Annotated in this window: 91 protein-coding genes and 14 pseudogenes (2 of these 105 cut by a window edge); 46 read left to right on the forward strand and 59 right to left on the reverse strand. The window is 70.0% G+C overall.

Translation table 11 applies throughout. From position 1 onward, the window contains the following. The 4 genes from ACK8N7_RS03000 to ACK8N7_RS03015 form a co-directional block, all read left to right on the forward strand. Window positions 1–477: the end of an ABC transporter permease gene (locus ACK8N7_RS03000; protein WP_403218444.1), read on the forward strand. Its footprint begins 564 nt before the window's first position; 477 of the gene's 1,041 nt are visible here — the last part of the coding sequence; its start codon lies off the left edge, out of view; it ends in the stop codon at window positions 475–477. After that, complete coding sequence (locus ACK8N7_RS03005; RefSeq protein ID WP_403218445.1) at window positions 470–1,462, forward strand: ABC transporter permease; 993 nt, start codon at window positions 470–472, stop codon at window positions 1,460–1,462. Before ACK8N7_RS03000 ends, ACK8N7_RS03005 begins: the two co-directional genes overlap by 8 nt. Before the next feature lie 37 nt (window positions 1,463–1,499). Further along, entirely contained in the window at window positions 1,500–2,585 is a 1,086-nt protein-coding gene (gene rhaS / locus ACK8N7_RS03010; RefSeq protein ID WP_403218446.1) for a rhamnose ABC transporter substrate-binding protein, read from the forward strand. Window positions 2,586–2,649: 64 nt separating this feature from the next. After that, window positions 2,650–3,675, forward strand: a complete 1,026-nt coding sequence (locus ACK8N7_RS03015; RefSeq protein WP_500440758.1) for a LacI family DNA-binding transcriptional regulator — start codon at window positions 2,650–2,652, stop codon at window positions 3,673–3,675. Window positions 3,676–3,706: 31 nt separating this feature from the next. On the opposite strand, the gene ACK8N7_RS03020 is transcribed toward ACK8N7_RS03015, so the two are convergent. The 4 genes and pseudogenes from ACK8N7_RS03020 to ACK8N7_RS03035 all read right to left on the reverse strand — a co-directional run bounded on the left by ACK8N7_RS03020 (window position 3,707) and on the right by ACK8N7_RS03035 (window position 6,308). Then, window positions 3,707–4,900 carry an MFS transporter gene (locus tag ACK8N7_RS03020; RefSeq protein WP_500440760.1) on the reverse strand — a complete coding sequence of 398 codons (1,194 nt, stop codon included), beginning with the start codon at window positions 4,898–4,900 and terminating at the stop codon, window positions 3,707–3,709. Next, a complete protein-coding gene (locus ACK8N7_RS03025; RefSeq protein WP_500440762.1) occupies window positions 4,897–5,331 on the reverse strand; it encodes a nuclear transport factor 2 family protein in 435 nt (144 codons plus the stop codon). The genes ACK8N7_RS03020 and ACK8N7_RS03025 overlap by 4 nt, the downstream gene beginning before the upstream one ends. Before the next feature lie 82 nt (window positions 5,332–5,413). Continuing rightward, window positions 5,414–5,971, reverse strand: a pseudogene (locus ACK8N7_RS03030) (adenosine deaminase); the annotation flags it as partial. 40 nt (window positions 5,972–6,011) lie between these two features. Further along, entirely contained in the window at window positions 6,012–6,308 is a 297-nt protein-coding gene (locus ACK8N7_RS03035; protein ID WP_500440400.1) for a transposase, read from the reverse strand. Window positions 6,309–6,333: 25 nt separating this feature from the next. Between ACK8N7_RS03035 and ACK8N7_RS03040 the strand changes: the two are divergent. Then, window positions 6,334–7,736: pseudogene (locus ACK8N7_RS03040) on the forward strand (IS30 family transposase). Here the strand turns inward: ACK8N7_RS03040 and ACK8N7_RS03045 are convergent. From ACK8N7_RS03045 to ACK8N7_RS03055, 3 genes and pseudogenes are all read right to left on the reverse strand, one after another. Beyond that, on the reverse strand, window positions 7,684–8,346 hold the full coding sequence (locus ACK8N7_RS03045) for an IS3 family transposase (RefSeq protein ID WP_500440399.1): 663 nt from the start codon (window positions 8,344–8,346) through the stop codon (window positions 7,684–7,686). The pseudogene ACK8N7_RS03040 and the gene ACK8N7_RS03045 overlap by 53 nt on opposite strands. Further along, window positions 8,343–8,654 (reverse strand): IS3 family transposase, encoded by a 312-nt coding sequence (locus ACK8N7_RS03050; RefSeq protein ID WP_032774357.1) that lies wholly within the window; start codon window positions 8,652–8,654, stop codon window positions 8,343–8,345. The genes ACK8N7_RS03045 and ACK8N7_RS03050 overlap by 4 nt, the downstream gene beginning before the upstream one ends. Window positions 8,655–8,717: 63 nt before the next feature. Further along, window positions 8,718–9,637, reverse strand: a pseudogene (locus tag ACK8N7_RS03055) (adenosine deaminase); the annotation flags it as partial. 172 nt (window positions 9,638–9,809) lie between these two features. On the opposite strand from ACK8N7_RS03055, the gene ACK8N7_RS03060 reads away from it, so the two are divergent. Beyond that, on the forward strand, window positions 9,810–10,241 hold the full coding sequence (locus ACK8N7_RS03060) for a rho GDP-dissociation inhibitor (RefSeq protein ID WP_500440764.1): 432 nt from the start codon (window positions 9,810–9,812) through the stop codon (window positions 10,239–10,241). A gap of 48 nt (window positions 10,242–10,289) precedes the next feature. Here ACK8N7_RS03060 and ACK8N7_RS03065 read toward each other — a convergent pair. Then, a protein-coding gene (locus tag ACK8N7_RS03065) for an IS5 family transposase (RefSeq protein WP_500445665.1) occupies window positions 10,290–11,119 on the reverse strand; the annotation gives its coding sequence in 2 pieces (ribosomal slippage) (window positions 10,290–10,813 and window positions 10,813–11,119; 831 coding nt in all). Window positions 11,120–11,271: 152 nt separating this feature from the next. Between ACK8N7_RS03065 and ACK8N7_RS03070 the strand changes: the two genes are divergently transcribed. Further along, window positions 11,272–12,183 carry a MerR family transcriptional regulator gene (locus ACK8N7_RS03070; RefSeq protein ID WP_500440766.1) on the forward strand — a complete coding sequence of 304 codons (912 nt, stop codon included), beginning with the start codon at window positions 11,272–11,274 and terminating at the stop codon, window positions 12,181–12,183. A gap of 263 nt (window positions 12,184–12,446) precedes the next feature. Further along, window positions 12,447–12,812, forward strand: coding sequence for a hypothetical protein (locus tag ACK8N7_RS03075; RefSeq protein ID WP_500440768.1), 366 nt, complete (start codon window positions 12,447–12,449; stop codon window positions 12,810–12,812). Between the two features lie 62 nt (window positions 12,813–12,874). Here the strand turns inward: ACK8N7_RS03075 and ACK8N7_RS03080 are convergent, their stop codons facing one another. The 4 genes from ACK8N7_RS03080 to ACK8N7_RS03095 form a co-directional block, all read right to left on the reverse strand. Then, window positions 12,875–13,297, reverse strand: coding sequence for a hypothetical protein (locus ACK8N7_RS03080; protein WP_500440300.1), 423 nt, complete (start codon window positions 13,295–13,297; stop codon window positions 12,875–12,877). Then, window positions 13,294–14,124: an IS5 family transposase gene (locus ACK8N7_RS03085; protein WP_500440301.1), complete on the reverse strand. Its 831-nt coding sequence runs from the start codon at window positions 14,122–14,124 to the stop codon at window positions 13,294–13,296. Before ACK8N7_RS03085 ends, ACK8N7_RS03080 begins: the two co-directional genes overlap by 4 nt. 224 nt (window positions 14,125–14,348) lie before the next feature. Beyond that, window positions 14,349–15,178 (reverse strand): IS5 family transposase gene (locus tag ACK8N7_RS03090; protein ID WP_500445667.1). Its coding sequence is split into 2 segments (ribosomal slippage): window positions 14,349–14,857 and window positions 14,857–15,178, totalling 831 coding nucleotides; the frame shifts between segments, so codons are not numbered across the junction. 67 nt (window positions 15,179–15,245) lie between these two features. Next, window positions 15,246–16,421: an MFS transporter gene (locus tag ACK8N7_RS03095; protein ID WP_500440770.1), complete on the reverse strand. Its 1,176-nt coding sequence runs from the start codon at window positions 16,419–16,421 to the stop codon at window positions 15,246–15,248. 53 nt (window positions 16,422–16,474) lie between these two features. Between ACK8N7_RS03095 and ACK8N7_RS03100 the strand changes: the two genes are divergently transcribed. After that, complete coding sequence (locus ACK8N7_RS03100; protein ID WP_500440772.1) at window positions 16,475–17,251, forward strand: AraC family transcriptional regulator; 777 nt, start codon at window positions 16,475–16,477, stop codon at window positions 17,249–17,251. A gap of 35 nt (window positions 17,252–17,286) precedes the next feature. After that, window positions 17,287–18,015 (forward strand): hypothetical protein, encoded by a 729-nt coding sequence (locus ACK8N7_RS03105; RefSeq protein WP_500440774.1) that lies wholly within the window; start codon window positions 17,287–17,289, stop codon window positions 18,013–18,015. A gap of 153 nt (window positions 18,016–18,168) precedes the next feature. Here ACK8N7_RS03105 and ACK8N7_RS03110 read toward each other — a convergent pair whose 3' ends face one another. Continuing rightward, a complete protein-coding gene (locus ACK8N7_RS03110; protein WP_500440776.1) occupies window positions 18,169–19,812 on the reverse strand; it encodes an alpha/beta hydrolase in 1,644 nt (547 codons plus the stop codon). 359 nt (window positions 19,813–20,171) lie between these two features. Between ACK8N7_RS03110 and ACK8N7_RS03115 the strand changes: the two genes are divergently transcribed. Next, window positions 20,172–24,428, forward strand: coding sequence for a bifunctional nitrate reductase/sulfite reductase flavoprotein subunit alpha (locus ACK8N7_RS03115; RefSeq protein ID WP_500440778.1), 4,257 nt, complete (start codon window positions 20,172–20,174; stop codon window positions 24,426–24,428). A gap of 18 nt (window positions 24,429–24,446) precedes the next feature. Here ACK8N7_RS03115 and ACK8N7_RS03120 read toward each other — a convergent pair. After that, a pseudogene (locus ACK8N7_RS03120) lies at window positions 24,447–24,611 on the reverse strand (pirin family protein); the annotation flags it as partial. Window positions 24,612–24,712: 101 nt separating this feature from the next. On the opposite strand from ACK8N7_RS03120, the pseudogene ACK8N7_RS03125 reads away from it, so the two are divergent. The 5 genes and pseudogenes from ACK8N7_RS03125 to ACK8N7_RS03145 all read left to right on the forward strand — a co-directional run. Next, window positions 24,713–25,057 (forward strand): annotated as a pseudogene (locus ACK8N7_RS03125) (2OG-Fe dioxygenase family protein); the annotation flags it as partial. A gap of 129 nt (window positions 25,058–25,186) precedes the next feature. Next, on the forward strand, window positions 25,187–25,660 hold the full coding sequence (locus ACK8N7_RS03130) for a hypothetical protein (protein WP_403218575.1): 474 nt from the start codon (window positions 25,187–25,189) through the stop codon (window positions 25,658–25,660). 138 nt (window positions 25,661–25,798) lie between these two features. Further along, window positions 25,799–26,113 carry a hypothetical protein gene (locus tag ACK8N7_RS03135; RefSeq protein WP_500440780.1) on the forward strand — a complete coding sequence of 105 codons (315 nt, stop codon included), beginning with the start codon at window positions 25,799–25,801 and terminating at the stop codon, window positions 26,111–26,113. After that, on the forward strand, window positions 26,110–26,274 hold the full coding sequence (locus ACK8N7_RS03140) for a hypothetical protein (RefSeq protein ID WP_403218573.1): 165 nt from the start codon (window positions 26,110–26,112) through the stop codon (window positions 26,272–26,274). The genes ACK8N7_RS03135 and ACK8N7_RS03140 overlap by 4 nt, the downstream gene beginning before the upstream one ends. A 21-nt stretch (window positions 26,275–26,295) precedes the next feature. Continuing rightward, a pseudogene (locus ACK8N7_RS03145) lies at window positions 26,296–27,228 on the forward strand (pyridoxal phosphate-dependent aminotransferase); the annotation flags it as partial. Between the two features lie 17 nt (window positions 27,229–27,245). Here ACK8N7_RS03145 and ACK8N7_RS03150 read toward each other — a convergent pair. Then, on the reverse strand, window positions 27,246–28,334 hold the full coding sequence (locus ACK8N7_RS03150; RefSeq protein ID WP_500440782.1) for a DMT family transporter: 1,089 nt from the start codon (window positions 28,332–28,334) through the stop codon (window positions 27,246–27,248). Between the two features lie 46 nt (window positions 28,335–28,380). Continuing rightward, entirely contained in the window at window positions 28,381–29,136 is a 756-nt protein-coding gene (locus ACK8N7_RS03155) for a CTP synthase C-terminal region-related (seleno)protein (protein ID WP_403218571.1), read from the reverse strand. Between the two features lie 74 nt (window positions 29,137–29,210). Between ACK8N7_RS03155 and ACK8N7_RS03160 the strand changes: the two genes are divergently transcribed. Then, a complete protein-coding gene (locus ACK8N7_RS03160) occupies window positions 29,211–30,137 on the forward strand; it encodes a LysR family transcriptional regulator (RefSeq protein WP_500440783.1) in 927 nt (308 codons plus the stop codon). Between the two features lie 118 nt (window positions 30,138–30,255). Here the strand turns inward: ACK8N7_RS03160 and ACK8N7_RS03165 are convergent. Further along, window positions 30,256–30,363: pseudogene (locus ACK8N7_RS03165) on the reverse strand (DUF6578 domain-containing protein); the annotation flags it as partial. Window positions 30,364–31,206: 843 nt separating this feature from the next. Here ACK8N7_RS03165 and ACK8N7_RS03170 point away from each other — a divergent pair. The 3 pseudogenes from ACK8N7_RS03170 to ACK8N7_RS03180 all read left to right on the forward strand — a co-directional run. Continuing rightward, window positions 31,207–31,742, forward strand: a pseudogene (locus ACK8N7_RS03170) (transposase); the annotation flags it as partial. 72 nt (window positions 31,743–31,814) lie between these two features. After that, window positions 31,815–32,794 (forward strand): annotated as a pseudogene (locus tag ACK8N7_RS03175) (IS5 family transposase). 18 nt (window positions 32,795–32,812) lie between these two features. After that, a pseudogene (locus ACK8N7_RS03180) lies at window positions 32,813–33,535 on the forward strand (IS3 family transposase); the annotation flags it as partial. Window positions 33,536–33,562: 27 nt separating this feature from the next. On the opposite strand, the pseudogene ACK8N7_RS03185 reads toward ACK8N7_RS03180, so the two are convergent. Together ACK8N7_RS03185 and ACK8N7_RS03190 are read right to left on the reverse strand one after the other, a co-directional pair. Then, window positions 33,563–34,425 (reverse strand): annotated as a pseudogene (locus tag ACK8N7_RS03185) (transposase); the annotation flags it as partial. A 51-nt stretch (window positions 34,426–34,476) separates the two neighbouring features. Then, window positions 34,477–35,769: an IS256 family transposase gene (locus tag ACK8N7_RS03190; protein ID WP_500440785.1), complete on the reverse strand. Its 1,293-nt coding sequence runs from the start codon at window positions 35,767–35,769 to the stop codon at window positions 34,477–34,479. Window positions 35,770–36,274: 505 nt separating this feature from the next. On the opposite strand from ACK8N7_RS03190, the gene ACK8N7_RS03195 reads away from it, so the two are divergent. Next, window positions 36,275–36,658, forward strand: coding sequence for a cupin domain-containing protein (locus ACK8N7_RS03195; protein WP_500440786.1), 384 nt, complete (start codon window positions 36,275–36,277; stop codon window positions 36,656–36,658). A 293-nt stretch (window positions 36,659–36,951) separates the two neighbouring features. On the opposite strand, the gene ACK8N7_RS03200 is transcribed toward ACK8N7_RS03195, so the two are convergent. Then, on the reverse strand, window positions 36,952–39,441 hold the full coding sequence (locus ACK8N7_RS03200; protein WP_500440788.1) for an alpha-L-arabinofuranosidase family protein: 2,490 nt from the start codon (window positions 39,439–39,441) through the stop codon (window positions 36,952–36,954). Between the two features lie 984 nt (window positions 39,442–40,425). Here ACK8N7_RS03200 and ACK8N7_RS03205 point away from each other — a divergent pair. After that, window positions 40,426–41,508 (forward strand): aldose epimerase family protein, encoded by a 1,083-nt coding sequence (locus tag ACK8N7_RS03205; protein ID WP_500440790.1) that lies wholly within the window; start codon window positions 40,426–40,428, stop codon window positions 41,506–41,508. Window positions 41,509–41,582: 74 nt separating this feature from the next. Here ACK8N7_RS03205 and mmsB read toward each other — a convergent pair whose 3' ends face one another. Genes mmsB through chvE form a run of 3 tightly spaced genes read right to left on the reverse strand, consistent with a single transcriptional unit; the run spans window position 41,583 to window position 45,567 of the window. Next, on the reverse strand, window positions 41,583–42,830 hold the full coding sequence (gene mmsB, locus ACK8N7_RS03210) for a multiple monosaccharide ABC transporter permease (protein WP_500440792.1): 1,248 nt from the start codon (window positions 42,828–42,830) through the stop codon (window positions 41,583–41,585). Continuing rightward, window positions 42,827–44,401: a multiple monosaccharide ABC transporter ATP-binding protein gene (mmsA, locus tag ACK8N7_RS03215; protein ID WP_500445669.1), complete on the reverse strand. Its 1,575-nt coding sequence runs from the start codon at window positions 44,399–44,401 to the stop codon at window positions 42,827–42,829. Before mmsA ends, mmsB begins: the two co-directional genes overlap by 4 nt. Before the next feature lie 56 nt (window positions 44,402–44,457). After that, a complete protein-coding gene (gene chvE / locus ACK8N7_RS03220; protein ID WP_500440794.1) occupies window positions 44,458–45,567 on the reverse strand; it encodes a multiple monosaccharide ABC transporter substrate-binding protein in 1,110 nt (369 codons plus the stop codon). 1,299 nt (window positions 45,568–46,866) lie between these two features. Here chvE and tkt point away from each other — a divergent pair. Both tkt and tal read left to right on the forward strand, forming a co-directional pair. Next, complete coding sequence (tkt, locus tag ACK8N7_RS03225) at window positions 46,867–48,969, forward strand: transketolase (RefSeq protein ID WP_500440796.1); 2,103 nt, start codon at window positions 46,867–46,869, stop codon at window positions 48,967–48,969. Window positions 48,970–49,003: 34 nt separating this feature from the next. Continuing rightward, window positions 49,004–50,137, forward strand: coding sequence for a transaldolase (gene tal, locus ACK8N7_RS03230; RefSeq protein ID WP_500440798.1), 1,134 nt, complete (start codon window positions 49,004–49,006; stop codon window positions 50,135–50,137). Between the two features lie 165 nt (window positions 50,138–50,302). Here the strand turns inward: tal and ACK8N7_RS03235 are convergent, their stop codons facing one another. The 3 genes from ACK8N7_RS03235 to ACK8N7_RS03245 all read right to left on the reverse strand — a co-directional run bounded on the left by ACK8N7_RS03235 (window position 50,303) and on the right by ACK8N7_RS03245 (window position 53,357). Beyond that, a complete protein-coding gene (locus ACK8N7_RS03235) occupies window positions 50,303–51,256 on the reverse strand; it encodes an RICIN domain-containing protein (RefSeq protein ID WP_500440800.1) in 954 nt (317 codons plus the stop codon). Beyond that, window positions 51,253–51,699, reverse strand: coding sequence for a family 43 glycosylhydrolase (locus tag ACK8N7_RS03240; protein WP_500440802.1), 447 nt, complete (start codon window positions 51,697–51,699; stop codon window positions 51,253–51,255). The genes ACK8N7_RS03235 and ACK8N7_RS03240 overlap by 4 nt, the downstream gene beginning before the upstream one ends. Before the next feature lie 212 nt (window positions 51,700–51,911). Beyond that, the gene (locus tag ACK8N7_RS03245) at window positions 51,912–53,357 is read right to left on the reverse strand and encodes an AbfB domain-containing protein (RefSeq protein WP_500440804.1); all 1,446 of its coding nucleotides are present in this window, start codon (window positions 53,355–53,357) and stop codon (window positions 51,912–51,914) included. A 1,010-nt stretch (window positions 53,358–54,367) separates the two neighbouring features. On the opposite strand from ACK8N7_RS03245, the gene ACK8N7_RS03250 reads away from it, so the two are divergent. Beyond that, window positions 54,368–55,762 (forward strand): family 43 glycosylhydrolase, encoded by a 1,395-nt coding sequence (locus ACK8N7_RS03250; protein WP_500445670.1) that lies wholly within the window; start codon window positions 54,368–54,370, stop codon window positions 55,760–55,762. A 140-nt stretch (window positions 55,763–55,902) separates the two neighbouring features. After that, window positions 55,903–56,283, forward strand: a pseudogene (locus ACK8N7_RS03255) (transposase); the annotation flags it as partial. Here the strand turns inward: ACK8N7_RS03255 and ACK8N7_RS03260 are convergent. From ACK8N7_RS03260 to ACK8N7_RS03280, 5 genes are all read right to left on the reverse strand, one after another. Next, window positions 56,278–56,808 carry an alpha/beta fold hydrolase gene (locus ACK8N7_RS03260; protein ID WP_500440806.1) on the reverse strand — a complete coding sequence of 177 codons (531 nt, stop codon included), beginning with the start codon at window positions 56,806–56,808 and terminating at the stop codon, window positions 56,278–56,280. The pseudogene ACK8N7_RS03255 and the gene ACK8N7_RS03260 sit on opposite strands and share 6 nt — an antisense overlap. Window positions 56,809–58,169: 1,361 nt before the next feature. Further along, window positions 58,170–59,660: an L-arabinose isomerase gene (araA, locus tag ACK8N7_RS03265; protein ID WP_500440808.1), complete on the reverse strand. Its 1,491-nt coding sequence runs from the start codon at window positions 59,658–59,660 to the stop codon at window positions 58,170–58,172. Between the two features lie 19 nt (window positions 59,661–59,679). Continuing rightward, window positions 59,680–60,342 carry an L-ribulose-5-phosphate 4-epimerase gene (locus tag ACK8N7_RS03270; RefSeq protein WP_500440810.1) on the reverse strand — a complete coding sequence of 221 codons (663 nt, stop codon included), beginning with the start codon at window positions 60,340–60,342 and terminating at the stop codon, window positions 59,680–59,682. After that, window positions 60,342–62,018, reverse strand: a complete 1,677-nt coding sequence (araB, locus tag ACK8N7_RS03275) for a ribulokinase (RefSeq protein WP_500440812.1) — start codon at window positions 62,016–62,018, stop codon at window positions 60,342–60,344. Before araB ends, ACK8N7_RS03270 begins: the two co-directional genes overlap by 1 nt. Window positions 62,019–62,159: 141 nt before the next feature. Then, complete coding sequence (locus ACK8N7_RS03280) at window positions 62,160–63,191, reverse strand: LacI family DNA-binding transcriptional regulator (protein WP_352242310.1); 1,032 nt, start codon at window positions 63,189–63,191, stop codon at window positions 62,160–62,162. Window positions 63,192–63,527: 336 nt separating this feature from the next. Between ACK8N7_RS03280 and ACK8N7_RS03285 the strand changes: the two genes are divergently transcribed. The 4 genes from ACK8N7_RS03285 (at window position 63,528) to yjfF (ending at window position 68,098) form a co-directional block, all read left to right on the forward strand. Beyond that, window positions 63,528–64,493, forward strand: coding sequence for an ABC transporter substrate-binding protein (locus ACK8N7_RS03285; protein WP_500440814.1), 966 nt, complete (start codon window positions 63,528–63,530; stop codon window positions 64,491–64,493). A gap of 76 nt (window positions 64,494–64,569) precedes the next feature. Then, complete coding sequence (locus tag ACK8N7_RS03290; protein ID WP_500440816.1) at window positions 64,570–66,120, forward strand: sugar ABC transporter ATP-binding protein; 1,551 nt, start codon at window positions 64,570–64,572, stop codon at window positions 66,118–66,120. Next, the gene (locus ACK8N7_RS03295; protein ID WP_500440818.1) at window positions 66,117–67,124 is read left to right on the forward strand and encodes an ABC transporter permease; all 1,008 of its coding nucleotides are present in this window, start codon (window positions 66,117–66,119) and stop codon (window positions 67,122–67,124) included. The genes ACK8N7_RS03290 and ACK8N7_RS03295 overlap by 4 nt, the downstream gene beginning before the upstream one ends. After that, on the forward strand, window positions 67,121–68,098 hold the full coding sequence (gene yjfF, locus ACK8N7_RS03300) for a galactofuranose ABC transporter, permease protein YjfF (protein WP_500440820.1): 978 nt from the start codon (window positions 67,121–67,123) through the stop codon (window positions 68,096–68,098). The genes ACK8N7_RS03295 and yjfF overlap by 4 nt, the downstream gene beginning before the upstream one ends. A gap of 202 nt (window positions 68,099–68,300) precedes the next feature. Here yjfF and ACK8N7_RS03305 read toward each other — a convergent pair whose 3' ends face one another. Genes ACK8N7_RS03305 through ACK8N7_RS03325 form a run of 5 tightly spaced genes read right to left on the reverse strand, consistent with a single transcriptional unit; the run spans window position 68,301 to window position 74,728 of the window. After that, window positions 68,301–69,542 (reverse strand): amidohydrolase, encoded by a 1,242-nt coding sequence (locus ACK8N7_RS03305; protein WP_500440822.1) that lies wholly within the window; start codon window positions 69,540–69,542, stop codon window positions 68,301–68,303. Then, on the reverse strand, window positions 69,539–70,330 hold the full coding sequence (locus ACK8N7_RS03310; RefSeq protein WP_500440824.1) for an ABC transporter ATP-binding protein: 792 nt from the start codon (window positions 70,328–70,330) through the stop codon (window positions 69,539–69,541). Before ACK8N7_RS03310 ends, ACK8N7_RS03305 begins: the two co-directional genes overlap by 4 nt. After that, window positions 70,327–72,165 carry a dipeptide/oligopeptide/nickel ABC transporter permease/ATP-binding protein gene (locus ACK8N7_RS03315; protein ID WP_500440826.1) on the reverse strand — a complete coding sequence of 613 codons (1,839 nt, stop codon included), beginning with the start codon at window positions 72,163–72,165 and terminating at the stop codon, window positions 70,327–70,329. Before ACK8N7_RS03315 ends, ACK8N7_RS03310 begins: the two co-directional genes overlap by 4 nt. Then, on the reverse strand, window positions 72,165–73,160 hold the full coding sequence (locus ACK8N7_RS03320; RefSeq protein ID WP_500440828.1) for an ABC transporter permease: 996 nt from the start codon (window positions 73,158–73,160) through the stop codon (window positions 72,165–72,167). The genes ACK8N7_RS03315 and ACK8N7_RS03320 overlap by 1 nt, the downstream gene beginning before the upstream one ends. Next, window positions 73,160–74,728, reverse strand: coding sequence for an ABC transporter substrate-binding protein (locus ACK8N7_RS03325; RefSeq protein ID WP_500440829.1), 1,569 nt, complete (start codon window positions 74,726–74,728; stop codon window positions 73,160–73,162). Before ACK8N7_RS03325 ends, ACK8N7_RS03320 begins: the two co-directional genes overlap by 1 nt. Before the next feature lie 123 nt (window positions 74,729–74,851). On the opposite strand from ACK8N7_RS03325, the gene ACK8N7_RS03330 reads away from it, so the two are divergent. The 3 genes from ACK8N7_RS03330 (at window position 74,852) to ACK8N7_RS03340 (ending at window position 79,178) form a co-directional block, all read left to right on the forward strand. Further along, window positions 74,852–75,916 carry an Lrp/AsnC family transcriptional regulator gene (locus ACK8N7_RS03330; RefSeq protein WP_500440831.1) on the forward strand — a complete coding sequence of 355 codons (1,065 nt, stop codon included), beginning with the start codon at window positions 74,852–74,854 and terminating at the stop codon, window positions 75,914–75,916. 95 nt (window positions 75,917–76,011) lie between these two features. Continuing rightward, the gene (locus ACK8N7_RS03335; RefSeq protein WP_403210936.1) at window positions 76,012–76,983 is read left to right on the forward strand and encodes an amidase family protein; all 972 of its coding nucleotides are present in this window, start codon (window positions 76,012–76,014) and stop codon (window positions 76,981–76,983) included. 266 nt (window positions 76,984–77,249) lie between these two features. Next, complete coding sequence (locus ACK8N7_RS03340) at window positions 77,250–79,178, forward strand: acyl-CoA synthetase (RefSeq protein WP_500440833.1); 1,929 nt, start codon at window positions 77,250–77,252, stop codon at window positions 79,176–79,178. 323 nt (window positions 79,179–79,501) lie between these two features. Here ACK8N7_RS03340 and ACK8N7_RS03345 read toward each other — a convergent pair whose 3' ends face one another. Next, window positions 79,502–79,876, reverse strand: coding sequence for a hypothetical protein (locus ACK8N7_RS03345; protein ID WP_403210932.1), 375 nt, complete (start codon window positions 79,874–79,876; stop codon window positions 79,502–79,504). Between the two features lie 75 nt (window positions 79,877–79,951). On the opposite strand from ACK8N7_RS03345, the gene ACK8N7_RS03350 reads away from it, so the two are divergent. Further along, window positions 79,952–80,746: an IS5 family transposase gene (locus ACK8N7_RS03350; RefSeq protein ID WP_500440836.1), complete on the forward strand. Its 795-nt coding sequence runs from the start codon at window positions 79,952–79,954 to the stop codon at window positions 80,744–80,746. Window positions 80,747–80,787: 41 nt separating this feature from the next. Here ACK8N7_RS03350 and ACK8N7_RS03355 read toward each other — a convergent pair whose 3' ends face one another. The 3 genes from ACK8N7_RS03355 to ACK8N7_RS03365 form a co-directional block, all read right to left on the reverse strand. Next, entirely contained in the window at window positions 80,788–81,300 is a 513-nt protein-coding gene (locus ACK8N7_RS03355; protein ID WP_500440838.1) for a protein-tyrosine phosphatase family protein, read from the reverse strand. After that, window positions 81,297–82,742 (reverse strand): NF041680 family putative transposase, encoded by a 1,446-nt coding sequence (locus ACK8N7_RS03360; protein WP_500440840.1) that lies wholly within the window; start codon window positions 82,740–82,742, stop codon window positions 81,297–81,299. Before ACK8N7_RS03360 ends, ACK8N7_RS03355 begins: the two co-directional genes overlap by 4 nt. 208 nt (window positions 82,743–82,950) lie before the next feature. Continuing rightward, window positions 82,951–83,220, reverse strand: a complete 270-nt coding sequence (locus ACK8N7_RS03365) for a YrhB domain-containing protein (RefSeq protein ID WP_500440842.1) — start codon at window positions 83,218–83,220, stop codon at window positions 82,951–82,953. A gap of 61 nt (window positions 83,221–83,281) precedes the next feature. Between ACK8N7_RS03365 and ACK8N7_RS03370 the strand changes: the two are divergent. Further along, window positions 83,282–84,050 (forward strand): annotated as a pseudogene (locus tag ACK8N7_RS03370) (transposase). Between the two features lie 954 nt (window positions 84,051–85,004). On the opposite strand, the gene ACK8N7_RS03375 reads toward ACK8N7_RS03370, so the two are convergent. Beyond that, window positions 85,005–85,970, reverse strand: a complete 966-nt coding sequence (locus tag ACK8N7_RS03375) for a pirin family protein (RefSeq protein WP_500440844.1) — start codon at window positions 85,968–85,970, stop codon at window positions 85,005–85,007. Between the two features lie 163 nt (window positions 85,971–86,133). Between ACK8N7_RS03375 and ACK8N7_RS03380 the strand changes: the two genes are divergently transcribed. Further along, the gene (locus ACK8N7_RS03380; RefSeq protein ID WP_500440846.1) at window positions 86,134–86,493 is read left to right on the forward strand and encodes a tetratricopeptide repeat protein; all 360 of its coding nucleotides are present in this window, start codon (window positions 86,134–86,136) and stop codon (window positions 86,491–86,493) included. 101 nt (window positions 86,494–86,594) lie between these two features. Next, entirely contained in the window at window positions 86,595–87,284 is a 690-nt protein-coding gene (locus tag ACK8N7_RS03385) for a hypothetical protein (RefSeq protein ID WP_500440848.1), read from the forward strand. Between the two features lie 88 nt (window positions 87,285–87,372). Here the strand turns inward: ACK8N7_RS03385 and ACK8N7_RS03390 are convergent, their stop codons facing one another. The 4 genes from ACK8N7_RS03390 to ACK8N7_RS03405 form a co-directional block, all read right to left on the reverse strand. Then, on the reverse strand, window positions 87,373–88,083 hold the full coding sequence (locus ACK8N7_RS03390) for a TetR/AcrR family transcriptional regulator (protein ID WP_500440850.1): 711 nt from the start codon (window positions 88,081–88,083) through the stop codon (window positions 87,373–87,375). 32 nt (window positions 88,084–88,115) lie between these two features. Then, entirely contained in the window at window positions 88,116–88,886 is a 771-nt protein-coding gene (locus ACK8N7_RS03395) for an SDR family oxidoreductase (protein WP_403210913.1), read from the reverse strand. Between the two features lie 209 nt (window positions 88,887–89,095). Further along, window positions 89,096–89,857 (reverse strand): CbtA family protein, encoded by a 762-nt coding sequence (locus tag ACK8N7_RS03400; RefSeq protein WP_500440852.1) that lies wholly within the window; start codon window positions 89,855–89,857, stop codon window positions 89,096–89,098. Window positions 89,858–89,916: 59 nt separating this feature from the next. Further along, complete coding sequence (locus ACK8N7_RS03405; protein WP_015612945.1) at window positions 89,917–90,132, reverse strand: CbtB domain-containing protein; 216 nt, start codon at window positions 90,130–90,132, stop codon at window positions 89,917–89,919. Between the two features lie 265 nt (window positions 90,133–90,397). Here ACK8N7_RS03405 and ACK8N7_RS03410 point away from each other — a divergent pair, with 265 nt between their 5' ends. Beyond that, window positions 90,398–90,979, forward strand: coding sequence for a histidine phosphatase family protein (locus tag ACK8N7_RS03410; RefSeq protein WP_500440855.1), 582 nt, complete (start codon window positions 90,398–90,400; stop codon window positions 90,977–90,979). Here ACK8N7_RS03410 and ACK8N7_RS03415 read toward each other — a convergent pair. From ACK8N7_RS03415 to ACK8N7_RS03425, 3 genes are all read right to left on the reverse strand, one after another. Further along, window positions 90,967–91,698 carry a 4'-phosphopantetheinyl transferase family protein gene (locus ACK8N7_RS03415; protein WP_403210907.1) on the reverse strand — a complete coding sequence of 244 codons (732 nt, stop codon included), beginning with the start codon at window positions 91,696–91,698 and terminating at the stop codon, window positions 90,967–90,969. The genes ACK8N7_RS03410 and ACK8N7_RS03415 overlap by 13 nt on opposite strands. Then, window positions 91,695–92,657 carry a metallophosphoesterase family protein gene (locus ACK8N7_RS03420; protein ID WP_403210905.1) on the reverse strand — a complete coding sequence of 321 codons (963 nt, stop codon included), beginning with the start codon at window positions 92,655–92,657 and terminating at the stop codon, window positions 91,695–91,697. Before ACK8N7_RS03420 ends, ACK8N7_RS03415 begins: the two co-directional genes overlap by 4 nt. A 141-nt stretch (window positions 92,658–92,798) precedes the next feature. Continuing rightward, window positions 92,799–95,015, reverse strand: coding sequence for a PI-PLC domain-containing protein (locus ACK8N7_RS03425; protein WP_500440858.1), 2,217 nt, complete (start codon window positions 95,013–95,015; stop codon window positions 92,799–92,801). Between the two features lie 70 nt (window positions 95,016–95,085). Here ACK8N7_RS03425 and ACK8N7_RS03430 point away from each other — a divergent pair, with 70 nt between their 5' ends. Next, the gene (locus tag ACK8N7_RS03430) at window positions 95,086–95,973 is read left to right on the forward strand and encodes a glycosyltransferase family 2 protein (protein WP_500440860.1); all 888 of its coding nucleotides are present in this window, start codon (window positions 95,086–95,088) and stop codon (window positions 95,971–95,973) included. 30 nt (window positions 95,974–96,003) lie between these two features. On the opposite strand, the gene ACK8N7_RS03435 is transcribed toward ACK8N7_RS03430, so the two are convergent. Both ACK8N7_RS03435 and ACK8N7_RS03440 read right to left on the reverse strand, forming a co-directional pair. After that, entirely contained in the window at window positions 96,004–97,161 is a 1,158-nt protein-coding gene (locus ACK8N7_RS03435; protein WP_500440862.1) for an MraY family glycosyltransferase, read from the reverse strand. A gap of 238 nt (window positions 97,162–97,399) precedes the next feature. Next, window positions 97,400–98,980, reverse strand: a complete 1,581-nt coding sequence (locus ACK8N7_RS03440; RefSeq protein ID WP_403210897.1) for an amidohydrolase — start codon at window positions 98,978–98,980, stop codon at window positions 97,400–97,402. A 214-nt stretch (window positions 98,981–99,194) separates the two neighbouring features. On the opposite strand from ACK8N7_RS03440, the gene ACK8N7_RS03445 reads away from it, so the two are divergent. The 4 genes from ACK8N7_RS03445 (at window position 99,195) to ACK8N7_RS03460 (ending at window position 103,251) form a co-directional block, all read left to right on the forward strand. After that, window positions 99,195–100,139: a methionyl-tRNA formyltransferase gene (locus ACK8N7_RS03445; RefSeq protein WP_500440864.1), complete on the forward strand. Its 945-nt coding sequence runs from the start codon at window positions 99,195–99,197 to the stop codon at window positions 100,137–100,139. A gap of 18 nt (window positions 100,140–100,157) precedes the next feature. Beyond that, window positions 100,158–100,970, forward strand: a complete 813-nt coding sequence (gene ddaH / locus ACK8N7_RS03450; protein ID WP_500440866.1) for a dimethylargininase — start codon at window positions 100,158–100,160, stop codon at window positions 100,968–100,970. A gap of 170 nt (window positions 100,971–101,140) precedes the next feature. Beyond that, window positions 101,141–102,847: a right-handed parallel beta-helix repeat-containing protein gene (locus tag ACK8N7_RS03455; protein ID WP_500440868.1), complete on the forward strand. Its 1,707-nt coding sequence runs from the start codon at window positions 101,141–101,143 to the stop codon at window positions 102,845–102,847. Continuing rightward, entirely contained in the window at window positions 102,844–103,251 is a 408-nt protein-coding gene (locus tag ACK8N7_RS03460; protein ID WP_500440870.1) for a hypothetical protein, read from the forward strand. The genes ACK8N7_RS03455 and ACK8N7_RS03460 overlap by 4 nt, the downstream gene beginning before the upstream one ends. A gap of 20 nt (window positions 103,252–103,271) precedes the next feature. On the opposite strand, the gene ACK8N7_RS03465 is transcribed toward ACK8N7_RS03460, so the two are convergent. The 3 genes and pseudogenes from ACK8N7_RS03465 to ACK8N7_RS03475 all read right to left on the reverse strand — a co-directional run. After that, complete coding sequence (locus ACK8N7_RS03465; RefSeq protein ID WP_500440872.1) at window positions 103,272–104,171, reverse strand: SDR family NAD(P)-dependent oxidoreductase; 900 nt, start codon at window positions 104,169–104,171, stop codon at window positions 103,272–103,274. A 166-nt stretch (window positions 104,172–104,337) separates the two neighbouring features. Then, window positions 104,338–104,910 carry a TetR/AcrR family transcriptional regulator gene (locus tag ACK8N7_RS03470; protein WP_500440874.1) on the reverse strand — a complete coding sequence of 191 codons (573 nt, stop codon included), beginning with the start codon at window positions 104,908–104,910 and terminating at the stop codon, window positions 104,338–104,340. Between the two features lie 47 nt (window positions 104,911–104,957). Next, window positions 104,958–105,550: pseudogene (locus tag ACK8N7_RS03475) on the reverse strand (alpha/beta hydrolase fold domain-containing protein); the annotation flags it as partial. Window positions 105,551–105,660: 110 nt separating this feature from the next. On the opposite strand from ACK8N7_RS03475, the gene ACK8N7_RS03480 reads away from it, so the two are divergent. Both ACK8N7_RS03480 and ACK8N7_RS03485 read left to right on the forward strand, forming a co-directional pair. After that, window positions 105,661–106,410 (forward strand): SDR family oxidoreductase, encoded by a 750-nt coding sequence (locus ACK8N7_RS03480; protein ID WP_500440876.1) that lies wholly within the window; start codon window positions 105,661–105,663, stop codon window positions 106,408–106,410. A gap of 124 nt (window positions 106,411–106,534) precedes the next feature. Then, window positions 106,535–107,329 (forward strand): hypothetical protein, encoded by a 795-nt coding sequence (locus ACK8N7_RS03485; protein ID WP_403210881.1) that lies wholly within the window; start codon window positions 106,535–106,537, stop codon window positions 107,327–107,329. Between the two features lie 30 nt (window positions 107,330–107,359). Here the strand turns inward: ACK8N7_RS03485 and ACK8N7_RS03490 are convergent, their stop codons facing one another. Beyond that, a complete protein-coding gene (locus ACK8N7_RS03490; RefSeq protein WP_500440878.1) occupies window positions 107,360–108,763 on the reverse strand; it encodes a PP2C family protein-serine/threonine phosphatase in 1,404 nt (467 codons plus the stop codon). Window positions 108,764–108,938: 175 nt separating this feature from the next. Beyond that, on the reverse strand, window positions 108,939–110,084 hold the full coding sequence (locus ACK8N7_RS03495) for an FUSC family protein (protein WP_500440880.1): 1,146 nt from the start codon (window positions 110,082–110,084) through the stop codon (window positions 108,939–108,941). A gap of 115 nt (window positions 110,085–110,199) precedes the next feature. Here ACK8N7_RS03495 and ACK8N7_RS03500 point away from each other — a divergent pair, with 115 nt between their 5' ends. Continuing rightward, window positions 110,200–111,561 carry an APC family permease gene (locus ACK8N7_RS03500; protein WP_500440882.1) on the forward strand — a complete coding sequence of 454 codons (1,362 nt, stop codon included), beginning with the start codon at window positions 110,200–110,202 and terminating at the stop codon, window positions 111,559–111,561. Here the strand turns inward: ACK8N7_RS03500 and ACK8N7_RS03505 are convergent. From ACK8N7_RS03505 to ACK8N7_RS03520, 4 genes are all read right to left on the reverse strand, one after another. Continuing rightward, window positions 111,558–112,295, reverse strand: a complete 738-nt coding sequence (locus ACK8N7_RS03505) for an ANTAR domain-containing protein (protein ID WP_500440884.1) — start codon at window positions 112,293–112,295, stop codon at window positions 111,558–111,560. The genes ACK8N7_RS03500 and ACK8N7_RS03505 overlap by 4 nt on opposite strands. After that, on the reverse strand, window positions 112,292–113,020 hold the full coding sequence (locus tag ACK8N7_RS03510; protein WP_403210872.1) for an ANTAR domain-containing protein: 729 nt from the start codon (window positions 113,018–113,020) through the stop codon (window positions 112,292–112,294). Before ACK8N7_RS03510 ends, ACK8N7_RS03505 begins: the two co-directional genes overlap by 4 nt. A gap of 25 nt (window positions 113,021–113,045) precedes the next feature. After that, complete coding sequence (locus ACK8N7_RS03515; RefSeq protein ID WP_403210870.1) at window positions 113,046–113,438, reverse strand: STAS domain-containing protein; 393 nt, start codon at window positions 113,436–113,438, stop codon at window positions 113,046–113,048. A gap of 613 nt (window positions 113,439–114,051) precedes the next feature. Further along, window positions 114,052–114,404, reverse strand: partial view of a fatty acid desaturase family protein gene (locus ACK8N7_RS03520; protein WP_500440887.1) — the 3' portion only. The gene runs 691 nt beyond the window's last position; 353 of the gene's 1,044 nt are visible here — the last part of the coding sequence; its start codon lies beyond the right edge, outside the window; it ends in the stop codon at window positions 114,052–114,054.

Raw genomic sequence — 114,404 nt, forward strand, 5'->3', positions numbered from 1 at the left:
GCCCTGGCGGTCCTGATGGCGACGGCGTACTACCTCAAACACTTCGGCAGCGGGCGCGAGCTGTACGCGCTGGGCTCCAACCCGGAGGCGGCCCGGCTGGCCGGCATCCCCGTCCGGCGACGGATCCTCCTCGCGTACACGTTCTGCGGGGCCCTGGCCGGTCTCGCGGGCGCGCTCTATCTGGCGCGCTTCGGCAATGTCGACTCCGGCACGGGGACCGGCTACGAACTCACCGTGGTCAGCGCCGTCGTGGTCGGCGGTGTGGTCTTCACCGGGGGCTCCGGCAGCGTCTACGGCGCCGCGCTCGGCGCGCTGCTGCTGACCTCGGTCAACAGCGTGCTGCCCGCCCTCGGCGTCAGTTCCGTATGGGTCCTCGCGATCAACGGCTTCCTGCTCATCCTCGCCATCGCGGTCGACCGGATCGTCGCCCTGCGCGTGGCGACCGCCCTGAAGAAGAGGAACGCCCGCCATGGCTGACTCCGCACTCGCGCGCGCCGTCCGCTGGGACACCGTCGTCGGCGCCCTCCTCCTCGTCGTGCTGTTGCTCTCCTTCGGCTTCGTCGACGGCTTCGGCAACGCGCTCAACCTGTCGTTCCTGATCGGCAACACGCTGCCGATCGCGCTGATCGCCCTGCCGATGACCCTGCTCGTGGTCTGCGGGGAGATCGACCTGTCGGTGGCGTCCACCGCGGGCCTCTCGGGTGCGGTGATGGGGGCACTGTGGAACCAGGGCCTGCCGATCGAGGCGATCATCCCGTTCTGCCTGCTGCTCGGTGTGGTCTGCGGTCTGGTCAACGGGCTGCTGGTCACCCGGCTCGGGCTGCCGTCGCTCGCCGTGACCATCGGCACGCTGGCCGCCTACCGGGGCATCGCGCAGATCGTCCTGGGCTCGGACGCCGTCACCGACTTCCCCACCCCCTACCTGGACCTCGCCGCCGGCCGGATCGGGGACACCTTCGTCCCCTACGCCTTCCTGCCCTTCCTGGTGCTGCTCGCCGTCGCCGTACTCGCCCTGCACGCAACGCCGTTCGGACGGTCCCTGTTCGCGACGGGGGCCAACGAGGAGGCGGCCAGGTTCGCGGGGGTCCGAGTCAAGCGGCAGAAGCTGATCCTGTTCACGGTGACCGGGCTGATGGCCTCTCTCACCGGCGTCTTCTGGGCGCTGCACTACGCCAGCGCCCGCTTCGACAACGCCACCGGACTCGAACTCTCCGTCGTGGCCGCCGTGTTGCTCGGCGGCATCGACTTCGACGGCGGCAAGGGCACGCTCGGCGGTGCGATCGCGGGTGTGTTCCTGCTCGGCGCCGCGCAGAACGTGATGAGCCTGCTGAACGTCTCCGCCCAGTCGCAGATCGTCGTCACCGGCGTCCTGCTCGTCGTCTCCGTGCTCGGCCCCCGCGTCGCACGGCAGCTCTCCGTCGCCAGGGCCGGGCGGCGAGCCGCTTGCGCGCCGGCCCCGTAACCCTTCCCCGCCCCTCCGCCGTAAAGGACCCCTTGCCATGCGTAGGTCAACGATCCGCCGTACCGGTGCGGCCGTCGCCGCCGTCACCTCCCTCGCCCTCGCCCTCACGGCCTGCGGCGGCACCACCAAGAGCGATGTGAAGAAGGAGAGCGGCGGCGCCCCCGCCCCGGCCGGTCAGGCCGACCCCGACGCACCCACCAAGAAGGGGCTGACCGTGGGCTTCCTGCCCAAGCAGGTCAACAACCCCTACTTCACCACCGCCGACAAGGGCGGACAGAAGGCCGTCGAGTCGCTGGGCTCCACGTTCAAGGAGGTCGGCCCGACCAGCGCCACCGACACCTCGGGCCAGGTCTCCTACGTCAACACCCTCACCCAGCAGCAGGTCGACGCCATCGCCGTCTCCGCGCAGGACCCGGGCGCCCTGTGCACCGCGCTCAAGCAGGCCATGAAGAACGGCATCAAGGTCGTCACCTACGACTCCGACACCACGCCCGGCTGCCGCAACGTGTTCATCTCGCAGGCGGGGGCGGAGGATCTCGGCCGCACCCAGATCCAGCTGCTGGCGGAACAGATCGGTTTCAAGGGCGAGATCGCGATCCTGTCCGCCGCACAGACCGCGACGAACCAGAACCTCTGGATCGACTACATGAAGGACGAGCTGAAGGACCCGAAGTACAAGGACGTCAGGCTCGTGAAGGTCGCGTACGGCAACGACGACGCCCAGCAGTCCTTCCAGCAGACGCAGGGCCTGCTCCAGGAGTACCCCAAGCTCGCCGGGATCGTCTCGCCGACCACCGTGGGGATCAAGGCGGCGGCGCAGTACCTCTCCGGCTCGAAGTACAAGGGCAAGGTGAAGCTTTCGGGCCTCGGCACCCCCAACGACCTGCGCACGTACGTCAAGAACGGCACGGTCGAGGCGTTCGAGCTGTGGGACCCGGCGAAGCTCGGCGAGCTGGCCGGCCACACCGCGATCGCCCTCGCCTCGGGGCAGATCAGCGGCGAGGAGGGGCAGACCTTCGGGGCGGGTGACCTGGGCGGCTTCACCATCGGGAAGGACGGCGTGATCAGTCTCGGCAAGCCGACGGTGTTCGACAAGGACAACATCGACGACTTCGACTTCTGATGCGCGCGGGTAGTCTGAGGACTCGTTCGGCGTCCCCGCCGGAGCTTCTGGAGGTCTCCGTCTGATGGCCCGGTCGGTGGGTATCAAGGACGTGGCCCGGGTCGCCGGAGTATCGGTGGGCACGGTCTCCAACGTCATCAACCGCCCGGACTCGGTGGGTCCCGACACGCGGGCCCGCGTCCTGTCGGCGATCGACCGGCTCGGCTATGTCCGCAGCGAGTCGGCGCGGCAGCTGCGGGCGGGGCGCAGCCGGATCATGGGGCTGCTCGTCCTCGACATGGGCAACCCGTTCTTCGTGGACGTGGCGCGCGGCGCCGAGCGGGCCGCGCGGGAGGCGGGGCTCGGCGTCATGGTCTGCAACAGCGCGCAGAGCCCCGGCGAGGAGGCCGAGTATCTGTCGCTCTTCGCCGAGCAGCGGGTGCGCGGGGTGCTGCTCACCCCCGCCGACGCGACCGGGCGCAACATCGGGGCCTTCCGGCGCCACGGCATCCCGTTCGTCCTCGTCGACCGGGTCGCCGAGGGCACGACGGAGTGCTCGGTGTCGGTGGACGACGTGGCAGGCGGCGCGCTCGCCGTACGGCACCTGATCGACGCCGGGCACCGCTCGATCGCGTACGTGAGCGGGCCGCCCGGTTTCAACCAGGTCCGGGACCGCCGTACGGGGGCGCTCACCGCGCTCGCCGAGGCCGGTCTCGGCCCGGACGCCCTGCGGGAGCTGCCCACCGAGCGGCTCGACGTGGCGGCGGGCCGGGACGCGGGGGCCCGTCTGCTGGGCCTCTCCCGCCGCCCCACCGCCGTGTTCTGCGCCAACGACCTGCTCGCGCTGGGGGTGCTCCAGTCGCTGTTCGCCGCCGGGGTCGCCGTCCCCGACGATCTGGCGCTGGTGGGGTACGACGACATCGAGTTCGCGGCGGCCGCCGCCGTACCACTCACGTCCGTACGGCAGCCCGCGGCGACGATGGGGGCTCTGGCGGCCGGTCTGCTCCTGGAGGAGACCGGCGCCGGAGGGGATCCGGCGGCGCACGAGCACCGGCGGGTGGTGCTCCAGCCGGAGCTGGTGGTGCGCCGCTCCAGCCTCTCCGCACGGTAGGAGGGGCGGTACGGTGCGGCCTCCGCGTGCGTCAGCCGCGGGCGGGAGGCCTGCGGGCCAGGTGCAGGCCGACGCCCAGGGCCAGCACCAGCACACAGCCGGCGAAGGTCAGCCCGGCGTTCCTGAGCCCGATCCACAGGGTCAGGGCGCCCACGCCGACGACCGGCAGCGAGATGCCCAGGTAGGCGACGACGAAGAACGCGGACACCGTCGCGGCCCGGTGCTCGGGCGGTGCCGCCGCACTGATCGCCGTCACCGCGCCGCGGAACGCGAGCCCCTGGCCCAGGCCGCCGCAGAGCGCCCCGGTGACGAGCAGGGGCAGCGAGGCCAGCAGCAACGAGGCCGCCACCAGCACGAGGCCGGCGACCAGGACGAAGCACCCGCCCGGCAGGGCCCGCCGCTCCCCCACGCGCCCCATGAGCGCCTGCCCGGCCGTCGAGGCGAGGAAGACGGAGAAGACGACGAGTCCGGCCAGGGCCAGGTTGTGCACGTCGAGCGTCTCGGCCACGAACGCCGGGGCGACCGCGGTGAAGAGGCCCAGCAGGGAGAACCCGGCGAAGGCGGCCAGCGCCGAGGGGGCGAACACCCCGCGCACCTGGGGCGGGACCGCGAGCCCTTGCGGGCGCAGCCGCAGGCGCCGTCCGGAGGAGGTGACCGTCTCGGGCAGGAACCAGGTCAGCACGGCGGCCGCGGCGATCAGGGCCAGGTGCACCACGAAGGGGAGCCGCAGGGGCCAGGGGGCGTACTCGGCGAGCAGCCCCGCCAGCAGGGGGCCGCACCCCAGGCCGCCCATGTTCGCGGCGGTCGCGGCGAGACCGGCCCTCGCGGTGTGCCCCGGTGGGGCGAGTTCCATCACCGTGACGGTCGCGGCGCCGCTCAGCAGCCCGGCGGCGAACCCCGACAGCAGGCGGCCCGCGAAGAGGGCGGGGAGCCCGCCCTCGAAGAGGAAGCAGAGCGCGCTGGCCGCCGAGAAGCCCAGGGCGGCCAGCAGGACGGGCCGCCGCCCCGTCTCGTCGGAGACGTTCCCGGCGAGGAGCAGGGTGGCGACGACGCCCAGCGCGTAGACGGCGAAGACGACCGTCACCATCAGCTCGGAGAACCCGAGCTCCTCACGGTAGAGCCCGTACAGCGGGGTGGGCAGCGTGGTCCCCGCCATGCCGATGGCGAAGACGGCGGCGGCCGCCGGATAGCCCAGGCGCTTCCTGTGGCGTGGCGTGGGGCTCATGAATCTGCGGGAGGGGAGGCGGCGGGGGTGATGTGGCTCAGCACGCACCGCCAGTCGCCGTCCCGCCGTACGAAGACGTCCGTGGTCCATTCGTCGGCGTCGAAGCGGCGGCCGCCGTAGTGGGCGGTGTTCGTGATCCGTGCGGTGACCACGGCGGTGTCCCCGTGGACGCGGATCCTCGGCGGGGTGACGGCCTGCATCGCCGAGTGGGTCAGGTCGCCGGATGCGACGAAGGCCAGAAAGGTGTCACGGTCCGTGATGCCGGACTCGGAGATGATGACCCACTCGTCCGCCATGAACGCGGCGATCCGCGTGACGTCGTTCGCGACGATCGCTGCGGCCCATTCGTCCACGGCGGAGGCGAGCAGCGCGTGCGTCGCGTCTTCGGGGGTGCCGGGGGGCGGCTCGGGCCGGTCTCCGCTGTCTGCCATTTTTCGAGCGTAGCCATGGGGGGCGGGGGCCGCAGTTCATGGCCTGCGGCCCCCGCCCCCGTGCCTCAGCGGCGGCGCCGCATCAGCGCGATCCGCCGTACCGCTGTTCGAAACCGGCGAACGCCGCTTCCTGGCGCCACTCGGCCGCCGCCTTCGGGTTGTCCGCGAGGTGGCGGGCGCAGGCCGGGGCGGGCGGGGCGATGCCCGGCCGGGCTCCGGCACAGGCCCGCACCGGGCGGTAGCCGGCGCGGGTGGATCCGGTGGCCCACAGGCCGTCGCCGTCGAGGAACGCGTACTCCAGCGAGGCGCGGGCCAGGTCCTTCAGTTCGGTGTAGCTCAGGCCGTGGGTCTCACGGGCGTACTGGTACTCGTGGCTGATGCCGATGCGTGAGACACCGGGGTCGTCGGTGGCCAGGACGGCGGGGACGCCGTAGCGGCGGTAGGCGTTGAACGGGTGGTCGTCGCCCGCCACGCCCAGGATCTGCTTGTTGCTGCTGAAGGGCACCTCCACGGCGACGTCGCGGCGGGCCCTCGTGCGGGCGAGCTGCCGCCAGTCGTCCTCGTGGACCAGGTCGACGCCGTGTCCGATGCGTTCGGCTCCGGCGACGAGCACGGCCTCGCGGATGTGGAAGGTGAGGTCTGAGCTTGTTCCGCTTTGACGGACACCATTGGTGTGGTGGTCAGGCTGTGAGTGCGGTCTCGTACTCGGCGGGGCTGAGGTAGCCGAGGCTGCTGTGCAGTCGGTGCAAGTTGTACCAGCCCTCGATGAAATCGAAGATCGCGGTTCGGGCGGCGGCCCGGCTGGGCCAGGCGGAGGTGCCGAGCAGTTCGCGTTTGATGGTCGAGAAGAACGACTCGGCGAGCGCGTTGTCCCAGCACTGGCCGGTGCGGCCGACCGAGAGTCTGACCCCGAACTGGGTTGCCAGGGAAGCGAATTGCTGGCTGGTGTATTGGGCGGATTCAATCGGTCGTCGCAACACCTTCGTGAACTGGGGGTTTGTGATGGGTGTGGGGAATCGGCAGCGGGCGGTGCGGGAGTATCGCGGCCAGATGGCCTCGCCAGGGCGGCCGGGCGTTGCCTGGCGTGAGGACCGGGCCAGGTTCTGGAAGGCGATCGCGCGGGGACTGAGTTCGGTGGACGCCGCAGCCGTCATCGAGGTCTCGCCTGCGGTGGGGTCGCGGTGGTTTCGTCATGCTGGCGGGGTGAATCCGTGCCTCGCCCCGACTGTCTCCGGCCGTTACCTCTCGTTCGCCGAGCGGGAGGAAATCGCTCTGCTGCGTGCGCGAGACTTCGGGGTCCGTGCGATCGCGCGGTGTCTGGGGCGTTCGCCGTCCACGATCTCGCGGGAGCTGCGGCGCAACGCCTCCACGCGGAGTTACCACTTGGAGTACCGGGCCTCGCTGGCGCAATGGCATGCCGAGCGGCGGGCTCAGCGGCCGAAGCCGGCGAAGCTGGTGGCCGACGAGCGACTGCGCGAGTACGTGCAGGACCGGCTGGCCGGGAACGTCGTCCACGCCCTGGACGGCCGGGTCGTCGAGGGTCCCCAGGTGCCGCCCTGGCAGGGAAGGAACAAACCCCGCCGTCAGGACCGCCGCTGGGCGACCTCCTGGAGTCCGGAACAGATATCACAGCGGCTCACGGTGGACTTCCCGGAAGATGAGTCCATGCGCATCTCCCCGGAAGCGATCTACCAGGCCCTTTACGTCCAGGGACGCGGAGCCCTCAAGCGTGAGCTGGTCGCCTGCCTGCGCACCGGACGGTCACTGCGTGTCCCGCGGGAGCGCACCAGGCAGAGCGTCCGCGGCCACGTGACCGCTGACGTGCTGATCAGCGAGCGGCTGGCCGAGGCCGAGGACCGTGCCGTTCCAGGCCACTGGGAAGGTGACCTCATCATCGGCACCGGCCGGTCCGCGATCGGCACGCTGGTCGAGCGCAGTACGCGGTCACCATGCTGCTGCACCTGCCCCGGATGGGGGGCTTCGGCACCGAGCCACGTACCACGAACGGGCCCGCGCTGGCCGGCCGCGGCGCCGAGGCCGTGAAAGACGCGATCACCGCCACCATCACGACCTTGCCCGAGCAACTGCGCAGGTCACTGACGTGGGACCGGGGCACGGAACTGGCCCAGCACGCCCAGTTCCGCGTCGATGCCGGACTCCAGGTCTACTTCGCCGACCCTCACAGTCCCTGGCAGCGCGGCACCAACGAGAACACGAACGGTCTGCTGCGGCAGTATTTTCCGAAGGGCACGGACCTGTCGCGCTGGGGCATCGACGAGCTGCAGGCCGTCGCCTTCACCCTCAACAACCGCCCCCGAAAGACCCTCGCCTGGAAGACCCCCGCCGAAGCCCTCAACGAGCACCTACTATCCCTCCAGGAAGCTGGTGTTGCGACGACCGGTTGAGTGCAAGTTGGCAGCCTCTGTCCGAATGGAAGATCACGGGGTGGGTGGGGCGACGCTGCCGGCAGGCGGCTGTCAGCGACTCGGCCACCGGTTCGGTACGCAGGTGATCTGCGGTTGCCCAGCCGACTACGCGCCGGGAGGCGATGTCGATGACCGTGGCCAGATAGAGCCAGCCCTCCTCCGTCGGGACGTACGTGATGTCGCCGCACCAGCGGGCATCGAGCCCGGCGCGGTCGGGCTGGAAGTCCCGGACGATGAGGTCGGGACGGAAGGCAGCCCTGGGATCGGGGATCGTGGTCACGTGCCGTCGTCTGCAGTGCCGGCCCTGCAGCCCGGCGGCCCGCATCAGTCGTGCGACACGACGACGGCCACACCCGGCACCCTCGCGCTTGAGCACGGCATGCACGCGCGGGGACCCGTAGGTTCCGCGGGACTTCGCATGGGCCTCGAGAATCTGCTCGGTCAGCTCGGCATCCCGCAACGCGCGGGGTCCGGGCAGGCCGGAGCGACGGGCATAGAAGGCGGTCCGGGAGACCTTCATCAGCTCACACGCCCGTTTGACGCTGTGACCTGCGCGCTTCTCCGCCTCGATGAACGGGTGCACCGTCACCGGGTCTCCTTCGCGAAGAAAGCTGTGGCCCGCTTGAGGACGTCGACATCCTCACGCAGCCGGCGGTTCTCCCGCCTCAACGCGGCCAGTTCCTCGCGCTCGCTGCTGGTCAGCCCGTTGCGCTCGCCCGCGTCGACCTCGGCCTGCTTCACCCAGTCCCGCACCGCCGTCTCGGTCAGTTCGAAGTCTCTGGCGACCTGCCCGACCGAGCGGTCACCTCGTCGGCACAGACCGACGATCTCGGCCTTGAACTCCGGCGTGAACGAACGACGAGGGCGGCGAGGCTTCTTCTTCCCCATGCTCTCCATGATGGACATCCTCCCGGGGCAGAACCCCAGATCTCGAATGTCCGTCAAAGCGGATCAAGCCCAGTCCTCGGGCTTGACCAGGCCGGGGGCCAGCTCACCGGCGTGCAGCGTGAGGCGGGCGTCCGTTGACAGCGACGAACCGCGGGTCGCGCTCGGCGAGCCGCATGCCGACGGCCATCTGTGTGAACACGCGCTCGTTCGAACTGCCCCGGGAGACCTGGGAGATCCACCGTACGGGGAGCCGGCAGCCCGTGTCGGGGCGGCGGGTGTCGCAGTGTGCCGCCTCGCGGAACTGGGCGTCGGCGGCGTCGGCCTCCTGGACGGCCTCGGTGACGACCTTGTCGAGCTTTCCGTCGGCGACCAGCTTGCGGTGGAACGCGGCGAGGTCGGCGTCGTAGCCCACGGACTCGGCGAGCTTGCGCGCGCTGTCGGAGGCGGGGGTGAACAGGGTCTCCAGATAGAACTGGTTCTGCTCCACGACGTTGGCGACGTTGCGAGCGGCTTTCCGCGATCGCGTGTCGCCTCCCCGAACTTGCCGAACGTGTCGAAGAAGTGGTCGTGGCCCGACTGGCCGGCGGGGAAGTCCTGCATCGACCAGGCGCGGACGGTGCGCTGCCGGAACTCGGCATCCGTCCGGGCGTCGGCGGCCGGACGGGTGCCCGGTCCGCAGGGCGGGCGCACGGCCGTCGTCGTCGCGTCGATGCACAGCCCGTTCTCGCCCGCGAGCTGGATGAGGTACTCGGTGGTGACCGCACCCGACAGTGGTTGTGGAGGTCGCCTCCCTTGGGCAGTGCGGCGAAGAAGGCCTTCAGCCGTTCCTGATCATCCCGCGGGGCGTCGAGCCGGGCGTCGGTCCGGCGCTCGGCCGGGGTGGTGGCGCGGTGCGGCACCTGCGCGGAGGTCCGGGCGGACGGGTCCTGCGCGGGTGCGGCGGCGGCCGGGACCAGGGACTTGGGACGGTGTGCCGTCCGAATCGATGAGATCGCCGCCGAATGATCGCGTCGGCGGACACGCTCCCCGCCCGAACCGGACGGATCCGGAGCAAGACCCACCCGATCGAGTGGGCGGGGCCGTGTCCTCGCCTGCGGTACGGCTAGGGAGTGTCTCTCTGACGGGCATGAGTGAGTGTCACTATCTGTGATGCATGGCGACCTGATGGCGACTGAGACCTCTGGCGGGGGCAGGCTGACGTTGCTGTTCCTGAGCGTGGTCTCCGACTCGCTTCCAGAGGGTAAGACGATCACTCTTGACCCCGCCAAGGCCGACAAGAGTCAGCCGGTCACCATCAAGCAAGGCGTGGAGTACCACCTTGAAGTCGCCTTCCGCGTGGACCAGGACATCGTGTCGGGCGTGCGGTACGTGCACGTGGTGAAACAGGCTGGGCTCGACGTGGACAAGCTGCAAAGGTCTTTCGGTTCCTATGGCCCGTCGGCCGACCCGTACACGGAGCAGCTCGAATCCGAAGAGGCGCCGACGGGAATCATGGCGCGTGGGGCGAGCTACTTGGTCCGTTCGCGACTCAGGGATGACGACGGCACGGTTCACGCCGACTTCGAGTGGTCGTACGAGTTGGCAACGGAGTGGTGAGCCTGACCCGCAGCACCCCGGGAACCACCTGAGATCCAGTCGGTGGGGTCAGGCCCGGACCCAGATGAGGGTGGCCGCGAGGTGGAGTGCGCCCTGGTGCGTGATGGCGAGCTTGTCGGTGCGCCTGGCCGGCCCGCGCCACTGTTTGAAGCGGGCGATGCACCGCTCGACGGTGTTGCGCTGCTTGTATGCCTCGCGGTCGAAGCCGGGCGGGCGGCCGCCTTGGCGGCCCCGTCGTAGGCGGTTGCCGATCTGGTCGGAAGGCTGAGGGATGACCGCGCGGATTCCCCTGCGCCGAAGATGCGCCCGGATGACACGGGAGGAGTAGGCGCGGTCAGCCAGAACGGCGTCGGGTCTGGTGCGGGGCCTGCCTGGGCCGGTCCGGGGTACGCGGATGCGGGCCATCACCGTCTCGAAAGCCTGTGCGTCACCGGCCTGGCCCGCGGTGACGGTGAAGGCCAGCGGCCGTGCCCGGCCGTCGGCGGCCAGGTGGACCTTGGTACTCAGGCCGCCGCGGGAGCGTCCAAGTGCGTGATCGGCGGGCTCGCGGCGACCCACAGCCCCTTTTTGAACGCTCCGGCAGCGTGCTGGTGCGCCCGCACGACGGTGGAGTCGACCGACACGGTCCAATCGATGTCGTCGTCTGCTTCCGCCGCTGCCAGGACTGCGGCGAGGATCCTCTCCCAGGTGCCGTCGACAGCCCATCCGATGAGCCGTTCGTGAGCGGTCTGGAACGAGCCGAGCTCATCGGGCAGGTCTCGCCAGGGCGAGCTGGTGCGGTACTTCCACGCGATCGCTTCAAGGGTGCGGCGATGATCGGCCCATCGCCGTCCACGGACCGGATCGGCCGGCATCAGCGGCTCGATCCGGCTCCACATCGCATCTGTGATCACCAACCGAACAGACACACCCGATCAACTGACCTACCCATCAAAGAGACACGGCCTAGGCCAGGTTCCGGGTTGCACCTTCCGTAGCGGCATGTGGTCCGGTGGACTTGCGTCCCGCCCCCTTGAGGAAGGTCCCGGCCATGCATCCGTCTCTCATGCCACCCCGCCAGGTCAAGATCGGTGATGCGGCGGCCTTCGTCGGCAGCACGCCACGGGCGATTCGCCACTACCACGAGATCGGCCTGCTCCCCGAGCCCGAGCGGGGCGGTGATGACCGCCGCCGCTACGCGTACGAGGACATGATCCGCCTGCTGTGGATTCGCAGGATGGCCGACGCCGGGATCGCCCTGGACGACATCCGGGACGCCTTCACCACCGGCACGGCTTCCGCCGGCGCGGACAGCGAGGACGGTTTCGCGGGCATCCTGGAGCGGCTGGACGAAACCCTCGCCGAGCAGGAGGCGACATTGCGGCGGCAACGGACCGCCGTGCAGAGGATGCGCACCGAAGGCAGCCGGATGGGCCTGCTCTCCGATTTCGTCACCGGACGCCTCAGGAGCCTGCCCGAGGGTTCCCTGCGCCAGGCGGACCTGGACAGTCTGCTGGTCACCGAGCGGATCCTCGGCCCGCTCGGCGCGGCCCTCCAGGCCACCCGTTTCGTCGCCCTGGCCACACATCCCGCCCTGCGGGAGAATTCCGACCGCATCGATGACGCCGAGGAGGCACTCGATGACAGCGTCGCCGCCGATGATCCGCAGGTGGCTCGAGTGGCCGCCGAGCGGCACGCCTTCGAATGCGCTCTGCAGGCCGTCATCGAGGAGTCCGGCCTGGATGAGGACGACGATGCCCTCTTCGACGCCTGGGACACCTTGCACCCTGCTGCCGCCGATGGCGGCGAGGACGAGGCCGGCCTCAGCTCCGGCAGCCGGGAGGCCGGCTCCATGAGCGCACTTGAAGCCATCGGCAAGATGCCCTACGACTTCTCCCCGGCCCGCCTGCGCTGTATGGAACTGGCCGAAGAACTGTCCGCCCAGGAATCACCCGCCACCTGAAACACGGCCTGGTCGCGGACGGACGATCCGCAGCCGCGGCCGAGGGTCTCTGCCAGGCGAGCCGGCGGGAGCCGTCGCCCTCGGCCTGGTCGTGATCGGTGGAGACGCTGACGTACCGCCACTTCTCGTCCCGCCGACGGCCAACATCGCCCTCGGCTTCGAACCCCGCCTGAACCGGCGGCTCCGGGCCACGGCCACCGGGCTCGCCGCCGGCGGCTAGAGCATGTCTCCTTGGTGTTGTTCGCCGTGCGAAGCTGTTCGCCATGGCGCCTTCGATAGTCCGTGGACTTGCTCTGCCCGCCCCGCTGACGTCCCTCATCGACCGCGACCTCTGGCGTCACCCGGGCGATGCGGTACTGGCGAAGGTCATCCCATGGTTCAAGGACCCACTTGCCTTCGTATGGAACCCCGAGCAGATGGCGTACGCGTCCCAATCAATGGACATGTTCGCCGACGATCCGCACTCCGCCTTCTTTCGCCAGGCACGAGGAAGCAGCAGCACCGCCCCGCTCGAACTGCCTTGGCTCGACGTTGAACAGGCCGTGCTCATCGCCACCACTCGCAACCCCGGTGATGACGGCGCCTTGGCGCTCGACTACCGGACTGACCCCTCAGAGGGCGGTACGTGACGTGATGCCCGTTTCGGGCTTTCGGGTGGGGCTGTCGGGCTGGTCGTGGCCTGACCAGGCGGCTACGACTGCGGCTTGGTGAACAAGCCCTGTTCGGGCTCGATCAGGATTCCGCGTTCGGCCAGCCGTTTGAGCTTGAGCCGGACGTTGTTGACGTTGTTGGGTGCGATCTCCAGGTCCAACGCCTCGCAGACCGCCCGTGCCCGCAGCGGGGCGTCGGCTGCGGCGAACACCGCCATGATCTGCTGGTAGGCCGGATGGTCCGGCAGCTTCGCGGGCGGCGGTGTCGGCGAGGCCGGCTCGGGCAGTGCCAGCAGTGTCTTGCGGGTGATGCGCACCTCTTCGGCGACTCGGCCGAACTCCTCCAGTTGCGCGGTGAGTTCCGTGATGCGCGCTCGCGTCGCTTCGGCCTGCGTGGCGATCTCGCGCTCTTGCTCCTCCAGGCGGGCGAGGACCGCCCCCAGGGTGAGCCCGTCGTTGTTCATGCGCCGCGCCAGGTGGGGGTGGAGGTCGCAGTGACCATCCTGGACATCCGGTCGCTTATGGCCCAGTACACCCTCGACTCGGCCGAGGCGGGCCGGTGTTCGTAGTCGCGGACCAGTCTGCGGTGCAGCATCATGATCCCGTTTACCTGCTCCACCCGCCACCGGATCGGTTGCGGCACGAACCCGCTGGTCGTTGGGTTGCGCTCGACGACTTCGACGTCGATGCCGACCTTCCGCCCGTGGTCGATGACAGCGTTCTTGAACCCCTGGTCCACCAGGGCCTTCTGTACCGTGTCGGTGTCGGCGGCGACCTTGTCCAGCAAGGCGATGCCAGCGGCGTTGTCGTGCGCGGACGCGGCCAGCACCACCACCGCGATCACCAGACCGAGAACATCAACTGCCAGGCCGCGCTTGCGGCCCGGGACTTTTTTTGCCGCGTCCCTTCCGGTGGTGCCGGCGGGCACCCCGACGGCCGCGTGCAGGCTCTGGGTGTCGAGCACCACCAAGCTCGGGTCGGCCTTGCGCCCCCGGCTCTCGCGGACCTGCCAGCGCAGCAGGTCGTGGATGGTCTGGTCGGTGCCGTCGTCGCGCCACTTGTAGAAGTAGTACTTCACCGCGCCGACCGGGGGCAGGTCGTGGGGGAGGTAGTCCCACTGGCAGCCGGTACGGGACTGGTAGAGCAGGGCGTTGACGATCTCCCGCATCTCGTAGGCGCCCTGGTGGCCGCTGACGGAGGGATGCTGAGCCTTCCAGGAGGCGATGACGGGCTCGATCAGGGCCCACCGCTCGTCGGACAGGTCGCTCTTGTAGGGCTGGCGGTCGCTCACGAAGAACACTCCAGCACGACAAGACCCCCTGATCAGCCCCGATACGCCTGTGCCACACGTTCCAGCGACAACAAACGCGGCACTACGTCACATACCGCCCTCTCAGATCCCCGCATCGTCGGCAGTGACTTCTGGACGGATCCCCTTCTGTGCCAGTGGCGGGTCGCAGCACCTACTTTCTCGGGCTTCGTCTCGAGCCTGAGCCTCTAGCTTCCGCAGTCATGTCACTGGCGCGCCCAGATAAGGATGGCGGCCAGGTGGAGTGCGGCGTCGTAGGCGATGGCGAGCTTGTCCGTCCGCATGGCCAGACCGCGCCACTGCTTGAACCTGCTGATGCACCGTTCGACCGCGTTGCGCTGCTTGTATGCCTCTGCATCGAAAGCGGGTGGCCGGCCGCCAGCACGACCTCGGCGCAGCCGGTGACCGACTTGGTCGGACGGCTGGGGAATGACCGCGCGGATCCCACGTCGGCTCAGATGCCTCCGGATCACACGGGACGAATACGCACGATCGGCAAGGACGGCATCCGGTCGGGTCCTCGGTCTTCCCAGGCCGTTGCGAGGAACACGAATGCTTGCCATCACAGCCTCAAACGCCGGTGCATCGCCCGCCTGGCCGGCAGTGACATGGAGGGCCAAGGGGCGGGCACGGCTGTCGCTGGCGAGATGCACTTTCGTGCTCAGACCGCCGCGAGAACGCCCGAGCGCGTGATCGTCAGGTTCGGACCGGCCCGGCGCCCCCTTTTCCTGGCTCCGGCGGCGTGCTGGTGAGCGCGACAGACAGTTGAGTCCACCGACACAGTCAAGCCGATGTCGTCACCGGCATCGGCAGCTGCTAGAACAGCGCGGAAAATCCGTTCCCAAGTGCCTTCCACAGCCCACCTGATCAGCCGTTTGTGAGCGGTCTGAAACGGCCCAAGTTCGCTCGGCAGATCCCGCCACGGCGAGCATGTGCGGTATTTCCACGCGATGGCCTCCAGAGTGCGGCGGTGGTCGGCCCACCGCCGTCCTCGGACCGGATCAGCCGGCATCAGCGGCTCGATCCGGTCCCACATTGCATCAGAGATCACTAACCGGACAGACACATCCGATCAACCGACCAGCCGATCAAAGAGACACGGCCTAGCGCACGCCTCCGGGCACCGGAAGTGACGCGTTCGGCGGGGCGGGTTCCGCGAGGGTGCGGAACAGCAGCCAGCTCAGCGCGGGCATGGCGATCAGCGGCACCAGGGCGGTCTGCAGGGAGGTGGCGTCGGCCAGCCGGCCGATCAGCGGGCTGAACAGGCCGCCGATGCTGATCGTCAGCCCCAGGGTGATGCCACTGGCCGTGCCGACCCGGCCGGGCAGGTAGTCCTGAGCCAGGGTCACCTGGAGCGAGAACGGGACGTAGAGGCCCGCCGAGGTCAGGGCGACGCACACATAGAGGGCCGGACCGGGCACGAAGACCAGCCCCGCCACCGCGGCCACGGTCAGGAGGTAGGACCGGCGCACCACCGTGACACGGTCCCGGCGCTCGGCGAGGGCGCCGCCCACGACGGTGCCGACCGCGCCGCCGAGGTAGAGCACGACCAGGGCCGCGGTCCCTGCCGCCGCTCCCCCGCCGGTGCGCTCGCGCACGTAGAACGCGATGAACGTACTCAGGCCGACGAAGACGATCGACCGGCAGACCACGGCCAGGGCGAGCTTCACGAAGGAGGCCACGTCGTCCGGAGCCGCGGCCGCCGTGGCCGTACGCGGGGCGGCGGACGCCATGCGCTCCAGGCCGCGCAGGACCGGTAGCGTCAGCAGGCTCCCGACGAGGGCGGGGAGCACCAGCAGCGGGGTGAGCCTCAGCCCGCCGATGCCGACGACCGCGGCCACGAGGACGGGCGCGAGGGCGAAGCCGAGGTTGCCGCCCAGGGAGAACCAGCCCATCGCCGTGTGGCTGCCTCCGCCGGCGGCGCGCGCCACACGGGCGGACTCCGGGTGGTACGCGGCTACGCCGATCCCGCCGATGCCCACGAACAGCAGGGTCAGCGCGTAGGAGCCGCCCAGCCCGCTCAGGGCGATCCCCGAGCCGGCGACGAGGGTGCTCACGGGCAGTAGCCAGGGCATCGCCCGGCGGTCGGTCGCCATGCCGAACAGGGGCTGTGCCACGGAGGAGAGCAGGGACGCGGCGAGCACGATGCCGGAGACCGCGGCGTAGGTGTAGGCGCGTTCGGCCACGAAGTACGGGACGAGGGCGGCCACGGCCCCCTGGTAGACGTCGACGCAGGCATGACCGATGGACAGCAGGGTGATCGCTTTGCTTTTCGCCACCCGTCCATCGTCGCCACGCGGCGGCTGTCGGACTTCCGATATAACGACAACCCATGACGGAGATCCGCCACGAGCCGGTCGCCCCCACCCGCACCCGGTGGCTGGCGCCGGGTTCGGACATCGACGCCCACCGCCACGACGACCACCAGATCGTCTACGCGGCGCGCGGCGTGCTGGCCGTCACCACCGACGCCGGTACGTGGATCGCGCCCGCGAACCGGGCCATCTGGGTACCGGCCGGAACCGTGCACGCCCACCGCGCCCATGGGGCACTGGAGTTGCGGCTGCTCGGCCTGCCCGCCACGGAGAACCCGCTCGGGCTGGACGCCCCGTCGGTGCTGACCGTCGGGCCGCTGCTGCGGGAGCTGATCATCGCCCACACCGCCACCCCCACGGACGACAGCCCGGAGCGCTGCCGCCTGCGGGCCGTACTGCTGGACCAGTTGGCTGCCTCGCCGCAGCAGCCGGTCCAGCTGCCGGCCCCCTCCGACCCGCGCCTCCGGCGGATCTGCGACATCCTGCGTGCCGACCCCGCGGACCGGCGCACCCTGGACGCCCTGGGCCGGGAGGCCGGTGCGAGTGCGCGCACGCTGTCGCGGCTCTGCACCGCCGAGCTGGGCATGACGTTCCCCCAGTGGCGCACCCAACTACGCCTCTACCAGGCCCTGGTGCTGCTGGCCGAGGACACCCCGGTGACCACCGTGGCGCACCGGTGCGGGTGGTCGTCCGCCAGCGCCTTCATCGATGTCTTCCGCCGGGCCTACGGCCACACCCCTGGCCGGCACCGGCCTGGCTACGATACTGACCGGCACCAGGGCCGCCGGAGCTGACCGAGCGGCCCGACCGGACGGGCGGGACCTGAGCCATGGACAACTCCTTCCGGGTGGACCGCGACGCGGCCCCCGACCACTACGGCCGCCTGCGCGTGCGCGCCGACGGGCTCGGTCCGGCCGCCTGGCTGACCGGACGCACCGAGGCCGAGGGCGGTTTCGGCAGGGTGGCGGGGGTCGCCGCCCCCGGCTTCGCCGCCTACGCCCGCGTCCTGCACCCAGCGGCGCTGGACGGGCGGCCGGTGAGCTGGGCCGACGTGGGCGCCGCGTACGGGCGAACGCCGGGCCCGCACACCCGCTGGCACGAGCTGATCGGCGTGGACGTCGACGACCTGAACGGTACGGAGCCCGGTCTGCCCGGTGTCTGGGACGAGCACGCGGCCGAGGGCCCGACCCCGCCGGACGTCGCCCGCGCGATGATCCCCGTACTGACCCGCCGCACGGCCACCGCCGGGAGCTGCTGGTTCGGCCTGTGGCACGGCTACGGGCGGTGGGACTTCGACCGCTTCCCCGTCTTCCTCACGCCCGGCCGCGAAGAGGTGCTGCTCTCGGGGGCGTTGGCGGACGTCGTATCGCCGGTGGCCCTGGACGAGTTCGCCGAACTGCCCGATCTGTGGTGGCCCGAGGACCGCGCGTGGTGTGTCGGCGGGGACGTGGACCTGACGAGCACCTATGTCGGCGGGTCGCCGGAGCTGATCGCCGAGTTGCTGGCGGCGCCCGGTCTTGAGGCGTACCCGGTGGGTCAGCACGACCTGGTGGGGTGAGGCGGTGAAGGGGCGGGGCCCCCGCCAGGAGGTCCCGCCCCCACCGTCATGCGGTCGTGAACCGTACGGCCATGAACCCGTATGGGACTTGAACCGTACGGCCGTGAAGCGTACGGGCCGTGAACCGTACGGCCACGGCCCGCACGACCGGACTCAGAAGCGGTCCGGGGCGCGCTCCGGAAGCGGCGACCCCGGGATCTCGTCCCGCTGCTGGTTCTTCCGTGCGTCCGCGTTCGACTCGGCGGTCGCCCGGCAGGTCATGTCCTTCGCCGGAAGCTTCCCGGTGAGGAGGTAGCCGGTGACCGTGCCGTCCGTGCACACGTTGCCGCTCGGGTAGACGCCGTGGCCCTCGCCGCCGAGGACGGTGACCATCCTGGAGCGCTTCAGGTCCTTGTGCAGAGCCTGGGCGCTGGGCAGCGGGGTCTGCGAGTCCCACTCGTTCTGGACGATCAGGGAGCCGGCCTTGTTGTCGACCTCGGTCGCCGGTTCGACGGATCTGTTCCAGAACGCGCAGGGCTTGACGCTGGACGCGAAGTCGCCGAAGAGCGGGTAGCGGCCCTTGTCCGCGATGGCGTCCAGCCGGTAGCGCTCAGGGTTTCGTGGCCACGCGGCCGAGTTGTCACCGCACACCACGGCCCAGAAGCTCGCCGTCATGTTGTCCTGCGGCACCTCGGCGGCTTTGCGCGCCGTCGCGGCCCCTGCGGACCCGGTGAACGCCGCGAGCTTCTTCGCGGAGGCGGTCTCGCCGTCCGCGGCCTTCTTCAGCTCCACGAACGCCTCGGTGGCGGACTGCGGGCTGAAGACCGCCCCCCGCATACCGCCGCGGATGTCGTCACCGCTGATCAGCTGCCCGTCCAGCTCGATCGGCTTCTCGTCGGCCCGCGCGACCAGCTCCCAGAAGGTCCGGTCGACCTTCTTCGGTGTGTCACCGAGGCCGTACGTCTCCGAACGCGCGGCGGCCCACCCGGTCCACCGGTCGAACGCGGGCTCGGCGCCCTCCGCCCACCACTGGACCATGCCGCGCCAGGCGCGCGCCGGATCGACCGCGCTGTCGAGGACGAACCGGTCGGCCCGGCCGGGGAACAGCTGGGTGTAGACGGCGCCCAGGTAGGTGCCGTACGAGTAGCCCAGGTACGAGATCTTCTTCTCGCCGAGGACCGCGCGGAGCAGGTCGACGTCACGGGCGGTGTTGCGGGTGGTGATGTGCGGGAGTACGGCGCCCGACTTCTCCCGGCACTTGTCCGCGACCTTGCGCGCCCAGGCGACGTCCTTGGCGAACGTCTCCTTCTTGTAGGGCCGCAGCCAGTTCTCCTCCTCCGGCGTCAGATCGCAGGTGACCGGAGTGCTCCGGCCCACACCGCGCGGGTCGAAGCCGATGAGGTCGTACTTCTGCAGCGCGGCCTCGGGAAGCTCCTCCCGCAATGCCAGGGGCATGTAGATCCCCTGGCCGCCGGGACCACCGGGGTTGGAGAGCAGGACGCCGTGGCGTTCGCCGGGCCCGGTGCTCCTGATCCGGGATATGGCCAGGTCGATCCGCTTGCCCCCGGGTGCCCGGTAGTCCAGCGGGACCTTGATCGTGGCGCACTGGAACTCCGCCGGAGCGGCGGCCTCGCACCGCTTCCACTTGGGCTTCTGCTTCGTGTACCGGTCCAGCGCACCGCCCCTGGCGGCGGAGGGGGAGGAGGCGGCCGAGGGGGCGGCGGCCGGGGCTGCGCCGGCCGTCGAGGTGGCGAGCACGGGAGCCAGCGTCGCCGTAAGACTCACGGCCAACAGGGGCGCGAGACGTCGTCTGCGCACGATATCGATCCTTCCGGTCGCGTGTTCGGACACGGAAGATCATTCAGGACCGGACCGCGCCTGCGGATCCCTCACCGGGGCGCACTTCTCTCCACCCTGGGAAGGATGCAACAGCCTTGCGTGCTCACCGAGTTGTAGGGGACGGGGAAACCGCCCAGGTGACGCTCGCGGGGGCGGCGGCGGACGGCGCTCACAACGGGGGCAGGCGCGACGTGCGGCCGGGTTTACACGCGATGCCCGCAGGGCGTGACGGGCCGGTAATGCGTTCTTCCTACGATCTTGGCCGTGGGAGCGTCCCACCCCTGCCGCAGCCCACCGGCGCGCGGGGCGAGGAGGGTGCGGACGGGAAGGGGGCCTCGTTGACGACGCCGGAGACAGAGGCGAAGGCAAAGGCGGAGGCGGAGAGGGTGCGGACGGTCTGCTCGTACTGCGGCGTCGGCTGCGGGATCCTGCTGGACATCGGCCGTGACGCCTCCACCGGCAGGCGCATCGCCAGGAAGGTCTCCGGTGACAGGACCCATCCGGCGAACTTCGGACGGCTCTGCACGAAGGGGGCGACCAGCGCCGACATGATGGCCGCCCCGGGGCGGGCGGCGAAGGCCCTCATCCGTGCGGAGCGGGGTGCCGATCCCGTGGAGGCGGACGTGGACGCGGCGATCACGGCCGTGGCCGGGCGGCTGCGCGCGATCGTGGACGAGCACGGCCCCGACGCGCTCGCTCTCTACGTCTCCGGGCAGATGTCCCTGGAGGCGCAGTACCTGGCGAACAAGCTCGCCAAGGGCTTCGTACGGACGAACCGGATCGAGTCCAACTCCCGGCTGTGCATGGCGAGCGCGGGCTCCGGATACAAGCTTTCCCTGGGCGCGGACGGGCCCCCCGGCTCCTACCAGGACTTCGACCGGGCCGACGTCTTCTTCGTCATAGGCGCGAACATGGCCGACTGCCACCCGATCCTCTTCCTCCGGATGATGGATCGGATCAAGTCGGCCGGGGCCAGGCTCATCGTCGTCGACCCGCGGCGCAACGCCACCGCCGACAAGGCCGACCTCTTCCTCCAGATCGAGCCGGGCACCGACCTCGCGCTCCTCAACGGCATCCTCCACCTCCTCGTGGAGAACGGGCACACCGACGAGGCGTTCATCGCCGAGTTCACCGACGGCTGGGAGGAGATGCCCTCCTTCCTCTCGGACCATCACCCGGCACGGGTCGCCGGGATCACCGGCATTCCCGAGGCGGACATCCGGCAGGCCGCCCGGTGGATCGGTGAGGCGGGTGAGTGGATGAGCTGCTGGACCATGGGGCTCAACCAGTCCACCCACGGCACCTGGAACACCAACGCCCTGGTCAACCTGCACCTCGCCACGGGGGCGATCTGCCGCCCGGGCTCCGGACCGTTCTCGCTGACCGGCCAGCCGAACGCGATGGGCGGACGCGAGATGGGCTACATGGGCCCGGGGCTGCCCGGTCAGCGATCGGTCCTCGTGGACGAGGAGCGGGCCTTCATCGAGGATCTGTGGGGTGTGGAGGCGGGCACGCTCCGCACCGAGGCGGGGCGCGGCACCGTCGAGATGTTCGAGCAGATGGCGGCCGGGGACATCAAGGCGTGCTGGATCATCTGCACCAACCCGGTGGCCTCGGTCGCCAACCGCAGGACCGTCATCGCCGGCCTGGAGGCGGCCGAGCTGGTCGTCACCCAGGACGTGTTCGCCGACACGGAGACGAACGCCTACGCCGATGTCGTCCTGCCCGCCACGCTGTGGGCGGAGTCCGACGGCGTCATGATCAACTCGGAGCGGAACCTGACCCTCGTCCAGGGTGTCGTCGACCCGCCCGGCCAGGCGCTGCCGGACTGGCAGCTCATCGCCCGTGTCGCCTGCGCGATGGGGTTCGCCGACGCCTTCACCTATGCGGGCGCCGAGGACGTCTTCGAGGAACTGAAGCGCGCCTGGAACCCGAAGACCGGCTGGGACCTGCGCGGTGTCACCTACCAGCGGCTGCGCGAGGCCCCCGTGCAGTGGCCCGCCGCATCCCCGGCGGGCGACGACCGCAACCCGATCCGCTACCTCAACGACGGCCGGAGCCAGAACCTGCTGGAGCGCGCGGACGGTACCCGCCCCCGGCTGGTGTTCCCCACCCCCTCCGGCCGGGCCCGGTTCTTCGCCCGCCCGCACCTGCCCGCCGCGGAACTCCCCGATGACGACTACCCCTTCGTTCTGAACACCGGCCGGCTGCAGCACCAGTGGCACACCCTGACCAGGACCGGCAAGGTCGCCCGACTCAACAGACTCGACCCGGGCCCGTTCGTCGAACTCCATCCGGACGACGCCGCCGCCATGGGAGCCGGCGAAGGGGACCACATCGAGGTCGCCTCCCGGCGCGGCCGGGCCGTGCTGCCCGCCGTCGTCACCGACCGCGTGCGCCCCGGGAACTGCTTCGCACCGTTCCACTGGAACGACCTGTTCGGGGAGTACCTCAGCATCAACGCGGTCACCAGCGACGCCGTCGATCCGATCTCGTTCCAGCCCGAGTTCAAGGCCTGCGCCGTGGCGCTGCGCGTGGTCGCCGCCGCCCGGCCCGAGGAGACCGTGCCGACGCCGGAGACCGCGGCCCCGCCCGTCCCGGCCCAGCGGCCGCAAGACCTCGCCACGCTCGCGCAGGCCGACCCGGCGGCCGGGGCACAGGTCGGTGGAGCGGCTGCGGCCGTACCCGCTCTCGCCGCCCTTCTCGGTCTGCCCGACCTGACAGGACCGGCGTTGGCGGAGCCGGAGCGGCGGTACCTGTCCGGATACCTCGCCGGTCTCGCCCAGGCGCCGCCCGGCGGTGTTCCCGTACTGCCCACGAGCGCGCCCTTCGCTCCCGCGACGGCTCTGTGGGTGAACGGCGTGCTGGCGGGCATGTTCTCCCGTACCGCCGCCGCCCCCCTTCCGGGCGCCGCTGCACCCGTCCCTGACTCTCCGGGCCAGGCGTCGGCCGGCCCCGAGGCAGCCCCGTCGCGGCAGCTGATCGTGCTGTGGGCCTCACAGACCGGCAACGCAGAGGAGTTCGCCGCCGACGCGGCCGCCGGCCTCACCCGGGCCGGCCGTGCCCCCGCCCTGCTCGCCATGGCCGACACCGCACCCGGGCAGTTCACCGCCGAAACGGACCTGCTCGTCGTCACCAGCACCTTCGGCGACGGCGACAGCCCCGACAACGGGGCCGGCTTCTGGCACGCCCTCAGCGCCCCCCACGCCGCCCGGCTGGACGGCGTGCGCTACTCCGTCCTGGCCTTCGGCGACTCCAGTTACGAGGACTTCTGCGGCCACGGCCGCCGCCTGGACGAACGCCTGACGGAACTCGGCGCGACCCGCCTCCACCCGCGTACGGACTGCGAGCCCGGCGACGACGAAGCGGCCGGGCAGTGGCTCGAACGGGTCACCACCGCCCTCGCCGCGTCGGCCGACCGGCAGCCCACGACCGCGCAGACGGCTCCAACAGCGAAGCCCACCCCGCCCGTCGGCCATTCCAAGGCGTCCCCGTTCGCCACGCTGCTGGTGGGGAACCGGCTGCTCAGCCTGCCCGGATCACAGAAGGAGGTCAGGCGCTTCGCCTTCGACACCCGTGGCGGAGAGCTTGCCTACGAGGCCGGGGACGCCCTCGGGGTGTGGCCGGCCAACGGCTCCGGGCTCGTAGCCGAATGGCTCGCCCTCACCGGCCTGGACCCCGAGGAGATCATCGACCTCCCCGACGGCACCGGCATTCCGCTCGCCGAGGCCCTGCGCACCCGTTTCGACATAGCCCGCATCACCCCGGACCTCCTCAAGTTCGTCGTCGCCCGCACCGGGGACCGCGACCTCCGACAGCTCCTGCGCCCGGACAACAAGGGTGAGCTGGCCAAGTGGAGCTGGGGCAGGCAGGCCGCCGATGTCATCGGCGCCCTTCCCGTCCGGGCCTCCGCGGCCGAGTGGGCGGGAGTCCTCAAGCGGCTCCAGCCCCGCCTGTACTCCATCTCCTCCAGCCCCCTCACCCACCCCGCCGAGGTCCGCGTTACGGTCTCGGTCGTCCGCTACACCAACGACCTGGGGCGGGACCGCGAGGGCGTGTGCTCCACCTACCTGACGGACTGCGCCGACGACGGTCCGGTGCAGGTGTACGTCCAGCGCTCGCCGCACTTCCGTCCGCCCGCCGGATCCACCACACCGATGATCATGATCGGTCCGGGCACCGGTGTCGCACCGTTCATCGGCTTCCTGGAGGACCGCCTGGCCAGAGGGCACACCGGCCCCAACTGGCTGTTCTTCGGCGAGCAGCACGAGGCCACCGACTTCTACTACCGCCAGGACCTGGAGGACTTCGTCGCCTCCGGCCACCTGGACCGCCTCGACGTCGCCTTCTCGCGCGACCAGCGCAACAAGGTCTACGTGCAGGACCGGATGCGCGAGCACGGCCCGCGCCTGTGGCGGTGGCTTCAGGAAGGCGCCCATCTGTACGTCTGCGGCGACGCGGGCCGTATGGCGAAGGACGTCGACCGGGCCCTGCACGAGATCGTCGCCGCACACGGCGGCATGGACCCGGACGCGGCGGCCGCCTGCGTCGACCGGTTGGCCACCGACAAGCGGTACGTACGTGACGTCTACTGAACTACGCAAACGCCCGGTTCAGCGCACCCGCCCCCGCGGCTTCAGTGCCACCGGCGGGAGTTCCGGGGCGGAGAGCCTGCCGCCGTCGTAACCCTTGACGTCGCCGAACCTCGAACCGGTCATCCAGTCCTCACGGGCCTGGGCGATCTCCTCGTGGGAGCAGCCGATGAAGTTCCAGAACATTTTGCGGCAGAGGAACATCTCCGCAGGTCAGGAGCCCTACGGATCGCTGACGGTCAGCAAACTGTCAGCATCGGCATCCGAGGAGTCCCACCCGGGCCACCGGGGAGAAGCCCGGTCCGCTGACGCCGGAGGGCGTGCACCACGACGGGCACGAGTTCGTCATGATCGCCGTCCTGCGGCGCAACAACGTCGCGGGCGGTCTGACCCGGCTGTGCAAGCCCGGCGCGGAGGAGCCGTTCTGGGACGGCACCTTCGATGCCGGTCAGGCTGTGCTGCTGGACGACCGGGCGCTCGCACACGACGTCACCGACGTGCTCTCCGCCGACGGCGGTCCCGGGCACCGCGACATCCTCATCGTCGCCTTCTCCCGCTGGAGCGAGAAGTGGTACGGCGACCAGCACGACGAAGCGGCCCTGAACGACGCGCCGGAGCCGTCGGCGATGTAGGGACGCGGTCTGGGTCCGGACCGCTGGGGGGCCGCACACCGTACGAGCATCTCTCGTCGGTTTACGGCCCCCCAGCGGTCGGGCGACAGCCGGTCGGGCACCGTCACGACTCCCGGAAGCAGGTGGCACATGTACGACCTCGTGAAGTACCAAGCACTGGGCAACGACTGCTTGGTCATCGATCCGCAGCGGATCGACCTGCCAACGCTGCCGTCCACCTCGCAGGCCGCCCGCCTGCTGTGCGACCGGCATTTCGGCATCGGTGCGGACGGGGTCCTGCTGGGACCGGTCGGCACGGTGAGAGACGGCGAGCCGGTCGTCCTGCGCGCCTTCAACTCCGACGGCAGCGTCTGTGGCAGGAGTGCCAACGGACTGCGCATATTCGCCCTCTACCTGTCCCAGTACCACCAGGGCGCGCGGGACGTCCTCATCCGTACGCTCGCGGGCGACTCCGCGGTGCGGATCGAGGACCTCGAAGAGGGCATCGCACGGGTGGAGATGGGCCGCCCCACCTTCGAGGCGGCGGACATTCCGGCGCAGGGCCTGCCCGGCCCCGTCGTGGCCCGGCAGCTGGACGTGGCAAAAGGCGACAGCTCCAGGTGACCTGTCTGAACAACGGCAACCCGCACACCGTCGTCCCGCTCCCCGAGGTGTCCGCCGCGCTGGCACATGAGGTGGGGCCGCTGATCTCGGGCCATCCGGCCTTCCCCGAGCGGACCAACGTGCAGTTCCCACGAGACGGTGGAGATCGAGATCTGGGAGCACGGCGCGGGATACACCCTGGCCTCCGGCAGCAGTGCCTGCGCCGCTCATGCCCTGGGCCTGGTGGACCACGCGTTACGGGTGCGGATGCCCGGCGGTGCCTTCGAGACGGCCATCGACGCGCAGGGCGCGATCACCCTGTCCGGCGCCTCGGAACAGGTCGCGGCCGGATTCCTGGCACCGCGACTCCGCGCCCGTCTCGGACTGCCCGCCGCACCGGCCACGCCCGCACCGGCCACGGAGACCAGCAGGCCGACCACCGGTGCCTCGGCCGCGCAGGGGGCGGCCGCATGACGCCCCTCGACGCCGGCATCGCCGCGAAGTCGGTCTACTCCATTGCCCGTTGGACGTTCGTCGACTCCGCCGGGCGCTACGACGTCGACCTCGGCAACAGCTACGTACCGAGCCGCAGACTGTCCGACCTGACAGTCCCCTCGGACCTGAGGCTCGACTAAGGCACCGACCGGGGCGCCACGGAACTGCGCGACCGGATCGCCGGACTGTACGGCGGTCGGCCGGAGTCGGTCACCGTCACGCACGGCGCGCAGGAGGCGTTGTTCCTGCTGTTCGACGCGCTGCTGCGGCCCGGCGACCAGGTGATCGCGTTCAACCCCGGATGGCAGCCGCTGCTGGACCTTCCGCCCCGGCTCGGCGCGAGCGTGACGGTCCTGCCGTACGGACCGGATATGTCCGTGGACGCCGCCGCCGTGACTGCGGCGGCCGGTGAGAACCTGCGGCTGATCGCGCTGAACTCGCCCTGTAACCCCACCGGCCTCCGGGCCGAGGAGGAGGAACTGCGGGCGCTGGTGGCGCTGGTGGCGGAGCGGGACGCCTATCTGCTCGTCGACGAGGAGTACGCGATCGATCTGTCGCGCTCCCCGGCCGTGGGCCAGGACCGGGTGATCTCGGCCTCCGGTCTGTCCAAGACCTACGGCCTGCCGGGTCTGCATACCGGCTGGGTGTACGGCGCGCCGCAGGTGGCGGAAGCCTGCGCGGAGCGCAAGTTCCTCACCTCGATCGCCAACTCCGTACTGTGCGAGGCCCTGGCCTGCTCGGCGCTGGACCGGCACGAGGACTACGCGCGGGAGTACCACCGGTTGTGCGCCCCGGGCTTGGGGCTCGTCGAGAGGTGGGCGGCCCGCCACCCGGATGCCGTCCGGCTGGTGCCGCCGCAGGGCACGCCCTTCGCCTGGATACAACTGCGAACCGGTGAGTCCTCCTTGGCGCTGTGCCACCGGGCGCTGGAGGCCGGTCTGTTGCTGACCCCCGGGGAGACCATGGGTTCGGACGAAGGCTTCCGGCTCGGCTTCGCCCGCGACGTCGACACGGTGACCGAGGGCCTGCGGCGGCTGGACACCGTACTGCTGCCGGACGGGCCGCCCGGCGGGGACGGGCCGTCCGGCGATTGAGGGCTTGCCGGCCTTGCTCAGGGTCGCGCCGGTTGCACGGCCCCCTCTTCCTTCTCCTCCTCGGCCGGCCGGGGTACGGCTTCGGCTTCGGCTCCGGTCCCAGCCTCGGTTCCGGCCCCGGCGCCGGGCTTGTTCCCAGCCACCGGACGTGACGGCGCGGTGCGGGTCAGCAGTACGCCACTGACGATCAGTAGCGCGCCCACCACGGTGTTCCAACCCAGCGACTCGTTCAGGAAGAACACTCCGACGATCGCCGCCCACAACGGGGTCAGATACGCAACCGTGGAGGCGACCGTCGAGCCGACGGCGCGGATCACCGACAGGTTCCACATGTACGCGAGCCCGGTGCCCACGGCGCCGAGCACCACCATGGCGACCATCGGCCCCTTCCCGCCCCAATGTGGTGCGCCACTCAACAGTGGTGCGAACAGCGCGAGTTCGAGGGCCGCCCAGCTGACCTGAATGGCGGTCAGGGTGATCGCGGGGATGTCTCCGCCGGACAGGTATCGGCGGGTGTAGGTGTAGCCCAGCCCGTACGAGGCGGTGGCGACCAGGCAGATCACACTCCCTTTCATCAGCGAGGACTGCCCGCCCGACCACACGCCGAGCACCACCAGGGCGCCGCACAGGCCGGTGGCGATGCCGAGCAGCCGTCGCAGGTTCGGCTTCTCGTCCGGCAGCATGACCAATACCCAGACCAGGGTGAACAGGGGAATGGTGGAGTTCCACACCCCGGCCGTGACGGAGTCGATGTACTGCTCGCCCCAGGCGAACAGGGTGAAGGGGAAGGCATTGAGCACCGTCCCCACCACCAGGGCGTGCCCCCACACCCGCAGGTCACGCGGCATTCCCAGCCGCCGCACCAGTACCAGGCCCCACAGCACCAGTGCTCCGAAGAAGCATCGCCAGAAGGCGACCCAACCCGGTTCGATACCGGCTTCGACACCGATCTTGATGAGCGCGAACCCGGACCCCCAGATCATCGAGCAGATGACGAACTGAGGTACCCACGACTTGGCCGGTACAGCGGATAAGGCGTTTACGGAGCTTGCCACTTCGAGTCCTTTCGATTTGCCGTGCGTTTCTTGTCGTGCGCTCTTCGTCATGGGTTTCTTGTCGTGCCTTTCACGGGGGCGGAGCTGTGCCGCTCGATCACGTCTCCGTGCTGCGCCCGACCGCCGCCGAGGCGAAAGCGCGCACCAGGGGATGGGGCCGGGAGGTGTCGTCGGCCAGTTCGGGCTGGAACAAGGTGGACAGGAAGAACCGGTGCCCCGGCAGTTCGGCGATGCGGGGGTGGCCGTCGTCGTGGCCGGTGAAGCGCAACCCGTGGTCGCGCAGGGTGCCGGCGTACCGGGGGTCCAGAGCGTGCGTGCACTGGTAGCGCTCCACGGTCGTACGCGCGCCGAGCGCTTCCTCGGCCAGTGAGCCGGGCTCGATGTGGACAGTCCCCTCATGGCCCGCGAGGTCGCGTGACAGCGGAACGATCAGTGGAAGCGGGCTGCCGGGGGAGTTCTCGGCGTGGGCGGCGCCGTCCAGCGCGCAGACGTGGCGAGCGAATTCCAGGAGGACGTGCTGGAAGCCGCCACAGGTCGCCAGCAGGGGGATGTCCCGCTCGCGCGCCGTGCGCACAGCGCTCACCGCTCCGGCCTCGCTCCGGTACGGGCTGCCCGGCACCAGCCAGACGCCGTCGAAGCCGGCCAGGTCCCGAGGGCCGTCGAGCTGCGCGGTCGACACCCAGTAGGCGTCCACCAGCAGCCGTTCGCGGCGCCACAGCGCCTCCAGCATCGGCGCGTAGCGGGTGTGCGCGGGCACGCCCGCCGACCGCTCGCCGACGAGCGCGATCCGGGCGGGCCGGGTGCGCGAGAGGTCCGGGTCGGCCTGGGGGCGTGGTGCGACGGTGGTGGGCACGCCGGAATCATCCAGCGGCCCTGACAAAAGGACAAACGATAGCTTCTGATTCCTCGATAAGTGATGCTGATCCGGTGGACCCGCGCCTGCTCAAGACCTTCTCGGCCGTCATCACGCACGGCTCCTTCTCCGACGCGGCCAGGGAGTTGGGCTATACGCAGTCCGCCGTGTCCCAGCAGATAGCTTCGCTGGAAGGGGAGTTGGGCGTCGAGTTGGTCTGTCGGCGGCCGGTCGGTCCGACGGAGGCCGGTGCCCGGCTGATGGACCACGTGGCCTCGATCCTCCTGCGGATCAACGCCGCACGCGCGGAGGTCCAGAGAGTGAAGGGCGGGAGCACCGGGCGGCTGACCGTCGGCATCTGTCCACTGGCGGCCACCGCACACGCACTGCGGATCATCGGTGAGGTGTCCCGGCGGGCCGGTGCGCACGAGCTGACGGTACGTACGCTGCCTCGCCAGGCGGTCGCCGAAGGCGTCGCCACCGGCGAACTGGACCTCGGCCTGGTCGACGGCTTCGTCCTGCCCGAGGACCCCCTGCGCCCGCCCCGGGTGGCCGGGCTGTGCGGCGTACCGGTCTGCCGGGAGCCGGTGGTGGTGGCTCTGCCGCCCCACCACCCCCTGGCACACCGCACGGATCTGCGGCTGGCGGATCTGATAGACGCCCGGTGGATCGACGCACCGGGCGTGAGCGCCCCCCTGGCGGACCTGTCCGCCGTGGTCAGAGGAGGCAGCCCCCATCTGCGGGTGGCCCTGCGGTACGACGGCCACGACGTGCGTACGTACACCGAGCTGCTTGCCGGAGGACAGGGCCTGGGCCTCCTCCCACGCTTCGCGCTCGCCGGGCGGCAGGACCTGGTCGGCATCCCACTGACACAGCCGGAGCTGTCCCACCGCGTCGAGGCCCTGTGCGTCACGGGCGGCCCACTGGTGGTGGACGCCCTGGTCGCATCGCTCACCGAACCCGTCGAACCCGCCGACACCGAGATCCAGCCGCGAAGCTGAAGGAGGACGGCAAAAGACGAAGGCCCGAACCGTTGGCACGGTCCGGGCCTTCTGCCAGCGGAGGACAGGGGATTCGAGCCCCTGAGGAGCTGCCCCCAACACGCCCGTTCTCGTCGGTTCAGGTCAGGTCTGTGACCCGCCGGGCGGTCACCAGATAGCCCGCGAAGCGGACGTCCGGCCTGGCCTTCGCCCACCCGTCGGCCTCCTCGACCGGAACCAGCACGGTCGTGCCCGGAACGGTTCACCCGCTGCGATGCCGGCAGGCTGGCCACCATCCAGGCACACCGGCACCTGGCCTCAGCTGACAGGCCATCAGAACGAGCGTCAGTTGAGCGTCATTTCAGCGTCAAGATATGGCCCGTAACGCCCACACCGCACATCATGCACATGAACAAAGTCGCAGTTCAGAAGCCCTTTGTGACCGGCTCCAGGATCGCGACGCACTCCACGTGGTGCGTCATCGGAAAGACGTCGGCTTCCGACGGCCGGTTAGAACTTGAGCCTGCTCAGGCAGAGTCAGACTCACGCCCTACACTCATCCCCTCGGCGCCACGCTTCTACCCTGCCCTGGCAGGCAGTCACTCAACGTGTCCTTGGCAGCACCTCCGGTGGCATGACGTCCCGTGCCGTCAGGCCCGCCACAACGTCACTTCCTGAGGAGCATCTGGGGAGTATCACCGGTTCTGGGGAGCGCGTGGGGAGAATCGACCGCGTAACGCAGCACGATCCCGAAAGACGCTGAAAGACTTATCCGCGCAGGTCAGCAGTGGCCACGGCCGCATCGATGCAGGTCAGCGCCGCCAGGTAGACAACTTCATGACGAAGTTCTCTTGTTGTCTCCGCGCCGACGAATCACCCCGCCGCCAACGATGCGAGTACGCCATAGCTGCGCCGCATCGCGTTCCGTGCAGACGGTGGAGGCAGCTGGCACAGCAGCAATCCGTCCCACCGACGCAGCTCTGCGGCGGCCCGGGATCGGCCGCACAGGCTGGTGACACTTCGAGGCCACCGATGCAGCTTGAACCGCCCCGTGTTCGATAGAGACTTGATTCCGTGAAAGGATTGAGTCATGGCGCGCCCTTCCTCCTATCCCCCTGAGCTGCGCAAACGAGCGGTCCGTATGGTCGCCGAGGCCCGTGGTGACTATCCGAACGAGTCGGCCGCATTGAGAGCGGTCGCCCAGAAGCTCGGGATCGGTTCGGCCGAGACCCTGCGGAACTGGGTGAAGCGGGACGAGGTCGACTCCGGGAAGCGTCCGGGGACGACCACGGAGGAGTCCGCGCAGATCAAGGCGATGAAGAAGGAGATCGCCGAGCTGAAGCGGGCGAACGACATCTTGAAGGCTGCGGCAAGTTTCTTCGCGGCCGAGCTCGACCGGCCACACACACGCTCGTAGCCTTCATCGACGAGCACCGGGCCCGCTTCGGCGGTGTCGAGCCGATCTGCCGCGTGCTCACCGAGCACGACTGCAAGATCGCCCCCTCCACCTACTACGCGGCGAAGAAGCGCGCCGCCGAACCCTCGGCCAGGCGGGTGCGCGATGCTGCCCTCAAGGAGTTGATCACCGAGGTCCACGAGGCCAACTTCCGCGTCTACGGCCCTAGGGCCTGTGTGATGTCGTGATCAATTGCCGGGTTCTGTGCTCTTCGTGGGGTGGAATCCGGTAGGACTGTGGTCGTGACGCGTAGGCAACTCACCCATGCCCAGTGGAAGTTCATCGAGCCGTTCCTGCCGATCGGTAGGTACGGCCCGTATCCGGAGCGTTTGCGGGAACAGTTCGAGGGGGTGGTCTGGCGGTTCCGCTCCAGCGGTCAGTGACGGGAGATGCCTGCCGAGTTCGGCCCGTGGGCCACCGTCTACGGACGTTTCCGCGTCTGGCGGGACGCTGGTGTGTTCACCGCTCTGCTGGAAGGTCTGATTGCTCAGGCAGCCCGCGCGGAGCAAACAGACTTGTCGCTGGTCAGCGTGGACTCCACTACGGTCCGCGCCCACCACGACGCCGCCGGGCTCCGCGTCAGCAAGCACCTCATGTCGGCCCTGGAGGAAGCCGCGCTGGAGCAGGAGACAGCCCGGCAAAAAGGGGTGGCACGGAGGAACAGAACGGACAGGACGAGCGCCGGCGTATCCGGCGCCGACGCAAGCTCCGCCTGAAGCAGGCCCAGCTCGGCCGGTCCCGGGGCGGCCTCACCAGCAAGATTCATCTCGCGGCGGACCGCAGATGCCGTCCGCTCGCGTTCGTCCTGACCGTCGGGCAGGCCGCGGACAGTCCGCAGTTCATCCCCGTGCTCGAGAAGGTGCGAGTCCGTCTGCCGGTGGGCCGTCCCCGCACCAGGCCCGGCGCAGTCGCCGGCGATAAGGCCTACTCATCGCGCGGAAATCGCCGCTACCTGCGAAAACGCAACATCAAGGCAGTCATCCCGGAGAAGAAGGACCAGGCCGCAAACCGCAAGAAGAAGGGCTCACAAGGCGGCCGGTCCATCAGCCACGACGCCGACCTCTATAAGGAACGGAACACCGTCGAACGCCTGATCAACAAGCTGAAAGCCTGGCGAGGCATCGCCACCCGCTACGACAAGTCGCCCGAAAGCTACCTCGCCGGCCTCCACCTCCGAGCCTCCATGATCTGGATCGACGACCTGCTCAAGACCACCGCGTGATCACGACATCACACAGGCCCTAGGAAGGTATGGCGCGAGCTGCACCGCCAGGGCCACCCCGTGGCCCGGTGCACCGTCGAACGCCTGAGGCGGGAACTCGGCATCACCGGCGCCGTCCGCGGGAAAAAGATCATCACCACGATCCCGGACAGCGCCGTCGAGCGGGCACCGGACCTACTGGACCGCAACTTCGTCGCGGCCGCCCCCAACCGCTGCTGGGTCGCCGACTTCACCCACGTCAAGACCTGGTCGGCAGTCGTCTACGTCGCCTTCGTCGTCGACACGTTCTCCCGCCGGATCGTCGGCTGGTCCGCCGCCACGTCGAAGGAGACCAGACTCGTCCTGGACGCCCTGGACATGGCCCTGTGGCAGCGCGACCGCGACGAACAGCCCCATCAGCGGGGCGAGTTGATACATCATTCCGATGCCGGGTCGCAATATACGAGTTTCCGGCTCGCCGAGCACCTGGACGCCGCCGGCATCGCGGCCTCGATCGGCTCCGTCGGTGACGCCTACGACAATGCCCTCATGGAGTCTGCGATCGGCCTGTTCAAGACTGAGCTCATCAAACCGGGGCGGCCCTGGAGGACGCTCTCCCAGGTCGAGCTGGCCACCGCGGAATGGGTCGACTGGTACTGCCACCGCCGCCTCCACGGTGAAATAGGGCACATCCCACCCGTCGAATACGAGACCAACTACTACCTCACGACCACGAAAACCCAGGTCACAACCACAATCTGAAGTCTCTACCGAACCCGGGGCGGTTCACTCGATGGTGTTGCGCTCTTTGTAGAGCTCGGCGTCGTGGGTGACGGGCCGGCCGCCCCGGCGGCCCTTCTTCTTCCGGTTGGCGGCCTGGTCCCTCTTCTCCGGGATCACAGCCTTGATGCGGCGTTTGCGCAGGTAGGCGCGGTTACCGCGGGACGAGTAAGCCTTGTCTCCGGCGACCGCGTCGGGCCGGGTGCGGGGACGGCCGACCGGCCCACGGGCCCGCACCTGCTCGAGCACGGGGATGAACTGAGGGCTGTCGGCGGCCTGCCCGGCGGTCAGCGTGAGCACGAGCGGGCGACACCTGCGATCACCCGCAACGTGGATCTTGCTGGTCTGGCCGCCCCGCGAACGTCCGAGCCGGGCGGCCTTCAACCGGAGCTTGCCGCGTCGCCGGATGCGTCGCTGTTCGGCCTGCCGGGCGACGTCTTCAACGTCCTGTCCGGCTTGTTCCTCTTCGATGCCCCCTTTGAGCGGGCCTCCTCCTCGGCGGCTTCCTCCAGCGCGGCGAGGACCTCCGGATCGAGGTGCATCCCGGCCGCGTCGTGGTGGGCGCGGGCCGTGGTGGAGTCCACACTGACCAGCGACAAGTCCACCCTGCCACGCTTTGCCGCCTCGGCGATCAGGCCCTCCAGCAGGGCCTCGAAGACCCCGGCGTCCCGCCACTGCCGAAACCGGTTGTGCACGGTGGACCAGGCGCCGAACTCGGCCGGCATCTCCCGCCATTGCGCTCCTGCGCGAAACCGCCAGATCACGCCCTCGAACTGCTGCCGCAGCCGGGTGGGATACGGACCGTACTCGCCGATTGGCAGGTACGGCGCGATGAACTCCCACTCCTCATCCGTCAGTTGCACGCGCGTCATGCACTCAGGACGGGACTGTCAAACGAGCGGTGTAACTCGGGTTGTTGAGGGTTACTGGCGTGCTGCGGAGAGTCGGCCGTTGAAGGTGATATCGAAGGCGTTCAGAGCGGTTTTCCAGCGCATGGTCCAGCGGGCCTGGCCCTTGCCGGTCGGGTCGAGCGGCATGATCGCCATGTAGACGCACTTCAGGGCGGCCTGTTCGTTCGGGAAGTGCCCCCGGGCTTTCACCGCCCGGCGGATCCTGGCGTTGACGGACTCGATCGCGTTGGTGGTGCAGACGATGCGGCGGATCTCGGTGTCGAAGCGCAGGAACGGGGTGAACTCCTCCCACGCGTTCTCCCAGAGCCTGACGATCGCCGGATACTTCTTGCCCCATGCGTCGGCGAACTCCGCGAACCGATCGAGGGCCGCGTCCTCGGTCGCCGCGGTGTAGACGGGCTTGAGGACCTTGGCGATCTTGTCCCAGTCCTGGCGGGCGGCATAGCGGAAGGAGTTCCGCAGCAGATGGACCACGCAGGTCTGCACGACGGTGCGGGGCCAGACGGTCTCGACCGCGTCAGGAAGCCCCTTCAGCCCGTCGCAGACGAGCATGAGGACGTCGCTCACGCCGCGGTTCTTGATCTCGGTGAGGATGTGCATCCAGTGCTTGGCGCCCTCGCCGCCGTCGCCGGCCCACAGCCCGAGAATGTCCTGCCGGCCCTCGACGGTGACCGCCAGGGCGACGTAGATGGGCCGGTTGGCGACCGCGCCGTCGCGGATCTTTACGTGGATGGCATCGATGAACACCACCGGATAGACGGCGTCCAGGGGCCGGTTCTGCCATTCGGCCATGCCTTCGAGGACCTTGTCGGTGATCGTGGAGATCGTCTGGCGCGACACGTCGGCGCCATAGACCTCGGCCAGGTGGGCCTGGACCTCGCCGGTGGTCAGGCCCTTCGCCGCGAGTGAGATGACCATCTCGTCGACGCCGGACAAACGCTTCTGGCGCTTCTTGACGATCTTCGGTTCGAAGGAGCCCTCGCGGTCGCGGGGCACGGTTATCTCCACCGGGCCCACGTCGGTCAGTACGGTCTTGGCGCGGGTGCCGTTGCGGGAGTTGCCGCCGTTCTTCCCCGCCGGATCGTGCTTGTCATAGCCGAGGTGGTCGGTGATCTCGCCCTCGAGGGCCGACTCCAGGAGCCGTTTGGTCAGCTGCTGGAGCAGCCCGCCCTCGCCGGTCAGCTGCAGGCCCTCCGCCTGAGCCCGGCCCACCAACTCGTCGATCAGCCGGTCGTCCACAGACTTCGACGGCACCGTCTCAGACGGCTCGACGGGCTCGGCCTTGGTCACGTTGTTGCTGGTCATCGATGCATCTTCCATGATCGGGAGTTACACCGAACGTTTTACAGTCCCGCTTCTGGATCTGCGGGCGTGAGCGAGGGGCAGGCCGACTGCCCGTCCTTACGCGCGCACAACCTGACCGCACGCGCGAGCAGGCCGTCGCCGACGAAGTGCAGCCCGGCGATGACTGCGGTCGACAGCTCGTCATAGGCGACGCCCACCTGGGATCGCGGCGCGCCCCGATCCGCGCGGAGGGCTGCGGGTGAAGCACCGTCGTACGGGCTCGCTGTGGCGTGCAGGGGAGCATGTGGTCGGCGAGGGGCCGCCCCGGCGCATACGCCGCCCGGGGTAGCGGTGAAGAGCAGGGTCGGGTCGGCACGGACCCCAAGGCGCACCCCGGGCCTCGTACGCGGCACCGGAAGGCCGGAGCGCGACGTCGACGGGTTTCCGTGACGCGTGGAGAGGTCGGACATGGGCGGATGCCGGTCCGCTCCAACGAGCGAGCGAGCCACTGCTAGCGTGGCGAAGCGTGGACGACAGCGTGTACGTGGGCAACGCGGGCAAGGACGCGGCTCTGGACCGGGGGTGGCTTCTCGGGCACTTCAAGGACGTGGACGATCCGCGTCATAGCCAAGCTGTGGAGATCAAGTGGGGTGTCCACCCTCGCGGCGACGAGCGAGCACAGTGGGTCGAGGACGAGAGACGGACAGCCCTCCTGGTCCTCATCAGCGGGCGCTTCCGGGTCGACTTCCCCGGCCGCAGCGTTCTTCTGCAAGAGCAAGGTGACTACGTCGTGTGGGGGCGGGATATCGGTCACTCGTGGTTCGCCGAGGAGGAGTCGGTTCTGCTGACCGTTCGCTGGCCTTCAGTGCCCGGATACGCGGTGCCGGCAGGGAAGCGGGACAGCCCTTAGGCGTATCGACCCGCGCCGTGCGGGTCGAACCCGCCTGCCGCCGCCCGGTGCGACCACCGCCGGAAAGCGAGCGGTCGTCCTGCGCCTGCGGACCGGACACCACCGTGCACGACATCAAGCCGGTCGACGCCCCGGTGCACCGTGAGACGTCCACCGGTGACCATCACCGGCAGCCACCCCGGCTCCGCCCGCCCCGATACCGCGACCGGGCGGAGCCGGGGCGTTCCTCCCCGGGCAGCCCCTTGGGGCGACGCACGCCCCAAACACTGCCCGCGAGCACCCGGCGACGGCCGCTACTGCTCGCCGATCCTCAGGAACGTGATCGAGTTGGCGGGGAACGTGTAGGTGAAGTTGTCCGAGATCCCGGTCAGGGTCGACTTCACGGGGGCAACGGGAGTGGCTGTCTCGCTGTTCTCGGCGGACGGGTCGGCCGCCAGGGTCGTCACCCGGGCCCGGGAGTCCACCCGCGCTCCGCCGAGGTCGACGCTGGTGCGTGCCTCGGTCGCCTGTGCGTTCACGACCTTGACGATCAGGTCACCGGTTGCCCGGTCCCGGGTGACGACCTGACGGAACGGTTCGGCCACCTGGTCGTCGGTGAAGGCCCCCCACTCCTTGCCGTCCAGGTAGAGGGTCACCTGGCGTCCGCGGACCTTGACGTCGATGTCGTAGGCGCGTCCGGGCTCGATGGTGCCGGGCTTGCTGATCAGTGTCGTCTTCGCGCCGTTGTCGGAGCGCTCGACGCCGTGCGCGGTGTTGCCCCACCCTCCGAGGTTCCACCAGTAGTAGTTGCCGGTGTCCTTGACGCCGAAGGCGACCAGGAATCCTTCAGCGCCCGCCTGCTTGGTGGCCTTCACGTGCAGGTCGTAGTCGTGCCAGGCGCGGTCGCCTGCGGTGACCGTGGTGTTCTCGGCTGCGACGTCCGTCTGGGCGTACTGACCGTCCTGGACGGCCCAGCTGCCGCCACCGGTGTGGGTCCAGGCCGAGGCCGGGCCTGAGAAGTCGTCGGTCAGGAGGGTCCTGCCGTCCGCGGCGGTCACAGTTACGTCGTCGTACGAGGCGGCCGTCGCCCACGTCGACAAGCCGACGGCCCCGGAGATGGGTCCGCTGACGGAGGGGGTGGAGGTGGCCTCGGAGGGCACGACCCGGTCACCCGCGTTGTTCATGAACAGCTTCTGGACCTCGTAGTTGGCCGATCCCCAGGACGCACGGTTGTTGAACCAGATCAGGTTGGGGCGCCACTGCACGTAGTCCTCGTTGGCGAGGACGGGCGCGTAGGAGGCGAGCTTGACGATGTCCGCGTTGCGCTCCAGACCGGTCATGAACGCGGCCTCGGCGAGACCGTTGCCGAAGGTGTTGCCCCGGGAGGCGTACTCACCGAGAAAGACCTTGGGGCCGGAGCGGTCGTAGGAGTCGTAGCGCTGGTTGTTCTCCATGAACCACTGCGGGCTGTTGTAGTAGTGCTCGTCGACCATGGCGACGCCGGCGTCCCGGTTGAGTTGCCAGAGGGTGTCGAAGGTCGCACCGGATGCGGCCGGTCCTGAGTTGGAGACCACCGTGATCCCCGGGTACTTCGCCTCGATGGCCGTACGGAACTTCGTGAAGCGGTCGAAGAACTCCCGGGGCAGGTTCTCCTCGTTGCCGACCTGGACGTGCGTGAGGCCGAACGGCCCGGGATGTCCCATTTCGGCGCGCTTACGCCCCCAGGTGGACGTCACCGGCCCGTTGGCGAACTCAATGAGGTCCAGGGTGTCCTGGATGTGCCGCTTCAGCAGGGCGTCATCGACGACGGCTTGGTTCTGACCGCAGCCGGTGACCAGGGCGGGCACGACCGGCAGCGGCATCGCTCCCACGTCCTCGGCGAAGCGGAAGTACTCGTAGTAGCCGAGGCCATAGCTCTGGTTGTAGCCCCAGAAGTTGGCGTTGGTGGAACGCTGTTCGACCTGGCCTATGGTGTCCTTCCACTGGTAGGAGCGGGCCCGCTGCCAGCCGGACGCCTCGCTGTAGTCCTCCATGGAACCGGTGTTGACCAGGCAGCCGCCGGGGAAGCGGAGGAAGCCGGGCTTCAGCGCGGCGAGCTTTTCGGCGAGGTCCTTGCGCAGGCCCCCCGGCTGCTTCTTGTACGTGTCGCGGGGGAAGAGGGACACCTCGTCCAGGGCTGCCGCGGCGGAGGAGGCGACGGCGAGCCGGCCGGCGGTGGTGGTGCGTGTCGCGGTGAACGTGGCGCGGTACTGCGTCCAGCCGCCCTTCACGGCCTTCTGCCGGACCGTGGCCAGTGCGCCGCCCGCGTCCTTGAGCGTGAACGTGAGGGTGGTTCCGGCCTCGGCGCGGGCCCATACCGAGAAGTCGTACTTCGCCCCGCTCTTCAGCGAGAGTCCGCTGTTGTAACTGGAGTTGGTCAGGGTCGTGCCCGCCGCCACGCGGGCGTAGTTGCGGTTGTTCGCGTGGAGACGGCCGTCGTCGTTCACGACCGTGGCGGAGCCGTCGACGTCCCAGGAGGTCAACGAGGTGTAGGCCCGGTTGTCGACGGTGGAGTATTCGAAGGACCTGTTCTGTACGAGTTCGGCGTACAGGCCTCCGTCGGCGGCCCGGTTGATGTCCTCCAGGAACAGCCCGTACATGGTGTCGTCGATAGCGGCGCCCTGCTTGCTCGGGTCCACGGTGATGGCGTAGTCGGTGACGGGCGCCTCGCCGTGCGCGGGGGCCGGCACGACGGCTGTCGTGACCAGGACCGCGGCGGCCGTCAGGCCCAGCCTGAGACGTGGTCGGGTACTTCTGCGGGACATGGATCCTCCGAGTCGTGGCGCCGGAAGGCGCTGGTCTGGGCGGACAAAGGTGTCGTCGTACGCCCGCGCCGCTGGGCCGACCTGCCACGGCGGCCTCATCCACTTCCGACCGGGAGCAGTTCCGCACCGCCGGAAGCGGATGACCGGACGGACTCGCGGCACGGCCTCGGGGCTGCGTGCTTCGGCCGCCGTTCGAGGCGCGTATCACGCACTGGGCCATCACCACTTCCAGAGGGAGGCGCCCTTCGCGGAGAAGGTCGAGGCAACCGGCCGACTCATACATTGCCGGGCAAAGGCGTCACACGACTACCCGCCCAGAATTGTGAACGCTAACTAGCTGTGAGCTCAAGACCCTTGCACGATCCACAAGGACCGACCGCGGAACTGCGCGGCGCCCTGTTAACGCAAATGCCCCCACTTGACCCCAAACCCCTTCCACCCCACCAGGAATTTCCGAGCCCTCGCGGGACGTCCGCTCGCCGCCCCCACGACCCACCGCCGAGGAGCCGCCGTCCCTTACGACTCCTTCCGTGACGCCGGCCTCCAGGTGCGCAACGGCGAATCAGGGCGGCGCACGAGGAGACGATCCCCGACCTCGCGCGCTTGGCGCCGCAAGGGCACTGGCGAGTCGACACCCCATCTTGTTATCGTTAACACATATGTAGCAGGTACTCGGGGTCGGCATGGTCCGTCGTCGCCTCTTCGCGCCCACACGGAGGCTCTCCTGTCCCTGTCCGCGAGCGGCAGCTGCGCCGATCACCCGACCGCCGGCCCGCCGCCGAAGGCGTCGTCGTTCAACCGAAGCCGGGGTGAGACGGACCGGTTGTTTCTCAGGCACATTCCGCTCGGCCGAGCGGAACCGTCACGTCGGCCCCAGCACGCCGAGGCTCTCGACAGACCTCTGATCCCCTACCGCCGTCGGAGCGGGCACGCCGACACCTCCCGCCCCATTCCGGCTGCGTCCCGCTGTGGCTAAGGAGCCCCATGAACCCGTCTTCGTCCCCTTTCACCGGAGGCCCTCCGGTCTGTCACCCCGACCCGGCGGCCGGGCAACGCTGGACCTTCGGCTTCGCCGAGGGGCTCTCGGCGGAAGTGCACACCCATGGCGCCCGCATCCACGGTCTGTGGGTGCCGGACCGGCACGGCCGTACGGCCGATGTCGTTCTCGCTCCCCGCGAACCGGGCGAGTCGACCGGCGCCGCCCGGTACTTCGGCGCCACGGTGGGGCGCTACGCCAACCGCATCGCCCACGGCCGGTTCACCCTGGACGGCACGCCGTACCAGCTGACCACGCAGGAGAACGGCCATTCCCTGCACGGCGGAACCGACGGATTCGACACCCGGATCTGGGAAGCCGAAAGCGTGCACACTCCGGAGCGGACCGGTGTGCTCCTGCACCTCCGCAGCCCTGACGGCGATCAGGGCTTTCCGGGGAACCTGGACGTCACCGTCAGCTGCCTCATAGGCCGGAACGACGAACTCACCCTCACCTACGCAGCTGTCACCGACGCCGCCACGCCGGTCAACCTCACCAACCACACCTACTTCAACCTCGAAGGCGAGGGTGCCGGTGCCATTTTCGATCACGAGCTGACCGTCGACGCCTCCCACTACACACCGGTCGACGGAGACCTCCTTCCGTACGGGGAGCATCTCCCCGTCTCCGGCTCCGCGTTCGACCTCCGACGGCCACTCAGGCTCTCCGAGGCACTGGCCCGCGCCGAACGTCGGCCCATGGCAGCGGGCGGGGGGTACGACCACAACTTCGTACTGGCCCCGGACGGCGACGGCACGCTGCGCCGGGCAGCCGTCCTCCGTGCACCGGCCACCGGCCGGTGCATGGAGGTGTTCACCACCGAGCCCGGCCTGCAGGTCTACACGGCCGGACAGTTCGACGGAACCGTGGTCGGCAAGAGCGGTGCGCCCTACCGGGCGGGTGCCGGAATCGTTTTGGAGACCCAGCACTTCCCCGACTCCCCGAACCGCCCCGGCGACCCGTCCACGGTGCTCCGGCCCGGCGATGAGTACCGGTCGACGACGGTCCTGCGTTTCGGTGTCCGCGGCTGACCGCGCGGGGACATGCCGAGATGGCTGTGCCCGCCGGTGACAGTCCGGCGGGCACAGCCACCTCGGGGGTGGTTTCAGACGCCCGCTCTGCGCCTGTTCCACACGTCGAATCCGACCGCCGCGAGCAGCACGAGGCCCTTGATGACCTGTTGCCAGTCGGTGCCCACCCCGACCAGGTTCATGCCGTTGTTGAGCACGCCGAGGACCAGGCCGCCGATGATGGCGCCGGCCACGGTTCCCACGCCGCCGCTCATCGACGCCCCGCCGATGAACGCGGCGGCGATGGCCTCCAGTTCGAAGTTCACGCCCGCCTTGGGCGAGGCCGCGTTGAAGCGGGCCGCGAACACGAGCCCGGCGAGCGCCGCGAGCATTCCCATGTTGAGGAACACCGCGAAGGTCACCTTCTTGTCCTTGACCCCGGACAGCTTCGCGGCGGGCAGGTTTCCGCCCACCGCGTACACGTGGCGGCCGATCACCGCGTTGCGCATCACGTAGCCGAAGCCGACCAGCAGCACGGCCAGGATCAGGAGTACGACAGGCGCGCCCTTGTAGCTGGCGAGCAACAGGGTCGTGACCAGTACGGCGGCGGCCAATGCCGTCACCTTCAGCGCGAAGAGGCTGGTGGGGAGCGACTCCAGTGCGAACTCCCGCTGGCGTCGGCGGTCCCGCACCTCCTGGAACACGACGAAGGCGATCAGTCCCAGGCCGAGGAGGAGGGTCAGGTTGTGGTAGTTGGTCTGCGGCCCTGCTTCCGGCAGGAAACCGTTGGCGATCTTCTGCAGTCCCTCCGGGAACGGGCCGAGTGTCTGGCCCTGGAGGAAAATCTCCGTGAGCCCCCGGAACAGAAGCATGCCGGCGAGCGTCACGATGAACGACGGTATGCCCACGTACGCGATGAAGAACCCTTGGAGCGCGCCCGCGACGGCCCCCAGCAGGAGGGCGAGGATCACCGCGACGGGCCAGGAGAGGTGGTGCTCGACCATGAGCACGGCTCCCACGCCACCCACCAGGGCCATCAGCGAGCCTACTGACAGGTCGATGTGCCCGGAGATGATGACCATCATCATGCCGATGGCCAGGATGAGGATGTAGCTGTTCTGGAGCACCAGGTTGGAGACGTTGCGGGGCAGCAGGAGGTCTCCTCCCGTCCAGACCTGGAACAGAAGCACGATCAGGCCGAGCGCGAGGAGCATTCCGTACTGGCGCATGTTCCGCCGGACGCCGTCCAGAAGCGCACGAGCCACATGCGCCCCGCCGGGCCGGGCAGCGCCGTCCCCCGGGGGCGCCGGAGCAGTCGTTTTCGTGGTGGCGGGCGTGCTCATTCCTGATGTCCTTCGTTGGGGGTGGCGGTGCCTGCGCCGACTGCCGACGGTGCGGGAACGTCCTGCGTCATGTGCCGCATCAGCACTTCCTGGGTGGCGTCCTCGCGGGTGACTTCGCCGGTCAGCCGGCCGGCGGCCATGGTGTAGACCCGGTCGCACATGCCGAGCAGTTCGGGCAGCTCGGAGGAGATGAGGAGGATGGCCTTGCCCTCGGCGGCGAGCCGGTCGATCACGGTGTAGATCTCGAACTTGGCCCCCACGTCGACGCCGCGGGTGGGCTCGTCGAGGACGAGTACGTCGGGTCCGGCAAGGATCCACTTGCTGAGAACGACCTTCTGCTGGTTGCCGCCGGAAAGCCGGCCGACCGGTTCGAGGACGTTCGGAGCCTTGATGCCCATGGTCCGCCGGTACCGTTCGGCGACTCTGCGTTCCTCGTGGGCGTCGACGATGCCCCGCCGGGCGAGCGTTCGGAGAGACGCGAGCGAGATGTTCCGGCTCACGGAGTCCTCCAGGTTGAGGCCGTAGTGCTTGCGGTCCTCGGTGACGTACGCGATGCCGTTGGCAACCGCTTCGGGAACCGTGCGGGTACGCACCACTCGACCGTCCTTGAGGACGGTCCCCTGCTCGTAGCGGCCGTAGGAGCGGCCGAAGACGCTCATCGCGAGTTCCGTCCGGCCGGCGCCCATGAGTCCTGCGACGCCGACGATCTCGCCGCGGCGGACCTGGAGCGAGACCCTGTCGACGACCTTGCGGCTGTGGTCCAGGGGGTGGCGTACGGTCCAGTCCCGGATCTCCAGGACCGGGTCGACGTCGGCCGGGCCCTGGTACGGGGTGCGGTCGGGGAAACGACTGTCCAGGTTCCGCCCCACCATGCCGCGGATGATGCGGTCCTCGGTGGTGGCCGGGTCCCTGACGTCCAAGGTCTCGATGGAACGTCCGTCACGCAGGATGGTGACGGAGTCGGCGATCTGCGCGATCTCATTGAGCTTGTGCGAAATGATGATGGAGGTGATGCCCTGGTCTTTCAGTTCCCGCATCAGCCGCAGCAGTTTCGCGCTGTCCTCGTCGTTGAGGGCGGCGGTGGGTTCGTCGAGGATCAGCAGCCGGACGTTCTTCGCCAGCGCCTTCGCGATCTCCACAAGCTGCTGCTTGCCGACGCCGATGTCGGCCACCCGGGTCTCGGGGTGTTCGTCGAGACCGACGCGCCGCAGCAGCTCGGCGGCGCGCCTCAGTGCTTCGTGCCAGTCGATGATTCCTCGTCGCGACGGCTCGTTACCGAGGAAGATGTTCTCCGCGATGGACAGGTAGGGGACGAGTGCGAGTTCCTGATGGATGATGACGATGCCGTGCCGCTCACTGGCCCTGATGTCCTTGAAGCGGCACGGTTCACCGTCGAAGAGGACCTCGCCCTCGTAGGTCCCGTGCGGATGCACACCGGACAGGACCTTCATCAGCGTCGACTTTCCGGCGCCGTTCTCTCCGCACAGAGCGTGAACCTCGCCGCGCCTCACGGACAGGGTCACTTCCGACAGAGCCCTGACACCGGGGAAGGTCTTGACGATGGCCCGCATCTCCAGCACGGGGCCGGCCGGAGGCGTGTGCGAGGCGGAGGCGGAGGCAGAGGAGCTCAACGGAGCTCCTCGGCCTTGATGTAGCCGGAGTCGACCAGCGCCTTCCGGTAGTTCGCCTTGTCGACGCTGATCGGGTCGAGCAGGTAGGCCGGAACCACCTTCTTGCCGTTGTCGTAGGTGCTGTCGTCATTGATCTCGGGCTTCTTGCCGTCGAGGACGGCGGTCACCATGTTCGCGGCGACCTGCGCCAGTGCGCGGGTGTCCTTGTAGACGGTCTGGGTCTGCTGATTCGCGATGATCGACTTCACGGAGGCGACCTCGGCGTCCTGGCCGGTGACGATCGGCAACGGCTTGGCCGAACTTCCGTAGTCGTCGGATTTCAGGGCGGACAGGATGCCGATCGAGATGCCGTCGTAAGGGGACAGCACCGCGTCGACCCGGGCCGTGGAATAGGCAGAGGTCAACAGGTCGTCCATGCGCTTCTGTGCCGTGCCTCCGTCCCAGCGCAACGTGGTGACCTGGGCGAGCCGGGTCTGCTGGGAGCGTACGACAAGCTGCTTCTTGTCGAGATAGGGCTTCAGCACCTCCATGGCGCCGTTGAAGAAGTACTTGGTGTTGTTGTCGTCGTTCGAGCCGGCGAACAGCTCGATGTTGAAGGGGCCCTTCTTCGTGCCGTCCTTCAGGCCCAGCTTCTCGACGATGTAGTCGGCTTGGAGCTTGCCGACCTTCTTGTTGTCGAACGAGGCGTAGTAGGCGACGTGCGGGGATCCCAGGATGAGCCGGTCGTAGGAGATCACCGGGATATCGGCGTCCGCCGCCTGTTGCAGGACGTTGGACAGCGCCTCACCGTTGATGGCCGCCACGACCAGGGCGTCGACACCTTGAGTGATCATGTTCTCGATCTGGGCCACCTGCTGGTCGGGGTCGTCCTCCCCGTACTGCAGGCTGGTGTGGAAGCCGCTCTTCTTCAGGCTCGCGGTCATGTTGCCACCGTCGGCGATCCACCGTTCGGAGGACTTGGTGGGCATGGAGATCCCGATGGTGAGGTCCTTCTTGTTCTTCGACTCCTGACTTCCTCCCTCGCTGTTCTGTCCGCAGGCCGTGAGGAGCAGGGCGCAACTGGTGGTCGCGGCGATGAGGATGGATGCGGCTCGGAAGTTCGTCATGGGCATTACCTGGCAATCTCGTCGTTGAGGGTGCTTCTGTCCCGAAGGGCTTCGGCGGCAGCATGTGTCCTCGCACCACCCGGGCGTCGTCCGGGAGGCGGTCGAGGTTCGACAGCCTCGGTCGAGCTTGATTGTTAGCGCTCGCATCACCGCAGGACAAGAGGGGCCAGGCTTTTTCTCGCAACGATGCACGGCCGTGGGCACGAAGAACGGGGCAAAAGTGGGGCATCCGGCAGAGTCCGCCCACGCCACGGCGGCCCGCCACCGGACCGCGCCCCCGGAACAGCACCAACCGACGCGCCTGTACCGTACGCGCGCCGGTGACGCGCCCCGCGAGGACACCGGGCGGCACCGACCCCATCACCGGGCCGCTCCGGCCGGCAGCAGCATGACGACCGGTCGACCCATGGGCGCCCCCGAGCGGACCACGATGTCGGGCGTCAACCCGCGCCGGAGGCGCGAACCCGCGGACCTCCGAACGGGTTACGTTCACAGCACCGGGACACACAGGCGCTCGGCGGTTGCGCGGCAGCCCTCGCCGCAGCCGTCGCGGAGGCCGTCGTAGCCGATCCCGCCGGGAGTCTTCTTCTACGAGTGACCCCTCCGGCAACGAGTGACTTCCGCCGGTGCAGACGCGGAAAATGCTTCCAGCCACCTGCGGGCACTCCTCGGAAACCGGACGCCCCTCCCCCGCCCTGGCGTTCTAGCGACCCGGGGGCGACTACCGGCCTCCGGACTCGTCATCCCCTCGCTCTCGTCCGCGAGCCGGAAGGCATCTGATTCTCCAGCCCCGGAAGCGCCGGCCGGCCGCCGCTTCGGCGCGTGGACACCTGCCTGTCCGCCGACCGGAAGACTCGCTTCCCCTACGGCGAGAACGAACGCCACACGACTGCTGTCGCGGCGTCGCGGCGTCGCGCGAGGAGGGCAGGCTTCGGCACACGCCGCCCCGGGCGGGTCGGGGGCCGAGTCCCCGCAGAGCCGTTCACCGCGAAGCCGTTGACAAGCACACAATGCGCACGGAACGTCCGTCGACCGGCCGACCCCGAGCAACGTACGGTGTCACATCGCGTGAGGACCGGCAGGACCCAAAGACCGACCAAAGTGCGGGGTGCTCTTGCCCAAACAGTTGTGAGCGTTAACAATCAGTGCCGCGACGGTGGTCTACGACGTCGCCACCGACCACACACCGAACGACCCATCGAGCTCTCGAGCTCTCGGGCTCCGAGAAGGCCTCACACGCCGACAGCACCGCACCTGGCACCCCGTCACCTGACCTGTTGAAAGGAGCCCTGACTCAGGGTGAGCATCAAGCCGACCACCACAGACCTCCAGTGGACCGATTTGGACCAGCGGGCCGTGGACACCGCCCGCGTCCTCGCCGCGGACGCCGTACAGAAAGTCGGAAACGGCCACCCGGGCACGGCGATGAGCCTGGCTCCCGCCGCGTACACCCTGTTCCAGAAAGTCATGCGGCACGACCCGGCGGACGCGGAGTGGACCGGCCGCGACCGCTTCGTCCTCTCGGCGGGCCACTCCAGCCTGACCCTGTACATCCAGCTCTACCTCGCCGGTTACGGCCTGGAGCTGGACGACCTGAAGGCGTTCCGGACCTGGGGCTCGAAGACGCCGGGCCACCCGGAGTACGGCCACACCACCGGTGTCGAGACGACGACCGGCCCGCTGGGCCAGGGTGTCGCCAACGCGGTGGGCATGGCGATGGCCGCCCGCTACGAGCGCGGCCTCTTCGACCCCGAGGCGGCCCCCGGCACCTCCCCGTTCGACCACACGGTCTGGGTCATCGCCGGTGACGGCTGCCTCCAGGAGGGCATCTCGGCCGAGGCGTCCTCGCTGGCCGGGCACCAGAAGCTGGGCAACCTGGTCCTGCTCTGGGACGACAACCACATCTCCATCGAGGGCGACACGGAGACCGCGGTCTCCGAGGACACCCTGAAGCGGTACGAGGCGTACGGCTGGCACGTCCAGCGCGTCGAGCAGCTGCCGAGCGGTGACCTGGACCCGGCGGGTCTGTACGCGGCGCTGCAGGCGGCCAAGGCCGAGACGGAGCGCCCCTCGTTCATCGCGGCCCGCTCGATCATCGCCTGGCCCGCCCCGAACGCCCAGAACACCGAGGCCGCGCACGGCTCGGCGCTCGGCGACGACGAGATCGCGGCCACCAAGCGGGTCCTCGGCTTCGACCCGGAGCAGACCTTCGAGGTCTCCGACGCGGTCATCGGCCACACCCGTGAGGCCCTGGACCGCGGCCGCGAGGCGCGTGCCGAGTGGGACAAGGCGTTCGCCGCGTGGCGCACCGCCAACCCGGAGCGCGCCGCCGACTTCGACCGGATCGCCGCGGGCGAGCTGCCCGCGGGCTGGGAGGAGAAGCTCCCGGTCTTCGAGGCCGGCAAGGGCCTGGCGACCCGTGCCGCGTCCGGCAAGGTGCTCCAGGCGCTGGGCGAGATCGTTCCCGAGCTCTGGGGCGGCTCCGCCGACCTCGCCGGTTCGAACAACACCACCATCGACAAGAACTCCTCGTTCCTGCCGGTGGGCAACCCGCTGCCGGAGGCCGACCCGTACGGCCGCACGATCCACTTCGGGATCCGTGAGCACGCGATGGCCGCCGCGATGAACGGCATCGCGCTGCACGGCAACACCCGCGTCTACGGCGGCACCTTCCTGGTGTTCTCCGACTACATGCGCAACGCCGTGCGGCTCTCCGCGCTGATGCACCTGCCGGTGACGTACGTGTGGACGCACGACTCGATCGGCCTCGGCGAGGACGGCCCGACCCACCAGCCGGTCGAGCACCTGGCCGCGCTGCGCGCCATCCCGGGCCTGAACATCGTGCGCCCGGCCGACGCCAACGAGACCTCCATCGCCTGGCGCGAGATCCTGCGCCGCCACACCAAGGTGTTCGGCAAGGGCGCCCCGCACGGTCTGGCACTGACCCGGCAGGGCGTGCCGACGTACGAGGCGAACGAGAACGCGGCCAAGGGCGGTTACGTCCTGTTCGAGGCCGAGGGGCCCTCCGGGCAGAACACGGAGCCGCAGGTGCTGCTCATCGCGACCGGCTCCGAGGTCCATGTCGCCGTCGAGGCGCGCGAGCAGCTCCAGGCGGCCGGTGTGCCGACCCGGGTGGTCTCGATGCCGTCCGTCGAGTGGTTCGAGGAGCAGGACCAGGGTTACAAGGAAAGCGTGCTCCCGCCGTCGGTGAAGGCGCGGGTCGCCGTCGAGGCGGGCATCGGCCTGACCTGGTACCGGTACGTCGGGGACGCCGGCCGGATCGTCTCGCTGGAGCACTTCGGTGCCTCGGCCGACGCGAAGGTCCTCTTCCGCGAGTTCGGCTTCACCGCCGAGAACGTGGCCGCCGCCGCGCGGGAATCTCTCGCCGCCGCCACACGCTGACGCCGGTGTATACGACTAGTAGGAGATGCAACCCATGACAGACGCACTCAAGCGCCTCTCCGAGGCGGGCGTGGCGATCTGGCTCGACGACCTGTCGCGCAAGCGGATCACCTCGGGCAACCTGGCCGAGCTGATCGACCAGAGCCATGTCGTCGGCGTCACCACCAACCCGTCGATCTTCCAGAAGGCGATCTCCTCGGGCGACGGCTACGAGCAGCAGCTCACCGACCTCGCCGCCCGCAGGGTCACCGTCGAGGAAGCGCTCCGCATGATCACGACGGCGGACGTCCGCGACGCCGCCGACATCCTGCGTCCGGTCTTCGACGCGACCGGCGGCCAGGACGGCCGGGTCTCCATCGAGGTCGACCCGCGCCTGGCGCACAACACCACGGCCACCGTCGCCGAGGCCAAGCAGCTTGCCTGGCTGGTGGACCGGCCGAACACGCTCATCAAGATCCCGGCGACCGAGGCCGGTCTCCCGGCGATCACCGAGACCATCGGCCGGGGCATCAGCGTCAACGTGACGCTGATCTTCTCGCTGGAGCGCTACCGCGCGGTCATGGACGCCTACCTGGCGGGCCTGGAGAAGGCGAAGGCCGCGGGCCTGGACCTCTCCAAGATCCACTCGGTCGCTTCCTTCTTCGTGTCCCGTGTGGACACCGAGATCGACAAGCGTCTGGACGCCATCGGCTCCGACGAGGCCAAGGCCGCCAAGGGCAAGTCCGCCCTGGCCAACGCCCGGCTGGCCTACGAGGCGTACGAGGAGGTCTTCGCGGGCGACCGCTGGGCCCCCCTGGACAAGGCGCAGGCCAACAAGCAGCGTCCGCTGTGGGCCTCGACCGGCGTCAAGGACCCGTCACTCAAGGACACCCTGTACGTCGACGACCTGGTCGCCCCCAACACGGTGAACACCATGCCGGAGGCGACCCTGGAGGCCGTGGCCGACCACGGCGAGATCACCGGCAACACCGTCGCCGGCGGCTACGACCAGGCGCGCGCCGACCTGGACGCCATCAAGAAGCTCGGCATCTCGTACGACGACGTCGTACAGGTGCTGGAGGACGAGGGCGTCGAGAAGTTCGAGGCGTCCTGGAACGACCTGCTCAAGTCGACCGAGGCGGAGCTCTCGCGCCTCGCCCCCTCGGAAGCTCCGGCACGTCAGATGTAGGACGCGGAGCCGGCCCACTCCGCGGCGCCCCTCGTCGATGACCGCACCCGATGGCTGCCGGGCTGATGGCAACCATCGGGTGCGGCTCATGCGGCGTACGGCGTACGGCGTACGGCGTACGGCGCAGCCGAAGGGGCGTGGGCGCTCCCGCCCGGAGGCCGATGATCAGCCGATGCTCCACTGCTGAGCGTTGTTTCCGTTGCAGGCCCACTGCCGGACCTCGGCACCCGGCTCGGTCCCCCAGTTGTAGTTGTCCAGGCACAGACCACTGTGCCGGTTGCTGAGAGTGGAGAAGCCCTCCCCCACCGCACTGACGCGCCACTGCTGAGCGTTGTTTCCGTTGCAGGTCCACTGCCGGACCTCGGCACCCGGCTCGGTCCCCCAGTTGTAGTTGTCCAGGCACAGACCACTGTGCCGGTTACGGACCTGGTGGTAGCCGCTGCTCACCGGCGTCACGGCCCAGTCCTGTACCGCAGTTCCGTTGCAGGTCCACTGCTGTACGGCCGACCCGGGCGCGGTCGCCCAGTCACGGTCGTCCAGGCACAGGCGGCTGTGCCTGTTGCGGAGGGCGACCGGTGCGGCGGCGCCCGCCTCGCCGGACGGCCCCTGGACGACGGTCGAGGTGGACACCGGGGTACCGAGATCGGGTGTTCCGTCCGCCTTCCAGGAGATCTTCTGCACGCGGGTCGTGCGCGACGTCCCGCAGCCCTGCGCGGCCGAGGAGTTCGCGTGGTAGGCGATCCAGGTCTCGCTGCCGTCGGGAGAGGAGAAGAACGAGTGGTGCCCCGGCCCGAAGACGCCTGCGGCGTCGTCGCGCTGGAATATGGGTTCGGCGTGCTTGGTCCACGACGCGGCGGCGAGAGGGCTGCCGCCCCGGTACTCCAGCATGCCCAGCTTGTAGTTGGGGCCGTTGCAGTGGCTGGCCGAGTACGTGAGGAAGGTACGCCCGTCACGCTGTAGGGCGAACGACCCCTCGTTGACCGCTCCGTCCTGCCGCTCCCAGGCCAGGGTCGGGGCCGAGATCCGCGTCCCGGTCGCGCCGGCGGTCCACGGGTTCACCATGGGCGCGATGTAGATCGACTGCAGGTTGTCCTGCGGGGCGAAGGCGGAGAACGTCATGTAGAGGCTGCCGTTGAGCTCAGCAGGCTCGCGTCGATGGCCCAGCCGTTGTCGGGCATGAGGTCGATGATGCCGCGGTCGGTGTACGGCCCCAGCGGGTCACGCCCGGAGCTCTCCAGGACGTGTGTCCTGCGGGGCCCGCCGCTCTGCTCGATCGAGTAGTACAGGTACCAGCGGTCACCGACCATCTCCAGGTGCGGCGCCCACATAGCGGTCCCGCTGGTGCGGAAGACCAGCCGCTCCGGGGCGTCGCGCAGACCGGCCAGCGTCGGCGACCGGCGCATGACGATGTCGGACGACCACGTGGTGGCGACGTAGTAGTAGAAGCCCTCGTGGTACACCAAGGTCGGGTCGGCGCTGTTCGGCGCGCCGACCGCAGGATTGGTGAAGGAGGGGCCGGGCGCCGCCTCGGCCCGGGGGGATCCGATGAGGTTGATGCTCATGGTGGTGACGAGAGCCACCGCGAACAGGAGAAGTCGTCCTGTCGATGTTCGTTGTCGAGCGAATGACACCGTGCCTCCTGGGGCGTCGGTCGTGCTGGGTGAGGGGCAAAAGGAGCTGGAGAGCGGTCAGGGGCGGGCACCGGGGCGTTCCTCGCGCACACCACACGCGAGCAGCGGCCCTGGGGGGTGGCCCCTCGCGGATCGGTGAAAGGTCAGTACCCGACGCGGAAGGTCGCGTCGGCACGGTCGCCGGCGCTCACCGCCTCATCGATGCGCAGGGCGAAGCCCGCGTGCCGGAGATGGCGTGCGGGGTGGTTGAGGGAGCGGAAGGACGACCAGTTCGGGTCCGCCAGACCCGGCTCACGACGGAACGTGGCGTCCTGCGCGAACTGTGCCGTTCCATCGTCGCGGAGAAGCTTGACCTCGAATCCCTGGTGCCGCAGGTAGTGACCGGGGAAGCTCACGGACTCGAACGAAACGCCGTCGGCGTCGGCCAGCCCCGGCGTCAGACGCCATACGGAGTCCAGGTGGGGCTCCGACGGCTGTTCGGCGATCCCGGCGTCGAAGTTGACGTGCCGGATGAAGTGGCCCGGGAAGTTGTACGACTTCAGCCGCTTTCCCTCCGTGCCGCCGTACGTCCGCAGCAGCCGGTCGTACTCCGCGGCGGTCACGGTCTGGATCGTGTTGTGCTTCGCGTTCAACGGCGCGGTGTACCGGCTGCGGTCGAGCTTCGTCCAGGAAGCGGACGCCAGGTCTCCCTCCCAGACATCGAACCTCGCGTTCGGGCAGAAGGTGTCGCCCCAGACCTGCCACGTGCCGGACGTCAGGGACTTGACCACGGTCGGGGCCTCGGTGCACGGGTTCTCGGCGAGAGTGCCGCCGTAGCGCCTGAAGCTGCCCGGGTCCGACGACGCCGACCGGGCGCCGACCAGGCCGCCGGTCGCGTGGTCCTTGTAGTACAGGTAGTTCATGCCGTTGACGTCGGTCACGACATGCGAGTCGATGACGCCCGCCGGGCCGCCGTCGAAGAACGTCGTGGGCGCGGTGGTGGTGCGGAAGTCGGTGGTGTACGCGACCGCGATGACCGAGTACCTGCTGCCCTCGGGGACCGTCGAGTAGGTGATCCCGTACGCCTGCCGGCTCCGGTCCCAGTGAACGGCAGGCGCCCAGCTGTAGGAGTTCGGATTGGTCCGGTTGACGTTGAGCAACCGGTCGGCGGACCAGTTCACCAGGTCCGGGGAGGTCCAGACGTGGATGTTCGGATTGGGCGCGGCGAAATCGCCCCCTCTGGGAATGTCCGTCGCCACGGCCACCCAGGTACCGTCGTTGAGCCGGTACAGGAAGGGATCGCGGAGGCCTTTGGTACCGGCCGTGGGTGTGAGCACCGCCTGGTTGTCGTTGAGCGGTGTCCACTCCAGGCCATCGGTGCTCAGGGCCAGGTGGAGGGCGTTCACGTCGCCCGATCCGTTGAGGGACTCCTTGAAGTAGCCCATGACGTAGCCCGCATCGTCGGCGGCCACAGTGGCGTTGCTCGCCGCGTCGTTGGGCTGGGACGCGTCGGTGGGCTGGGTCGCATGTGCGGGCACGGCGACCACGGCGGCGGCGAGCGAAGCCGCGACGAGCCAGCGGGCGAGCCGTCTCCGATGAGGTCTTCTCATGAGGTATCCCTTCGCGTGTGGGGGCGGGAGGGCACGGGGAAGGCGGGGATGCCCATGCCTGCTTTCCGAAGGAAGATCAGGAACGTCGGTTCCGTCTGCGATGCGGTGAGTGCGATGAGGCAGCAGGGCGAAGAGGTCATGCGTGTGCGCGGCATGACGCAGTGGAGCAGCGGTGCTTTCGGGCTCCGCCGACCCGGGCCCTTCGTTCTCGCGTCCGCCGAGTAGGCGCTCAGTGTCCGTCGCCCGGCAGCGACGGTTTCCCTGACCGGCCCGATGTGGTCAACCGCGAACGCCCCTCGTGAGCGGCTTTCCTGCGGTGGGTACGAACGCCGGACCGACGGCGGTGAGCAGCACGTAACGTAGCTCACACGTCCGCCACCGACAACCCCTTCTGTTACCGATAACACTCGCGTGTTGGCCGGTAGTTCACTTCCGTCGACACCTGAACAGGCGGGCCGCGGAACCAGCCTCCTCCATCACGCCGCCTCGTCGCCTACGTGGCCGGCGTCAATGTTTCGCGATGTTTACACGTGCGACGAGCCGACCAGGGGAAAGCCCGGCGAACGGGATCCGTCCGCGGCGGAGTACGGCCGACGCGAGGAGTCGTTTCCGAGGGATTGAGCCGACGAACAAGCGCTGTTAACGTTCACACCGCTCGAGGCCTCCTTCGACCGCTCGTCGGTGATGGCCGGGCCGATCCACCACGTACCCGCCCTACTCGTTCTCGGGAGGAGCCCTGTCGTCCAGAAAAGACCCTTCGTGACCGCGTCGTCCTGCAAGAGCCGCTGCCGGGCCGACCGCCGAGCGGGCGGGCGCACGGCTCGTGGGCACAGCCTTCCCCGGCGCCCTCCGCTTTCCCGTGCGCAGACCTGGCCGCCACGCCCGCGCTTCTCCCGCCCGGAGCGAACGCTGGACACCGGTCCGCTGCCGTCCTCGCATCATCGACGAAGGAGATTCCCGTGAGGCTCAGAAGTCGCGGCCTGCTCACCGCGTCGGCCGTCCTGGCCGTGTTGTCGATCGGAATACCCGCCCCCGCCTCCGCAGCTCCGCCCACCCCGGCGGCGACGTTCGTGAATCCGATCGCCCAGCAACGCGCCGATCCGCACATCCACAAGCACACGGACGGCTTCTACTACTACACCGCGACCGTTCCCGCCTACGACCGCATCATCCTGCGCCGGGCCACCACACTTCAGGGGCTGTCGACCGCCCCCGAGACAACGATCTGGACCAAACACGCCACCGGTGACATGGGCGCGCACATCTGGGCCCCGGAGATCCACTTCATCGACGGCAAGTGGTACGTCTACTTCGCGGCGGCCCCCGCCGACGACCCCTGGGCGATCCGTCCGTACGTCCTGGAGTCGAGTGCCGCCAATCCGCTCACCGGCGCCTGGAGCGAGAAGGGGAGGATCAGTCTGCCGCTGAACACGTTCTCCCTGGACGCCACCACCTTCGTGCACAACGGCACCCGCTACCTGAGCTGGGCACAGGCCGATCCCGCCGTCGGCGACGGCACGGGCATCTACATCGCCCGGATGTCCAACCCCTGGACCATCAGCGGCCGCCCGGCCCGCATCGCCTCCCCCACCCACGCGTGGGAGACCAGAGGCCACCGGGTCAATGAGGGGCCAGCTTTCATCAGCAAGGGCGACAAGGTCTTCATGACCTTCTCCGCCAGTGCGACCGACAGCAACTACTGCCTGGGACTCCTGACGGCCGACCGGACCGCCGATCTGCTGAACCCCGCCTCCTGGTCCAAGAAACCCACGCCCGTCTTCACCAGCAACACGGCGACGAGCCAGTACGGTCCGGGCCACAACTCCTTCACCGTCTCCGAGGACGGTGCGTCGGACATCATGGTCTACCACTCCCGCACCTACCGGGACATCAACGGCGACCCGTTGAACGACCCCAACCGGCAGACCCGGATGCAGAAGCTGTACTGGAACAGCGACGGCACTCCCAACTTCGGCATACCCGTCGCCGAAGGCCCCACCCCCGTCCGCTTCTCCTCGTTCAACTTCCCCGACCGGTACATCCGCCACTCAGGCCTCCGCGCCCGGGTGGAGGCGAACGTCACCGACCTCGCCGACTCGCAGTTCCGCATCGTCAGCGGACTGGCCGGCAACGGCACGGTCTCCCTGGAGTCGGCGAACTTCCCCGGCCACTACCTGCGCCACAAGGGATTCGAGGTCTGGCTGGAGAGGAACGACGGATCCTCTCTGTTCTCCGGTGACGCCTCCTACCACCGCAGGCCGGGTCTGGCCGACGCGTCGGCCGGTCTCTCCTTCGAGTCGTTCAACTACCCGGGCCGCTACCTGCGGCACTACGACAGCCTTCTGCAGTTGCAGCCGGTGAACTCGGCGCTGGACCGGGCCGACGCCACCTACTCCACCACTTAGGCAGTGTCTCTTCGATCAGCCGATCGCTGTTGTGGTCATGCTCAACAGGGGGACCTCACGGACGGCGAGTGGGCGGTGCTGGAGCCGCTGTCGCCGAGGAGCAACAATCGCTGTGGGCGGTGGCGGGACCACCGGCAGCGGACTGCACGCAGTTCGAGTCGGTCGTGGACAAGCTCCGGATCCCGCGGCCGGGGTCTGGGCGTCCACGGCGGCTGCCGGACAGTGTCGCGGCGGACAAGGCGTACGGCAACCGCGTGATCCGCGGGTATCTGCGGCGTCGCGAGATCCGGCACGTGATCCCGGAAAAGAGTGATCACAAGGCCGCCCGCCGCAAGCGTGGTTCATGTGGCGGGCGGCCCGCGGGCTTCGACAAGGCCCGCTATCGAGGGCGTAACTCAGCCGAACGGGCGATCAACAAGTTGAAGCAGTTCAGGGCCGTGGCAACCCGTCATGACAAGCGCGGTTACGTCTATCTCGGCACTGTCACCGCCGCCGCGCTGCTCGTCCGGCTCAGGTCATGAATCCAGAAACGGCATGAGGATGGCCGCCAGGTGGGGGTGGGTCAGGATGTCGTAGTGGCTGGCATCGGGCAGGACGGCCAACTGGCCGCTGGAGCGGCCCGAACCGTCGAACCCGGCATCCTTCAGCCCGCCGCCGAGCAGAGCGAAGAACTCCACCATGTGCGCGGGACGAACGGCATCGGCGTCACCGAAAACCAGCAGGGTCGGCGCGGTGACCGCGGAAATATCGGCACTCCAGTCGTAGTCCCGCTGCAACAGCTCGGCCGTCTTGCCGACCAGCACGGACCAGTCCTGGGGCCTGGGCGCGAGCCGGGAGTAGGCCCCGTAGACCGGGGACTGCTTCATCGTGTCGGCGGCCTGGGCACTCATCTGGTCCATCGTCGCGACGACTTCCTGGTACCAGCCGTCCCGCCGGCAGGGCATGGAGACGACCATGAGCCGCCGCACCACCTGCGGGTGCTGAATCGCGACCCGCAGTGCGACGCCCCCACCCATGGACAGGCCGTTGACCTCTGCGTAGCTCATCGCATCACCTTTGGTCATGATCACTGCGGGGTAGACCGTAGCGGCCCGTGAAACTCATCGGTCACCCCACAGACAGCCCCTCACCAAGATCTTCATCGACCTTCCAGACCCATCCTTCGGACCCCCCGTAGGAGCGGAAAGCCGCTGGCCGCCGTGCACGGTGGCGCGGAGGACTTACGTAGTGGCTCACGGGAGCAGCGCGATGCGGGGAGGGTCGGGGGTGCCGGGCACACCTGGAGTCGCAGGCTGTTGCCGGCGGCGATGTCGATCAAGGTGGAGTTGCCGCCCGGGGTGCCCACCGGAGGCGGGGCCGGGGTCGTCCGTTCCTGCGCGGCGACCCAGGCCCCGCTGCCGCCGTCCCATTTCGGGGAGGCGATGGTGAGGAGCCGGACCCGCCTCGGTGCCGCACTCGAGGCAGAAGCGGTCAACGGGGCCACTGGCGCTCCAGCGGGCCGGCCGCCGGTCTTCCCGGCCGGGGGCGGTGGAGAGGTTGTCCGGGTAGAGCCCGCCCGGATCGTAGGCGCACGCGTTTTCGTGCGCGGGGCCGATCGTCTCCCAGTGGCTCCTGTCGTCCAGCCGGCCCCGAAGCTCCTTGTCCAGCTACGGGGGTTCGGAGCACCCGGTGGCCCGCTCCGGCGAGAACAGAGAACGTCCGGGAGGCAGTGGCCGTCCTGGACGATCGGCGGCTCGGGCGGTGCGTCGAGGCCATCGGTGACGGTGGCGGGCGAGCGCCAGAAGATCGCCGTCCTGGAGTGTGCCATCGAGCGGCCGAAAGGGCACCACAGAACCTCAAGGAGGCCCGCGCCGGACGGGCACGGAAAAGGGCTGCCGCGGGCGTACAGCCGGGCCACGGGCCGGAGGGATCCCGGCCGTCGAACCACGGACGGCCCGCTTGCGATCCGCTCCCAGGTCTCCAGGTCTTCCAGAAACCAGCTCGGGCGCCTCGGGGGGCGAGGCGCAGCCGTCCGGCGGCAGCGGCGCGGCTGCCGGCGCAGGAGCCGGATGCCGTCCGGGGCGTTGGTCCTCAGCGGCGCGCGGCGGTCGTGGGGTTCCCCGCAGGACAGCCACGTGGGCGGGCCACAGAAGCGGCCCGCCCACGTGGCTGTCGTGCGCGGACAGCGACCCGGCCGCATCCACGGGGGCCGGGTCGCCGTCCGCGCCGGCGGGGCCCGTTTGGTACAGCGCGCCCCCGCCGTGTACCCCGCTCGGTGCTGCGGCGACCGATCCGCCCGGCGCGCGGGCAGGCCGGGTGGAACAGCCTTCGGTGTGGACGCCGCGGCTCTCGTCGGCGGGCACCTCGGGCTGACCGGCCGGGCGGGGCACCCCTCCTGCGGGAGGGCCGCGTCACGCCTCGGCCCGGGTCACATCCGCTGGGCGAGCCGGTGGTACGCCTGGTTCCAGCGGAGACGGTCCTCGAAGTCATGGGCCGTCGTGGTGTCGTCGATCATCACCAGCTCGGTGCCGGCCATCTGCGCGAAGTCACGCAGTACGTCCGACCCCACCGTGGTGAGGACCGTGTGGTGCGGGCCGCCGGCCATCAGCCAGCACTCAGCCGATGTGGACAACGAAGGGCGCGGCTCCCACACCGCCCGCGCCACCGGCAGGCACGGCAGCGGCTCGTCCGGCAGGACGACATCGATGTCGTTGGCGACGAGCCGGAAGCGGTCGCCCATGTCGGCCAGACCGATCACCGTGGCGGGACCGGCGGCGGCGTCGAACACCAGGCGCACCGGGTCCTCACGCCGTCCGATCGACAGGGGGTGGATCTCGCAGGACGGCCGGGCGTCAGCGATCGAGGGGCAGACTTCGAGCATGTGGGCACCGAGGGTCTTGGGCGTGCCGGGCCCGAAGTGGTAGGTGTAGTCCTCCATGAACGAAGCCCGCGGTCCCATGGACTTCGCGGCGGCGAGCAGTGCGGAGGTCTTCCAGTCGCCCTCGCCGCCGAAGCCGTAGCCGTCGGCCATGAGGCGCTGGACGGCCAGGCCGGGAAGCTGGCGCAGTCCGCCGAGGTCCTCAAAGTTGGTGGTGAAGGCGCCGAAGCCGCCCTGCTCCAGGAACCGCCGCAGACCGGCCTCGATGGCGGCCGCATCGCGCAGCGACGAGTGGCGATCGCCGCCCCGCAGCAACTCCGGTGCCAGTCGGTAGAGTTCGGAGTACTCGCCGACGAGCTTGTCGATCTCGTCGGCGGTCACCGCGTCGACGAGATCGACGAGGTCGTTGACGCCGTAGGTGTTGACGCTGACGCCGAACCGGAGCTCCGCCTCCACCTTGTCGCCCTCGGTCACGGCCACGTCGCGCATGTTGTCGCCGAAGCGCGCCAGACGAAGGTTGCGCATGCGGTGGAAGCCGATGGCCGCCCGGACCCAGTCGTCGACCCGCCTGACGACCTCCGGATCGGACACATGGCCCACCACGGTCTTGCGGGCCACCCCGATGCGGGTCTGTATGTAGCCGAACTCCCGGTCGCCGTGGGCGGCCTGGTTGAGGTTCATGAAGTCCATGTCGATGGACGACCACGGCAGTTCCCGGTTGAGCTGGGTGTGCAGGTGCAGCAGCGGCTTGCGCAACGCGTCGAGCCCGGAGATCCACATCTTCGCGGGAGAGAAGGTGTGCATCCACGCGACCACCCCGACACAGTTCGGGTCGGTGTTGGCGGCCTCCAGTGTCCGCCTGATGGCGGAGGCCTCGGTCAGGACCGGCTTCCCCACGATGTCGGCGCCGATCCGCCCGGAATCGGCCAGCATCTCCTGGATCCTGGCCGACTGCTCCGCGACCTGGTTCAGGGTCTCGGCACCGTAGAGGTGCTGGCTTCCCGTCAGGAACCAGATCTGCGGCTTGGTTGTGGTGTTCATCGGTCTTCCCCTCGTGGGCTCACTGGCCGTAGACGTTCTGGTAGCGCTCGTAGAGCCGGTCCACGGCGGCCGCGTCGATGGCGTCCGGGGCACCGAGCTGGTGGGCGTAATGGACGGTGCGGGCCACGTCCTCGACCATGACGGCCGCCTTCACCGCCGCACGCGCGTCGCGGCCGACGGTGAAGGGGCCATGGCTGCGCATGAGGACGGCGGGCGAGCGGCTGTCGCGGAGGGTGTCCACGATGCCGCGCCCGATGGAGTCGTCGCCGATCAGCGCGAAGGGGCCGACCGGGACCTCGCCGCCGAACTCGTCGGCGATCATGGTCAGGACGCACGGGATGGGTTCGCCGCGCGCGGCCCAGGCGGTGGCGTACGGCGAGTGGGTGTGAACCACGCCGCCGACCTCGGGCATGTGCCGGTAGACGTACGCGTGGGCGGCGGTGTCCGAGGACGGCGCCAGGTCGCCCTCGACCAGGTTGCCGTGGAGGTCGGTCACGACCATGGAGTCCGCGCTGAGGTCGTCGTAGGACACGCCGGAGGGCTTGATGACCATGAGGTCCTCCCCCGGAACGCGGGCCGAGACGTTTCCGGCGGTCCAGATCACCAGCCCGTATCGCGTCAGTTCGCGATGCAGGCCAGCGACGGTCTGGCGGAGGTTCCTCACGCTGTCGGCGGCGTCCATCACTTCTCCTTCGATTCGATGGCGGAGCGGCGCATGGCGCGCAGTCTGCGCATGACGTCGTTGCCGCCCCGGCCGAAGTGGTCGTGCAGGGCGGTGTACTCGGCGAAGAGCCGGTCGTAGGCGGCGGCTTCCTCGGAGCGCGGTCGGTAGACGGCCCGGTCGACCGAGCCCATGGCGGTGGCGGCGGCCCGGACGTCGAGGTGCGCGCCCGCGGCCACGGCCGCGTGGAGCGCCGAACCGAGGGCCGGCCCCTGGGTGGAGCGGATGATCGACAGCGGCATGCCGAGGATGTCGGAGTAGAGCTGCATCAGGAACGGGTTGCGCACCAGGCCGCCGGCGATGATGACCTCATCGACGGGTACGCCCGCGGCGGTGAAGGTCTCCACGATCGTGCGCGTGCCGAACGCGGTGGCTTCGAGCAGTGCGCGGTAGACGTCCTCGGGCCGGGTGGAGAGGGTCTGCCCCAGAACCATCCCGGACAGTTCGTGGTCGACGAGCACCGAGCGGTTGCCGCTGTGCCAGTCGAGGGCGATCAGTCCGTGCTCACCGACCTGCTGGTTCGCCGCTAGTTCGGTGAGCAGTTCATGGACGGAGAGGCCGCGTTCCCGGGCCTGTACGTGGCAGCTCTCGGGGACCTGGTGCTCGATGTACCAGGCGAAGATGTCCCCCACGCCGCTCTGTCCGGCCTCGTAGCCCCACAGCCCGTCGACGATGCCGCCGTCGACCACGCCGCACATGCCGGGGACCTCGCGCAGGGTGTCGCCGTTGAGGACGTGGCAGGTGGAGGTGCCCATGATCGCGACCAGTTGACCGGGCTCCACGGCACCGGCCGCCGGTGCGGTGACGTGCGCGTCGACGTTTCCGACGGCGACCGCGATGCCCTGCGGCAGTCCGGTCCAGGCCGCGGCCTCGGCGCTCAGACCGCCGGCCCGGTCGCCGAGCCGGCCGATGGGCTGGTCCAGCTTCTCGGTCACGAAGTCGGCGAAGGCCGGGTTCAGTTCGGCGAGGAAGTCCGCGGCGGGGTACTCGCCGTCCTGGTGGATCCCCTTGTAACCGGCGCTGCAGGCGTTGCGTACGTACACCCCGGTGAGTCGCCAGGCGATCCAGTCGGCGGCCTCCACCCACCGCTCCATGGCCGAGTACACCTCGGGCGCCTCCTCCAGCAACTGCAGCGCCTTGGCGAACTCCCACTCCGAGGAGATCAGTCCTCCGTACCTCGGCAGCCACTTCTCCCCGCGCTCCCGCGCCAGGGCGTTGATCCGGTCGGCCTGCGGCTGGGCGGCGTGGTGGCGCCAGAGCTTGACGTACGCGTGCGGATCCCCGGCGAGTTCGGGCAGGTCGCACAGCGGGGTTCCGTCCCCGGTGGTCGGCACCATCGTGCAGGCGGTGAAGTCGGTCCCGATCCCGATCACCCGGGCTGGATCGACCCCGGCGTCCGCGATCGCGGCCGGTACGGCGATCCGCAGAACGTCGAGATAGTCCTCGGGAACCTGCAGTGCCCAGTCCGGCGGCAAGCTCTGGCCCGTCGCGGGAAGCGACCGGTCGATGACGCCGTGACGGTAGGCATGGACACCCGTGCCCAGCTCGGCCCCGTCCTGGACCCGCACCACTACGGCGCGTCCGGACAGCGTGCCGTAGTCGACACCGACTACGAGGGAGTCAGGTTCGTCGGCCATGAAGCCACCTTTGATCGTTCGCAGAAGGACACCCGAAGTGTTATCGCTAACAATCTGCGCGTCAAGACATGCGCCGACAGGAATGTCTTGGCATGTGAGCGTGCTCAGGCTGGAATCAGGAAGATCGACTGAGGGCTTGGCTCAGTCGCGCGGAGCCGCGACGCTCTCCCGCGGGATGAGCGTGGGGTTGAGCGTGCGCAGCGAGGGCCCCGACTCGCCCTCGATCCGGGCCAGCAGAAGGCTGAGAGTCTCGGTGGCCACCCCGTCGAAGTCGGGGCGCACCGTGGTCAGCGGGGGCGAGAAGAACTCGGCCTCGGGTACGTCGTCGAATCCGACGATGCTCACATCGCGAGGGACGCGACGGCCCCGCTCGGCCATGGCACGGATGGCTCCGAGGGCAAGGTGGTCATTGGCCGCGAACACCGCGGTCACATCCGGCATACGGGCCAGCATCTGGCCCGCGCGATAGCCGGAGGACGCACTCCAGTCCGCGGAACTGACGGGCGGGATCTCGGCGCCGGCCTCTTGCAGAGCACGCCGCCACCCGCGTGCCCGGCCCGCGGCGTCGAACCAGTCGGACGGGCCCGAGATGTGCCACACGGTCTGGTGCCCCGCCTCCAGCAGGTGCCGGGTGGCGGCGAAGGCGCCCGCCTCCTGGTCGACCGTGACCAGGGCTCCGCCCCGGCCGGGGTCCCCGTCGACGGCGACCAGGGGAACATCGGCCGGGATCTCCGCCAGCGCCTCGTCGGCGGAGGCGGTGGGGGCGATGACCACGATGCCGGCGACCCGCTGGTCGCGGTGGTGCTCCACCGCCGCGGCGATGGAGGAGCGGTCGAGGACGCGCACCCGCCGCACGCTCACCGCGAAGCCCTGGGCCGCGGCGGCCAGCTCGAAGGCGGCCAGCATGGAGGTGGGCCCGTACAGGGTCGAGTTCTGCGCCACCACGCCGATCTGTTGGGACCGGCCGGTCACCAGGGTGCGTGCGGCACGGTTGGGCCGGTACCCCAGCTCGGTGATGGCGGCACGCACTCTCAGCCGCGTCTGCTCCCGGACATTGGGATGCCCGTTGAGGACGCGGGAGACCGTCTGGTGGGAGACCCCGGCAAGCCGCGCCACATCCGTCATCGCCGGCTCGCGTACCCGGGCAGCCGCCGCGGTGTCCTCCACCTGCATCTCCTGACTCCGCCGTTTCTGCCTGCCCGACACCTGTGAGGGACCACGCAGGAACGCGGCACCTGAACCTTAACCAGGCTAGGGGGCCGACAGCCAGCGCACCCTCCCCGCGTCCGCCGCGATCCGGGCGCGGAACGCCCCGAGCCTCGTGAACATCAGGGGCTTCTCAATGATGAGCGCTAACATATCTCACCCTCTGCCCCGCCTTCAGGTGCGCAAAATCGCCGTAACGAAGGGGTTGACTGGGTAGATGTGAGCGTTCACTCTGATGCACCAGTGACTCCGGTCACGCGAAGCTCGCCACCCGAGTGGGCACAGTTGAGCACGGAGGAAGCAGTGTTGAAGAAGATCGCCACGGGTGTCAGCGTTCTGCTGCTCGCCACACTGACGGCGTGTGGTTCGGGCGGCACCTCGGCCAAGGACGGTGACAGCGGCGAGCTCACCATGGGCTTCGCCCAGGTCGGGGCCGAGAGCGGCTGGCGTACGGCCAACACCAAGTCCATCCAGCAGTCCGCGAAGACAGCGGGCATCGAGCTGAAGTTCTCCGATGCCCAGCAGAAGCAGGAGAACCAGATCAAGGCCATCCGCTCCTACATCCAGCAGAAGGTCGATGTCATCGCTTTCAGCCCGGTGGTGGAGACCGGCTGGGACGCGGTGCTGCTGGAGGCCAAGCGGGCCCGCATCCCCGTGATCCTGACCGACCGCGCGGTCGACTCCGACGACGACACCCTGTACGAGACGTTCCTCGGCTCCGACTTCGTCGAGGAGGGCGAGAAGGCCGGCGAGTGGCTGGTCCAGAACACCGAGGGCCCCGTCAACGTGGTGGAACTGCAGGGCACCACCGGCGCCGCGCCGGCCATCGACCGCAAGAAGGGCTTCGAGGAGAAGATCGCCGCGCGCCCCGGCATCAAGATCAAGGCCTCCCAGAGCGGCGACTTCACCCGCTCCGGCGGCAAGCAGGTCATGGAGGCCTTCCTGCGCTCCCACCCCGACGTCGACGTCGTCTACGCCCACAACGACGACATGGGCCTGGGTGCCATCGAAGCCATCAAGGCCGCCGGCAAGAAGCCCGGCAAGGACATCAAGATCATCACTGTTGACGCCGTCAAGGACGGGATGCAGGCGTTGGCCGACGGGGAGATCAACTACATCGTCGAATGCAACCCGCTCCTCGGCGACCAGCTCATGGAGCTCGCCAAGAAGGTCGTGGACGGCGAGAAGGTCCCCAAGCGGGTGGTCACCGAGGAGACCACCTTCACGCCCGAGCAGGCGAAGAAGGCGCTGCCCGACCGGCAGTACTGACCGACGAGCTCCGGTTCCTGCCACCGCGCCCCTCGTGCCGGTGGCAGGGACTGTACCCACGACGAAAGCACTGGTCATGACCGATCCCTCAGCGCTCACCGGCACCCCGGTGGTCGACATGCGCGACATCAGCGTCGAGTTCCCCGGCGTCAAAGCTCTCTCGGGCGTCGACTTCCGCCTGCTCCCCGGTGAAGTGCACGCCCTGATGGGCGAGAACGGGGCAGGCAAGTCCACCCTCATCAAGGCACTCACCGGCGTGCACCCTCCGACGACAGGCGTCATACACCTGCATGGCGAACCGGTCGCTTTCGACGCGCCCGGCCAAGCGCAGGATGCCGGGATCAGCACCGTTTACCAGGAGGTCAATCTCCTGCCCAACCTCTCGGTGGCGGAGAACATCCTGCTGGGCCGCGAGCCACGCCGGCTGGGACACATCGACGGACGGGCCATGCGCGCGCGGGCGAAGGAACTACTCACCCGCGTGGGGCTGTCCATCGACCCCGCCTCTCTTCTGGGCTCCCACCCGATCGCTGTGCAGCAACTCGTGGCGATCGCGAGGGCACTGGTCGTGGACGCACGCGTCCTGGTTCTGGACGAGCCCACCTCCAGCCTCGACGCCGACGAGGTCGCCGAGCTCTTCCGCATCGTGCGCGTGCTGCGCGACGACGGGGTCGCCATCCTTTTCGTCTCCCACTTCCTCGACCAGGTCTACGAGATCGCCGACCGCATGACCGTCCTGCGAAACGGCTCACTCGTCGGCGAATACCTGCCTTCCGAGATGAACCACATCGAACTCGTCGCAGCGATGCTCGGCCGCGAACTGGGAGTGCTGGAAGAGGTGCAACGGCGCTCGGAAGCTCGCACTCCCGGCACCGCGCCGCTCCTCACTGCCGTCGCCCTGGGCCGCACGGGAGCGATCGACCCCGTCGACCTGGAGATCCACGCCGGGGAGGTCGTCGGTCTGGCCGGTCTGCTCGGCTCGGGCCGCACCGAACTGGCCCGCATGCTCTTCGGCGCGGACCGCGCGCATACCGGAACTCTCACGTTCAACGGCAGGGAACACCGCCCCCGCGGCCCCCGGGCGATGATCGCCCAGGGCGTGGCTTTCTGCTCCGAGGACCGCAAGGCCGAAGGGGTCGTCGCCGATCTCAGTATCCGCGACAACCTCGTGCTCGCCCTGCAGGCCACCCGGGGGTGGGCACGCCCCATCCCGCGGCGCACCTCCGACGCTCTGGTGAGGGAGTACATAGAGAAGCTGGACATCCGTCCTGCCGACCCCGACGCCATCATGAGCACCCTTTCCGGCGGAAACCAGCAGAAGGTGCTGCTCGCACGCTGGCTAGTCACCAGGCCCCGGCTGCTCATCCTCGACGAACCCACCCGGGGCATCGACATCGGCGCCAAGGCGCACATTCAGAAAGTCGTGGCCGACCTCGCGGCCGAGGGCATGGCGGTGCTGTTCATCTCCGCCGAACTGGAAGAAGTGGTACGCGTGTCCGACCGGGTCGTCGTCCTGCGCGATCGGCGCAAAGTGGCCGAACTCACCGGGCAGGACGTCTCGGTGGACAAGATCATGTCTGTCATCGCCGCTCCGAGCGACCACCGCACCACGGCGGTGGCCTCATGACGCGCTCGCGGCTGCTGTGGCCGCTCGTCGCCCTCGTCGCACTGCTCGTCCTCAACATCGCCGTCGAGCCCTCCTTCGTGGAACTCCGGATCCAGGACGGGCACCTCTTCGGCAGCATGATCGACATCCTCCGCAACGGAGCACCGACCCTCCTGATCGCCGTCGGTATGACGCTGGTCATCGCCACTCGGGGCATCGACCTGTCCGTGGGAGCCGTCGCCGCCATCGCCGGCGCGATCGCCTGCACCTACATATCCGGCGGCGGGAACGCGGCGACCGCGGTCCTGCTGGCTCTGAGCGTGTGCGTCCTGCTCGGGCTGTGGAATGGCTTCCTGGTCTCCGTCCTCGGAATCCAGCCGATCATCGCCACCCTGGTCCTGATGACAGCGGGCCGCGGCGGCGCCATGCTGCTCACCGAGGGCCAGATCGTCACCGTCAAGGATCCGCTCTACCGGCAGATCGGCTCAGGCTTCCTCGTACTGCCGATCGCGATCCTGATCAGCCTCGCCGTCCTGACCGCTGTCGCCCTCATCACCCGCCGAACCGCGTTGGGCATGCTCATCGAAGCCGTGGGGATCAATCCCAAGGCGGGCGAGCTCGCGGGCGTACGCTCCCGCACGATCATCTGGACGGTCTACGTCTTCGCCGGTCTGTGCGCGGGAGTCGCGGGCCTGATGATCAGCTCCAACGTGAACGCCGCAGACGCCAACAACGCCGGTCTGTGGATCGAGATGGACGCCATCCTCGCTGTCGTCATCGGGGGCACCTCGCTGGCCGGAGGAAGGTACTCCCTCGCCGGGACCATGCTGGGCGCTCTCGTGATCCAGACGCTGACCACCACCGTCTACACCATCGGTGTCCCGACCAACGTCACTCTGATCTTCAAGGCCGTCGTCGTGATCGCCGTCTGCCTGCTCCAGTCGCCCCGGACGACGAGGATGCTCCGCGCACGCCGTAAGACCGCCGTTCCTACGTCCCGCTCCCAGGAGGTGGCCGCCGGATGAGTACCTTGGCTCTTTCCTCCGCGCGCTTTCCCCAGCGTTTCCTGCCCGTGGTCGCCACCTTCGCGGTGTTCGTGGTCACCTTCGGAGCCGGGTCGGTCCGCTACGAGAACTTCGCGTCGGGGCAGGTGGTCGCGAACCTGTTCGTCGACAACTCCTTCCTCATCGTCCTCGCGGTGGGCATGACCTTCGTCATCCTGACCGGCGGCATCGACCTCTCGGTCGGCGCGGTCGCCGCCCTCTCGACCATGATCGCCGCGGCCACCCTCAACGCGGGCTGGCCTCCGCTGCTTTCGATCATCACGGTCCTCGCATCCGGCGCCACCCTGGGTCTGCTCATGGGTCTGGTCATCCACCACTTCGAAGTCCAGCCCTTCATCGTCACGCTGGCAGGCATGTTCCTGGCCCGCGGGCTGTGCTTCCTCATCAGTGTCGAGTCGGTCTCCATCACCGAGCCCGCGTTCCGTGAGTTCGCGAGCGGGGCCATCACGCTGCCGGGCGACATCACCCTGACCTACAGCGTCGTGATCGCGCTGGCCGTGGTCCTGGCCGCCCTGTACGTCCTGCACCTGACGCGCTTCGGCCGGACCGTCTACGCGGTGGGCGGCAGTGAGTCCTCGGCCCGCCTGATGGGCCTGTCCACCAGCCGGGCCAAGGTAGGCGTCTATGTGGTGAGCGGCTTCTGCTCCGCGCTGGGCGGCCTGCTCTTCAGCCTCTACATGCTCTCCGGCTACGGTCTGCACGCCGTCGGCATGGAACTCGACGTCATCGCCGCCGTCGTCATCGGAGGGACGCTCCTCGCGGGCGGGACCGGTTACCTGGTGGGTTCGGTGGTGGGGGTGCTGGTCCTCGGCACCGTACAGTCGTTGATCTCCTTCGAGGGCACGCTCAGTTCCTGGTGGACGAAGATCGTCATCGGCGCTCTCCTGCTGGCCTTCATCGTGCTCCAGCGTCTGATCGTCCGCCGGCGGGCCTGAGCGTCACCAACGACGGCCCTCCGCCGCCGCGGCCGGTTCCTCGGTGACCTGCGCCGGGCGTCGCGTGCGTCATGTGCGGACGCGTACCGCGCGCCCGGAACGCGGGTGATGCGCACGCGACCGGTCATCACTCGTGCGCGGAGGGCCGCCCCGTCCGTACCCGCGGCGCCTGACACCGAGGCGACTGTGTGACCGGGTCGGCTCACGCCAGTCGGCTCAGCGCCGCCGACACCAGAGTCAGGACACCGGGAACGAGCACCGACGGGTCGGGGGCGAACACGGGGCTGTGGTTTCCCGGTACATCGCCGAACTTCTCGGCCAGCTCTGTCCCGGAGGCCGCCTCCCACACCGTGGACGGAGTCGACGTCACATACCAGAAGTCGTAGGGAACGCCCTCGGGTGCGAGGAGGGAGAAGTCCTCGCTGCCCATCGCCGGGCCGAAGTCGAACACCGTGGGTGCTCCGAACAGTTCGCGGTGCACGGTGGCGATCTCGTCGTCGAGGACGACGTCGTTGACGGTGTTCGGGTATCCGGAACGGACCGTGACCTCCGGCGGGGTCGGGCAGCCGGCGGTCCGGCACTCGCCCTCCACGATGCGGCGGACGGCTCCAAGGGCGCGGTCCCGCACATGCGTGTCCTGAGTGCGCAGGTTCAGGGAGAGCCGGGCCTCGGCGGGAATGATGTTGTGCTTCGTACCGGCATGGAACTGCCCCACCGTCAGGACCACCGAGTATGCCGCCGCGACCTCTCGGGACACCACGGTCTGCAGGCGCGTGACGATGTAGGCGGCCGTCACCACCGGGTCGGTCGTCGACTCGGGGCGGGAGCCGTGGCCTCCGACGCCGTGCACGACGACGTCGATGTCGTCGGAGGCCGACATGGTGAGGCCCGGGGTGTGCGGGTAGAACCCGGTGAGGCCGGGCGTGACGTGCTGGCCGAACACGACGTCGGGGAGGGGGAAGCGGGTGTGCAGCCCGTCGGCGACCATGGCCGCCGCCCCGCCGCCGGACTCCTCGGCGGGCTGCCCGACGACGACCAGCGTGCCCGACCAGGCGCCGCGGGCCGCGGCCAGCGTGTCGGCGGCTCCGGCGAGCCACGTGACGTGCATGTCATGGCCGCAGGCATGCATCACCCCGTCGACGGTGGAGGCGTACTCCAGCCCGGTGGCCTCCTGGACCGGCAGTGCGTCCATGTCTCCGCGCAGCCACACGGTCGGGCCGTCGCCGTTGGTGAGGACACCGACCACTCCGGTGCGGCCGACGCCTTCCGTCACGGCGTAGCCGGCCGTACGCAGCCGCGAGGCGAGCTTCGCGGCGGTGCGGTGCTCCTGGAAGGCGAGCTCCGGGTGGCGGTGGAGGTCCTGGTAGAAGCCCTCCAGGTCAGCGGGTTTCAGGCCGGTGGTGATCTCTTGTGTGAGGCGGGCGACGGCGGTCGGTTCGTTCATGCCGCTTCCTCTTTCTCTTCGCATGTCGGCACGCTCGCCAGGAGACGGCGCGTATAGGGGTGTCGCGGGGCTCGGTAGACGTCCCGCACCGGCCCCTGCTCCACTAGCTCGCCCTGACGCAGGACAGCGACCTCGTCGCTGACGTGACGGACGACAGCCAGGTCGTGGGAGATGAAGATCATCGTCAGGGACAGGGAACGCCTCAGTTCCTCCAGGAGGTTGAGCACCTCGGCCTGTACGGAGGCGTCCAGCGCCGAGGTGATCTCGTCGGCGATCAGCACTTCGGGTTCCACGGCGAGCGCGCGGGCCACCGCGATGCGCTGGCGCTGGCCGCCGGAGAACTCGTGCGGGTACCTGTGGGCCGCGGAGCCGTCCAGCGCGACGGTCTCCAGCCACTGTCCGACCGTCGCCGCGTGCTTCCTGGCGTCGGCCCGCAGGGGGTCGACGGCCTCGGCGATGGCCTCGCCGATCGTCATGCGCGGGTTGAGCGAGGCGTACGGGCCCTGGGAGACGAGCTGCACACGACGGCGCACCGCGGCGGGCGCACCGCGCCGGAGGCCGGTGAGATCCGCTCCGTCGAGGAGGATACGGCCCGCCCGCACCGGGTGGACGCCGACGATCGCCTTGGCGATCGTCGACTTTCCGGAGCCCGACTCGCCGACCAGGCCGAGGGTCTGCCCGACCCGAACCCCGGTGGACACGCCACGCAGCACGGTTCTCGCGCGACGGCCGTGACCGAAGGCGACGGTCAGCTCCTCGACGACCAGCTTGTGAGGGGATGCGGTCATGGGGCCGGCACCTCCTGGTGTACGGCATGGCAGGCCACGGCGTCGGTCAGGCGCGGCCGTTCGGTCGCGCAGACCACGTCGAGCGCCACGGGGCACCGGTCGGCGAAGGCGCAGCCCGACGGCCGGGCGGCGGGGGCCGGCGGACGGCCCGGGATCGTGGCGAGCGGTGCGCGTTCCCCGGTGCCGCTGTCCCGCAGCCGCGGGCTCGCGGCCAGCAGGGCCCGTGTGTACGGATGCCGGGCGCGGCCCGCCCGCAGGTCGGCCGCTGACAGTTCCTCGACGACACGTCCCGCGTACATCACCATGACCCGGTGGCATACCGTGCCGACGACACCGATGTCGTGGGAGATGAGGAGCACGCTCGTACCACGCAGGCGGTTGATGTCCTTCAGGACGTCGAGGACCTCGGCCTGGACGGTCACGTCGAGGGCGGTGGTCGGTTCGTCGGCGACGATCAGCCGCGGAGCGGACAGGAGGGCGGCGGCGATCATCGCGCGCTGCCGCATGCCGCCGGACAGCTCGTGCGGATACTGCTTCATGACCCGGGCGGGTTCCTCGATCCGTACCTGCTCCAGCGCCTCGACGGCCCGTCGGTCCGCCTCCGCCCCGGACACACCCTGGTGCACGCGGAGTGTTTCGGTGAGCTGACCGCTCATCCGCAGCGCGGGGTTGAAGGAGGACGACGGGTCCTGGAAGACGATGCCGATCTCGGTCGCCAGCCGCCTGGGGTCGGCATAGGGGGCGGCCAGGTCGAGGTCGTCCAGGCTCAGTTCCGCCGCGCGGGCGGACAGCCCCTCCGGCAGGAGCCGGGCCACGCTCATCGCCGTCAGCGACTTGCCGGAGCCGGACTCCCCCACCAGTCCGACGATTTCGCCGGGCATGACGTGGAAGGAGACGTCGTCGACGAGACGGGTGCCGTCCGGCAGGACGACAGCCAGGCCGTCCACCGTCACCAGGGCGTCGCCGGGGGCCCGGTGCGAGGGCGTGGCCGCGGCGGCGGAAGGTGTCGCCGCGGCTTTCGTCCCCCCTCCGCGAGGGTCGAGCGCTGCGGCGAGGCCGTCGCCGACGAAGCCCGCGAGAACTCCGGTGACGGTGATGGCCACCGCCGGGCCGATCGCCTCGGCGGGGTTGGTGTAGAGCGATTCCAGGCCCGAGTTGAGCAGCGCGCCCCAGTCGTAGTCCGGTGCCTGCACGCCGACCCCCAGGAAGGAGAGACCGGACAGGGCGACGAGCACGTTCGCGAAGGCCACCGACAGCAGCACCAGCAGCGGTCCGGAGATGTTCGGCAGGAGGTGCCGGACGAGCACGCGGTACGGCGGTACGCCCATCAGGCGCGCCTGTGTCACGAAGTCGCGCTGTGCCACGGAGGCCGCCATGTTCGCCGTGAGCCGGGCGAAGGCGGGGGCGCCGCCCAGGCCGATCGCGACGACGGAGGCGGTGGGCCCGGTCCCGAGGACCGTGGCGATCACCAGCGCCAGGATGAGCGCGGGGTAGGAGATCATCACGTCGATCAGGCGCAGGCCCAGCTCGCGGACGCGCCGTCCCGACACCCAGACGCCGGTGCCGAGCAGGATGCCGGTGACCGCGGCGATCGTGGTCGCGGCGAGGGTCATCAGCAAGGTGAGGCGGGTGGCGACCAGGGCCCGGGCCAGCACGTCGCGGCCGAGGGCGTCGGTGCCGAGCCAGTGTTCGGCACTCACGTGGGCGCGGGCGGCGCCGCTCAGCACGGTCGCCTCCTCCTCCAGGAGAAGGGGCGCGGCGATGCCGAGGAGCGTGATCAGTCCAAGGCCGGTGAGGGCTGCGACCAGGGGCGTGTTCCACCGTATGCGTCGCATCAGTGGCCTCCCTTTCCTGGCAGGGTGCGCGGGTCGAGCAGCGCGAGGACGACGTCGACGAGCAGGTTGAGCAGGGCGGCGAGCAGCCCCAGGATCAGGACACAGCCCTGGATGACGGGGTAGTCGCGGACGAGGAGCGCCTCGACGACGCGTTGACCGATGCCGGGCCACGCGAAGACGGACTCGACGACGACCGTGCCGCCGAGCAGCCCGGCGAGGATCAGCCCGCCGAGGGTCAGCGTGGCGGTCAGGAGATTGGGCAGGGCGTGACGGGCGTACAGGCGCAGGGGAGGCAGGCGACGGCCTCGCGCGGTGCGCATGTAGTCCTGGGCGAGGACGTGCCTGGCCTCGCTGCGCACGATGCGGGCCATGACGCAGGTGGCCGGCAGCACCAGAGCGGCGACCGGGAGCACCATCGAGGAGAGGGTCTCGGCGCCCGCCGCCGGGAGCCAGCCCAGCTTGATGGCGAAGCCGAGGACGAGGAGGGTGCCGATGATGTACTCGGGTGTGGAGCCGACCGTTCCGGTGACGAAGGTGAACGAACCGTCCGTGCGGCGACTGCCGCGTGCCGCGGCGGCGAGCCCGATCGGCACGGCGAGCACCAGCACCACCAGGACGGAGAGGAGCGCGATCTGCGCGGTGAACGGCAGGCGGCCGCCGATGATCTCGGCGACGGGCTCCTTCGTCTGGAAGGAGGTGCCCATGTCACCGCGGAGCAGTCCGCCCGCGTAGGTGCCGAACCGGGTGAGCAGCGGCTGGTCCAGGCCGAGGTCGTGGCGGACCCGCTCCACGTCGGCGGGCATGGCGTCGGCTCCGGCGACCACCCGCGCCGGGTCGCCGGGAATGAGCTGCACCATCAGGAACGTGCCGGTGACGAGCGTGACCGCGACAGCGGTGAGCCCGGCGAGACGCCGGACGACGAAGGTGCCCCAGGGGCCGAGCGGCGTCGAGCGCCCGGCCCTCGCGGTCGGCCTGTCGGCCGATGTCGCCGCCATCAGCCGGTGATCCGGAGTGTGGAGAGGGCCAGGGCCCCGCCCGGCGTCGCGAAGGAGACGCTCTTGCGGGCGACGTAGTGCACATCCACCGTGGCCAGCGGGATCACGTCGTTGGCCTCGAGCAGTGTCTCCTGGGCCTTCTGCCAGGCGGCGCACTTGGCATGAGGGTCCGTGGTGGAGGTGGCGGCGACGTAGTTCTTCGCGTAGGCCGCGTTGTTCACCGCGCCGTAGTTGAGGCCGCCCTTGGCCGGTTCGGGACCCAGGAAGTAGGTGCCGCCGCGCGCGAGGGCCCCGCTGATGAGCGGGAAGACGGTGGCGTCCCAGTCGCCCTGGTTGGCGGTGACGTCGGTGGCCCAGGTGGCGTTGTCGGCGTTGGTGAGCTTCACCTCGGCGCCGGCGGCGCGCAGGGCCTCGGCGATGTAGGAGTTGCCGGCGCCGCCGGCCACCGCGTTGGACCCCTCCAGCTTGATCGGGACGCCCTTCAGGACCTGTTTCGCCGCAGCCGTGTCGGTCCCGGTCAGCAGGGAGCCGTCGGTGGAGACGCACGCCGCCTTCTCGTCCACGTACGAGGTCAGCTTCTGCCCGGCGCCGCCGAAGACGTTGTTGTACGCTTCCGCGCTGACCGCCTGCGCGACCGCCTTGCGGACCTTCGGGTCGGCGCCCGGGCGTCCGGGGCGCTGGTTGAATCCGATGTAGTTGCGGATGAACGGTGCGGACTTGACCGTGAACGCGTCGTTGTCCGTGAACCGTGTGGCGTCCGTGCCGGTGATGGGAGCCAGGTCGAGGGCGCCGGTCTGCAGCTGGTTGGCGAGAGTCGACTCGTTCTTCGAGATCTGGATTCGCAGGCGGTCGGCCGGTTTCCCCGCGGGCGTCGACGCGAACCGCGGGAAGGCCTCGAAGCCCTTGCGCAGCCTCAACTCGTACGAGGCTCCGCGCCGCGCCGCCGCCATCTCGTAAGGGCCGGAGGCCGCGCCCTTGACGGCCCCCTGAGCGAGCGCGGCGGCGCCCGCGTCGAGGCCGGTGCCGCAGATGATCCCGGCGGCGGTGCCGGACAGGCCGGCGAGGACCTCACCCCACGGAGCGACGGTGGAGACGGTGACGGTGCCGGCCGCGTCGTCGCCGGTGATCGTGGTCTTCTCCCCGGCGTTCGCGGCGCCGAAGGTGAGCAGGGCGCCGGCCGAGGTCGCCCGGTAACGCTTCAGGGAGGCGACGACCTGCGAGGCGGTGAGAGCCGATCCGTCGGAGCAGGTCAGCCCCTTCTTCAGGGTCAGAGTCGTCTTCGTCGGCGTGGCCGTCCAGGTTTCGGCGAGGCCGGGGACGAATGTGCCGCCGTCGTCTTGGCCGATCAACGGCTGGTACAGCAGCGACGTGATGAGATAGTCGGTCGCGCCCGCGCCCTTCGCCGGGTCGAACGAGGTGACGTCGGAGGTGACACCGATCTTGACGGTGCCCCCGCTCGCGTCGCCGCCCGAGGAAGGGCCGCCGGCCGAACCGGTGGTGCAGGCGGAGGCCAGGAGGGACGTGGCGGCGGCCATGATGGCGCCGGAGAGGAACCGCGAACGGGGCATGGAGGACTCTCCAGGGCTGAGGACTGAGGGCGGGGCGATGCTGCGGTGTGTTGCGGCATACAGAACAGGCCACTTCCCGACCGGCCCCGCAATTGCAAGAATCCGCACCGGGAAGGTGATCACATGCATGGTTCCGCAGCGCCCGTCTCCCCGAAGACGAGCGACACCCCGTCCCGGGGAACACTCGATGAACTCGATCTCGCGCTCGTCAACGCCCTGCAGATGGCGCCCCGCGCCCCCTGGGCGCAGCTGGCCCGTCCGCTCGGCGTGGACGCGGCAACGCTCTCCCGACGCTGGTCCCGGCTGCGGGACTCCGGTGAGGCATGGATCACCTGTTACGCGGCTCCCTCCCAAGTCCCCTACGGCGCCCTCGCCCTGATAGAGGTGTCGTGCCTGCCACAGGCTCGGGAAGCTCTGGCCGGGCAGCTCGCCCGGCACCCGCAGGCGATGAGCGTGGAACTGGTGGCGGGATCGTGCGACCTGCTCCTGACCGTGGCCACGGCGACCATGCCGCTGATGAGCGGGTACGTTCTCGCCCTCGGGCGTATCGAGTCGGTGACCTCCACCCGCACCCACCTGGTGCAGCGCGTGCACCGGGACGCGAGCGAGTGGCGCATGGACTCCCTCTCCCGGGACCAGAGGCGCGACCTGACGGAGAGCGAGGACGGCGGCTCCCCCGCCGCCGCGGCCACGCTCACGCCGGAGGACCGCGTCCTGCTGCTCGCCCTCGCCGAGGACGGCCGCCGCTCGGTCTCCTCGATCGCCGCCGAACTGGGCCGCCCGGAGTCGACGGTGCGACGGCTGCTGCACTCACTCCTGCACGGCGGCCGAGCGGTGCTGCGCTGCGACGCCGCCCACCGGTACGCGGGCTGGCGCAGCTCGGCGACGCTCTGGATGTCCGTGCCGCCCGCCCAGCTCATGGCCGCGGGCGACGAGTTGAGCCGCCTGCGGAGCACGCGTATGGCGGCGTCGGTGTCCGCCGAGGCGAACCTGTTGAGCGTCGTGTGGCTGCATGCCCTGGACGACCTCGCTCGCTACGAGGTCCAGGCCGCCGCCAGGATCGCCTCCATGCGGGTGCTCAACCGGGCCGTGAACCTGCGCTGGATCAAGCGCATGGGCCGCCTGCTCGGTGACGACGGCCGCAGCACCGGCTGCGTCCCGGTCGACCCGTGGCACCCGGTCACCTGAGACGCTCCCCCACCCGAATCGACCCGTCCGTCCGCATCACTGCGCCCCGAGCCCGCGGCGTTTTCCGGCACACCAGTTCCAGTCCTGGCGGTTCCGTGCAATCCGCAGGCCGGGCGGGGCCGGTCCCCGAGGCTGGCACCACCGCCGGACGGCAGACCGGCCGGCCTCACCCTCCGAACGGGAAGGACGCACATGTCCGTCACACGCCCGCCGACGATGACCTCGTCCACCTCAGCGCCACCGATGCTCTCCAGCTCTTCGCCCGCCGTGAGCTGTCACCCGTCGAGCTGATGCGGGCCGTCGTCGAACGTGCGGAGAAGGTCGAACCGCGGATCAACGCCTTCACCGAGCGGCTCTTCGACAAGGCGCTGGAGCAGGCCCGGCACGCCGAGGACCGCTACCGGGGCAAGAACGGGCTGGCGCCCCGCCCGCTGGAGGGGATCCCGGTGGCCCATCCGGAGATCGAGGCCCAAACCCGCGCCGCCGCCCAGGCCCTCGCCGACGCCGGCGCGCACGTGGAGGAGGTCGCCCTCCCCTGGACCCGGCTCGACCTGCTGACCGCGGTCGCCGGCCACTTCTCGACCATCTTCGGCGCCCTCGTCGTCGAGGCCGCCGCATCCCATCGCGAGCTGCTCAGCCCGTATACGGTCGCCTTCGCCGACACCATGGCCTACGCCCGCAACCGCGTGAGCTACCTCGATTCCCTCCGCGCAGAACACCGGTTGCAACGAGGGCTAGCCACTACCATGGACGGATTCGACGCACTGATCTGCCCCACCACCGCCGTCCCCGGCTGGCACGCGGGCGACGACCTCGACGGCGACAAGGTCGTGGTGCACGGCGAGGAAGTGGCCGACACCCTGTGGAGCGCCATGACTCTGCCTTTCAACATCAACAACCGCTGCCCGGTCCTCAACGTCCCTTCCGGGATGTCGAGCTGGGGCATCCCCACCGGCCTCCAGATCGTCGGTCACCCCTACGACGACCCCGCCGTCTTCCGCGTCGGCCAGGCCCTGGAGGCCCTCCGTCCCTGGTCGTACGTACAGATCGACGACAGCCTGTCGTGACCGCAGCGGGGGGCGAGGCCGACCGCACCGGCCGTTCTCGTCGTCGAGGCAGCTCGGTCGACCGAGGTCACCACCGGCGCCCGTGCCGCCACACTCCTCCGAACCCCTCACCCGGCCTCCCAGGCGCCCGACGCCGCAGAACAGCCGACGACGGACGACCGCCACCGAGCGAGTGGTCCGGTACGCCTTCGCCCTCGCGGAGTGCTCGGTCGGCGACCGGCGCAACGGCCCCACGCTCATCAGCCCACCGTCGAAAGGCAGCTTCTGTGAACGCCCCTCAACCCGATGATCTGCTCTGGCCGGTGTACGACCAGCCGGGCGCCCTGACGACGGTCGAGTCCATCGCGCTAGAGGACCGCGGCCTGCCCGGTTCCACGTACGACGTCCTGGCACGCGCCGCCGCGTTGTGGCCCGACCGGCCGGCTCTCACCATGCTGCCCAGCGCGGAGCAGTGGACGCGTGGCGAGACCGTGTCCTTCGAGCAGCTGCGCGATCAAGTACACCGCATCGCCAACCTCTTCCACCGGCACGGCGTCTGCCGTACCACCGCCGTGGGCCTGCTGACCCCCAACGCCGGACTGCTGCCCGCCACCCTCCTGGCCGCCCAGCTCACGGGCTGCGCGGCCCCGGTCAACCCGGCACTCGCCGCCGAGCATGCCGAACGGCTGCTGGATCTGGGCGGGGCAAGGGTCCTGGTCGCGGCCGGACCTGAACTCGACGCCGACGCATGGCGGACGGCCCGCACCGCCGCGGCATCGCTCCGCTGCTCAGCGCTGTTCGCCCTGCGTCCCGTCGGCGCACCCGATGCCGCACCCGAACTGGAACGGGTCGAGGGGGTCCACGTCGCCTATCTGCACGTCGCGGCCGCCGCCCAGCAGGCAGAGCTCCATCCTGGCGTGGTGCCTCCGAAAGCCGGCGACCTGGCCGCGTACTTCCACACCGGCGGCACCACCGGCGCCCCCAAGCTGGCCGCGCACACCCACGCCAACGAGGTGACCGACGCCTGGATGATCGCGGCCAACAGCGAGTTGGACTCCGACTCCGTACTCTTCGCCGGACTGCCGCTGTTCCACGTCAACGCCCTGGTCGTCACCCTGCTGGCACCACTGTTGCGCGGTCAGCACACCGTGTGGGCCGGCCCCCTCGGCTACCGCGAACCAGCGCTGTTCGCGGTCATCTGGAAGATCGTCGAGCGCTTCCGGATCGCCACCATGTCCGCGGTCCCGACCGTCTACGCCCGCCTCGCCCAGGTGCCGCTCGATGCGGACATCACCTCGCTGCGCTTCGCGATCGTCGGCGCGTCCCCTCTGCCGCCGGCGGTACGTGCGGCGTTCGAGCACCACACCGGCGTTTCCCTCTGCCAGGGGTACGGACTCACCGAGGCCACCTGCGGCAGTGCTCGGAGCTTCCTGCACGAGCACCAGCGCCCGGAGGCCGCGGGCCAGCGCATGCCCTACCAGCAGGTTAAGACGGTACGGATCGACGGCGACGGGCACTGGCACGACCTCCCGCAGGGGGAGCCCGGCATTCTGGCCATCAGCGGTCCCACCGTCTTCTCCGGCTATGTCGTCGGCCACGACGACACCGGACCGCGGTTGGACCCCCTCGGCAGTATGCGCGACGGCTGGCTCAACACCGGCGACCTCGCGCGCGTGGATCCCGACGGATTCATCCACCTGATCGGCCGCGCGAAGGACCTGATCATCCGCGGCGGCCACAACATAGACCCCGCCGTCATCGAGGACGTCCTCCTCGCCCACCCGGCCGTCACCGGCGCAAGCGCCGTCGGACGCCCCGACCCCCACTCCGGCGAGGTCCCCGTCGCCTACGTCACCCTCAGGCCCGACACGACCGGCACGGGACCCGACGAGCTGATCGACTTCGCCGCACAGCACGTACCCGAGCGAGCCGCGGCCCCCAAGGACGTCATCGTTCTGTCGGCCCTGCCTCTGACAGTCATCGGCAAACCTTCCAAGGTCCCGCTGCGCCTCGACTCCACGCGGCGCGCGATCTCCACAGCCCTGGCCGCCCTCGGTGTCGATGTCGCCGACGAACAGATCCGATGTGAACTCGCAGACGGCCGCCCGATGGTATTCCTGCCTCCCGTCACCGACCCCGGTCGGCGCCGCCGGATCACCGCCCGACTCGCCCCGTACGGCGTGAACTGGGCGTTCACCCGTCCCATCAGTTCGTGAGCCCGACTTCCCGTCACGGCGGCCTCCCGTCACCGCGGCATCCCGCCGTGAACCGGCTTCAGCCGTACCTGACGGTTGGCATTGTCCTTATTAGTATCCACCAAACTCCGTTAAGACAACTGTCACGCTAACTGGTCACGCCCTCTACTCGATGTGTCATCGGAAAGACGTGGGCTTCCAAAAGCGGGGCTCGACAGTGAACCTGCTCGGGCAGCATCAGACCGACGCCTTGTGCTCATCCGCTCGGCGCCAGGCTTCTGCCCTGTCCACGCAGGCAGCCACTCAGCGTGGCCTAACTGATCGTTTCAGAATGGGGCCGACGGTCAGTCGTCGTCGAGCCGCTGAAGGACCTGCGTGAAGTCACCACAATCGAGCAGACCGGTCAGCACGTGCGTGATGTTGTCGATGCCTGCGTCTCGAACGATGAGGCCGTCGGAGCACCAGAAGTAGCGGCCGCTCAGGGACTCGCCGGTTCGGGAGTCCTTTTCCATGAGGCGCTCGACCTCAGCAAGAGTGAACACGGTCGCGCTCCAGCGTGACTCGTCCGCTGTCAGCCGGACCTCGACGTCGACGTTGCAGACGGCATCCAGAGGCTCGTCCGCGCTGGGCAGGAATGATGCCTGGAACCGATCTGTTCGGACGCGATACCAGGGAGCATCCCACCCCTGCTCAGCGGCTTCGGCCCCGTTGCTGGTCATGCGGGGAGTATGTCGAGCTGGCCCGGAGGGCTCAACCGGATTCTCTGGCAGGCTTCAGCATCGTGACCAAGAACCTTGTTCCCGACGAACTGGTGGGACCGGATAGCCCCGCTGCTGCCAGCACGACCCGCGCGCCGACATCGCCACCCCGGGCGGCTCCCCGTGCCGGACCGGGTCGCACTGGCCGGCATCATCTACGTTCTGCGCAAGGGCGTGGCCTGGCGTGACGTACCGAGCACCGTCGTGGGTTGCTCCGGTGTGACGGCCTGGCGCCGGTTGCGTGACTGGACCGAGGCCGGTGTCTGGCCGCGCCTACATGCCGCCCTGCTGGCCGAACTGCGCCGCGCTGACTCGCTGGACATGGACGACTGTGCCGTGGACGGCTCGCACATCCGGGCCCTCAAAGGGGGGACCGTCGGCCCCTCGCCCGTCGACCGTGCCCGTCCCGGCTCCAAGCACCACCTGATCGTCGACCGCAACGGAACCCCGCTTGCCATCACACTGACCGGCGGCAACCGCCATGACGTCACCCAGCTTCTGCCGCTACTCGACGCCATCCCCTCGATCCGGGGTCTGCGGGGACGCCCCCGCCGCAGGCCCCGGCGCCTGTATGCCGACCGGGGCTACGACTTCGACAAGTACCGCCGCCTGCTGTGGAAACGCGGCATCAAACCGCTGATCGCCCGCCGCGGCGCCGCCCATGGTTCCGGACTGGGCAAGGTCCGCTGGGTCGTTGAGCGCACATTCGCCTGGCTGCACCAGTTCAAACGACTCCGCATCCGCTACGAGCGACGCGCCGACCTCCACCAAGGTCTCCTCCAACTTGCCTGCAGCATCATCTGTCTCCGACGGCTTCGGGCGGCATTCTGAAACGACCTCTAAGCTTGTTCTTTAACCTCTGATGCTGTTGCTCAGGTGCGGGTTTCGAGTCCGGCCAGGAGGTAGGCGACGTCGAGTCCCGTACTGAGGTACTGCTCGAAGGTTTGATTGTTCAGGGCCCAGGGAGATCGACTCTGTCGAATGAGCTCGATGGCGGTCGCCGGGTCCTGGCCCAGCTCGATCAGGGTCTGTGCGACGACGAGGCCGGAGCGGTTGTAGCCGGAGTGGCAGCGCACGAGAACGGTGCGGTCATTCCGTACGGCCTCAGCTGCCGTGACGGCCAGCTGTTGAACCGAGTGGAGTTGCTCAGCCGTGAGTGGGCCGTCTGGGATCTCACTGATCAGATGGTCTACTCCGGGGTGCGGTCCGTGACCTGGTCGGGTGAACAAGCTTATGACCAGGTCGAATTCAGTACCGACAACGGCGGTCTGCGCCTCGCCGTCAGGGCTGGCCCAGAAGTGCCCGCCCTGCCATAGCCGCAGCCCGACTTCGTTCCACGGTGCCTGCGGCTCGGGGGCGCCTCGGTCCCTCTGACGTGTCTTCACGGACGCTCCTCTCCAGGTGGACCAACGACGCGGTCAGGCGGTCGCGTTCCCTGCTCGATGCGCTCTCGTCGTTTCTTGATCGTCAGATCACGCAGTTCGGTCTTGCCCACGTCGAAGCGCGGGGCCTTCTGCCGGTTGGTGGAGCCAAGCGGTCGGCCTGGGCCAGGTCTTCCAGGTTTCGGCGCACTGGCCGGGAGGAGCGACTTCGTGCGGATGTTCCTGAACCCTCGCCGGACTCGCGCCGGGGTGAGTCGTCCGGGTGAAGCGGGCTTCTCCCATGGCCGGCGGAGGTCCTCGGCGAGCGGTCGGGCGAGGCGGAGCTGGGTGTGGGCGATGATCACCAGCCATGTCCAGCGGTCACCCGCTTCAGGTGTGCGGATCTTCGGGCGGGTCCAGCCGAGGGTCTGCTTGAACAACCGGAAGGTGTGTTCGAGATCGAATCGGCGGAGGAATGCCTGCCAGCGTTGGTCGATGTCGTGGGCAGTGGCGCCGGTACGGGAGGACCACAGCCAGACTGACTTGGGGTCGCGGTCACCAGGGAGGTGGGCGACCTGCAGCCGGATCAGCGTCCCTTCGATCACGGGGAGGTCGCCGTCGTGGTCGATCCAGCAGGTCCGGTGGGTGAGGCGGGGGTGCAGACGGTCCCAGCTGCTGGCCTTGGCGGTGCCGTAGCGAGTGGTCTCGGTGGTCGTGGCGTGCTGAGGCTCGGGCCAGGTGACCGGCTTGTTCAGCGCAAACTCGGGGCCGTGCTTGGGAGGGCGGCCGTTGGTCCCTGGCATCCTGGGCGGCTTCGGTAGCCGCAGTACCCGGTCCGACCGGATCCGGCCGAGGAGTTCCACGGGCAGGTCGGCCAGGACGAAGGCGAGGCGGGTGACGTCGTAGCCGGCGTCCATCACTATGAGGATGTCCGGATCGTCGGCCTGCCAGTGCCCGGCGGCGATCAAGCGGTCGACGACGTCGCGGAGCTGGTCGGCGGTCACCGCGGTGGCGTCGTCCTGCGGGCCGAGACGGACCGCATCGAGCACCGCCGTCCACGAGGTGCGGCCGGACTCCGGCGCGGCCACGAAGGAGTACGGCCAGCCCGGGATGAACTGCGATGTGCTCTTCGCACGCCCGTAGACGTGGCAGAAGAGCCGCTCGGCGCTGGTCGGCGCGTCCGAGCGCAGCCACGGGCTGACGTCTACCGCGAGCACGATCCGTCCGTCGGCCGCTCTGGGAAGAGGCAGGCCGGACAACTCGGCGCGGAGTCGGCCCACCTCGATCCGGCCACGGTTCAACCCGTCGTAGAGCGCGCCGTGTCCGCGCCGGTGCTCAGACGTCAGCGTCAGGTCGACCAGAGTCTTCACCGGTCCGTCGGCGCAGAGCATGGCATCGGTCAGCTCGAACAGTGCGTCCGCCCGGGCAGTGAGGCATCCGTAGAAGCCCGCACGGAAATCGGACATCACGCTCAGTGCCCCGGCCCGGTCGGCACTCTCCAGCACACTCGTCCTCAGGTTGTCATCGTGCCTTGAGGCCGAAGCACATGATCACGCGGACGTCGTCCAGCTGTCCTGCGAACACGAAAACCCGTGGTCAGCCAAGGGGCCAACCACGGGCAGAGGTTAAAGAACAAGCTAAGAGCTGTCCCGTAACTGCGGTTGTGGACAGCCGTCAGGTGCTCAGGTTCCTCCATAGATGTCGCTCGTCCAGGGTCCCGAATCGCACGTCTCCGCGTTCAAGGTCGACGAGGATGGGCCAGCAGTCCAACAGCTGCTCCCTCGTATCACGCGAAGCGAGGTACTGCACAGAGTTGCAGGGCACGATCAGGAGCCCGTTGCTCTCACGGACCTGCTCTGCGTCGATGGCGAGAGGCGGCTCGTCATCGCGCTGGCTGTGTGCGAGAAACGCCACCGCGAGCTGCAGGGCCTCGTCTTGCTCCATCATCCGTCTCCCGTCCGTCGGCTCGAAGACGGCACCCTAACCGGTCTGGGATGATCTTGGTGTGGTTGGTGTGATCACGGCGTCGGAGCCGTCTTGGATAGCCCCGTTCACTGGGCTGAGCCCCCGTCTGTTCGAGAAGCTGGTGACGGTGCTGCGGCGCGAGGGTGCTGATGCGGTTCGCAAGGGCCGGCCGTGGAGCCTTCCTCTGGAGGACCGGGTACTGCTGGTCGCGGTCTACTGGCGCACGAACCTGACCATGCGCCAGCTCGCGCCGCTGTTCGGCGTGTCCAAGTCGGCAGCGGACCGCATCATCGACCACCTGGGGCCGATGCTCGCGCTCCAGCCCCGCAAGCGGTTCGCGAAGGACGCCGTGCTCATCGTGGACGGCACCCTGGTACCCACCCCGCGACCACACCGTGGCCGAGCAGTCGAAGAACTACCGGTACTCCACCAACCACCAGGTCGTCATCGATGCCGACACCCGCCTGATCGTCGTCGTGGGCCGGCCGCTCGCCGGAAACCGCAACGACTGCAAGGCATGGGAGGAATCCGGTGCCCAAGCCGCCGTCGGCAAGACCATGACCATCGCCGACGGCGGCTACCCGGGCACCGGACTCGTCATGCCGCACCGCCGCCGCAAGGGCGAAGAACTGGCCGACTGGAAGCAGGAGCACAACAAGTCCCACAAGCGGGTCCGGGCCCGCGTCGAGCACGTCTTCGCCCGCATGAAGACCTGGAAGATCCTCCGCGACTGCCGCCTCAAGGGCGACGGCGTCCACCACGCCATGCTCGGCATCGCACACCTGCACAACCTCGCCCTCGCCGGATAGAGCAGCGGGCCGTACGGCAGACCACCATGCCCGAGACGACCCGGAGATCATTTACGGGACAGCCCTTAGGCTGCGCCTCCGATGGACTGACGTCCTGCCACCACGTCCCGCCACAGCGGCGCTTCCTGGGGAGAATCTGGGGAGTGTCGACGGGCCTGGGGAGCGCATGGGGAGAATCGACCGTGTAACTCAGCACGATCCTGAAAGACGCTGAAAGACCCATCCGCGCAGATCAGGGTGGGTACAGCCGCATCGATGCAGGTCAGCGCCACCCGGTAGACAACTTCATGACGAAGTCCTCCTGCCGTCGCCGCAGCGACGAATCACCCCACCGGTACCGATGCGAGTGCGGCATTGCTGAGCCGCATCGCGTTTCATACAGACGGTGGAGGCAGCTGGGACAGCAGCAATCCGCCCCACCGACCCAGCTCTGCGGCGGCCCGAGATCAACCGCTCAGGCGTGTGACACTGCGAGGCCGATCGATGCAGTTTCTCCAACGGCGTTCTCACGAACTCGGCGACTCGCATCATGGTCCCGCACGCGGACGCGGTCCCGTCGCGAACCCGAAGCTGAGGGGTCCTGTTTGTCGACTGCCCACAATTCGCTGGATCGGCGTAGGCGCGGAGTCGATCGTCGCCCATCATACGCAAGGCAACAGACGCCACGACCCTGCTCCATGCACGGGACCTCCCTTTCGCGCGGAGCCTCGGCCGACTCACTCCTGGCGCGACGGCATGGCGCGGACCGCCATCAGATAGCTGACTTCTCGTCAGAATAGTCAGCATTGAGTCGGCATTCGTTCCACCAAACGTCGCCACCCGCTGCTCTACATGGCAGTCGCGCCCAAGATCCGCAGCACACGCCAAGGGCCAAGCGAGCAGCTGCGAGTCGTCCAGAAACGGAACTCGCCCGAAGCCAGCCACCCTGAGGCCAGTTCGGGCAATAACCCCAGCTCAGCGCACCCTTCCTCGCGCCTTCAGCGACACCGAAGGCAGCTCCGGGGCCGGAATCGGAGGGCCGGCGTAGCCCTTCACCTCACCGAAACGGGTGCCGTTCATCCAGTCATCGCGGGCCTGTGCGATGTCCTCTTGGGACCGTCCGATCCAGTTCCAGAACATCACGATCTCCTCCTCGAACGGCTCGCCGCCCAGGAGCATCAGGCCCGCGTCGGAGAGGGCGCGCAGGGGCAGTTCCGTGCGGCCGCAGCCGAGGTAGAGCATCGAGCCGGGCAGTACGGGTACGCCGTCGACCTCGGCCTCTCCCGACATCGACAGGACCGCGTACTCGAAGTCCGGGTCCAGCGGGAGGCGGGTCTCGGCGCCCCCGGTCAGGGCGAGATCGGCGCCGACGATCGGGGTGTAGGCGGTGCCGGGCGATGCCGCTCCGTCCAGTTCGCCCAGGATCACGGTGGCGGTCAGACCGGGGGCGGTCACGGCGGGGAGGTCCGTGTGGTGCTGGAAGTTCGGCTCCACATGGCGGTGCGCGTCGGGGAGGGCCACCCAGAGCTGGGCGCCGTGCAGAAGCCTGGCGTGCGGCTTCGGGCTCTCCTCGGAGTGGCTGATGGCACGGCCCGAGGTCATGAGGCCCAGTTCGCGGGGGCGCACCGTCTGCAGACTGCCCAGGCTGTCGCGGTGCAGGACCTCTCCGTCGTGGAGCCAGCTGACGGTCTGGAGCCCCATGTGCGGGTGGGGCGGCACCTGCATGCCGGGCTCGTCGGCGATGTCGTCCGGCCCGTAGTGGTCGACGAAGGCCCAGGCCCCGACCATGCGGCGGCCCAGGTTGGGCAGCAGACGGCGCACCTCGGTGGACTCGCCGAGCGGGACGCGGCGGGGGTTGAGGAGTTCACGGACCGGCTCGGCGACGACGAAGCCGCGTCCTCCGCAGACGGAGGGCGTGGCCTGGCGATCGAGATTGCTCATGACACTCAACCTATTCCCGTACGGGCGTGGAGCGCGGTCCCCACGCCAAAGTTTTAGTGGAATGTTCAACCATTATGCGGTGTTGTCATGGCTGAACGTACGGCGGGACGGGTCCCGGGGCCCCGCACCGAGAGGGTGGCCCGCCCGATGACGAGGAGGACACGTGAACGAGACCTACTACGAGTTCGGCACGGCCGCCGACCGGTGGGACCGGGCGCAGATGTTCTTCGAGGCCAAGGAGTACCTGACGGCTGCCCGGATCCTGGGCGGGCTCGTCGAGGAGGCGCCGGGGCAGGTCGCGACGCGGCTGCTGCTGGCCCGCTCCTACTACCACTCCGCCCGGCTCGGTCCGGCGGAGGAGGAGCTGCGGGCGGTCCTGGAGCTCGACCCGGTGGAGAGTTACGCGCGCCTCTTGCTGGGCCGGACCCTGGAGCGCCAGGGGCGGCAGGCCGAGGCGGCCACGCAGCTGCGGATGGCCGCCGCGCTCCAGGGCGACTTCGCGCCACGGGGCGGCGAACTCTGATCCGGCGCCGGGGCCGCACCGATCGGGTGCGGCCCTGTCCTCCTTTACCCGCCGGTACGAGCACCCGATAATGAGCTTTCCGGAACGAAGGGGTGGGGGGAATGCGCAGATCCAGGGACGCGGAGTTACACGGGGCGGGGGTGGCCTCGTCACGGAAGGCGCGGGTGGCCGCGCTGATCGCCTCGGCGGCGGTGGCCGTGTCCGGCTGCTCCGGGGGCGGCCAGGACGGAGCAGGGGGCGGGGACAGGCTCGTCGCCCGCGCACCGGGGGTGCACAGCTGGACCAGCAGCCCCTGCGTGCTGCTCGCGGGCGCGGCGCCCGCGGAAGGTTTCACCCTCGGCACCACCACCGATTCCGCCGACCCGGACGCCAGGGAGGACATCGGCGAGAACGGCGCCCGGCCCCGCTACCGGCAGACGGGCTGTCTGGCCGATGTCACGGGCCCGAACGGGGAGTTCTGGAAGCTCGGCACGACCGCCACCGTGTACGAGGAGGCCGAGCCCGCCCGCCGCGCCTACCTCACCAGGGAGAACCTGGACCGGGTGCACGGGCGCGGGCCGGAGCGGGTACACGAGGCCGCGTACGGGAAGCCGGACGACGACCAGGGCCGCCCCGGCCGCACGCTCCTCCTGTGGAACGGCGACCTGCTGCTCTCGGTGACCGCGTACGGCCCGTACGGAAGCAAGGAGCACGAGGTGCGCGACGACCTGCGAAGGCTCGCCCAGAACACGGCCCGTCTCATGGAGGACGGGCTGCGCGATCACGACGCCCCCTCCCCCGCACCGTCCTGACCGGCCCCCACCCCTGTGGCGCCGCTGACCGGCCCCGCCCCCGAACCGGCCGGCGACGCGTGCCGGAGCGGGCCGGGGCAGTCCGCGCTCAGTCCCCAGGGCGGGTGTTCGCCACCCGGTCGAGCCACTCCTTCATCAGCGCCGCCTCGGCGGTACTGAGCCCCGATCCCTGCGCCTCGCGCAGCAGGGCGCTCAACCGGGCCGCCGCCGAAGGGACTTCGGCCTCCTCCGGTGTGCTCGGACCCGCTTCGGGGGTGAGGATCGAGGCGTACACCGCGTCGCGCACCCGGCGGGACGTCTCGGCGTCGTCGAAGGTCGCGGGGCGGGCCACCAGCATCAGCGCCACCCCCACATTGGCCGACATGACCATCTGGGCGGCGAGCTCGGGCGCCACGCGGATCCGGCCCCGGGCGGCGGCCCGTTCCAGGTCCCGGGTCAGAATGCGGTGCGACTCCAGGGCCGCCGCGGGGGGCGTACGCATCGCCGGTGAGTTCATCAGGCGGTAGAGGTTCGGGTTGCGGACGGCGAATTCGACATGGGTGTCCCAGCCGCGGCGCAGGTCCGCCACGGGGTCCGTGCTCTCGTCGCGCTCCCGCTTCGTCGCGAGGTACCGCTCGAAGCCGTGGTCGACGACGGCCGACAGGAGGCCTTCCTTGTCCCCGAAGTGACGGTAGAGGGCCGGGGCGCCGACCTGGGCCGCCTCGCACACGGCGCGCGTGGAGATGTCGCCGTCGGGCGAGTTGCCGACCAGTTCGGCGGCCACGTGGAGAATGCGGGTCCGTGTGCTCGTACTACTCATCGGACGGACGCTATCAAGGCGGGACGCGGCGCTCAGACGATGCCGCCGTTGGCACGCAGCACCTGGCCGTTGACCCAGCGGGCGGGACCGGCGAGGAAGGAGACGACCTCGGCGATGTCCTGCGGGGTGCCCAGCCGCTCCAGCGGAGGCTGGGCGGCCATCCGTGCGACGGCCTCCTCGTCCTTGCCGTCCAGGAAGAGGGCGGTGGCGGTCGGCCCGGGGGCGACGGCGTTGACCGTGATGTCCCGCCCGCGCAGCTCGCGGGCGAGGATCAGGGTCATCGCCTCGACGGCCCCCTTGGTGGCGGCGTAGGCGGCGTAGCCGGGCAGGGCGAGCGACAGCACGGAGCTGGAGAAGTTGATGACGGCCCCGCCGGTGCGCACCCGCCTCGCGGCCTGCTGGTCGACGACGAAGGTGCCGCGGATGTTGGTGCGGTGCATTCGGTCGAGCACGTCGAGGTCGAGGTCGGCCAGCGGCGCGAGCGCCATCACACCTGCGGCGTGCACGACCACGTCGACACCGCCGTACGCCTCTTCCGCGGCGTCGAAGAGCGCGGCGACGGCGACCTCGTCGGCCACATCCGCACGGTGGGCGATCGCCTCGCCGCCGGCGGCGGTGATGGCGGCGACGGCCGCCTCCGCCTCGGTCCGGTTGCCCGCGTAGTTGACGACGACCGCGAGGCCGTCGGCGGCGAGCCGCTCGGCACTCTCCCGGCCGATGCCCCGGGATCCCCCGGTGACCACGGCGACGCGGCGGGGGGCGTCGGTGGTGGGCGCGGACGTGGATGCGGACTGTTCGGTCATGACGTTGCTCCTGGCGACAGGGGTCGCGGCGGTTCCGTGAAACCCGATGATATCAACGCTAACATCATTACCGTAACGACGCTACCGGTCTCGGCCGCAGGCCAGGTAGCACCGCTGCCTCGGCCCGAAAACCCGGAAACACCGGGAACACCGGAAACGCCAGAACCCGCCGGGTACACCCCGGCGGGTTCTGTACGGAGTGCGGGCGGTCAGCCCACCGGCGTCGCCACACGGGGCGCGTCGGCGCCGTTCGCGGAGAGCGGCAGCCGGTCGGCGAGGTAGCCGAAGACCAGGCCGAAGCCGGCCCAGAAGGTGGTCTGGACGGCGAGCGTGGAGAGCCGGAACTTCCAGAGCAGGCTGCCCGGGAAGTCCTTGCCGACCTCGTCGAACGAGGGCAGGAAGGCATAGGCGAGGCCGATCGCCAGGACGAACCCGGCGGCCGCCACGATCGTCGCGTTCCAGTTGCCCAGGCCCGGTGCGAGCCGCCTGCCGATGATCACGGCGGCGACCGCCAGCAGCAGGCTGAGGGCGACCATCAGGAAGAACAGGGTGGTGCGCTTCCCGATGGTGTCGGGGTTGCCGACGGCCGGCGGGTTCGCCGGGTACTTCAGGAACGGCACGATGTAGACGGTGAGCAGGGCCGCGCCCGCGATCAGTGCGGCCGTGGCCCGGGGGCCGAAGCTGCCGATGCGGCCCAGCGCGTAGCAGACCACGAGGGCGGCAATCCCGCCCGCCGCGACGCCGAAGACCAGGAGTGCGGTGGCCAGTCCGCCGGTGGCCTGCATGGTGCGGCTGACGAGTTCCTCGCCGCCACCGGCGCCGTGGTCGTGGCTCGCCGCCTCCTCCAGGGCGATGGCGGCGTCCACCTGGGACTCGCCGAGGAAGTACGCGACGGCGAGTGCCGGCGCGCCCGCGATCAGGCCCGCGAGCATGCCGCGCACGAGCAGAGCTCTGACAGATATGGAGTTCACGAGACGTTCCCTGTTTCCCTTGTTCCCAGTTTCCTTGCTTGCCGGATACCGCAAGGGGCTCAGTGGCAGGGGAAGCCGAGCAGGTGACGGCCGTCGTGGACCCATTCGTGAACGCCCTCGCCCGAGATGAGCGCGGTGGCGCCCTGTTCGGCGCCGACGAAGTAGAGCAGCACGAGCGCCAGGATGCCGACGAAGACAGCCCAGGGGGCTATGGCCTTCGCCGAGATCGGGGTGATCGCAGGTGCCCCCGTTGCGGGGGCGGCGGACTGCGCCATGGCGGAACCTCCTGTGGGAACACGCGTCCCTGTCGTGGTGCAACGGACGAAGGTGCCGGGTCTGACTTCCCGCACAGGTACGGGTTCACAGTGGCGCGACCGTGCCGGATTTGCACCGGACTTCCGTCACACCCTCGTCATGGTCGACGTGACCATACCGCCTGTACGCAGGTGCCGCCATGGTGCAATCTGCACATCTTCGGGGCCCGAATCGCCCGCCGGTCACGGGTGTTGAGGTCTCCACGGAACGACTTGAGGCAGGAACATGACAGTACGGGTGGTGTTGGTCTCACCGGCGATGAACGCGGCGCTGCGGGAGGCCCGCTTCGACGGCGATGCCCCGCTGGACCGGGCCGGGGAGCGGAGCGCGCGGGCGGCGGCCCCCGCCGTACCCGGGGCCGGCCTGATCCTGAGCGGCCCTTCCGAGCGGTGCCTGGGGACCGCCGCCGCGCTCGGTCTCGCCGCGGGCCCCGAACCGGCGCTCACCGGCTGGGACCTGGGACGGTGGAGCGGCCGCCGCCTCGACGAGGTGGGCGCCGCCGAACCCGCCGCGGTGGCCGCCTGGATCGGTGACCCCGCGGCGGCTCCGCACGGGGGCGAGTCTCTGCGGAACCTGGTGGAGCGGGTGGGCGGCTGGCTGGACGGGGCCGGCGCCGAGGGCGGGAGCGTCCTCGCGGTCGCCGAGCCCGCCGTCGTACGGGCGGCGGTCGTGCACGGTCTGTCGCTGCCGCCGGAGGCGTTCTGGCGGCTGGACGTCGCACCCCTGGTCCTCACGGAGCTCAGCGGGCGGTCGGGCCGGTGGAACGTCCGGCTGGGGCGGCCGCTCACCGTCCCTCAGGACTCCTGAAGCCACCCGGCTCCCGAACCCTCCCGCCCGTCCCGCCAGTCCGGCCGCAGCAGCACCGCCGTGGCGACGATGCCGTCCTCCACCCGCCACCGCCCGTCCAGCACCGGCGGCACGGCCGGATCGGTGCGCAGCAGGCGCGCGGTGAAGGTGCCGCTCGCCGCCGGGTCCCCCGCCCGGTCGTCGTCCTCCCGGTGGAAGGTCAGGTCCGCCTCGTCGAAGTCGAGCTCGGTGAGGGTGAGCGGGTACCAGGTCTTGAAGACGCTCTCCTTGGCGCTGAACAGCAGCCGGTCCCAGTGGACCCCGACCGCCTCCCCGGCCCGCGACACGGTGAACCGTCCGCGTTCGGAGGGGCGTACCACCAGCTCCCCCACGCCTTCGGGCAGCGGGGCGTGCGGTTCGGCGTCGACGCCCAGGGACAGCACGTCCGCCGCGCGCGCCAGCGCCGCCGCCCGGTATCCGTCGCAGTGCGTGAGGCTGCCGACGATCCCGTCGGGCCACAGGGGCATTCCGCGCTTGCCGTGGAGTACGGCGACGGGTTCCAGGCCGAGCCGGCCCATGGCCCGCCGCGCGCAGGCCCGCGCCGTCGCGAAGTCGTTCCTGCGTTTCGCCACGCTCCTGGCGACCAGTTCCTCCTCCTCGGGGAAGAGGGTCCCGTCCGGCACGGTCTCCTCGCGCGTCGCGGCGCAGGAGACGTCACCGGGCAGCAGCCGCTCGATCACAGGGAACCTCCGGAGGTGGCGGTGCCGGTACGGGCCGGGGCCGCGGACTCCGGCTCGTACGGGAGGATCTGGCGCAGCAGGCCGCGCGGGTGGCCCCTCTCGCGCCACTCCCTCGGGTAGCCGATCGAGACCTCCTCGAAGCGCACGCCGTCGTACCAGGTCGTACGGGGGATGTGGAGGTGTCCGTAGACGACGGCCGTGACGTTGAAGCGGCGGTGCCAGTCGGCGGTCAGTTCGGTGCCGCACCACTGGGCGAACTCCGGGTACCACATGACCGACGTGGGTTCCCGGACCAGCGGCCAGTGTCCGGCGAGGACGAGCGGGATCTCCGGGTCGTGCGCGGCGAGCCTGCGCGCGGTTTCGGCGACCCGGGCCCGGCACCAGTCGTCGCGGGTGGGGTACGGGTCGGGGTGGAGGAGGTACTCGTCGTTGCAGACGATGCCGGACTCGTGGGCAACGGCCAGCGACTCCTCCTTCGTGTGCGTCCCCGGGGCGCGGAAGGTGTAGTCGTACAGGAGGAACAGCGGCGCGATCGCCACCGGCCCCTCGGGACCGGGCCACAGCGGGAACGGGTCCTCGGGGGTGAGCACGCCGAGTTCGCGGCAGAGTTCGACGAGGTGTTCGTACCGGGCCTGCCCGCGCAGTCGGACCGGGTCCTTGTCCAGGGTCCACAGTTCGTGGTTGCCAGGCGTCCAGATCACCTTGGCGAAACGTTCCGCGAGGAGGGCGAGCGCCCAGCGTATGTCGTCGGGGCGCTCCGCCACGTCGCCCGCGACGATGAGCCAGTCCGCTTCGGAGGTGGGGTGGAGGGACTCCACGATGGGCCGGTTGTCGGTGACCGCCGCGTGGAGGTCGCTCACGGCCAGCAGCCGTCCGGCCCCCGGCGGGACGGAGGTGGCGCCGGGCGACGGCGCGGCTGAGGGGGCACTGGGCGGTGCAGGGTCGCTCGGAGCGGTCATGTGCGCGGGTTCCCCGTTCTTTCGGCCGTCGTGCGGCACCGTCCGCAGGGTGCGGAGCCGCCGAAAACAAAGCCTCTCATGAGCCTCCGACACCCGCCCCGGGGTTCGTGCAGGAGCCGGCTCGACGCTGGTGACGCCGGGTCAGCGGCCGTGCTGCGCACGGCGGGTGTTCAGTTCCTCCACGGCCCCGAGGGCGTCGCCGACGGTCGTGTAGTCGACGGCGACGAAGTTGACCGGGCTGCCGCGCTCGGCCTCGCAGGCCCGGGCCCGCTCCAGCAGCCAGTCGCGGGCGTTGATCCGGCCCGCGTCCAGCCGGCTGCCGCCGCCGTCGGTGACGAAGTGGTTGAGCAGGAAGAGGCGCTTGCCGGTGCCGCCCCGGTTCGGTTCGCAGCTCATCTCGGCGGGGCTGCGGAAGGCGAACGGGGTCTCCATCCCGTACCGGTAGAAGTTGCGGTACCAGGGCGCCGGGCCGTCCGCCCTCTCGGCGAACACCACCAGCCGCCGGCCGCTGTCGATCATCTCCTCCAGCATGGGCCACGGTTCGTCGGGGTCCTCGGACGGGGAGTGGAGCAGTTCGTCGAGTCCGGCCCGGCGGAACGCATCCTCGGTCTCCTCGGCGCCGATGTCGTCCTGGACGATCAGCGTCACGATCTCGGTGGGGTTGGCGCGGAGCCAGGCACCGATGTCCTCCAGGGCCGGGACGAGTTCGATCGCCCCGGCCCGGCAGACGCTGTGGCAGAGCCAGAGGCCCTCGCGGGGCGGATTGGCCTTGTCGATCGCGGCGGAGATCAGCCGGCGCTGCTCGGGCGTGAACTCGGGGTTGTCGAGCCGGGCGGCGATGTCCTGCGGGCTCTCCCAGTGGTACGTGTCCAGTTGGAGCGCCCGTACGCCGGTGTCGAGCTGGGCGGTGATGTCGGGGTCCTGGAGGGGGCCGATGAACCGGTCGGCGGTGGTGGACATGGCGTTGTGGGCGGTGAGGTGGGCGATCTCGTCGTACCGCAGCTCGCAGAGTTCGCTGCTGCCCTGGCAGCGGCGGGGCGCGGACGGGCCGAGTACGGGCGGGACGAGCAGGGCGCCCGCCAGCGCGGCACAGGTCACGCCCGCGGCCACACCCCGTACGGCGGTGGGCCTGGGCAGAGTCCGGGGGCGCACCAGGAAGGCCCAGCCGGTGGCGGTGAGGAGCGCCCCGCCGACGAGGGTGGTGAGGGCGGCGGTCAGTCCGGTGGCCACCGCCTGGTCCACCGCGTTGCGCTGGAGGTCCTCGACGAGGGCGGTGACGCTCGGCGGCCAGGAGGGCCGGGTGGCGAGGAACCGGCCCCCGGTGACCAGCCGGGTGAGCAGGACGGCGGCCGCCGCGAGGACGCCCCCGCAGGCGACCGCCTGCCCCAGCACCATCAGCCTCCGGGCAGAAGCGCCGGGGCCGGTGGACCAGAGGACGGCGAGGGAGGCCAGGGCGAGGGCGGTGGCGAGGATCTGGATCTGCGTCAGACGCTGTACCCGTTCGCGGGCCTGCTCCAGGGCTTCGAGGTCGTTGCCCGCGGCGGTGAGGGTCGCGGTGAGGTCCCACGTACCTCCCTGGAGCATGGTGCGCAGGTCGGCCGCCGCGGTCCGCGACCCGTCGGCGAGTGCGGCGGCCGCGGCCGTCGCCAGCGCCGTCGATACGTCTCCCCTCCCCAGGGCCACCTCCACCTCGGGGCGCAGGGCCGTCCGTTCCCGCTCGGGCACCAGGGTCAGCAGGGCGTCGGTGGCGCGGGCCGCCTGGTCGGCGGTGAGCGGCAGGGCGGGCAGCGTGGGGGCGCGGCCTTCCCTGAGGGCTTCGAGCGCGGTGGTGAGGTCGTCGGTGAAGCGGGCGAAGTCCGGTTCGTCCCGGCCCTGGAGGTTGGCCACCAGGTCGCCGAAGTAGATGCGGGCGAGGTCGGCCAGGTTCCGCAGCACCGGGTCGATGTCCACGGCCAGCCGCAGTTCGTCGGTGTCGCCGCGCAGGTAGTCGGTGAGCGCGTGGATCTGCTGGTCGGTGAGCGACCGGACCGTGGCCGGCGGCAGGACGACCTTGATGTTGGAGGTCACCAGCGCCTCGGGCACGGGCAGGTGGGCGAGGAGGTCGCGGGTGACGGGGGCGATCGCGGGGTCGACGAGCACCTCGCTGTAGAGCCGGTCGTAGGCCGACTCCTCGTCCAGGACGGACCGGTAGTAGCCCGGCGACAGGACGGTGGCGCGGACGGTCGAGGTCAGCGCGACCGTCATCACGGAGAGCGCGGCCAGGACGAACGCCACCACCCGCACCGCCCGGCGGGTCCGGCCCGGGGCGCGTGGTCCGGGCCCGGGCGGGAACGGGTTCTCCATCGGTGCGGCGCTCACTCACTCAGCCTATGCGGATTATCAGCTTTTATGCATGAATGATGGGATTCGTGCAGTGAGGAGCTCTGCCGTGCACTCCGTCCACCTGGCCGTGCTGATGACGAGTCACAACCGGCGCGCGAGGACCCTGTCGGCGCTGAGCGCCCTGGAGAGCCAGCGCGGGCTTCCGTCCCACGCCACGCTCGGCGTGCACCTGGTGGACGCGGGCTCCACCGACGGTACTCCGGAGGCCGTGCGCCTCCTCCACCCGTCCGTGGAGGTCATGTCGGTGGGCGCGGACGTCCCCCGTAACCGGGCGATGCGCATCGCGAGCCGCAACAGCCGCAGCGGCGGAGGCGGTGGAGGCTCGCACAGCGGCAGACCGGGCGGCCCGAGCCACCGGTGGACGCACCAGCTGTGGCTCGACGACGGGGTGGAGCTGTTCCCGGACGCCCTCGCCGCCCTCCTGGGCACGGCGGACACGGTCGGATCCGGGGCGGTCGTCGTCGGCGCGGTCCTCGGCGCGGACGGGGGCACGGTGTACTCGGGGCGGCGCGGCCGGTCCCTCACGCTGGTGGAGCCCGGCGGGGAGCGCCCGGAGCCGTGCGACACGTACGACGGGCGGGTGGTGCTGCTCTCGCGGGCCGTGCACGAGCTGGTCGGGGACACCGACAAGGTCTTCGGCCACCGGATGGGCGACTACGACCACGGCTTCCGCGCCCGGCGGGCCGGGGCCCCCGCCTTCGTCGCCCCGTCGCCCGTCGGCGTGTGCGCGCAGGGGCCGGACACCCCCGGCTCCAGGGAGCCGGGGATCGGCGTGCGGGAGGCGCTGCGCCGGGTGACCTCCGTACGGGAGCTGCCGCCGCGCCAGTGGTGGGTGTACTGCCGGCGCCACACCTGGCCGTGGGCGCCGTTCCTGATGGTGTCTCCGTACGCGCGGACCGCGGCCCGGGCCACGATCGGCCGGTGGCGGACGTGAGGGCCCTCGACGGCTCCCGCCCGCCCCGCGTCAGCGCCTGTCCGCGGTGACGCCGACGGCGGGGCGGCCGGTGGGCGGCGGGGGCACGGTGGGACGTCCGGCCGCGGTCCTGGCCGGCTCGGCGCTCGCGGGTGCGGTGCTTCCCGGCGCCGCGCCTGCCGATGTGGCGCTTGCCGGTGTCGCGGTCCTGGGCGGGGCGGCGTACACCGGGATCCGGAGAAGGGCGAGGACGGCCAGGGCGCTGCCCGCCGGCGGTACGAGGACGAGCGCGGGGTGCAGCACCCCCGCGTACACCAGCGTGCCGATCGCCACCGCCACGCCCGCCCACAGTCCGAGGACGACCGCAGTCCCGGGCACGGTGACGCGGATGCGGCGCAGGCGGTGCGTGATGTGGTCGCCGCCGTCCTGGAGCAGGGGGCGCGAGGCGCGGCGCCGGGACGCCAGGACGAGGGCGGCTTCGGCGAGGGCCACGGTCGCCAGCACGGGCAGCGCGGCCCACGCGGTGCGTTCCGGCGGTGCCGCCACGTGGATCAGCACGCCGGAGGCCGCCAGGAGGAATCCCGTGAACAGCGAGCCGCACGCCCCGGGGCGGATGCGCGCGGGGTGCCAGTTGTGGAGCAGGAAGCCGATGAGCCCCGCGAGCAGCACGGCGGGCAGCAGGGCGAGCCCGGACCGGCCGTCGACGGCGGCGCAGGCGAGCAGCCCGGCGGCGGTGACGGCACCGACGGTCGCCAGCACCCCGTCGGAGGTGTCGAGCAGGGCGAAGGCGTTGGTGACGAGGACGATCCAGATCACGGCCAGGACCCCCGCCACCGGTGACAGGCCGGCGAGGCATACGGCGAGCGTGGCGGCGGCCGTCTGGACCGCCACCCGCAGGGGAATCCCGAGCGGCCGCACATCATGGACGAGCCCGAGGGCGGCGACGGTCCCGGCCCCGGCCAGCAGTCCTGCGACGGCGCGTCCGGAGCCGCCCGCCGCGCCGAGCCCCCAGCCGGCGGCGGCAGCCGCACCGACACCGAGGACGAGGGTCGCGCCGCCCAGTCTGCGGACCACCCCGGCACGCGACGGGCGCCCGCCCGGCTCACGGCCGGCTGCGGAACCGAGCGCCGCACGGCGGACGCCCTTGGCGAGTACGACCGTGATGAACAGCGCGGCCACACCGGAGGCGATGATCCCAAGCACGTTCACCTGCCCTGCCTTTCCTCGTTCGTGAACAGCGGCACGCGGGGCGCCGGGCAACCGGTGGAACGGCGGAGGCCCGGCGCTCGTCCGGTCGCGGTGTCGGGGTGACGTGGGACGCCAGTCGAGTGGCGTTTCTCCCCAACCTACGGGGCCGATGTCCCTATTCACCCCGAATAACACGAAAAAGGCGGTGATTCCCTGATCTCTTGGCCGGAGGTACGTGTGACACCCCTGGCCGGACCCCTCAGACCGCAAGGACCTCCCGTGTGTCCCGGCCGTCCACGAACGTCGTCACGATCCCGATGTCACCGATCCGCGCGGGGTCCACCCGGTGCGGGTCGTCGCCGAGGACGGCCAAGTCGGCGCGCCTGCCCGGGGAGAGCGTGCCCGCCGTGTCGTCCCAGCGGCAGGCGTGTGCCCCGGCGACCGTGTAGGCGCGCAGGGCCTCATCTACGCCGATCGCCTCCTCCCCGCCGATGATCCGGCCCGACACGGAGGTCCGTTCGACCATGAACTGGACCGCCCGCAGCGGGGAACCGTCCGTGACGGGCCGGTCGGAGCTGCCGACGAGGGTGACGCCGTGGTCCAGGAACCCCCTGCCCCGGTACATCCAGCCGGCCCGCCGCTCCCCCATCACCGTCGCGTAGTCGTCGCCGAAGTAGCGCAGGAAGCTGGGCTGGACCACCGCGCTGACCCCCAGCCCGGCGAAGCGGGGCAGCTGGTCGGGGCGGATCAGCCCGGCGTGCTCGATACGGTGGCGCGCGTCCGGCCGGGGCTTCAGCTTCTGGGCTCGTTCCAGGGCGTCCAGCGCGAGGTCGGCGGCGCGGTCCCCGATGGCGTGGACGGCGAGCTGCCATCCGGCGAGGTGGCCGTCGACGATGAGGCGCGTGAGCCGCTCGGGGTCGTCCTGGAACCGGCCGGTGTCGTCCGTCCCTTCGTACGGGGAGGTGAGCGCGGCCGTGCGCGCCATCATGCCGCCGTCGGTGTAGATCTTCAGGGCTCCCAGGGAGAGCCAGTCGTCGCCGAATCCGGTGCGCAGCCCGAGGTCCAGGGCCTCGGTGAAGCCGTCGTCGGGGTGGGTGGCACGGGTACGGAGGGTGTCTCCGGAGGCCATGAGCTGGACGCGCAGGGGCAGCCGGCCCCGGTCGCGGAGCAGTTGGTAGGCGCCGAGTTCGACGGGGCTGTGGCCGAGCAGCCCGCCGCCGATGCCGGCCTCGGCGCAGGCCGTGATCCCCTCGGCGAGGCAGACGCGGGCGGCGTGCTCGATGGCGTCGGCGAGCTCCTCCTGGGAGTACGGCAGCCGCAGCCGGCGGGCGGCGGTCATTGCACTTTCGGCCAGGAAGCCGTTCTCGTGCTCCACGTCGGCCGGCAGCAGCTCCAGGACGGCGGTGTTGACGACGCAGGCGTGTCCGGAGTCGTGCATCAGAAGGATCTTGCGGCCGTGGCTGACCCGGTCCAGTTCGGCGGCGGTCAGATGGCGGCCCAGGGCCCGCTGGTCGTACCCGGCGAGATCCAGCCAGGCGCCGGGAGGTGCGGAGCGGCGCGCGGCATCGTCCACGACGGCGAGGATGTCCTCGATCCGCTCGCAGGGGGCGATGCTCGGCGTACGGGCCTTCAACCCGGCCCAGGCCAGGTGGACATGGCTGTCGATGAAGCCGGGCAGCACGGTGGCGCCCTGGAGGTCGATCACCTCGCGGGCCGGGAGGGAGGTCACCGCCTCGTCCAGGCCGACGATCCGGCCCCGCCAGATGCCCAGGTCACGGGCGACGGGATGGTGCGGGTCCATCGTGAGGATGCGGGCGTTCGTCAGCCTCGTACAGAGCATGGGAGGTCCCTCCCCGTCGCGGTCGGACCCACGGCGCGCGGCCGGAGAGCGGGCCGGGCCAAGCTAACCCGCAGGTCCCTGCCTGTCGATGTCAGGGTGCGATTCAAGCCGACCTGAGCTGTCAACCGTGCTGTGAATCATGGGCCGTTGTGCTCTTAGGTAAGGCTTGCTTTACTGAGGCGCCGGTCCATCGCTCTTCCAAGGAGGCACCTCCATGCGGGTCGTCATGTTCGGTTACCAGACCTGGGGGCATCGCACCCTGCAAGCGCTGCTGGACTCCGAGCACGACGTGGTGACGGTCGTGACGCACCCGAGGAGCGAGCACGCCTACGAGAAGATCTGGAGCGACTCGGTGGCCGACCTGGCGGAGAAGCACGGCATCCCCGTGATCATCCGCAACCGGCCGGACGGCGAACTCCTGGACCAGCTCAAGGAGGTGGCCCCGGACATCATCGTGGCCAACAACTGGCGGACGTGGATCCCGCCGGAGATCTACAACCTGCCGGTCCACGGCACGCTGAACATCCACGACTCCCTGCTGCCCGCCTACGCGGGCTTCTCGCCGCTGATCTGGGCGCTCATCAACGGCGAGCCGGAAGTCGGCGTCACCGCCCACCTGATGGACGAGGAGCTGGACGCGGGCGACATCGTCGTCCAGCGGTCGGTCGCCGTCGGACCGACGGACACGGCCACCGACCTCTTCCACCGGACGGTCGACCTCATCGCCCCGGTCACCACCGAGGCGCTGGGCCTGATCGCCTCGGGGCAGACCGAGTTCACCCGGCAGGACCGGTCGAAGGCCAGCTTCTTCCACAAGCGGGCCGAGGAGGACATCCGTATCGACTGGAACTGGCCGGCGCAGGACCTGGAGCGTCTGATCCGCGCCCAGTCCGCTCCGTACCCGAGCGCCTTCACCTTCCACAAGGGGCAGCGGCTCGAAGTCGTCTCCGCTGTCGTGTCCGAGGGCCGCTACGGCGGAACCCCGGGCCGGATCTTCTACCGCGAGGGCGACGGCGTCGTGATCGTCGCCGGAGCCGATGCCCGAACCGGCCGCAACCACGGTCTGGCCATCACCCGCGTACGGACCGGGGACGGCCGCGAACTTCCCGCGACCGAGTACTTCACCTCGATGGGCGGCTATCTCACCGGCCGCCCCTGACGATCGGGACCCTCACCCATGCGTACCGCACGTGCCCGGCACTACCTCATGTGCCGGCCCACCTACTTCGACGTGGTCTACTCCATCAACCCGTGGATGGACCCGAAGAAGCCTGTCGACACTCCGCTGGCCATCGCCCAGTGGGAGCGACTGCGCGAGGTCTACCTGAGCCTCGGGCACACCGTCGACACCATCGATCCCGTCCGTGGTCTCCCCGACATGGTCTTCGCCGCCAACGGCGCCACGGTCGTCGACGGGCGCGCCCTCGTGGCGCGTTTCCGTGACGCCGAACGCGTCGCCGAGGGACCGGCGTACCACGACTGGCTGCGCGCCAACGGGTTCCCGGACCTGCGTACCGCGAGCGTCGTCAACGAAGGGGAGGGCGACTACCTGCTCGTGGGCGACGTCCTCCTCGCCGGGACCGGGTTCCGCAGCGATCCCCGCTCGCACGACGAGGCCCAGGAGTTCTTCGGCCGCCCGGTGATCGGGCTGACCCTCGTGGACCCCGACTACTACCACCTGGACACCGCCCTCACCGTGCTCGACGAGAAGACCGTCGCCTACTACCCGCCGGCCTTCTCCCCCGGCAGCCTCGCCGTACTGCGACGGCTCTTCCCGGACGCCGTCCTCGCCTCGGCCGAGGACGCCGCGGTGTTCGGGCTCAACGCCACATCGGACGGGCTCAACGTGGTCCTGCCGCAGAACGCGACGGCTCTCGCCGAGCAGCTCCGCGACCGAGGCTTCCGCCCGGTCGGCGTGGACCTCTCCGAACTCCTCAAGGCGGGCGGCAGCGTGAAGTGCTGCACGCTGGAGCTCCGGCCCGCGCGCTGACCTCCGCTCCTGGTGCCCCCGTCCGGGTCGTCGACCCGGACGGGGGCATCCGTCCTGCCCGGCGGTGACCGCGGCCGGCCCGGTTCGGCGCCGGACCGTGGTGACCGGCCCGGTGACGGCCGCTCAGGTAACATCGGCGGCGCCAAGCATGCGCCGTGGGGGGAGCGGAGATGGTCGCGAAGTACGTCGTCTCGCCGCGCGGCGGTCGTGGCGTCCACCCCGACATCACGTCCGCGCTCCTGGCCGCGGCCGGACGGAGACGGGCAGCGCTGATCGAGATCGCGCCCGGCCGGTACGAGGAAGCCCTCACCGTCCGGGGAGAGGTCCGTCTGGTCGCGTCGGGCGGGCCCGGCTCCGTGGTGGTGGGCCGGGCACGCGGACCCGCCCTCGACACCTACGGAACGGTCGGTGTCGAGGGCCTCGTGCTGATCGGACGCGACGCCGATGTCGTCGGCTGCCACGCCGGGACGCTGACGCTCGACCGGGCGGAGATCCGGGCGTACAGCGGCATCGGGGTGCACGCGAGGCCCAACACCTCCGTCACACTGCGGGACAGCGTGGTCCTGCACGGCCGGACGCTCTTCTCCGGGGCGCGTGGGCTCGTCGAGCGGTGCCGCTTCACGGACGCCGTCGACAACGCGATCGCGGTGATCGAAGGCGCCGACGTCACGGTCCGGGACAGCCGTGTCGAGGGCAGCCGGATCCACGGCGTACGCGTCAGTGGTGCGCGTGCCGAGGTCACCGGGTGCGAGCTGACCGGTACCGGGCTCGCGGCCGTCATCGCGGACACGCAGGCGGAGCTCACCGTGTCGGGCTGCACCATCGACGCCGTGCACGCCGAGGGGATCGGCTTCATCGAGCAGTCCCGGGGTTCCGTGGACAGCACGCGCGTCACCGACGCCCAGCACGGGATCGCGGTGGCGAGCGGCGCCGACCCGGTGGTGCGCGGATGCACCTTCGCCCGGTGCCGTGACACGGGGATCAACGTCCGGGCCTCGGGGCGGGGCAGGTTCGAGGAGTGCGAGGTGTCCGACGCGGGCAACGCCGCGGTGTTCTCCACCGAGGGCGGCTCCCCCGGGGTCCACGGCTGCCGCATCTCGGGGGGCAACGTCGGAATCGCCGTCACCGAAGCCGCCCGGGGCCGCTTCACCCGGGTCGTGATCGAGGACCTGACGAGCGTCGCCCTGCGGGTCCGGGACGGAAGCAGCGCCGTGTTCGAGCACATCCGGGTCGAGCGCTGCCCGTCACAGGTGGAGACGCTGGGGAACGGCGGCACCACGGCCGACATCACCGACGCGGTGTTCCGTGACTTCGACATGTCCGCCGCCGAGGTCCTGGGCCAGTCACGGGTCAGGCTGAGAAACGTGTCGGCGGAGCGCGGAACGCTGGGCTTCGGCGTCGGCGAGCAGGCCCAGCTGCACCTGCACGACTGCACGGTCAAGGCCGTGAGCAGGTGCGGGGTCATCGCCTTCGGCAAGGGGAGGCTCGTCGCGAGGAACCTCACCGTGACCGGCTCGGGCACGCTCGGCCTCGGCGGCAGCGACTCCGCCCATCTGGACGTCGCGGAAAGCGAGTTCACCGACTGCGCGGTCGTCGGAGTGAGCTTCGGGGACAGGTCCGGCGGCCGGCTGGCGGACTGCTCCGTGCAGGGGACGCGAGGCGATGGCGTACGGCACAACGGTCTTGTCGAGCTCGTCTCCCTCCGCACGTCGCTGCCGGTGGTCGAACAGGACACGGAGCCCGTCGTACCGCCCCAGACCATCGTCAACAACTTCAACGCGCCGGTCTTCAACGCCGAGGTCCACGGCGTCCAGCTGGCGTGGAACAACAACGAGGCCGTCCAGCAGCAGACCGGAGAGGGCGAAACCCCCACATGAACGACCGCGAGAACGTGCACAATTACGACGGGCCGGTGTTCAACGCCGCTGTCTCCGGCGCCCAGTTCGCCTGGAACAACCAATCGGTCACGCAGAACCAGCAGAACAACAGCACGGTGGCCCCGGGCTTCGAGGGGCTCGCCGCACTGGTCAAGGACCTGCTGCAGCAGCTGCCCGGGGCCGGCCTCGCCGACCGGGACCGTGAGGACGCCGCGGCCGCGGCGGACGAGGTCCTCGCGACGATCAGCGGCCCGGCCACCCCCGAGGAGGGCCGGGTCCGCCGAGCACTGGCCGTGCTCAAGGGGGTGCTGGCCCCCGTCGCGACCGGAGTGGCGGCCGGTACGGCGGTGGGGGCGCAGGAGTGGGCGCAGTCGGCGATCGAGGGGCTGACCCGAATCGTCTGACCGCCTGCACCCACCCGGACTTACGGGTGCCGTGTGCCGTGCCCGGCGCCGTTCAGGGGCGCCAGCTGCCGGCTCAGCCGGAGAACGTCCTCGATGGCCCGGGGGTCGGCGGCGCCACGGAAGAGGGGTACGGGCCGGGCCTCGGGCCCGACGAGCAGGCCGGTCCGCCCGTCGAGCGAGTCGGCGGTGGCGGCGAAGACCGACGACTGGGCGGCCGTGGAAGCAGGTCCGGCGGTGCCACGCTCGAAGGCGCGGCGGACCAGCGGCCACAGCAGGCGCAGCGGCGGGGAGACGATCTCCGGTGACGTCATGGTGCCGTCGGTCATGTCGGTGGCCGCGCCCCCGGGGTCGGCCGCGAATACCGTCACCCCGGTGCCACGGAGGCGTTCGGCCAGGTGCACGGTGTAGGCGAGGTTGGCGAGCTTGGCCCGCCCGTACCAGTGGAAGCCGTAGTAGCCACCCGGGGGTTCCACCGCGTCGAAGGTGCGCTTGGCGGTCTTGATCGCGGCGGAGGAGACGTTGACGATCCGGCTCGGCGCGTCCGCCCGGAGCCGGTCGAGCAGCAGCTCGGTCAGCAGGTACGGCGAGAGGTGGTTCACGGCGAACGACGCCTCGATGCCGTCGACGGTCCGCTGCCGCTGAGCGAACATCGCGCCGACGTTGTTGACCAGCACCCCCCATGGCCCGTCGGCCGCCAACCGCGCTGCCAGCGCACGTACTCTGTCGAGGGATGCCAGGTCGGCGGCGACGAATCGCGGTGCACCTCCGTTCGCGACCGCCGCGATCTGCTCCACGGCGCTCGCGCCCCGCTCGGCGTTGCGGCCGACCACCGTGACGGCGTAGCCGTGCCGCGCGAGCCCCTTCGCGGTCTCCAGCCCGATGCCCCCGGTACCTGCCGTCACTATCGCCCGTCGGCTCATGCCCACCCCTTCACGACTCCACAAACGGATGACTATCCGTTTCGTTGCGGGCACGCTAGCACAAGCGGATGGCTATCCGGTTGGTGTGGGTGGGTGTGGCCGACGTCCTGAGGGGGCTTTCCGCCGCCTTCGAGTACGGATACGGGAACGGTGAGGTGTACCGCCGTCAGCGCGGCGGGCGCAGCCCTTCCAGCAGGACGTCGAGGTAGAGGTCCTTGACCTCGCCGCTCCCTGAGCGCACCGCATGTGCCACGCCGCACAGCAGACGGCGCACATCGTCGGCCTCGACGGAGCTGCGGACGGCACCGTTCAGCCGGACGCCGTCCAGCAGGCCCGTGACCGCCCGGTCGAGCTCGGCCTTCAGGTCCGACGTCTGCGCGCCGGAGTCCCCCGTGGCCTCCAGCACGGCCGCGAAGTCGGGGTCGTCCAGCATGCGGTCGAGGGCGAAGCCCAGCAGCCGGCGCAGGCCGGTGAGCGGGTCGTCGGCGCAGGCGGCCGCCTGCGCCTCGTCGACCAGTTCCCGCAAGCGTTCCGCCGAGAGCGCCTCCACCAGGGCATGGCGGTTGGGGAAGTGCCGGTAGACCGTCCCGACGCCCACCCCGGCGAGCCGGGCGACGGCGTTCAGCTGCAGCGAGTTGTCACCGGCAGCCAGCCGCGCACGGGCGACCTGGAGAATCCGGGCGCGGTTACGGGCCGCATCGGCCCTCAGCTCCTTCTCCTGCCCCGCTCCCGGTGTCACCTGCACAGCATAAGCAGCCGCCCGCGGCTCGATCACCGGTGCGCCCGTCACCCGGAGTTCAGGGCGGGGAGGAGCCGCCCGAGCCGGTCGGTACGGGTCCGGCGGGCCGTGGCCGAGATGCCCGCCTGCGGATACAGGGCATCGAACCCGTGGAAGCCACCCGCCCAGACGTGGAGTTCGGCCTGGCCGCCGGCCGCCCGGATACGGGAGGCGTAGTCGGTGTCCTCGTCCCGTAAGACCTCGGCCGAGCCGGTGTCGATGTAGGTGGCCGGCAGGCCCGACAGGTCCCCTGCCACCGACGGCGAGACGTACCCGGACACCTCGGCGCCGGTGAGGTCGCCCAGGACGGCACGCCAGCCGAACTCGTTCATCTCGCGGGTCCAGACGCCGGGCACGCCGGAGTACTGACGGCTGGAGACGCTGGTGTTGCGGTGGTCGAGCATGGGGCAGATCAGCACCTGCGCGGCGATCGCCGGAGCAGCCCCCGGTAGCAGTCGTCGACGAGGGGCGTGCCGGTGGCCTCCGGTGCCAGCCGGTATTCCACGGAGACCCCGACCGCGCCGAACCCGTCGAGCCACTCCAGCGGGATGTCGATCTGCGAGAAGCGGTCGACCATGACCATCTCGCCCCCGTGCATCCAGTTCCACCGAGTGACCAGGTCAGAGCGATTCAATGGGATCACTGGTTCTTCCACGGAGCAGGAAAGTGCCTGCCCCGTGCGGATCCCACCGCCTCGCGAAGGAGCACGGCGTGAAGACCGTTCTGATCACTGGTGCCTCGTCCGGATACGGGCGGGAGAGCACCCTCCACTTCCACGCGCAGGGGTGGAACGTCATCGCCACGATGCGTACGCCGCGTGCGGGCGTCCTGCCCGAGTCGGACCGGATCCGCCTCATCCGGCTCGACGTCACCGAACCCGCGTCCGTCACCGCCGCGTTCGAGGCCGCGGGGCCGATCGACGTCCTGGTCAACAATGCGGGCATCCCTTCGATCAGCGTGTTCGAGGGCACCCCCATGGCACGCGTGCGGGAAGTCTTCGAGACCAACACGTTCGGTGTGATGGCGACGACCCAGGCGGTGCTGCCAGGGTTCCGTGAGCGCGGCTCCGGCGTGGTGGTCAATGTGACCTCCAGCGTGGTGCTGGGCCACATGCCGCTCTCGGCCGTGTACAAGGCGAGCAAGATGGCCGTCGAGGGATTCACCGCGTCCCTCGCACTGGAGCTGGCGCCCTTCGGTGTACAGGCCAAGACGGTCGAGCCGGGCGCCTGCCTGACGACCAACTTCGCCGCCAACGCGACGAACGGCGCCTCACCGGACGAGCTGGTCCCGGCCCCCTACGCGCCCTGGGCGAAGGAGGCCATGGGCTCGTTCACGGGCCAGGACCTGTTCACCGAGGAGAGCGACGTCGCCGAGACGGTATGGCGGGCCGTGCACGACACGACCGGCCAGCTGCGGTTCCCGGCCGGTCCCGACGCGGTCCGGCTCGCCCAGGCGAAGTGACCGGCTGACCGGTCGGCGGGCGAGCGGGTCCGGTACCCCGGCCGCGCATCGTCGGCCCCCGAACTGCAAGAATCCTGGCCCGGCACGCGAGCTGTCCGGGGGTTCCGCAGTGATCGGGGGAAGCATGACGGTGCAGGCATACGCGAGGCGGTGCGAGGAGCTCTTCGTCCTGGGCGGCTACGCCCAGGTACGGATGGCGGCCGGTCAGGGGCTCGCGGAGACGGGCCCCGGTCCGGTGCTCCAGCGGTGGCTCGGCCTCGCGCACGCGGCGGAGGATGACGACGACCACGACGCCGAAGCGGAGGCGGTGTACGAGGAGGGGCTGCGTAACTGGCCCGAGGACCTCGGACTGCTGGTCTCGTACCTGGAGCTGTGCCTGCGTGCCGACAGCTGGGAGCACCCGGGGCGGCAGCGAAGAGCGCAGGCCCTCAAGGAGCGGATCGCCGAACTCGCCCCGCCGGGCACGCCCCGGGCCGCGCAGGTCGAGGCGGCAATGGGGTGGGCGGGCCGGGGCTACTGGGAGGACGCCTGGGCCAAGGCCGACCGGGCCCGGGCCGAGCATGCTTCCCTGCGCGCCGACGTCGGCCGTGCGGAGTCGCACGGAGCACCGGCCGACGCCCACCCCGAGGACCTGCGAGCCGCCGAGGTCGTGGCCACGCTGGAGGTTCTGAGTTCCCGCCGCCATGCTCCCCTTCGTGTGGTGCACCGCTACCGGGTCGTCTCCTACGTGGCGGCGTTCGTGCTGTCGTTCGGCACCAACCAGTTGCTCGTCGGGAGTGGAGTGGCCTCGTTCAGCCTGTGGGGCTGGCTCTGGTACCTGCCGCTGCTTCTGGCGGAGTTGAAGCTCCGAGAGGCCCGGCAGTTGGCCAGGGACAGGGTCCTCGCGGCGGTCGAGGCCCGGCACGCGTCCACGTCATGACGGACCTCGCGACATCCGCTCCGTCCCGGCTCAGGGGGTGGCCACGGCGGGTCCGGCGTGCGGGGGCGCCGTTCTGACCGCGATCAGGGCGACGTCGTCCGAGCCTCCCCCGGCCATGCCTTCCAGGATCTCGTCGCAGAACGCCGGGAGCGGCTCACGGGCCAAGGCCGCGGCATGCTGCCGCAGGCGGGCCAGGCCCCGGCCCAGGTCCTCCTCACGGCGCTCGACGAGGCCGTCCGTGTAGAGCAGTACGGTCGAGCTGGGCGGAAGGGTGTCGGTCGCGGCAGGGCGGTGGCCCTCGGGATCCACCCCGAGCATGACGCTGCGGCCGCCGGTGAGAAATCGGGTCTCGCCGTCGTGCGTCACCAGCAGCGGCGCGGGATGGCCCGCGACCGCGTAGTGCAGCAGCCACGGCTCGTCCCTGCCAAGCCGTTCGACCAGTGCGTAGATACAGGTCAGCGTCTGGTCGGGATAGAGGATGTGATGGGCCGCGTCCAGCCGGGCGAGGATCTTGCCGGGCGGTTCCTTGCGGTCGCAGGCGATCCCGCGCAGCATGTTGCGGGTCTGGCTCATCATGACCGCTGCCCGCAGATCATGTCCCGCGACATCGCCGATGATCAGTGTCATCGCGCCGTCCGGCATCACGAACGCGTCGTACCAGTCGCCACCGACCCGGGCGGACGCACTCGCCGACCGGTACCGGGCCACCACGTCGAGCGGCCCGTCCGTGGGCAGGTCGGGCAGCAGGGATCGCTGCAGACGCTCGGCCGTGTGGCGCGCCTCGGCGTGCAGGCGCGCGTTGTCGACGGCGAGCGCCACCCGGTGAGCGAGATCCTCGACCAGGGACAGGGTGTCCTCGGCCGGCGGGGCTTCGCTGCGGGTACGGGCCAGGGTCAGCACGCCGAGCACCTGGCGCCGGGCTCTCAGCGGGGCGACCACCGCCGTATCGGCCGCGAGCCGCTCGAAGAGTTCCTTCTCCCGGGCGTACAGGGGGTCGTCCGTGTCCTTCGGCGGGGGGAAATCCGTGAGCAGCACGGGGCCCACGCCCAGCAGCGCGCGGGCTACCGAGGCCGCCGAGCCTTCGGCCGTCGGCAGGAGCCCTTCGTCCAGGCCCGGAGAGGTCACGTCGGCGTCCCGGTGCTCGACGACGAGCCTGCGCAGCCGCCCTCGGTCGTCCAGCAGATCGACCGCACACCAGTCGGCGAGGCCGGGGATGAGCGTGCGACAGAGCCGGCGGAGCCCTTGGTCCACGTCGAGTGTGCTGGAAAGGGCCTCTGCCGCGTTGATGAGCAGCGTGAGCCGGTCCAGGGCGTGCTGGACCTCCTCGTCGACCTCGAAACCGTCCGCCGCCTGCTCCGTGCCGTCCGTGACCTGCTCCACGCCTGCGGCGCCGTGCCGAGGCAGGGCGCCTGCGTCGTCCTGTTCCGGGCGCATACCGCTCCTTGCCTCTGTCGTACGTGACCGCCTGTGACCTCGAGCCGTCGGCACTCCCAGTCTCCGGCAGGCGGGTACGCCGGGCATGTGGGCGCGCCCCGTCCACGAGCCATTCGGCGTCGCCCGCCCTTCCGCGTTCGTGGACGGCTGATCCTGCGGCCCCGGTGGTGCTCGCTCAGGTGGAATCGAGCTCGGTGACCAGTTGTCGTGTCTCCAGAAGCAGTTTCCCGCCGACGGCCGCCGCCGTTCCTTGCAGCCGGTGGAAGGTGTCGGTGAGCGAGTCGAGGCAGGCCCAGGCTTCCCGGGAGGCCGCCTCCCGGTCATCACGCAGGGTGTCCGGCGCGGAAGAGGTGAGCAGTTCTGTCTCCAGTGCGCAGATACGCGCGGTCCGGCCCAGCACGTCGGACAGCTGGTGTAAGAAGTCCGGCGACGGCTTCGTGATTTCTGGGTCGTCGCCGATTCCACCGAGCGTGCGTGTGATCGCCAGGACACGGGTGCAGACACGGCCCCACCGCATGTCCTCGGCGTACGGCGGTGGCTTCGGGCCGGTGCGGCGCAGGCGGCTTCCCGGGTTCCAACGCGCTCCCTCCATCGCCCAGTGGCGGGCGTCGCTCACGCCCTGGAGCGACACCGTGAGACGGGCGGCCCTGAGGTGCCGGCCTTCGGACCCCTCAAGCCCGTTCTCCTCGCGCAGTCCGCCCGCCATGGCGTCGAGCAGGTCCGCCGTCTCCCGCGCGAGGCGGCCGAGGCGGTCACGGACGCTGCGCAGGTGGACGGGTGGCAGGACGAACGCGTTGACCAGGAGGCCGATGGCCGCACCGACCAGGGTTTCCAGGAGCCTGTGCCCCACCGTGGAGGTGCTGGACACTCCGGCGGTGATCACGAAGAGCGCTGTGGTGGCACCGTAGATGCCCTGGTTCCCGAAGCGGCGGTAGTTGCCGAGCAGCATTATGAACGGCAGGGTGAGCAGCATGGCGGCCATGGTCCGATCACGCGTCAAAGCCATCGCCCCGGAGGCCCACACGGTACCGAGGGCGATGATGGCGAACTGCTGGGTCCCCGTACGCACCGACTGGTAGACCGTGCTGCCGACCATCGCGATCGCCGTCCACGGAGCCAACAGGGCCATCGGCGCCTGGAACCACCACCCGCTCACCGCCCACGCGGCGATCGCCGCCGCCGCTGCCTTGAGGGACTGGACGAGCGTGTCCCGCTCCGGTCCGGCCACTTCGCGCGCACTGCGGACGGACCGCCGCACCTCCGCCCACTCCCGGCCCACCCACTGCCCGGCGGCCGACCACCGCTTCTCCTCCCCTGCCAACCTGCCCTCTCCCTCGGCGCGTTCTCGATCGAGCTTCCCTGTCGGGCGGTCCTGCTACCGGCTGCCCCCTGGGGCGAGGAGTGAACTCGATGGCGGGAGAAACACAGACGCTGAGATGCGGGGCACCAGGCCGGGTATACGAAACTCCGTGAACCCTCCCCCGACGAAGATCCGCGCATCGGATTCCCCGGCGCCGCTCAAAAAGGCTCTGACCACGCCGTTGCTCTACTTCTTCATCCTGGGAGACGTCCTCGGAGCGGGCGTGTACGTCCTGGTGGGCCAGGTCGCCGCCGAGTCCGGCGGTGCCGTATGGGCCCCCTTGCTCGCGGCGTTGTGCCTGGCTCTGCTGACAGCCGCCTCCTACGCGGAGCTGGTAACCAGATATCCGCGCGCGGGCGGCGCATCGCATTACGCCAGCCTGGCTTATGGGCCGTTCCTCGGGTTCCTCGCCGGATTCTGCATGCTCGCGGCCGGCGTCGTGTCGGTGGCCGCCCTCACCCGAGGGTTCGGCGGCGACTACCTGTCCGAGTTCGTCTCACTGCCCGTGGTGCTGGTGACGCTGGTCTTCCTGGCCTCATTGGCGCTGCTGAACGCGCGAGGCATCAGCGAGTCGACCCGGGCCAACGTCGTCGCCACGGTCATCGAGGTCGGCGGACTGCTCCTGGTGATCGGGCTCGGCGCCTGGATCGTGCTGCGCGGCGACGGAGACGCCGGAAGGCTCACGGACCTCGGCACCTCGCGTGAGGGCCCCGTGGCAGCCCTGCTCAGCGGTGCGGTGCTCGCCTACTACTCGTTCGTCGGGTTCGAAACGTCCGTCAACGTGGCCGAGGAGACCCGTGACCCCCGTCGCTCGTATCCCCGGGCGCTCTTCGGCGCGCTCCTCACCGCAGGCGCGGTGTACGTCCTGGTCGGCGTGGCCGCAGCGGTGGCCGTGCCGACCGGAAAGCTGACGGAGTCCAGCGGGCCGCTCCTCGAAGTAGTCCGGACGGCGGGAGGAGTCCCCACAGAACTCTTCAGCGCCATCGCCCTGGTGGCGGTCGCGAACGGAGCGCTGCTGACGGGCATCATGTCCTCGCGCCTGGCCTACGGCATGGCGCGGGACGGTCTCCTGCCCCGCTTCCTGACGAAGGTCCTTTCCGGCCGGCGCACCCCCTGGGCCGCCATTGCCACGACCACCGCGCTCGCGCTGCTCCTCGCGCTGACCGGCGATGTGGCGACGCTCGCCTCCACGCTGGTCGTGCTGCTCCTGGTGGTCTTCTTCCTCGTCAACACCTCACTTCTCGTGCTGCGTCGCGACGCGGTGTCCCGGGACCATTTCCGGGCGCCGACCCTTGTTCCGGTCCTCGGAGCTGTGTCCTGCGTCGTGCTCGCCACCCAGATCGAACGCGATGTCTGGCTGAGGGCGCTTCTCGTCATGGCCGTCGGCGCGGGGCTCGGCGTCATCGCCGCGGTACGGTCACGGCGCGCCCGTTGCTAGACGTGGGGGATCTCGTCGGTGTCCAGGGACTGGTCGATGATGTTGCGGGCGCAGTCGGAGATCCGCAGTCTGCGTGCTCGGGCATAGGTGCGCAGGGCGTCGTACGCGGCGTCGGGAGTGACGTTCCAGCGTTCGGCGAGGATCCCCTTGGCCTGCTCGATGACGATGCGGCTGGACAGAGCGCGTTGCAGTTGCGTCTTCTCCAACTGCTCCTGCCCGAGGTCGCGCTGCTGGAGAATGGCGATCGTCGCGACGTCCGCGAGTGCCTGCGCGAGTGATGCGTCCTGCGGGCTCAGTGCCTGCCGACCGGTGTGGAAGAGGTTCATCGCCCCCACCGCACGGTCACGGAGGCGAAGAGGGAAGACGTGGCTCGTCTGGAAGCCGCTCCGCCGGGCCCGGTCGGCGAAGGCCGGCCAGGTCTCGTTGGCCGCGGGAACGTGCAGGTCGATGTTGATGCGTTCGGCGCGGGTGCGGTAGCAGTCGAGGCAGGGGCCCTGGTCGTGCTGAATGGCGAAGAGTTCCAGCAGGTGCGTGTTGTGGTCGGACGCGGCGATCGTGTGCAGGAGCCCCTTCTCGTTGGCGAGGAGAATGCCTCCGGCGGCGACGTCGAGCAGGCTGACGCAGTGGGCACACAGCTCCTCGAGGAATTCGATGAGGTCGAAGTCATCGATGAGGGAGTCCGCGACCTGCACGAACACTTGGGACACCTGTTGCTCGCGGGACATGGATGTCATCCCTTCGTCTCCTTGGGTGATTCGGGTTCGGGTTCGGGACGGTCGTCGTCGAGTCGGAGCCGCCGGGAGACGACGTCTTCAGCGGCTTCGACGATGGACCGGTCGTGGCCGTAGGCGTACGCGCGCAGGCGGAGCAGGGCCTCCCCCAGCGGAAGTGCGAGCTGGACACTGAGCATGCCGGTCGCCTGATGGACGACGGCACGGTGCAGCTCTCCGTCCGGCAGCGCGTCCACCCAGGCATCGAAGCGCGATCCTGCCCCGCCGAGGAACTGGAGGGTGAGGGCCGCTGCGAGACCCAGGGAATCATCCGTTTCCTGACCGCTCATGGGACCCGGTGACGCACGGAGTGCGGTGAGAACACCGACGGTGATGCCGCCGAGGGCCAGCGGGAGGCAGAACATGGCCCCGATCGGCAGATGGGCCATGGCCGGAACGAGGGCGGGCCACCGTCCCGAGGCGCCCGGCGCTACCACATCGTGCTCCACCGTCGCCTGGCTGGTGCGCAGGGCGTCCGGACCGGGTCCCTGGCCCAGGGTGAACTGGAGGTCCTCGAACAGGGCACCCACGGAGCCCGATGACCAAAGCTGTTCGGTGGTCCGGCCTTCGACCACCAAGGACACCACGAGATGGTCCATGCCGAGGACCGATACACAGCCCGCGTCCAGTCCTGACCCGACGTCCGTGTGCAGGGCCCGGAGGATCCGGGTCATCTCGGGGCTGAGCACAGGCGGCCACCTCTCGGACTCCACATCATACCGGCGGAGCGGCGGATCGATCTTCGGAGCGCTTCGCGGCAGTCTCGTCCCCACCGGAGGCGTGGGAATCCCGGCCCAGAAGAACGCCGGTGGTGCCGGTCAGGGTGAACAGGCGAAGGACCGCGGTGGACGGGGCGTGTGCCTGGAACGTCCGTCCCTCCGCCCGGCTGCCCTGAGCGGCCTTCAGGAGAGCATTGAGTCCGGCACAGTCACAGAACGCGACGGCGCTCAGGTCCACGTGAACGGCCGCGGCTCCGGTGCGCGAGACCTCCGCCATCGCGGCGGTGAACACGTGGACGGAGTCCTGGTCCATCGCCCCCGCCAGGACAAGGACGGTGCGTGCTTCCTCCTGACGCCGGTCGACGTACAGGAGTGGTGGGGTCTGCATCAGGCGTCCTCGCTACAAGCCCGCCGGTCGAGGGCCCGCCAGGTGGGGCGACCCGGCGTGAACGCCCGGTCGCCTGTCGTGAATGCTTGGTCGCCCCTCATGCCCGGCGGTGACTGGGCGCCGTCGCAGCCCGGTGCGGAAGTGTTCGCAGGTGGCCGGCGGCCACGGAAGCCGGGAGGCCGATGAGCTCGGCCGCCTGTCCATATCCATAGGTGTGACCGCCGAACAGGACCAGCCCGAGCAGTGTTTGGTCCTGTTCGGGCTGATCGTCTCCGCGGGACGGGCGGTTCCGGACACAGGCCGGATGCCGTCGTGGCCGCGCGGGTCGGTGTGGTGACGACTGCCTCGACGGCCCGGTCGAGGTCCCTGCACAGGAGCAGTGCCAGGGAGAACAGGGCGCCGCCGCGAGGCGGTCGGTCGAGGCTCCGGTGCGCCATGATCTCCACCTGTTTCGGCCGTAAGGTCAGAAACGGCCGGGGGCAGGGGCGCAGTTCACAGAGTAGGCCCTGGTACAGCGCGTGGCTACCCCTGCAGGCCGATGGCGGAGAGGGGCCGGAGCCCGTTGTGGCTTTCACGTCGATGTCGTGTGCCGACCGGGACGAGGGAGCAGCGCTCAGGGGGTGGTGGCCTCGGTGCGGCGCAGTGGGGCGCCTGCCTGGTGAAGGCTGTTGAGCGCCTGGCGGTAGGAGGTGATCAGGCCTGTCTCCAGGTAGGCCACGCTCAGTTCTTCGCAGTACCGCCGGACGATGATCTGCGCCCTGCGCAGGTTGGGGCTGGGCATGCTCGGGAAGAGGTGGTGCTCGATCTGGTAGTTCAGTCCGCCCAGGGCGATGTCGGTGAACCAGTTGCCGCGGACGTTGCGTGAGGTGAGGACCTGGCGGCGCAGGAAGTCCGGGCGGTCCTTGCCTGTCCGGATGGGCATGCCCTTGTGGTTGGGGGCGAAGACCGAGCCGAGGTACAGACCGA

Source organism: Streptomyces griseobrunneus, from assembly GCF_046713465.1.
Taxonomy (GTDB): domain Bacteria; phylum Actinomycetota; class Actinomycetes; order Streptomycetales; family Streptomycetaceae; genus Streptomyces; species Streptomyces microflavus.

Coding starts and splice junctions, on each gene's coding strand:
- rhaS (WP_403218446.1), top strand. CDS start 1,500: ATGCGTAGGTCAACGATCCGCCGTACCGGTGCGGCCGTCGCCGCCGTC.
- ACK8N7_RS03455 (WP_500440868.1), top strand. CDS start 101,141: ATGGTCGCGAAGTACGTCGTCTCGCCGCGCGGCGGTCGTGGCGTCCAC.
- ACK8N7_RS03150 (WP_500440782.1), bottom strand. CDS start 28,334: ATGACGAAGAGCGCACGACAAGAAACGCACGGCAAATCGAAAGGACTC.
- ACK8N7_RS03005 (WP_403218445.1), top strand. CDS start 470: ATGGCTGACTCCGCACTCGCGCGCGCCGTCCGCTGGGACACCGTCGTC.
- ACK8N7_RS03260 (WP_500440806.1), bottom strand. CDS start 56,808: ATGAGCTACGCAGAGGTCAACGGCCTGTCCATGGGTGGGGGCGTCGCA.
- ACK8N7_RS03345 (WP_403210932.1), bottom strand. CDS start 79,876: ATGACCAGCAACGGGGCCGAAGCCGCTGAGCAGGGGTGGGATGCTCCC.
- ACK8N7_RS03385 (WP_500440848.1), top strand. CDS start 86,595: ATGCGCAGATCCAGGGACGCGGAGTTACACGGGGCGGGGGTGGCCTCG.
- ACK8N7_RS03245 (WP_500440804.1), bottom strand. CDS start 53,357: ATGAGAAGACCTCATCGGAGACGGCTCGCCCGCTGGCTCGTCGCGGCT.
- ACK8N7_RS03235 (WP_500440800.1), bottom strand. CDS start 51,256: ATGACGTTCTCCGCCTTCGCCCCGCAGGACAACCTGCAGTCGATCTAC.
- tal (WP_500440798.1), top strand. CDS start 49,004: ATGACAGACGCACTCAAGCGCCTCTCCGAGGCGGGCGTGGCGATCTGG.
- ACK8N7_RS03020 (WP_500440760.1), bottom strand. CDS start 4,900: ATGAGCCCCACGCCACGCCACAGGAAGCGCCTGGGCTATCCGGCGGCC.
- ACK8N7_RS03290 (WP_500440816.1), top strand. CDS start 64,570: ATGACCGATCCCTCAGCGCTCACCGGCACCCCGGTGGTCGACATGCGC.
- ACK8N7_RS03410 (WP_500440855.1), top strand. CDS start 90,398: ATGACAGTACGGGTGGTGTTGGTCTCACCGGCGATGAACGCGGCGCTG.
- ACK8N7_RS03500 (WP_500440882.1), top strand. CDS start 110,200: ATGCGGGGCACCAGGCCGGGTATACGAAACTCCGTGAACCCTCCCCCG.
- ACK8N7_RS03330 (WP_500440831.1), top strand. CDS start 74,852: ATGCATGGTTCCGCAGCGCCCGTCTCCCCGAAGACGAGCGACACCCCG.
- ACK8N7_RS03315 (WP_500440826.1), bottom strand. CDS start 72,165: ATGCGACGCATACGGTGGAACACGCCCCTGGTCGCAGCCCTCACCGGC.
- ACK8N7_RS03395 (WP_403210913.1), bottom strand. CDS start 88,886: ATGACCGAACAGTCCGCATCCACGTCCGCGCCCACCACCGACGCCCCC.
- ACK8N7_RS03320 (WP_500440828.1), bottom strand. CDS start 73,160: ATGGCGGCGACATCGGCCGACAGGCCGACCGCGAGGGCCGGGCGCTCG.
- chvE (WP_500440794.1), bottom strand. CDS start 45,567: ATGACGAACTTCCGAGCCGCATCCATCCTCATCGCCGCGACCACCAGT.
- mmsB (WP_500440792.1), bottom strand. CDS start 42,830: ATGAGCACGCCCGCCACCACGAAAACGACTGCTCCGGCGCCCCCGGGG.
- ACK8N7_RS03360 (WP_500440840.1), bottom strand. CDS start 82,742: ATGTCCGATTTCCGTGCGGGCTTCTACGGATGCCTCACTGCCCGGGCG.
- ACK8N7_RS03325 (WP_500440829.1), bottom strand. CDS start 74,728: ATGCCCCGTTCGCGGTTCCTCTCCGGCGCCATCATGGCCGCCGCCACG.
- ACK8N7_RS03375 (WP_500440844.1), bottom strand. CDS start 85,970: ATGAGCAATCTCGATCGCCAGGCCACGCCCTCCGTCTGCGGAGGACGC.
- ACK8N7_RS03465 (WP_500440872.1), bottom strand. CDS start 104,171: ATGAGCCGACGGGCGATAGTGACGGCAGGTACCGGGGGCATCGGGCTG.
- ACK8N7_RS03270 (WP_500440810.1), bottom strand. CDS start 60,342: ATGGACGCCGCCGACAGCGTGAGGAACCTCCGCCAGACCGTCGCTGGC.
- ACK8N7_RS03305 (WP_500440822.1), bottom strand. CDS start 69,542: ATGAACGAACCGACCGCCGTCGCCCGCCTCACACAAGAGATCACCACC.
- ACK8N7_RS03130 (WP_403218575.1), top strand. CDS start 25,187: ATGTACGACCTCGTGAAGTACCAAGCACTGGGCAACGACTGCTTGGTC.
- ACK8N7_RS03140 (WP_403218573.1), top strand. CDS start 26,110: ATGACGCCCCTCGACGCCGGCATCGCCGCGAAGTCGGTCTACTCCATT.
- ddaH (WP_500440866.1), top strand. CDS start 100,158: ATGCGTACCGCACGTGCCCGGCACTACCTCATGTGCCGGCCCACCTAC.
- ACK8N7_RS03200 (WP_500440788.1), bottom strand. CDS start 39,441: ATGTCCCGCAGAAGTACCCGACCACGTCTCAGGCTGGGCCTGACGGCC.
- ACK8N7_RS03080 (WP_500440300.1), bottom strand. CDS start 13,297: ATGAACAACGACGGGCTCACCCTGGGGGCGGTCCTCGCCCGCCTGGAG.
- ACK8N7_RS03295 (WP_500440818.1), top strand. CDS start 66,117: ATGACGCGCTCGCGGCTGCTGTGGCCGCTCGTCGCCCTCGTCGCACTG.
- ACK8N7_RS03490 (WP_500440878.1), bottom strand. CDS start 108,763: ATGCGCCCGGAACAGGACGACGCAGGCGCCCTGCCTCGGCACGGCGCC.
- yjfF (WP_500440820.1), top strand. CDS start 67,121: ATGAGTACCTTGGCTCTTTCCTCCGCGCGCTTTCCCCAGCGTTTCCTG.
- ACK8N7_RS03515 (WP_403210870.1), bottom strand. CDS start 113,438: ATGCAGACCCCACCACTCCTGTACGTCGACCGGCGTCAGGAGGAAGCA.
- ACK8N7_RS03070 (WP_500440766.1), top strand. CDS start 11,272: ATGCATCCGTCTCTCATGCCACCCCGCCAGGTCAAGATCGGTGATGCG.
- araB (WP_500440812.1), bottom strand. CDS start 62,018: ATGGCCGACGAACCTGACTCCCTCGTAGTCGGTGTCGACTACGGCACG.
- ACK8N7_RS03240 (WP_500440802.1), bottom strand. CDS start 51,699: ATGAGCATCAACCTCATCGGATCCCCCCGGGCCGAGGCGGCGCCCGGC.
- ACK8N7_RS03100 (WP_500440772.1), top strand. CDS start 16,475: ATGACGGAGATCCGCCACGAGCCGGTCGCCCCCACCCGCACCCGGTGG.
- mmsA (WP_500445669.1), bottom strand. CDS start 44,401: ATGCGGGCCATCGTCAAGACCTTCCCCGGTGTCAGGGCTCTGTCGGAA.
- ACK8N7_RS03105 (WP_500440774.1), top strand. CDS start 17,287: ATGGACAACTCCTTCCGGGTGGACCGCGACGCGGCCCCCGACCACTAC.
- ACK8N7_RS03050 (WP_032774357.1), bottom strand. CDS start 8,654: ATGGAGAGCATGGGGAAGAAGAAGCCTCGCCGCCCTCGTCGTTCGTTC.
- ACK8N7_RS03310 (WP_500440824.1), bottom strand. CDS start 70,330: ATGACCGCATCCCCTCACAAGCTGGTCGTCGAGGAGCTGACCGTCGCC.
- ACK8N7_RS03280 (WP_352242310.1), bottom strand. CDS start 63,191: ATGCAGGTGGAGGACACCGCGGCGGCTGCCCGGGTACGCGAGCCGGCG.
- ACK8N7_RS03205 (WP_500440790.1), top strand. CDS start 40,426: ATGAACCCGTCTTCGTCCCCTTTCACCGGAGGCCCTCCGGTCTGTCAC.
- araA (WP_500440808.1), bottom strand. CDS start 59,660: ATGAACACCACAACCAAGCCGCAGATCTGGTTCCTGACGGGAAGCCAG.
- ACK8N7_RS03365 (WP_500440842.1), bottom strand. CDS start 83,220: ATGGAGCAAGACGAGGCCCTGCAGCTCGCGGTGGCGTTTCTCGCACAC.
- ACK8N7_RS03025 (WP_500440762.1), bottom strand. CDS start 5,331: ATGGCAGACAGCGGAGACCGGCCCGAGCCGCCCCCCGGCACCCCCGAA.
- ACK8N7_RS03060 (WP_500440764.1), top strand. CDS start 9,810: ATGGCGACTGAGACCTCTGGCGGGGGCAGGCTGACGTTGCTGTTCCTG.
- ACK8N7_RS03505 (WP_500440884.1), bottom strand. CDS start 112,295: ATGACATCCATGTCCCGCGAGCAACAGGTGTCCCAAGTGTTCGTGCAG.
- ACK8N7_RS03440 (WP_403210897.1), bottom strand. CDS start 98,980: ATGCTCTGTACGAGGCTGACGAACGCCCGCATCCTCACGATGGACCCG.
- ACK8N7_RS03460 (WP_500440870.1), top strand. CDS start 102,844: ATGAACGACCGCGAGAACGTGCACAATTACGACGGGCCGGTGTTCAAC.
- ACK8N7_RS03405 (WP_015612945.1), bottom strand. CDS start 90,132: ATGGCGCAGTCCGCCGCCCCCGCAACGGGGGCACCTGCGATCACCCCG.
- ACK8N7_RS03445 (WP_500440864.1), top strand. CDS start 99,195: ATGCGGGTCGTCATGTTCGGTTACCAGACCTGGGGGCATCGCACCCTG.
- ACK8N7_RS03420 (WP_403210905.1), bottom strand. CDS start 92,657: ATGACCGCTCCGAGCGACCCTGCACCGCCCAGTGCCCCCTCAGCCGCG.
- ACK8N7_RS03075 (WP_500440768.1), top strand. CDS start 12,447: ATGGCGCCTTCGATAGTCCGTGGACTTGCTCTGCCCGCCCCGCTGACG.
- ACK8N7_RS03015 (WP_500440758.1), top strand. CDS start 2,650: ATGGCCCGGTCGGTGGGTATCAAGGACGTGGCCCGGGTCGCCGGAGTA.
- ACK8N7_RS03485 (WP_403210881.1), top strand. CDS start 106,535: ATGACGGTGCAGGCATACGCGAGGCGGTGCGAGGAGCTCTTCGTCCTG.
- ACK8N7_RS03390 (WP_500440850.1), bottom strand. CDS start 88,083: ATGAGTAGTACGAGCACACGGACCCGCATTCTCCACGTGGCCGCCGAA.
- ACK8N7_RS03190 (WP_500440785.1), bottom strand. CDS start 35,769: ATGACCAGCAACAACGTGACCAAGGCCGAGCCCGTCGAGCCGTCTGAG.